This window comes from Comamonas avium (assembly GCF_014836675.1).
GTDB classification, from domain to species: Bacteria; Pseudomonadota; Gammaproteobacteria; order Burkholderiales; family Burkholderiaceae_C; genus Comamonas; species Comamonas avium.
This window is the reverse complement of sequence record NZ_JACSQK010000003.1, coordinates 355,776-467,840: the sequence shown is the minus strand read 5'-3', so window position 1 is coordinate 467,840 and position 112,065 is coordinate 355,776. Positions and strand designations below refer to the sequence as shown.

116 protein-coding genes (2 of these 116 running past the window's edge) are annotated in these 112,065 nt (G+C 59.4%); 49 read left to right on the top strand and 67 right to left on the bottom strand.

Features of this window, described 5'->3' with window-relative positions; all coding sequences use genetic code 11:
• On the bottom strand, positions 1-456 hold the 5' portion of the coding sequence (locus H9646_RS07395) for a type III pantothenate kinase (protein ID WP_191722701.1). The gene continues 318 nt to the left of window position 1, outside the view; only the first 456 of its 774 coding nucleotides appear in the window; it begins with the start codon at positions 454-456; its stop codon lies off the left edge, out of view.
• 179 nt (positions 457-635) lie between these two features.
• On the opposite strand from H9646_RS07395, the gene lysM reads away from it, so the two are divergent.
• Both lysM and galE read left to right on the top strand, forming a co-directional pair.
• A complete protein-coding gene (gene lysM / locus H9646_RS07390) occupies positions 636-1,106 on the top strand; it encodes a peptidoglycan-binding protein LysM (RefSeq protein ID WP_191722700.1) in 471 nt (156 codons plus the stop codon).
• Between the two features lie 92 nt (positions 1,107-1,198).
• Entirely contained in the window at positions 1,199-2,218 is a 1,020-nt protein-coding gene (gene galE / locus H9646_RS07385) for a UDP-glucose 4-epimerase GalE (protein ID WP_191722699.1), read from the top strand.
• A 57-nt stretch (positions 2,219-2,275) separates the two neighbouring features.
• Here the strand turns inward: galE and H9646_RS07380 are convergent, their stop codons facing one another.
• The 10 genes from H9646_RS07380 to H9646_RS07335 all read right to left on the bottom strand — a co-directional run bounded on the left by H9646_RS07380 (position 2,276) and on the right by H9646_RS07335 (position 11,111).
• Positions 2,276-2,695, bottom strand: coding sequence for a rhodanese-like domain-containing protein (locus H9646_RS07380; protein ID WP_191722698.1), 420 nt, complete (start codon positions 2,693-2,695; stop codon positions 2,276-2,278).
• A 168-nt stretch (positions 2,696-2,863) separates the two neighbouring features.
• On the bottom strand, positions 2,864-3,622 hold the full coding sequence (locus H9646_RS07375) for a M48 family metallopeptidase (RefSeq protein ID WP_191722697.1): 759 nt from the start codon (positions 3,620-3,622) through the stop codon (positions 2,864-2,866).
• Positions 3,619-4,392, bottom strand: a complete 774-nt coding sequence (locus H9646_RS07370) for a lysophospholipid acyltransferase family protein (protein WP_191722696.1) — start codon at positions 4,390-4,392, stop codon at positions 3,619-3,621. Before H9646_RS07370 ends, H9646_RS07375 begins: the two co-directional genes overlap by 4 nt.
• A 55-nt stretch (positions 4,393-4,447) precedes the next feature.
• A complete protein-coding gene (locus H9646_RS07365) occupies positions 4,448-5,023 on the bottom strand; it encodes a D-glycero-alpha-D-manno-heptose-1,7-bisphosphate 7-phosphatase (protein ID WP_191722695.1) in 576 nt (191 codons plus the stop codon).
• A 103-nt stretch (positions 5,024-5,126) separates the two neighbouring features.
• Positions 5,127-6,347 (bottom strand): beta-ketoacyl-ACP synthase I, encoded by a 1,221-nt coding sequence (gene fabB, locus H9646_RS07360; protein WP_191722694.1) that lies wholly within the window; start codon positions 6,345-6,347, stop codon positions 5,127-5,129.
• On the bottom strand, positions 6,344-6,868 hold the full coding sequence (fabA, locus tag H9646_RS07355; RefSeq protein ID WP_191722693.1) for a bifunctional 3-hydroxydecanoyl-ACP dehydratase/trans-2-decenoyl-ACP isomerase: 525 nt from the start codon (positions 6,866-6,868) through the stop codon (positions 6,344-6,346). Before fabA ends, fabB begins: the two co-directional genes overlap by 4 nt.
• A 171-nt stretch (positions 6,869-7,039) precedes the next feature.
• Positions 7,040-8,605, bottom strand: coding sequence for an apolipoprotein N-acyltransferase (lnt, locus tag H9646_RS07350; RefSeq protein ID WP_191722692.1), 1,566 nt, complete (start codon positions 8,603-8,605; stop codon positions 7,040-7,042).
• Positions 8,602-9,486: an HlyC/CorC family transporter gene (locus H9646_RS07345; RefSeq protein WP_191722691.1), complete on the bottom strand. Its 885-nt coding sequence runs from the start codon at positions 9,484-9,486 to the stop codon at positions 8,602-8,604. The genes lnt and H9646_RS07345 overlap by 4 nt, the downstream gene beginning before the upstream one ends.
• A gap of 103 nt (positions 9,487-9,589) precedes the next feature.
• Positions 9,590-10,300, bottom strand: coding sequence for a GNAT family N-acetyltransferase (locus H9646_RS07340; protein WP_191722690.1), 711 nt, complete (start codon positions 10,298-10,300; stop codon positions 9,590-9,592).
• Between the two features lie 328 nt (positions 10,301-10,628).
• The gene (locus H9646_RS07335) at positions 10,629-11,111 is read right to left on the bottom strand and encodes an Lrp/AsnC family transcriptional regulator (RefSeq protein WP_191722689.1); all 483 of its coding nucleotides are present in this window, start codon (positions 11,109-11,111) and stop codon (positions 10,629-10,631) included.
• A 228-nt stretch (positions 11,112-11,339) separates the two neighbouring features.
• Between H9646_RS07335 and H9646_RS07330 the strand changes: the two genes are divergently transcribed.
• Positions 11,340-13,049 (top strand): AMP-binding protein, encoded by a 1,710-nt coding sequence (locus tag H9646_RS07330; protein ID WP_191722791.1) that lies wholly within the window; start codon positions 11,340-11,342, stop codon positions 13,047-13,049.
• Positions 13,050-13,051: 2 nt separating this feature from the next.
• On the top strand, positions 13,052-13,996 hold the full coding sequence (locus H9646_RS07325) for an MBL fold metallo-hydrolase (RefSeq protein ID WP_191722688.1): 945 nt from the start codon (positions 13,052-13,054) through the stop codon (positions 13,994-13,996).
• A 206-nt stretch (positions 13,997-14,202) separates the two neighbouring features.
• Here H9646_RS07325 and H9646_RS07320 read toward each other — a convergent pair whose 3' ends face one another.
• The gene (locus H9646_RS07320) at positions 14,203-16,185 is read right to left on the bottom strand and encodes a lytic transglycosylase domain-containing protein (RefSeq protein WP_191722687.1); all 1,983 of its coding nucleotides are present in this window, start codon (positions 16,183-16,185) and stop codon (positions 14,203-14,205) included.
• A 14-nt stretch (positions 16,186-16,199) separates the two neighbouring features.
• On the opposite strand from H9646_RS07320, the gene H9646_RS07315 reads away from it, so the two are divergent.
• The 3 genes from H9646_RS07315 (at position 16,200) to H9646_RS07305 (ending at position 17,843) form a co-directional block, all read left to right on the top strand.
• Positions 16,200-16,772 (top strand): 5-formyltetrahydrofolate cyclo-ligase, encoded by a 573-nt coding sequence (locus H9646_RS07315; RefSeq protein ID WP_191722686.1) that lies wholly within the window; start codon positions 16,200-16,202, stop codon positions 16,770-16,772.
• Positions 16,773-16,790: 18 nt separating this feature from the next.
• Positions 16,791-17,066 (top strand): hypothetical protein, encoded by a 276-nt coding sequence (locus H9646_RS07310; RefSeq protein ID WP_191722685.1) that lies wholly within the window; start codon positions 16,791-16,793, stop codon positions 17,064-17,066.
• A gap of 93 nt (positions 17,067-17,159) precedes the next feature.
• Positions 17,160-17,843, top strand: a complete 684-nt coding sequence (locus H9646_RS07305; protein ID WP_191722684.1) for a glutathione S-transferase family protein — start codon at positions 17,160-17,162, stop codon at positions 17,841-17,843.
• A 91-nt stretch (positions 17,844-17,934) separates the two neighbouring features.
• On the opposite strand, the gene H9646_RS07300 is transcribed toward H9646_RS07305, so the two are convergent.
• Positions 17,935-18,396, bottom strand: a complete 462-nt coding sequence (locus H9646_RS07300) for a hypothetical protein (protein ID WP_191722683.1) — start codon at positions 18,394-18,396, stop codon at positions 17,935-17,937.
• A gap of 67 nt (positions 18,397-18,463) precedes the next feature.
• Positions 18,464-19,168, bottom strand: coding sequence for a 7-cyano-7-deazaguanine synthase QueC (queC, locus tag H9646_RS07295; protein ID WP_191722682.1), 705 nt, complete (start codon positions 19,166-19,168; stop codon positions 18,464-18,466).
• A 55-nt stretch (positions 19,169-19,223) separates the two neighbouring features.
• On the opposite strand from queC, the gene H9646_RS07290 reads away from it, so the two are divergent.
• From H9646_RS07290 to H9646_RS07275, 4 genes are all read left to right on the top strand, one after another.
• The gene (locus H9646_RS07290) at positions 19,224-20,462 is read left to right on the top strand and encodes a multifunctional CCA addition/repair protein (protein WP_191722681.1); all 1,239 of its coding nucleotides are present in this window, start codon (positions 19,224-19,226) and stop codon (positions 20,460-20,462) included.
• Between the two features lie 136 nt (positions 20,463-20,598).
• The gene (gene exaC, locus H9646_RS07285; protein WP_191722680.1) at positions 20,599-22,119 is read left to right on the top strand and encodes an acetaldehyde dehydrogenase ExaC; all 1,521 of its coding nucleotides are present in this window, start codon (positions 20,599-20,601) and stop codon (positions 22,117-22,119) included.
• A 195-nt stretch (positions 22,120-22,314) separates the two neighbouring features.
• Entirely contained in the window at positions 22,315-22,719 is a 405-nt protein-coding gene (locus tag H9646_RS07280) for a DUF779 domain-containing protein (protein ID WP_191722679.1), read from the top strand.
• Between the two features lie 35 nt (positions 22,720-22,754).
• Positions 22,755-23,912 carry an aminotransferase class V-fold PLP-dependent enzyme gene (locus H9646_RS07275; RefSeq protein ID WP_191722678.1) on the top strand — a complete coding sequence of 386 codons (1,158 nt, stop codon included), beginning with the start codon at positions 22,755-22,757 and terminating at the stop codon, positions 23,910-23,912.
• Positions 23,913-24,239: 327 nt separating this feature from the next.
• Here the strand turns inward: H9646_RS07275 and aldA are convergent, their stop codons facing one another.
• From aldA to H9646_RS07255, 4 genes are read right to left on the bottom strand one after another with little or no spacing between them, the layout of a single operon-like run.
• A complete protein-coding gene (gene aldA, locus H9646_RS07270; protein WP_191722677.1) occupies positions 24,240-25,673 on the bottom strand; it encodes an aldehyde dehydrogenase in 1,434 nt (477 codons plus the stop codon).
• Between the two features lie 10 nt (positions 25,674-25,683).
• A complete protein-coding gene (locus H9646_RS07265) occupies positions 25,684-26,484 on the bottom strand; it encodes an aldolase/citrate lyase family protein (RefSeq protein WP_191722676.1) in 801 nt (266 codons plus the stop codon).
• Positions 26,485-26,507: 23 nt separating this feature from the next.
• Positions 26,508-27,695 (bottom strand): L-rhamnonate dehydratase, encoded by a 1,188-nt coding sequence (rhmD, locus tag H9646_RS07260; protein ID WP_191722675.1) that lies wholly within the window; start codon positions 27,693-27,695, stop codon positions 26,508-26,510.
• 24 nt (positions 27,696-27,719) lie between these two features.
• Positions 27,720-28,997 (bottom strand): MFS transporter, encoded by a 1,278-nt coding sequence (locus tag H9646_RS07255; protein ID WP_191722674.1) that lies wholly within the window; start codon positions 28,995-28,997, stop codon positions 27,720-27,722.
• A 275-nt stretch (positions 28,998-29,272) separates the two neighbouring features.
• Here H9646_RS07255 and H9646_RS07250 point away from each other — a divergent pair, with 275 nt between their 5' ends.
• Entirely contained in the window at positions 29,273-30,241 is a 969-nt protein-coding gene (locus H9646_RS07250; protein ID WP_225214034.1) for a LysR family transcriptional regulator, read from the top strand.
• Between the two features lie 288 nt (positions 30,242-30,529).
• Here H9646_RS07250 and trxC read toward each other — a convergent pair whose 3' ends face one another.
• From trxC to H9646_RS07235, 3 genes are all read right to left on the bottom strand, one after another.
• Positions 30,530-30,973: a thioredoxin TrxC gene (gene trxC / locus H9646_RS07245; protein ID WP_191722672.1), complete on the bottom strand. Its 444-nt coding sequence runs from the start codon at positions 30,971-30,973 to the stop codon at positions 30,530-30,532.
• A 167-nt stretch (positions 30,974-31,140) separates the two neighbouring features.
• Complete coding sequence (locus H9646_RS07240; RefSeq protein WP_191722671.1) at positions 31,141-31,347, bottom strand: DUF2905 family protein; 207 nt, start codon at positions 31,345-31,347, stop codon at positions 31,141-31,143.
• A 21-nt stretch (positions 31,348-31,368) separates the two neighbouring features.
• Positions 31,369-32,472 carry a class I SAM-dependent methyltransferase gene (locus tag H9646_RS07235; RefSeq protein WP_225214033.1) on the bottom strand — a complete coding sequence of 368 codons (1,104 nt, stop codon included), beginning with the start codon at positions 32,470-32,472 and terminating at the stop codon, positions 31,369-31,371.
• Between the two features lie 152 nt (positions 32,473-32,624).
• Here H9646_RS07235 and H9646_RS07230 point away from each other — a divergent pair, with 152 nt between their 5' ends.
• From H9646_RS07230 to H9646_RS07220, 3 genes are all read left to right on the top strand, one after another.
• Positions 32,625-32,999 carry a dihydroneopterin aldolase gene (locus H9646_RS07230; protein WP_191722670.1) on the top strand — a complete coding sequence of 125 codons (375 nt, stop codon included), beginning with the start codon at positions 32,625-32,627 and terminating at the stop codon, positions 32,997-32,999.
• Between the two features lie 5 nt (positions 33,000-33,004).
• Positions 33,005-33,976, top strand: coding sequence for a tRNA 2-thiocytidine(32) synthetase TtcA (gene ttcA, locus H9646_RS07225; protein ID WP_404813087.1), 972 nt, complete (start codon positions 33,005-33,007; stop codon positions 33,974-33,976).
• A 206-nt stretch (positions 33,977-34,182) separates the two neighbouring features.
• On the top strand, positions 34,183-34,869 hold the full coding sequence (locus H9646_RS07220) for a DUF4136 domain-containing protein (RefSeq protein WP_191722668.1): 687 nt from the start codon (positions 34,183-34,185) through the stop codon (positions 34,867-34,869).
• A 67-nt stretch (positions 34,870-34,936) separates the two neighbouring features.
• Here H9646_RS07220 and H9646_RS07215 read toward each other — a convergent pair whose 3' ends face one another.
• From H9646_RS07215 to H9646_RS07205, 3 genes are read right to left on the bottom strand one after another with little or no spacing between them, the layout of a single operon-like run.
• Positions 34,937-35,671: a phosphoribosyltransferase gene (locus H9646_RS07215; RefSeq protein ID WP_191722667.1), complete on the bottom strand. Its 735-nt coding sequence runs from the start codon at positions 35,669-35,671 to the stop codon at positions 34,937-34,939.
• 9 nt (positions 35,672-35,680) lie between these two features.
• Positions 35,681-36,898, bottom strand: a complete 1,218-nt coding sequence (locus tag H9646_RS07210) for a M20 aminoacylase family protein (RefSeq protein WP_191722666.1) — start codon at positions 36,896-36,898, stop codon at positions 35,681-35,683.
• A 3-nt stretch (positions 36,899-36,901) separates the two neighbouring features.
• Positions 36,902-37,888, bottom strand: a complete 987-nt coding sequence (locus H9646_RS07205) for a Bug family tripartite tricarboxylate transporter substrate binding protein (RefSeq protein ID WP_191722665.1) — start codon at positions 37,886-37,888, stop codon at positions 36,902-36,904.
• Positions 37,889-38,185: 297 nt separating this feature from the next.
• Here H9646_RS07205 and H9646_RS07200 point away from each other — a divergent pair, with 297 nt between their 5' ends.
• Entirely contained in the window at positions 38,186-38,689 is a 504-nt protein-coding gene (locus H9646_RS07200; RefSeq protein WP_191722664.1) for a DUF2501 domain-containing protein, read from the top strand.
• A gap of 319 nt (positions 38,690-39,008) precedes the next feature.
• Complete coding sequence (locus tag H9646_RS07195) at positions 39,009-39,572, top strand: fasciclin domain-containing protein (protein WP_191722663.1); 564 nt, start codon at positions 39,009-39,011, stop codon at positions 39,570-39,572.
• 374 nt (positions 39,573-39,946) lie between these two features.
• Here the strand turns inward: H9646_RS07195 and H9646_RS07190 are convergent, their stop codons facing one another.
• Positions 39,947-40,624, bottom strand: a complete 678-nt coding sequence (locus tag H9646_RS07190) for an ankyrin repeat domain-containing protein (RefSeq protein ID WP_191722662.1) — start codon at positions 40,622-40,624, stop codon at positions 39,947-39,949.
• Between the two features lie 506 nt (positions 40,625-41,130).
• Here H9646_RS07190 and H9646_RS07185 point away from each other — a divergent pair.
• Together H9646_RS07185 and H9646_RS07180 are read left to right on the top strand one after the other, a co-directional pair.
• Positions 41,131-41,718: a hypothetical protein gene (locus tag H9646_RS07185; protein WP_191722661.1), complete on the top strand. Its 588-nt coding sequence runs from the start codon at positions 41,131-41,133 to the stop codon at positions 41,716-41,718.
• 926 nt (positions 41,719-42,644) lie between these two features.
• On the top strand, positions 42,645-43,853 hold the full coding sequence (locus H9646_RS07180; RefSeq protein WP_191722660.1) for a serine hydrolase domain-containing protein: 1,209 nt from the start codon (positions 42,645-42,647) through the stop codon (positions 43,851-43,853).
• Between the two features lie 117 nt (positions 43,854-43,970).
• On the opposite strand, the gene H9646_RS07175 is transcribed toward H9646_RS07180, so the two are convergent.
• Both H9646_RS07175 and H9646_RS07170 read right to left on the bottom strand, forming a co-directional pair.
• Positions 43,971-44,315 (bottom strand): hypothetical protein, encoded by a 345-nt coding sequence (locus tag H9646_RS07175; protein ID WP_191722659.1) that lies wholly within the window; start codon positions 44,313-44,315, stop codon positions 43,971-43,973.
• 347 nt (positions 44,316-44,662) lie between these two features.
• The gene (locus H9646_RS07170) at positions 44,663-45,415 is read right to left on the bottom strand and encodes a sulfite exporter TauE/SafE family protein (RefSeq protein WP_191722658.1); all 753 of its coding nucleotides are present in this window, start codon (positions 45,413-45,415) and stop codon (positions 44,663-44,665) included.
• 91 nt (positions 45,416-45,506) lie between these two features.
• Between H9646_RS07170 and H9646_RS07165 the strand changes: the two genes are divergently transcribed.
• From H9646_RS07165 to H9646_RS07150, 4 genes are all read left to right on the top strand, one after another.
• A complete protein-coding gene (locus tag H9646_RS07165; protein WP_191722657.1) occupies positions 45,507-46,457 on the top strand; it encodes a LysR substrate-binding domain-containing protein in 951 nt (316 codons plus the stop codon).
• Positions 46,458-46,586: 129 nt separating this feature from the next.
• Positions 46,587-46,883, top strand: coding sequence for a hypothetical protein (locus H9646_RS07160; RefSeq protein ID WP_191722656.1), 297 nt, complete (start codon positions 46,587-46,589; stop codon positions 46,881-46,883).
• Between the two features lie 352 nt (positions 46,884-47,235).
• Positions 47,236-47,676, top strand: a complete 441-nt coding sequence (locus tag H9646_RS07155; RefSeq protein ID WP_191722655.1) for a hypothetical protein — start codon at positions 47,236-47,238, stop codon at positions 47,674-47,676.
• 169 nt (positions 47,677-47,845) lie between these two features.
• Positions 47,846-48,067 (top strand): hypothetical protein, encoded by a 222-nt coding sequence (locus tag H9646_RS07150; protein WP_191722654.1) that lies wholly within the window; start codon positions 47,846-47,848, stop codon positions 48,065-48,067.
• A gap of 148 nt (positions 48,068-48,215) precedes the next feature.
• Here H9646_RS07150 and H9646_RS07145 read toward each other — a convergent pair whose 3' ends face one another.
• From H9646_RS07145 to H9646_RS07130, 4 genes are read right to left on the bottom strand one after another with little or no spacing between them, the layout of a single operon-like run.
• Positions 48,216-49,952, bottom strand: coding sequence for an ABC transporter ATP-binding protein (locus H9646_RS07145; protein WP_191722653.1), 1,737 nt, complete (start codon positions 49,950-49,952; stop codon positions 48,216-48,218).
• A gap of 2 nt (positions 49,953-49,954) precedes the next feature.
• Positions 49,955-50,896 carry an ABC transporter permease gene (locus H9646_RS07140; RefSeq protein ID WP_191722652.1) on the bottom strand — a complete coding sequence of 314 codons (942 nt, stop codon included), beginning with the start codon at positions 50,894-50,896 and terminating at the stop codon, positions 49,955-49,957.
• A gap of 10 nt (positions 50,897-50,906) precedes the next feature.
• Complete coding sequence (locus tag H9646_RS07135; RefSeq protein WP_191722651.1) at positions 50,907-51,872, bottom strand: ABC transporter permease; 966 nt, start codon at positions 51,870-51,872, stop codon at positions 50,907-50,909.
• A gap of 4 nt (positions 51,873-51,876) precedes the next feature.
• Positions 51,877-53,478 carry an ABC transporter substrate-binding protein gene (locus tag H9646_RS07130; RefSeq protein WP_191722650.1) on the bottom strand — a complete coding sequence of 534 codons (1,602 nt, stop codon included), beginning with the start codon at positions 53,476-53,478 and terminating at the stop codon, positions 51,877-51,879.
• A 311-nt stretch (positions 53,479-53,789) separates the two neighbouring features.
• Here H9646_RS07130 and H9646_RS07125 point away from each other — a divergent pair, with 311 nt between their 5' ends.
• Positions 53,790-54,431 carry a histidine phosphatase family protein gene (locus H9646_RS07125; protein ID WP_191722649.1) on the top strand — a complete coding sequence of 214 codons (642 nt, stop codon included), beginning with the start codon at positions 53,790-53,792 and terminating at the stop codon, positions 54,429-54,431.
• A 246-nt stretch (positions 54,432-54,677) separates the two neighbouring features.
• On the opposite strand, the gene H9646_RS07120 is transcribed toward H9646_RS07125, so the two are convergent.
• From H9646_RS07120 to H9646_RS07105, 4 genes are all read right to left on the bottom strand, one after another.
• A complete protein-coding gene (locus H9646_RS07120) occupies positions 54,678-55,631 on the bottom strand; it encodes an N-carbamoyl-D-amino-acid hydrolase (protein WP_191722648.1) in 954 nt (317 codons plus the stop codon).
• A gap of 75 nt (positions 55,632-55,706) precedes the next feature.
• Positions 55,707-56,954 carry a Zn-dependent hydrolase gene (locus H9646_RS07115; RefSeq protein WP_191722647.1) on the bottom strand — a complete coding sequence of 416 codons (1,248 nt, stop codon included), beginning with the start codon at positions 56,952-56,954 and terminating at the stop codon, positions 55,707-55,709.
• Positions 56,951-58,126, bottom strand: a complete 1,176-nt coding sequence (locus H9646_RS07110) for a diaminopropionate ammonia-lyase (protein WP_404813089.1) — start codon at positions 58,124-58,126, stop codon at positions 56,951-56,953. Before H9646_RS07110 ends, H9646_RS07115 begins: the two co-directional genes overlap by 4 nt.
• A 114-nt stretch (positions 58,127-58,240) precedes the next feature.
• Entirely contained in the window at positions 58,241-59,086 is an 846-nt protein-coding gene (locus tag H9646_RS07105) for a MurR/RpiR family transcriptional regulator (RefSeq protein WP_225214032.1), read from the bottom strand.
• A gap of 366 nt (positions 59,087-59,452) precedes the next feature.
• Between H9646_RS07105 and H9646_RS07100 the strand changes: the two genes are divergently transcribed.
• The 4 genes from H9646_RS07100 (at position 59,453) to H9646_RS07085 (ending at position 62,510) form a co-directional block, all read left to right on the top strand.
• Entirely contained in the window at positions 59,453-60,253 is an 801-nt protein-coding gene (locus H9646_RS07100; protein WP_191722644.1) for a transporter substrate-binding domain-containing protein, read from the top strand.
• Between the two features lie 133 nt (positions 60,254-60,386).
• Positions 60,387-61,049: an amino acid ABC transporter permease gene (locus tag H9646_RS07095; RefSeq protein WP_191722643.1), complete on the top strand. Its 663-nt coding sequence runs from the start codon at positions 60,387-60,389 to the stop codon at positions 61,047-61,049.
• An 18-nt stretch (positions 61,050-61,067) separates the two neighbouring features.
• A complete protein-coding gene (locus H9646_RS07090; RefSeq protein ID WP_191722642.1) occupies positions 61,068-61,718 on the top strand; it encodes an amino acid ABC transporter permease in 651 nt (216 codons plus the stop codon).
• Between the two features lie 3 nt (positions 61,719-61,721).
• Positions 61,722-62,510: an amino acid ABC transporter ATP-binding protein gene (locus tag H9646_RS07085; protein ID WP_404813086.1), complete on the top strand. Its 789-nt coding sequence runs from the start codon at positions 61,722-61,724 to the stop codon at positions 62,508-62,510.
• A gap of 273 nt (positions 62,511-62,783) precedes the next feature.
• On the opposite strand, the gene H9646_RS07080 is transcribed toward H9646_RS07085, so the two are convergent.
• Positions 62,784-63,287 carry a YbhB/YbcL family Raf kinase inhibitor-like protein gene (locus H9646_RS07080; protein ID WP_191722641.1) on the bottom strand — a complete coding sequence of 168 codons (504 nt, stop codon included), beginning with the start codon at positions 63,285-63,287 and terminating at the stop codon, positions 62,784-62,786.
• 139 nt (positions 63,288-63,426) lie between these two features.
• Between H9646_RS07080 and H9646_RS07075 the strand changes: the two genes are divergently transcribed.
• A complete protein-coding gene (locus tag H9646_RS07075) occupies positions 63,427-64,494 on the top strand; it encodes an alpha/beta hydrolase (RefSeq protein ID WP_191722640.1) in 1,068 nt (355 codons plus the stop codon).
• Positions 64,495-64,805: 311 nt separating this feature from the next.
• Complete coding sequence (locus H9646_RS07070) at positions 64,806-65,981, top strand: DSD1 family PLP-dependent enzyme (RefSeq protein ID WP_191722639.1); 1,176 nt, start codon at positions 64,806-64,808, stop codon at positions 65,979-65,981.
• A 324-nt stretch (positions 65,982-66,305) separates the two neighbouring features.
• Here the strand turns inward: H9646_RS07070 and ccsB are convergent, their stop codons facing one another.
• The 3 genes from ccsB to H9646_RS07055 all read right to left on the bottom strand — a co-directional run bounded on the left by ccsB (position 66,306) and on the right by H9646_RS07055 (position 70,551).
• Positions 66,306-67,643, bottom strand: a complete 1,338-nt coding sequence (gene ccsB, locus H9646_RS07065) for a c-type cytochrome biogenesis protein CcsB (RefSeq protein WP_191722638.1) — start codon at positions 67,641-67,643, stop codon at positions 66,306-66,308.
• A complete protein-coding gene (locus tag H9646_RS07060; RefSeq protein WP_191722637.1) occupies positions 67,640-69,808 on the bottom strand; it encodes a cytochrome c biogenesis protein ResB in 2,169 nt (722 codons plus the stop codon). The genes ccsB and H9646_RS07060 overlap by 4 nt, the downstream gene beginning before the upstream one ends.
• Before the next feature lie 119 nt (positions 69,809-69,927).
• A complete protein-coding gene (locus H9646_RS07055; protein WP_191722636.1) occupies positions 69,928-70,551 on the bottom strand; it encodes a c-type cytochrome in 624 nt (207 codons plus the stop codon).
• A 70-nt stretch (positions 70,552-70,621) separates the two neighbouring features.
• On the opposite strand from H9646_RS07055, the gene yihA reads away from it, so the two are divergent.
• Both yihA and H9646_RS07045 read left to right on the top strand, forming a co-directional pair.
• The gene (gene yihA, locus H9646_RS07050; protein ID WP_191722635.1) at positions 70,622-71,368 is read left to right on the top strand and encodes a ribosome biogenesis GTP-binding protein YihA/YsxC; all 747 of its coding nucleotides are present in this window, start codon (positions 70,622-70,624) and stop codon (positions 71,366-71,368) included.
• 42 nt (positions 71,369-71,410) lie between these two features.
• Positions 71,411-72,316, top strand: a complete 906-nt coding sequence (locus tag H9646_RS07045) for an alpha/beta fold hydrolase (RefSeq protein ID WP_191722634.1) — start codon at positions 71,411-71,413, stop codon at positions 72,314-72,316.
• A 61-nt stretch (positions 72,317-72,377) separates the two neighbouring features.
• Here H9646_RS07045 and H9646_RS07040 read toward each other — a convergent pair whose 3' ends face one another.
• Both H9646_RS07040 and H9646_RS07035 read right to left on the bottom strand, forming a co-directional pair.
• Positions 72,378-73,259: a lysophospholipid acyltransferase family protein gene (locus tag H9646_RS07040; protein WP_191722633.1), complete on the bottom strand. Its 882-nt coding sequence runs from the start codon at positions 73,257-73,259 to the stop codon at positions 72,378-72,380.
• On the bottom strand, positions 73,256-74,116 hold the full coding sequence (locus tag H9646_RS07035; RefSeq protein WP_191722632.1) for a lysophospholipid acyltransferase family protein: 861 nt from the start codon (positions 74,114-74,116) through the stop codon (positions 73,256-73,258). Before H9646_RS07035 ends, H9646_RS07040 begins: the two co-directional genes overlap by 4 nt.
• A 126-nt stretch (positions 74,117-74,242) precedes the next feature.
• Between H9646_RS07035 and metK the strand changes: the two genes are divergently transcribed.
• The 6 genes from metK (at position 74,243) to H9646_RS07005 (ending at position 79,647) form a co-directional block, all read left to right on the top strand.
• Positions 74,243-75,427, top strand: coding sequence for a methionine adenosyltransferase (gene metK / locus H9646_RS07030; RefSeq protein ID WP_191722631.1), 1,185 nt, complete (start codon positions 74,243-74,245; stop codon positions 75,425-75,427).
• 188 nt (positions 75,428-75,615) lie between these two features.
• Positions 75,616-75,801, top strand: coding sequence for a DUF1328 domain-containing protein (locus tag H9646_RS07025; RefSeq protein ID WP_191722630.1), 186 nt, complete (start codon positions 75,616-75,618; stop codon positions 75,799-75,801).
• Positions 75,802-75,907: 106 nt separating this feature from the next.
• Positions 75,908-76,735, top strand: a complete 828-nt coding sequence (locus tag H9646_RS07020) for a cysteine hydrolase family protein (RefSeq protein ID WP_191722629.1) — start codon at positions 75,908-75,910, stop codon at positions 76,733-76,735.
• Between the two features lie 25 nt (positions 76,736-76,760).
• Positions 76,761-77,957, top strand: a complete 1,197-nt coding sequence (gene pncB / locus H9646_RS07015; protein ID WP_191722628.1) for a nicotinate phosphoribosyltransferase — start codon at positions 76,761-76,763, stop codon at positions 77,955-77,957.
• A 101-nt stretch (positions 77,958-78,058) separates the two neighbouring features.
• Positions 78,059-79,132 (top strand): bifunctional nicotinamide-nucleotide adenylyltransferase/Nudix hydroxylase, encoded by a 1,074-nt coding sequence (locus H9646_RS07010; RefSeq protein WP_191722627.1) that lies wholly within the window; start codon positions 78,059-78,061, stop codon positions 79,130-79,132.
• A 17-nt stretch (positions 79,133-79,149) separates the two neighbouring features.
• Positions 79,150-79,647, top strand: a complete 498-nt coding sequence (locus tag H9646_RS07005) for a GNAT family N-acetyltransferase (RefSeq protein ID WP_191722626.1) — start codon at positions 79,150-79,152, stop codon at positions 79,645-79,647.
• A 120-nt stretch (positions 79,648-79,767) separates the two neighbouring features.
• Here H9646_RS07005 and H9646_RS07000 read toward each other — a convergent pair whose 3' ends face one another.
• Positions 79,768-80,073 carry a formate dehydrogenase accessory protein FdhE domain-containing protein gene (locus H9646_RS07000; RefSeq protein ID WP_191722625.1) on the bottom strand — a complete coding sequence of 102 codons (306 nt, stop codon included), beginning with the start codon at positions 80,071-80,073 and terminating at the stop codon, positions 79,768-79,770.
• 169 nt (positions 80,074-80,242) lie between these two features.
• A complete protein-coding gene (locus tag H9646_RS06995; protein ID WP_191722624.1) occupies positions 80,243-80,635 on the bottom strand; it encodes a VOC family protein in 393 nt (130 codons plus the stop codon).
• Positions 80,636-80,774: 139 nt separating this feature from the next.
• Here H9646_RS06995 and hdhA point away from each other — a divergent pair, with 139 nt between their 5' ends.
• The gene (gene hdhA / locus H9646_RS06990) at positions 80,775-81,542 is read left to right on the top strand and encodes a 7-alpha-hydroxysteroid dehydrogenase (RefSeq protein WP_191722623.1); all 768 of its coding nucleotides are present in this window, start codon (positions 80,775-80,777) and stop codon (positions 81,540-81,542) included.
• Positions 81,543-81,744: 202 nt separating this feature from the next.
• Here the strand turns inward: hdhA and H9646_RS06985 are convergent, their stop codons facing one another.
• The 5 genes from H9646_RS06985 to H9646_RS06965 form a co-directional block, all read right to left on the bottom strand.
• A complete protein-coding gene (locus H9646_RS06985; RefSeq protein ID WP_191722622.1) occupies positions 81,745-82,674 on the bottom strand; it encodes an NAD(P)-dependent oxidoreductase in 930 nt (309 codons plus the stop codon).
• The gene (locus H9646_RS06980; RefSeq protein ID WP_191722621.1) at positions 82,671-83,357 is read right to left on the bottom strand and encodes an RraA family protein; all 687 of its coding nucleotides are present in this window, start codon (positions 83,355-83,357) and stop codon (positions 82,671-82,673) included. The genes H9646_RS06985 and H9646_RS06980 overlap by 4 nt, the downstream gene beginning before the upstream one ends.
• Before the next feature lie 440 nt (positions 83,358-83,797).
• Positions 83,798-84,802 carry a Bug family tripartite tricarboxylate transporter substrate binding protein gene (locus tag H9646_RS06975; protein WP_191722620.1) on the bottom strand — a complete coding sequence of 335 codons (1,005 nt, stop codon included), beginning with the start codon at positions 84,800-84,802 and terminating at the stop codon, positions 83,798-83,800.
• Between the two features lie 132 nt (positions 84,803-84,934).
• Positions 84,935-85,228 carry a hypothetical protein gene (locus H9646_RS06970; protein WP_191722619.1) on the bottom strand — a complete coding sequence of 98 codons (294 nt, stop codon included), beginning with the start codon at positions 85,226-85,228 and terminating at the stop codon, positions 84,935-84,937.
• Between the two features lie 81 nt (positions 85,229-85,309).
• The gene (locus H9646_RS06965; protein ID WP_191722618.1) at positions 85,310-86,239 is read right to left on the bottom strand and encodes a LysR family transcriptional regulator; all 930 of its coding nucleotides are present in this window, start codon (positions 86,237-86,239) and stop codon (positions 85,310-85,312) included.
• 84 nt (positions 86,240-86,323) lie between these two features.
• Here H9646_RS06965 and H9646_RS18405 point away from each other — a divergent pair, with 84 nt between their 5' ends.
• The gene (locus H9646_RS18405; RefSeq protein ID WP_225214030.1) at positions 86,324-86,485 is read left to right on the top strand and encodes a hypothetical protein; all 162 of its coding nucleotides are present in this window, start codon (positions 86,324-86,326) and stop codon (positions 86,483-86,485) included.
• A 110-nt stretch (positions 86,486-86,595) separates the two neighbouring features.
• On the opposite strand, the gene H9646_RS06960 is transcribed toward H9646_RS18405, so the two are convergent.
• A complete protein-coding gene (locus H9646_RS06960; protein WP_191722617.1) occupies positions 86,596-87,555 on the bottom strand; it encodes a LysR family transcriptional regulator in 960 nt (319 codons plus the stop codon).
• Positions 87,556-87,620: 65 nt separating this feature from the next.
• Here H9646_RS06960 and H9646_RS06955 point away from each other — a divergent pair, with 65 nt between their 5' ends.
• Complete coding sequence (locus tag H9646_RS06955) at positions 87,621-88,235, top strand: LysE family translocator (protein WP_191722616.1); 615 nt, start codon at positions 87,621-87,623, stop codon at positions 88,233-88,235.
• A gap of 128 nt (positions 88,236-88,363) precedes the next feature.
• On the opposite strand, the gene H9646_RS06950 is transcribed toward H9646_RS06955, so the two are convergent.
• The 5 genes from H9646_RS06950 to H9646_RS06930 all read right to left on the bottom strand — a co-directional run bounded on the left by H9646_RS06950 (position 88,364) and on the right by H9646_RS06930 (position 91,572).
• Positions 88,364-88,753 (bottom strand): MAPEG family protein, encoded by a 390-nt coding sequence (locus H9646_RS06950; protein ID WP_191722615.1) that lies wholly within the window; start codon positions 88,751-88,753, stop codon positions 88,364-88,366.
• Positions 88,754-88,941: 188 nt separating this feature from the next.
• Positions 88,942-89,154, bottom strand: coding sequence for a TOBE domain-containing protein (locus H9646_RS06945; RefSeq protein ID WP_191722614.1), 213 nt, complete (start codon positions 89,152-89,154; stop codon positions 88,942-88,944).
• Positions 89,155-89,190: 36 nt separating this feature from the next.
• Entirely contained in the window at positions 89,191-89,358 is a 168-nt protein-coding gene (locus H9646_RS06940) for a hypothetical protein (RefSeq protein WP_191722613.1), read from the bottom strand.
• A 727-nt stretch (positions 89,359-90,085) separates the two neighbouring features.
• Positions 90,086-90,331 carry a hypothetical protein gene (locus H9646_RS06935; protein WP_191722612.1) on the bottom strand — a complete coding sequence of 82 codons (246 nt, stop codon included), beginning with the start codon at positions 90,329-90,331 and terminating at the stop codon, positions 90,086-90,088.
• Positions 90,332-90,348: 17 nt separating this feature from the next.
• Complete coding sequence (locus tag H9646_RS06930) at positions 90,349-91,572, bottom strand: MFS transporter (RefSeq protein WP_191722611.1); 1,224 nt, start codon at positions 91,570-91,572, stop codon at positions 90,349-90,351.
• A gap of 204 nt (positions 91,573-91,776) precedes the next feature.
• Here H9646_RS06930 and H9646_RS06925 point away from each other — a divergent pair, with 204 nt between their 5' ends.
• A complete protein-coding gene (locus tag H9646_RS06925; RefSeq protein ID WP_191722610.1) occupies positions 91,777-92,259 on the top strand; it encodes a CreA family protein in 483 nt (160 codons plus the stop codon).
• Positions 92,260-92,371: 112 nt separating this feature from the next.
• Here H9646_RS06925 and H9646_RS06920 read toward each other — a convergent pair whose 3' ends face one another.
• Entirely contained in the window at positions 92,372-93,277 is a 906-nt protein-coding gene (locus H9646_RS06920; RefSeq protein WP_191722788.1) for a LysR family transcriptional regulator, read from the bottom strand.
• A gap of 125 nt (positions 93,278-93,402) precedes the next feature.
• Between H9646_RS06920 and H9646_RS06915 the strand changes: the two genes are divergently transcribed.
• Positions 93,403-94,473: a YeiH family protein gene (locus tag H9646_RS06915; RefSeq protein ID WP_191722609.1), complete on the top strand. Its 1,071-nt coding sequence runs from the start codon at positions 93,403-93,405 to the stop codon at positions 94,471-94,473.
• Between the two features lie 84 nt (positions 94,474-94,557).
• On the opposite strand, the gene H9646_RS06910 is transcribed toward H9646_RS06915, so the two are convergent.
• The gene (locus H9646_RS06910; protein ID WP_191722608.1) at positions 94,558-94,824 is read right to left on the bottom strand and encodes a DUF2789 domain-containing protein; all 267 of its coding nucleotides are present in this window, start codon (positions 94,822-94,824) and stop codon (positions 94,558-94,560) included.
• Between the two features lie 235 nt (positions 94,825-95,059).
• On the opposite strand from H9646_RS06910, the gene H9646_RS06905 reads away from it, so the two are divergent.
• Positions 95,060-95,308 (top strand): hypothetical protein, encoded by a 249-nt coding sequence (locus H9646_RS06905; RefSeq protein ID WP_191722607.1) that lies wholly within the window; start codon positions 95,060-95,062, stop codon positions 95,306-95,308.
• A gap of 74 nt (positions 95,309-95,382) precedes the next feature.
• On the opposite strand, the gene H9646_RS06900 is transcribed toward H9646_RS06905, so the two are convergent.
• From H9646_RS06900 to H9646_RS06865, 8 genes are all read right to left on the bottom strand, one after another.
• The gene (locus H9646_RS06900) at positions 95,383-96,825 is read right to left on the bottom strand and encodes an NAD-dependent succinate-semialdehyde dehydrogenase (protein WP_191722606.1); all 1,443 of its coding nucleotides are present in this window, start codon (positions 96,823-96,825) and stop codon (positions 95,383-95,385) included.
• A gap of 219 nt (positions 96,826-97,044) precedes the next feature.
• Positions 97,045-97,863: an aldolase/citrate lyase family protein gene (locus H9646_RS06895; protein ID WP_191722605.1), complete on the bottom strand. Its 819-nt coding sequence runs from the start codon at positions 97,861-97,863 to the stop codon at positions 97,045-97,047.
• 140 nt (positions 97,864-98,003) lie between these two features.
• Positions 98,004-98,969: a Bug family tripartite tricarboxylate transporter substrate binding protein gene (locus H9646_RS06890; RefSeq protein ID WP_191722787.1), complete on the bottom strand. Its 966-nt coding sequence runs from the start codon at positions 98,967-98,969 to the stop codon at positions 98,004-98,006.
• 2 nt (positions 98,970-98,971) lie between these two features.
• Complete coding sequence (locus H9646_RS06885; protein ID WP_191722604.1) at positions 98,972-99,349, bottom strand: PH domain-containing protein; 378 nt, start codon at positions 99,347-99,349, stop codon at positions 98,972-98,974.
• Between the two features lie 82 nt (positions 99,350-99,431).
• Positions 99,432-99,878, bottom strand: coding sequence for a ribosomal maturation YjgA family protein (locus H9646_RS06880; RefSeq protein WP_191722603.1), 447 nt, complete (start codon positions 99,876-99,878; stop codon positions 99,432-99,434).
• A gap of 112 nt (positions 99,879-99,990) precedes the next feature.
• A complete protein-coding gene (locus tag H9646_RS06875; protein ID WP_191722602.1) occupies positions 99,991-100,506 on the bottom strand; it encodes a hypothetical protein in 516 nt (171 codons plus the stop codon).
• Positions 100,507-100,581: 75 nt separating this feature from the next.
• Positions 100,582-103,515 (bottom strand): Hsp70 family protein, encoded by a 2,934-nt coding sequence (locus H9646_RS06870; protein WP_191722601.1) that lies wholly within the window; start codon positions 103,513-103,515, stop codon positions 100,582-100,584.
• A 173-nt stretch (positions 103,516-103,688) separates the two neighbouring features.
• Positions 103,689-103,961 carry a DUF2798 domain-containing protein gene (locus H9646_RS06865; RefSeq protein ID WP_191722600.1) on the bottom strand — a complete coding sequence of 91 codons (273 nt, stop codon included), beginning with the start codon at positions 103,959-103,961 and terminating at the stop codon, positions 103,689-103,691.
• Positions 103,962-104,125: 164 nt separating this feature from the next.
• On the opposite strand from H9646_RS06865, the gene H9646_RS06860 reads away from it, so the two are divergent.
• Complete coding sequence (locus tag H9646_RS06860) at positions 104,126-104,512, top strand: MarR family winged helix-turn-helix transcriptional regulator (RefSeq protein ID WP_225214029.1); 387 nt, start codon at positions 104,126-104,128, stop codon at positions 104,510-104,512.
• Positions 104,513-105,031: 519 nt separating this feature from the next.
• Here H9646_RS06860 and H9646_RS06855 read toward each other — a convergent pair.
• Positions 105,032-107,017 (bottom strand): Hsp70 family protein, encoded by a 1,986-nt coding sequence (locus H9646_RS06855; protein WP_191722598.1) that lies wholly within the window; start codon positions 107,015-107,017, stop codon positions 105,032-105,034.
• 3 nt (positions 107,018-107,020) lie between these two features.
• On the bottom strand, positions 107,021-107,686 hold the full coding sequence (locus H9646_RS06850) for a DUF2760 domain-containing protein (protein ID WP_191722786.1): 666 nt from the start codon (positions 107,684-107,686) through the stop codon (positions 107,021-107,023).
• 227 nt (positions 107,687-107,913) lie between these two features.
• Here H9646_RS06850 and H9646_RS06845 point away from each other — a divergent pair, with 227 nt between their 5' ends.
• The 4 genes from H9646_RS06845 to H9646_RS06830 all read left to right on the top strand — a co-directional run bounded on the left by H9646_RS06845 (position 107,914) and on the right by H9646_RS06830 (position 111,603).
• Positions 107,914-108,093 (top strand): hypothetical protein, encoded by a 180-nt coding sequence (locus H9646_RS06845; RefSeq protein WP_191722597.1) that lies wholly within the window; start codon positions 107,914-107,916, stop codon positions 108,091-108,093.
• 149 nt (positions 108,094-108,242) lie between these two features.
• On the top strand, positions 108,243-109,121 hold the full coding sequence (locus tag H9646_RS06840) for a hypothetical protein (RefSeq protein WP_191722596.1): 879 nt from the start codon (positions 108,243-108,245) through the stop codon (positions 109,119-109,121).
• A gap of 442 nt (positions 109,122-109,563) precedes the next feature.
• Positions 109,564-110,460 (top strand): transporter substrate-binding domain-containing protein, encoded by an 897-nt coding sequence (locus H9646_RS06835; RefSeq protein WP_191722595.1) that lies wholly within the window; start codon positions 109,564-109,566, stop codon positions 110,458-110,460.
• A gap of 174 nt (positions 110,461-110,634) precedes the next feature.
• A complete protein-coding gene (locus H9646_RS06830; protein ID WP_191722594.1) occupies positions 110,635-111,603 on the top strand; it encodes a Bug family tripartite tricarboxylate transporter substrate binding protein in 969 nt (322 codons plus the stop codon).
• Between the two features lie 294 nt (positions 111,604-111,897).
• Here the strand turns inward: H9646_RS06830 and H9646_RS06825 are convergent, their stop codons facing one another.
• Positions 111,898-112,065, bottom strand: partial view of an efflux transporter outer membrane subunit gene (locus tag H9646_RS06825; protein ID WP_404813088.1) — the end only. Its footprint extends 1,287 nt past the window's final position; 168 of the gene's 1,455 nt are visible here — the last part of the coding sequence; its start codon lies beyond the right edge, outside the window; the stop codon is at positions 111,898-111,900.

Below are 112,065 nucleotides of genomic sequence, written 5' to 3'. Positions count from 1 at the left end.
GCCACCCAGAAAGTTGCCTCGTGCGTCCAGCGCATCGACAGTCACTGCTGTGCCCACCATCACCACAATCAATGGGCGTTCAATACCACGCTCAAGGATATGGTTGCGCGCACCAATCATGGCAACCCAGCGGTCAGCGCCCAGACGCAGCGGGTGCTCATAACCATTCGTCACCCCCGCTTCCTGCACCGATGGCACCACCCATTTGGGCTCCAGCTCCCAGCCCAGCATCAACTCCATCTGATCGTGCACGCGCCGCCGTGCTGTTTCACCTGCCACAACGCAGCCCAGCATGTGCGTAGGCGCGGGCAACTTGCTCCAGGGGCCTTCCGCTAAACGCTCAATGTGCTCCAGGAACTCAGCGCCATGGGCCAGCAAAGCTGCTCCAGGACGTGGTGCGTCATACATCGCCCACTTCAGGCGCGTGTTGCCGATATCGATGGCCAGAAAAGTCATGGGCGGCATTATCAAGAATTTTCAGACGGCGCTCGTGTGCTTTGTGAAACGATTCACTGACGAATGCAGCATTTCAGCGCAAATTGTCAAGAATTCAGACGTAGGATGTGTCTGTCCTTGTGTAAACGGGTTTGCCGTTACATTGTTTGCTGCCTTTCAACTTTTTCAGGAGTGAACGTATGGGCCTGTTTAGTTTTATCAAAGAAGCTGGCGAAAAACTGTTTGGCGGCAAGGACGCGCAAGCGGCCACCGCTCCAGAGGACCTCAACAGCAAAGCTGCTGCTGCCATTGAGACTTATATCAATGTGCAAAAGCTGGGAGTGAGCAATCTGAAGGTCAGCTACGACGGCAATCAGGGCAAGGTCACGGTCGCGGGCGAGGCCCCCACACAAGCGGTCAAAGAAAAAATTACGCTGTGCTGCGGGAATGTGGCCAATGTCACGTCAGTGGACAACCAAATGACCGTCACCAACCCTGAGCCAGAGGCGCAGTACCACGACGTCGTACGCGGCGACACGCTGTCGGCGATCGCCAAGAAATACTATGGCGATGCCAACAAGTACCCAACGATCTTTGAGGCCAACAAGCCCATGCTGAGCCATCCTGACAAAATTTACCCTGGCCAGAAACTGCGTATTCCGGCACTGTAAGTTAAATGCTCCATCGTCAAAGCGCTCCTTGAGGGCGCTTTTTCTTTAGGCATTCATTAAAATTCACGCCATTTCCTCGCAAGCACACACTCATGAAAACTCTGCTCACTGGCGGCGCTGGCTACATTGGTACACACACAGCCGTAGAACTTCTTCAAAATGGTCATGAAGTAGTGATTTACGACAATTTCAGCAACAGCCACCCCGAAGCAGTCCGGCGCGTCGAGAAAATCACAGGTCAAAAAATCAAAACTGTCCAAGGTGATGTTCGAGAGCAGAGCACTTTGGAAGCCGCTATCAGAGAGCACAGTATCGACAGTGTTGTGCATCTCGCAGGGAAAAAAGCGGTGGGCGAGTCTGTTGCCCACCCCGTGGACTACTTCGACAACAACGTCAACGGCACGCTGGTACTGCTGCGTGCCATGCAGGCCACCGGTCTGCGCAAACTGGTTTTCAGTTCATCAGCTACCGTTTACGGTGTTCCTCAGTATTTACCGTATGACGAGGCGCACCCCACTTCGGCCATGAACCCTTATGGACGCAGCAAGCTGATGGTGGAAGAAATTCTGTCTGACCTCTACCATTCAGATCCAAGCTGGAGTCTGGCTGTCTTGCGTTATTTCAACCCTATCGGTGCCCATAGCAGCGGATGGATTGGTGAAGATCCAGCAGGTATTCCGAACAATCTACTGCCCTACATTGCCCAGGTGGCAGTAGGCCGCCGCGATGCGGTACAGGTCTTTGGCAGCGATTACCCAACGCCTGATGGCACGGGTGTGCGCGACTACATTCACGTCATGGACTTGGCACGCGGCCATGTAAAAGCGTTAGAGAAGCTGCAGTCCCAGCAAAGTCCGGAGTTACTGACCCTGAATCTGGGAACCGGCCAGGGCCACAGCGTGCTGGATGTCATTCATGCGTTTGAAGCTGCGTGCAAAAAAACCATCCCTTACGTTCTGGCAGACCGACGCCCTGGCGATCTTGCCAGTTACTATGCCGCGCCCCATGCGGCGCAGCAAACACTGGGCTGGCAAGCCCAATACGATCTGACCACCATGTGCGCAGATGCTTGGCGCTGGCAGAGTCAAAACCCCAATGGCTACCTGAGCTAAAAAAAGCGCCTTGGTGTATGAACACCAAGGCGCTTTTTCATAGCTCCAAGCCAGCCCCTAGCGCCAAGGCAGCCCCTGTCTGCGCCACCCGCCGATATTTCCTCGGTGGCCATTGGCGTCGACATCGCCTTCAAAGCCTTCAAGGATGTTGTATGCCTCAATACCCAACTGCGCAGCGCGTGTAGCCGCGGCCACCGATCGCACGCCGCTGCGACAAAGCAGCACCACTTTGCCACCCTCAGGCACAGCCGCTTGAAGTTGCTCGTCAAAGTCTGGGTTGCTGGCCATTCCTGGCCATTGTTTCCACTCGATGGGAACAGCACCAGGTACCTGACCGACCCAGGCACGCTCTGCATTGGTGCGCACGTCAACCAGTACGGCCAGGCCGCTTTGCACCCACTGCCAAGCCAGCGGAGCGGGAATGTCACCGGCATACGCTGTGGCAGGCGTCACTTGTAGAGTTGGCTGTGTTGTCATGGCACGCGCTTCCTTGCATTCAAAAAACTGGCAGAAAGTTTCTCACAGACCTTAGGCAATATCCAATGCCGTTATTAAAAATATAGCTATTAGCGCTTTAAAAGCAAGCATTTCAGATACTTTAAGCATTGAAAACCTTGTGTAATAAGCGAAGGAAGCTCTTATTTTTTACAGAACCCAATCTGGCGCTGGATGCTGGCGCAACTCGGCACGCAAGCGCGCATAGTCAGGGCACGTGGCACCCACTACCGTCCAAAACCGGGGGCTGTGGTCCATTACACGCAAATGCGCCAGCTCATGAACCACCACGTAATCCAGCACAGGCATGCGAAAGTGCAACAGCCGCCAGTTCAGCATAATGCTGCCATCTTCCTTGGCACTGCCCCAGCGCGTACGGGCATTGGACAGCCGCAGGCTTTGCCACTGCACACCCACTGCGGGTGCAAAGCGCTGCAATCGCTCAGTAAACAGCGTACGGGCATGGCGCAGCCACCATGCATTGACCAAAGCGCGAATGCTGGCAGCAGGTGCATCCACAGGCAGCGCCAAATGCAGCACCCAGCGGTACTCCCCCACGGCCAGCAACTCGCCGCCGCGCGGTGCGGCAGGATGCAGGCTCAACTGCAAAGTGCCGCCAAGGTACGGCAGCAATGCCCCATGCTGCCACTCAATGCGCGGTGTTAGCTGGGTTCTGGTATGCCGCTCGTCCAGCTTGCTGAGCACCCACTGCGCCTTGCCTTGTAGCACCGATTCAATATTGGCCATGCTGACGCGCAAGGGCGCACGCACCGTCAGCCCACTGTCACCGACTTCCAGGCCAATACTGCGGCGGCTGCTGCGTACCAACAAATAAGCCACGCTGGCATGGCCCAAAGGGGCGGTGTGCGTGGCCTGGGGATGGGCATAAGCCAGGACAGGAGCGTTCAAGCTTGTGTGCTGCCAGTACTGATAGCAGGCACAGCGGGGTATGCCTCAGGATCCAGACGGCGCATTTCAGCCTCAATCCAGTCCTGCACTTCTTGCATGAGCTCATCGTGCTTGCGTCCCGCACTTTGAATCATCGGGCCTACAGAGACATCGACCACACCGGGCTTTTTGATGAACGATTTGCGTGGCCAGCATTTGGCAGACGTCACCGCAATCGGCACCACCGGTGCACCCGTCATGATGGCCAGACGGGTGGCGCCCGTTTTGTATTCGCCCACTTGCCCCCGCTCTACGCGGGTTCCTTCGGGAAACATGATGACCCAGATGCCTTGGGCCAGCAAACGCTTGCCCTGCTCGACCATCTTGTGAAAGGCACGCGAGCCTTGCTTGCGGTCGATGTGAATCATGTCCAGACTGCCGATCGACCAGCCGAAGAAGGGAATGTTGAGCAGCTCTTTCTTGAACACATAGGCCAGAGAGCGGGGCATGATGGCAGGCATCAAAAATGTCTCATACGTGGACTGGTGCTTGCACAGCAGCACCACCCCCTGCTCAGCGCCAGTTGGCAAATTTTCCATGCCTTGCACGCGGTACTTGATACCGCAGAACCAGCCAGCACTGTCCACACTCAGCGTGAGCCAAGCGCGCGCAATGGCCCAGCGCAGTGCGGGTGAACCACCGCACACACGGACCAATAAAATCAGCAAGGTGTACGGGATAACAGTAATGCCCATCCACAGCATGTGGATCACAGAGCGAAGAAGCGACATGAAGGCAATCCTAAAAATGGAACGGTGTCCACACAATGAAAGCCGCCTTGGGCAATCAGTTGCCGGTCAAGGGTGAAGGTGGTGAAGAAAGTACCGTAGTTTGCACATCTGGGGCCAGGGCATCGGCCAGCAGCTTCCAGCTGGCAAACTGGGGCACGTCCTGCTTGAGCGGCGTGGCAGGTGCCTGCGCACCCAATTGCAGCCATACCAAGTTGGCCCCCATTGCCTCGCCGGCTTGCAGGTGCTTGCTTTCTTGCCCGATCACCCACACCTCATGCGGCTCTGCGCCATAGCGGGTGGCAATCTGCTGCAGCAACCCTGGGGCTGGCTTGCGGCACGCACAATGTTCGTCAGGCGTATGCGGGCAGAAAAAAACCGCCTCAATCCGGGCACCAACGGCCGCTAGCTCACGCAGCATGCGCTGGTGCAGCACATTCAGTTCGGTCACATCAAAGCTGCCACGCCCCAGACCCGGCTGGTTGGTGGCCAGCGTGACATACCAGCCACCGCGATTGAGCTGTGCAACCGCCTCAAGCGCCCCCTCTTGAGGCCGCCAGTCTTTGAACGCCACGATGGAGTCTTCTCCCTCCACGTTGAGGGTTCCGATGCAGTCCAAAATGGCAAGTTTCATAAACGTCAGGCAGTCAGCGTAAGCAAAGTGCAAATGATAAGAGCGGCGTCACCAGGGTATTTGAAGCCCAAGTAACGACCGCTCTTGCAGTTTCGCAGCGCTCTTAAGCGCCGGTCCAGCGGCGCAGTGCCAAGCTGGCGTTGGTGCCACCAAAGCCAAAACTGTTGCTCAAGACCGTGTTCAGCTGTGCGTCACGGGTCTGGGTCACCAGTGGCATATCGCCCAAGGCTTCGTCAGGTGTTTCAACATTTACCGAACCGGCAATAAAGCCCTTGTTCAGCATGATCAGGCAGTAAATGGCTTCCTGCACACCCGTAGCACCCAGCGAGTGGCCGGTCAGTGACTTGGTGGACGAGAAAGGCGGCACTTGCTCGCCAAACAGCGCCTTCATGGCACGCACTTCCTGCATGTCACCAACAGGGGTCGATGTGCCATGCGTGTTGATGTAGTCAATCGGACCATCAACAGTTTCCATGGCCTGCTTCATGCAGGCAATAGCACCATCACCCGAAGGTGCCACCATGTCTTCGCCGTCGCTGGTGGCACCAAAGCCCACCACCTCAGCCAAAATATTGGCACCACGCGCCAAGGCATGCTCCAGGCTTTCCAGCACCACAGCACCGCCGCCGCCAGCGATCACAAAACCATCACGATTGGCATCGTAAGCACGCGCAGCTTTTTCAGGCGTTGCGTTGTACTTGCTGGACATGGCACCCATGCCGTCAAACAGCAAAGACATGCCCCATGACAGCTCTTCACCACCACCAGCAAACATCACATCCTGCATACCCCAGGCAATTTGCTGGGCTGCAGCACCAATGCAATGCGCCGACGTGGAGCACGCCGATGTAATGGAGTAATTAATGCCTTTGACCTTGAAGTTGGTGGCCAGACATGCTGACACCGTCGAGCTCATGCAGCGCGTAACCTGGTAAGGCCCAACGCGGCGAATACCTTTTTCGCGCAGCGTATCTGCCGCTTCAATCTGGTTGGCAGGAGAGCCACCGCCAGAGCCCATGATCAGGCCGGTGCGCGCGTGGCTCACCATTTCCGCTGGCAGCGCAGCCTGCGCAATCGCATCTTCCAGAGCGATTTGCGCATAAGCGGCTGCATCGCCCATGAACCGCAACTGCTTGCGATCAATCCGCGCCTCAACGTCGATCTCGGGAATGCCAGCCACTTGACTGCGCATACCCAGTTCTGTGAACTGAGGCATGGCTTTGATGCCCGAGCGGCCTTCCCTCAAAGAAGTCTCTACGGTTGCCAAGTCGTTACCAATGCACGAGACAATGCCCGCGCCCGTGATCACTACGCGTTTTTTCATGCCGCAGTCCCTTGACCGTCGCCTTCACGCAGGAACAAGCCCACGCGCAAGTCGTTAGCTACGTAAATTTCTTTACCGTCAGCCAGCAAACGAGCGTCGCCAATCGCCATATTCAGCTTGCGCTTGATTACGCGCTTGATGTCGATTTCGTAAGTCACCAGCTTCACATCAGGGCCGACTTCGCCCGTGAACTTGACTTCTCCCGCGCCCAGAGCACGGCCACGACCGGGCAACTGCAGCCAGGTCAGGTAAAAACCAATGAGCTGCCACATGGCATCCAAACCCAAGCAACCGGGCATGACAGGGTCACCCTGGAAGTGGCATTTGAAAAACCACAGATCTGGGTTCACGTCCAGCTCAGCGACGATCTTGCCAAAACCATGCGTACCGCCTTCATCACTGATGTGCGTAATGCGATCAAACATCAGCATGGGAGGCAAAGGCAGACGTCCGCTATCGGGCTTAAACAACTTGCCTTCACCGGAAGCGATCAGCTGTTCGTAGGAAAAAGATTCAACCATTTTCTAACTTGCTCCGCAGCGGCTTGAGCCGCTACTTGGTTTTCGTGTATGTGTAATTGCGACAGTTTATCCATGTGCTGCGCACAGCCGCACATTATGAAAGTTCACAGGCAGCTTGTCGGAGAAAGCCCTTGTAATATCCTCATAACGCATCAATCACACCCTGTTTTGTCAACTTTTCTTGCGTTGTTTAGCACTCCACGCTATGAGCGCAATGCAAAACAGCCACAGCGGCCATAGCCCCCATTGCGATACCCATCGTGCAAATGGTGTCAGACCATCACGTCCCTGGACATCTGCCAGCAGCACCGCTTGCGTCATAGAAGGCAAGGACGCCGTCACAGCGCCTCGGTGGTCAATCACCGCTGTTGCCCCCGTATTGGTGGCCCGGATCATGGGGCGTTCAAACTCCAGAGCGCGCATGCGGCTGATCTGCAAATGCTGATCGATGGCAATACTGTCACCAAACCACGCAATGTTGCTGACATTGACAAACACTGTGGGCGCTTGAGAGGCATCGCCAAAGCGAACCCCCAGCTCCTCACCAAATAAGTCTTCATAACAAATATTGGGTGCCCAGCGCTCTCCGTGCCACACCATGGGGGCTTGGCCCACGCTTGCTCGGGCGAAGTCCCCCAGCGGGATGTCCATCATGCGAACAAACCACTGAAACAAGGGTGGAACAAATTCCCCAAAAGGTACCAAGTGGTGCTTGTCGTACCGATATTCTGGCACTTCCCCGGGAATCCAGCCGACCACTGCGTTGCTATAGCCCTGCACTTCGTTGCCCAAAGGCATGCCCACCAAAGCTGCCGATGCACTGCCCGGCTGGCGATAAGGAGCAGTCACCGTTTCTAAATAACCATTGGGAAGCTGCTGGGGTAACAATGGCAGCGCAGTCTCGGGGGCGACCACCAAGGCGGCAGGCGCCTCCAGCAAACGCTCTCCATACCATTGCAATGCCTGGGCCATGCCGCCGCCGGGCACGAATTTTTCATCCTGCGCAATATTGCCCTGCAGCAATGCCACCTTGACAGGGTCTCGCCCTGCTAGTGCCTGCGCTTGCTGCTGAGACCAGGCAGCTCCCAGCCAGAGCAGCGCTCCTGCAGCCAGCAGGCTCACCGAGAGTTTTTTACGCTGAGCCAAAACCGTGACTTGCACCAATGCCATGGCTATGGCGGCCGCAATCGCCCCTGTGCCATACACCCCCAGCCACCTTGGCCACACTGACAAGGGCCCATCCACATGGGCATAGCCGATAGCGCCCCACGGGAAGCCTGTCCACAGCGTGCCACGGGCCAGCTCTGCCAGTGTCCAGCACGCGGCAAACAGCCAGACCGCCTGCCAGCCTGACACCGACCAGCGCCGCCACACCCAGAGCATCAAGGCGTAATAGCTGCCTAAAAAAGCAGCCAGCGCCAGCACAGCAATGACCGCCAGAGGTGCTGGCAACCCGCCATAAGTGTGCATGGATATAAACAGCCACCAGAAAGTAGCAGCCAGCCACGTCGTGGCAAACACCCCGCCCAGCCACGCTGCGTGCTTGGCACTTTGCGCCTGCTGGGCGGCGGTGCACAACACGCTCAGTGACAATATTTGCAGCCACCACACAGGCTGGCCGCCCTGGGGCCAGGCCAATGAAGCCGCTTGCAAACAGCCAGCCACCATCAAGGGCAGCAGCCATACCCACCACGGCCAGCTGCGCTGACGCGCTGATGTGACTGCAGCAGCGTTCATTTGCCCGTGCTTTCCTGCATGTCGCTGGCAACACGCGTAACCTGGAACCACCGCACGGCTCCGCCCTTAGCATGCAGCACCACAAAGTGAAGGCCTGCGCCCTCCCAGGACTCGCCACGCTTGGGCAAGCGCCCCATCACGTGGCTGATCCAGCCACCAATCGTGTCAAATTCGTCAGCGCCGTCTTCTTGAGAAAAACTCACGCCAAATGCTTCTTGCACGCGCTCCAACGGTGTGTGGCCCGCCACACGGTAGGTGTTGTCCGCCAGCGCAAAAATATCGCCGTCTTCCTCGGGGATATCGAACTCATCTTCGATCTCACCGACGATTTGTTCCAGTACGTCTTCCATGGTCACCAGGCCAGCCACATTGCCGAACTCGTCAATCAGAATGCTCATGTGGTTGCGATTGGCACGAAATTCGCGCAGCAAGTCGTGCAGCCCCTTGGTCTCGGGCACAAAAGCCACGGGTCGCAGCAAGGCGCGCACATTCAAAGACGGTGAACGCTGCAATTTGAGCAGGTCTTTGGCCATCAAGATGCCGATGATGTTGCCCCGCTCGCCCTCATAGACGGGAAAGCGCGAATGCGCGGTGCGTATGACTTGCCCCAGCAATTGGTCATAGGGCGCCTCGATGTCCAGCACATCCATACGCGTTGCAGCCACCATGATGTCTGCGGCTGTACGGTCTGCCATGCGGATGACGCCTTCCAGCATGACACGTGCTTCAGTGCCGATAACCTCGTTGACTTCGGCCTGGGCCAGGGTTTCGATAAGTTCATCCTTGGAGTCGAGTCCGGGATGAATAAATTCGACAATTTTTTGCAGAAAAGTGCGCTTGTCTTCGCGCTCAGCATGGCGCGCAGGATGCGGGTCGGACACAGTCTTACAGTGCAGGACGTGCAGTAGTGGATAGGGGGCTAAGGATAGCGGATTCCGCCATTCAGACAATAAATAGCTTGCCGAACCCGCGCCGCCTGCGCACTTATGGAGACGATTTGTGCCGCCCTTCGCGCACATCCTGACGGATAGCCTGCACGTCGGCCAGGATGGACCAGAACTGCTTGGCCTGCTTCTTGAACTGGTAGTCCACTTCAGCGACCTGGTTGTCCCACAGCTCAGAGACCTGGGTGTCCAGACCTGCTGCGGGCAATTTCAGATAAGCCTCTGACTCGGTGCCATCACGCTGCACACGGGCACCGGCATTGCGTGCAATTTTGAGCATGGGGGTGTTCTCGCTGAGCGCGTGGATGAACATCATCTCTACCCCCTTGTTGCGCGAGTGCAGCACGGCACGCGCAAACAAACGTGTGCCCAGGCCCAGACCGCGTGCGGACTTCAGCACGGACACCCCGAATTCTGCACAGTTGCTGTGGTGCGCCAGATCGGTATAGGCCAGGTGCGCCATGGCGATCAACTCGAGTCGGCGGTTGAAGATGCCAAAAATATCGTCACGCTCAAAATTCAGATTGTCTGCATAGCGCACCACCTGTTCGTCATTGGCTGCGTAGCCAAAGCGCAGGTAACGGTCACCCTCGTCCAGCTTGAGCAAGTGGGTACGGATGCGTCCGCGGTGGCGTTCTGACAGCTCCCGGATGGGCACCATGGTGGGCACGCTGCGTTTGGCCGAGGCTTTACGCAGCCATTGCTTGCTGGCTTTCCAGGGTGAAGAGATCCAACGGAGTGGCTCGGTCATGGGTCAAAGTCCTGTGCAGAAGGCTTGGCACATTGTTTCAGGCATCGCACGCCGCAGCGACAGCATTGTTTTAAGACGGTGCAAAACCTAGGGTTTACGTTAATTTGCTGCATTGCAACATAAATCAAGTGTGCTGGGTATTGGGGTGGCCTCTGTTTGCTGTCTTCTTGGCAGCACAGCGGTGCTTTTGCACCACAAAAAAACAGCACCTACAGGTGCTGTTTTTGAAGCGATGATTAAAAAAGTAGCTACTAGCGCTTATCTAGCAATGACTTCAGATACAAAACTACCTGAAATATTTGTTAATAAAGCGTTGTTAGCTATATTTTTAAACAGGCACCGACGTGGTCGCTTTGACGCGGTCCAGCACAAAGCTGGTTTTGCAGTCCGACACGCTGGGGTGCTTGAGCAGGGTTTCCATGATGAAGCGGCTGTAGTGCTGCATATCGGCCACCACCACGCGCAGCAGATAGTCCATCTCGCCGGTCAGCGATGCGCACTCCACCACTTCGGGCCAGTTTTGCACGCTCTGACGGAATGCGTCCATGGGATTGCGCTTGTGCGTTTCGGTGCTTTTTTCCAGACGCACATTCAGGTAGGCGGTCAAACCCAGGCCCACTTTTTCGGGTGGCACCAGCGCCACATAGCGCTCGATCACACCGGCCTCTTCCAGACGCTTGACACGGCGTAGCACCGCGCTGGGGGACAGGCCAACCTGCTCGCCAATCACGTCATAGGTTTCACGCCCGTTTTCCTGCAAGCGGCGCAGGATGGAACGGTCCAGCTTATCGAGGGTGTGTTCTGCAGTCATGTGAGCGGATTCTATGCAGGCAATCAGTGATTGACCAAATTAACGCCATGAATTTTGCAAGCAAGCTTGGCTCAACGCAATTTTTTTGACTTCAGTGCCCCCGATCAAACCCTTGGTTTGCTCTTTCCCTAGGAAAAGCCCCCTCCCCAATTCATGGGTCCCCTTCAAGAATGCTGGCAGGGCCTAGCGTTGTTGCTGCAGGCCGCACCAATGAAGAAAGGCGCTGACATGGATCGTCTGTGGCTCAACCACTACCCTGCAGGGGTACCCCACGAAGTCAAACCAGAGATCTACGCCTCCGTGGTCGACATGCTGGAAGATTCGCTGAGCAAGTACGCCGATCAGCCCTTCACGGTGTGCATGGACGTGTGGATGAAGTACCGGGATCTGGACAAACTGTCTCTGCAACTGGCGGCCTGGCTGCAAAGCCTGAACCTTGCGCCCGATGCCCGCGTGGCCATCATGCTGCCCAATATTCCGCAGTTTGCCGTCAGCATGGCGGCGGTGCTGCGCGCTGGCTACACCTGTGTCAACGTCAACCCGCTGTACACCGCGCGCGAGCTGGAGCACCAGCTCAAGGACTCCGGGGCGACGGCCATCATTATTTTGGAGAACTTCGCGCACACGCTGTCGGACGTCATCACGCACACACCCATCAAGCATGTGTGCATGGCCTCCATGGGCGACTTGCTGGGTTTTGCGTATGGCCGCTGGATCACCTTTGCCGTGCGCCATCTGGCCAAGATGGTGCCCGCCTACGAGCTGCCGCTGGATGGCCGCACCGTCACAACTTTTAATAAAGCACTGTCGACAGGCGCTGGCAAAACGCTGCGCAAGCCCCAGGTCAACCACGACAGCATTGCCTTCTTGCAATACACGGGCGGCACCACGGGCCTGTCCAAAGGCGCGGTGCTCACCCACCGCAACATCATTGCCGCCACCTTGCAGGCCGAGGCGTGGTTTGCCCCCGCTTACGCTGGCACGACCGACCTGCGCAAACTGCACAGCATTGCTGCACTGCCGCTCTATCACATCTTTGCGCTGACGCTGCTGCTGCTGTCGCTGCGCCAAGGCTCCAGCATGAGCCTGATCCCCAATCCGCGCGATATCCCCAAGTTTGTGGAAGTGCTGCGCAAGCGCCCCTTTCACACGCTGCCAGCTGTGAACACCTTGTTCAACGCCTTGCTGCAAAACGAAAAATTCCGGACCATTGATTTTTCAGAGCTGGCGGTATCGCAGGCCGGGGGCATGGCGGCCTCCGAAGGCACAGCGCGCCAGTGGCAGAAAGTGACCGGCAAGGTCATGATTGAAGGCTGGGGCATGAGCGAGACCTGCGCCATTGGCACCAACAACCCCGTGAATGCCACCAGTTTTAGCGGCAACATTGGCCTGCCCTTGCCCGGCATTGACATTGCGATCAAGGACGATGAAGGAAACACCGTGCCTCAGGGAGAAAACGGTGAAATCTGCATCAAGGGCCCCAACGTGATGCGTGGCTACTACAACCAGCCCGAAGAAACCGCCCAGGCCTTTACGGCCGACGGATTCATGCGCACCGGCGATATAGGCCTGATGGACGAGCGCGGCTTCATCAAGATCATTGACCGCAAGAAAGACATGATCTTGGTCAGCGGCTTTAACGTCTTTCCCAATGAGCTGGAGAACGTCATCTCGCTGTGCCCCGGCGTGGTGGAATGTGCTGCCATCGGTGTACCCGATGAACATGCTGGCGAAGCCATCAAGGTGTTTGTGGTCAAGAACGATCCCACACTTACCGAAGAACGCCTGCTGCGCTACTGCCACGACAACCTCACCGGCTACAAGCGCCCCAAGTACATTGAGTTTCGCGAAGAGCTGCCCAAAACCAACGTGGGCAAAATTTTGCGCCGCGAATTGCGCAGCCCCAGCGCTTCAGACAAGGCGCCCGCAGCACATTGACCATGGATCACGCCCTTTCCTCACCGGGCCTTGGGCCCGGTATGTTTTTTCTGGAACGTGGCTGGCTGTCAGCCAATAACGTCATTTTTGTGGACGACGACAGCGCGGCCATCGTGGATACCGGCTACTGCGTCCACGCTGAGCAAACCGTGACGCTGGTTGAAAACAGCATTGGCACGCGCCCGCTCACACGCATTCTCAACACCCATCTACACAGTGACCACTGCGGCGGCAACGCTGCCTTGCAAGCCCGCTGGCCCCATCTGCAGACGTGGATAGCCCCCGGGCAGCTTCAACATGTACGCGCCTGGGACCCTGCCGCCCTGAGCTACACGCCCACGGGGCAAGAATGCCCGCGCTTTCATGCCGAACACGTGCTGGAGCCAGGCACCGAAATCAATCTCGGTCAGCAGCGCTGGCAGGTGCATGCAGCGCCGGGCCATGACCCGCACTCCATCATCCTGTTTGAGCCGCAGCAGCGCACCCTCATTTCAGCCGACGCTCTTTGGGAGAACGGCTTTGGGGTGGTTTTCCCGGAAATTGAGGGAGAGCAGGCGTTTGCCGAAGTGGCCGCCACACTGGATGTGATTGAAGCGCTGCAGCCATCGCTGGTGCTGCCAGGCCACGGCCCCAGGTTCAGCGATGTGACCCAGGCGTTGGCCATTGCACGCAAGCGCTTGCACGGTTTCATGGAAAGTCCGCTGCGCCACGCCCGTTACGCCGCCAAGGTGCTGCTCAAATACAAACTGCTGGAGTGGCAGCAACTGCCCCTGCAGCAGGTGCAGGGCTGGTGCGTCAACACCCCGTACGTGGGCATGCTGCACGAGAGGTACTTTGCAGCACAGAGCCTGGAAAACTGGCTGGGCACGCTGATTGAAGAGCTGGTCAGCAGCAAGGCCGCCGCTGTGGAGCAGCAAGACGGCGTGCTGGTACTTTGCAACCGCTGACGGCTGACAGGTTGGCTTGAGCCTCTGCTGACTCTGCTGACTCTGCTGCCTTTGACCCCGCTTACACCTTTCACGCAGCAAGCGCCACTCACACACCAGCCAGTCACAGGTTGCCGCTGGCCTTACGACCGGCTGCAAAGCCTTGGCAGACCCCCAAGGTATTGCCAAGGCTTTGTAATGAAATGCCAGAGTGGTGTCGGCGGGCCTTAAGGCAAATCAGGCGTCGCTTCCGTCAACGTCAGCTTCGGGCCAATCGTGCCTAAGCGTGCCTTCAGCGACTGGGGCTGGCCCGTAATCATGGCTGCGTAATTGGTGGCGTTGGAGAGCACCTTCTTGACGTAGTCGCGGGTTTCTGCAAACGGCACATTTTCAGCCCAGATGGCACCGTCCAAAACGGGGCCGTTGCGCCAGTTGCGCGGGCGACCGGGCCCGGCGTTGTAGCCCGCAGCGGCCAAGGCCATGGAGCCATCAAAATCATCCAGCGCCAGCTTCAGGTAGGACGTGCCAATCGTGATGTTCACATCGCGGTCGTTGATCATGTGGGGCTGAAAGTCGGTCATGCCGATCTTCTTGGCCGTCCATCTGGCAGTGGCAGGCATCACCTGCATCAAGCCCGATGCCCCGACATGCGAGCGCGCATCCATGATGAACCGGCTTTCCTGTCGAATCAGCCCATACACATACGCCGGGTCCAGCCCAATGCTCTTGGAGCGTGCAATCACCGCGTCATGGAAAGGCATGGGAAAGCGCTGGTTCCAGTCAATCACATCGCGCGTGCGTTCGCTGGTGTTGATGCAGCGGTCCCATATCTGCGCCTTGCAGGCCAGATCGGCAGCGGCCAGCAGTTCGCGGTCGTTCATGCCACCGGGCACGTGCAGGCCCACGCTGTAATTCCATTCGCGCACTCCTTCGCTGCGCAGACCGATGCGGATGGCATACAGGGCACGCTGCAGACCGGGGTTGCTTGCAACGGCTGCCTGCTCTTGCGCAGTCGGTGGCGGTGGTGCGGGGGGCATGGTGACAGCCTGGCCCAGCTCTTCCAGCGCCAGTTTTTCGTAAAAGCCTTTCACGCTGGCAATGCTTTGCAGCAGGCGTCTGGCTTCGGCCTGCTCGGCCTCGCTCACGCGGCGGTCGTTGAGCAAGGCACGCGCCTTCCAGTACACCCATGTGCTGTCGGCCTGCATGGCAGGCGGCATGTCATCAATGGTTTTGCGTACCGTATGCCACTGACCGGCACGCAAGTTGGCGCGCACCATCCACTCCTGCGCCTCTTCGGACATGCGCTCTGGCTTGCCCACTTTGGCAAAGTAGCCCACGGCATCGCTGGACAGGCGGCGTGCGCTCACCTTGCCAATCACACCCCAGACCCAGTCACGCTCTTCTGCGCGCAACTGGTTGCCCCAGCGGGTTTCCATCAGGCTGGCGGCTTGCTCCGGGTCGTTGCTGGCCACGCGGATCAGCGCCAGTGCAGCCAGTTCACGGCGGGTATTGCCACGCACCTTGCTGGTGCCTGCCAGGTATTTGATCGGTGAGGCGAACACTTCAGCCACATGCTGCAGCGCCTCTGGCGCCACGATATCGACTGCGCGACGAGCGGCGGTCTGGCGATTGAGCTCTGCCGAAAGGCGGGCCCGCTTCCACACTTCACCCTCATCGAGCTTCTTGATCGCATACAGCTCGCTGGCCGCCTGGGTGCAGCCGTCGTCGCCGTCGCGCTGTGCGTGCCACAGGCGAGCCACTTCTTGCGGGGCATGCTCGGGCTGGCGGCGCTCAATGGTCTGCACCGCCAGCTCGTAGCAGCGCACCTCGCGGTCGTCCTGCATGCGGAACTCGGGCAACAGGCGCTCAAAGTCTGCCCACTGACGGCGCTGGCCCAGCAGCAGCAACCAGTCATTGCGCATGCGGTCTTCCTGGTAGGTGCCGCGCCAGCGTTGCAAAAATGCCTCAACTTCAGAAGGCGCTGCCGTATTGAGGCGGCTCTTGAGCTCCCAATATGCGGCCCACGGCTCCAGGGGGTGCCCTGCCGTCTGTGGCAGGAGCGTGGCCAGTCTGGCCTTATCGCCCTTGCGGGCCGCTTCCTGCATTTGCAGCAAAACATTGTCCCCTGCCGTTTGGGCAGTTGCCCACGAAACAGGAGCGCTTAAAAGTACGGCCGCGCAAAGCGGTGTCAGAATCTTGTGCCATTGCATGGGGGAATTATGTGATGGACAAAGTGGCCCTTCGGCGCACCTTGGTGCAGCAACGCCTGAATATGGCCGACCGCCTACAGCGCGCAGACGATTTACAACGCGTGATGCGCATTTGGCTGGTGGACCGACCCGATCTCGTGATAGGCGCCTACTGGCCCATCAAGGGCGAGTTTGACCCCCTGCCCGTGCTGCATCGCTGGAAAGAAGACGGTGAACTGCTGGACAAGCCCCAGCGCCGCCGCATTGCCCTGCCCGTGATCGACAAGGTCACCAAAACCATGCGTTTTCATGCCTGGCACCCCGGCTGCCCCATGGAAGAAGACGCCTACGGCATTCCCAAGCCCAAAGACACCGAGGTGCTGACCCCCACTTTGCTGTTTGTGCCCTGCGTAGGCTACGGCCCGGGCGGCTACCGGCTGGGTTACGGCGGCGGTTTTTACGACCGCACGCTGGCTAAGCTCACCCCAGCACCCCATACCGTCGGCCTTGGATTCACCCAGGGTTTCATTGAGGATTTCGTGCCGCAATCGCACGACTTGCCTTTAGATGCCATCCTGAACGACAACGGCGTCATTTGGCCGGTTTGATGGATTGTTTGCTCCCGTATGCCCATTCGTAAAAAGAAATCTGTTCCCCAGCGTCTGATTCAGCAGCGCCCTCCGCTCACGCCCATGGCCTCGCCCCTGACGCGTCAAGAGGTACAGCGCCTGCAAACCCACATGCGCAAGCACGGCCCACACAGCCTGACCCCACGCCAGCACGATGCCATCTGGGACTTTTTGTTCAACCTGCCAGAAAGCCACGCGTGGCTGTCTGACATGGTGCACCAGACCCATGCAGCTCAGGCTGGGCTGCGCCCGCGCACAAAAATAGAAGCTTAAAGCGCTTACGCCTCCTTGTTTTCAGATAGAAAAGATGCTTAAAACCAATAGGACAAAGCGTTAACAGCTACTTTTTTTAATAAGGAGTGACCCATGCTGCAGTTGTACATCGGTAACAAAAACTACTCGTCATGGTCAATGCGTCCCTGGGTGGCCATGCGCCAGCTGGGCATTCCGTTTACAGAAGTCATGGTGCGCTTTGACAGCTTTGCGCCCGGCTCACAGTTCAAGCAAACCATGCGCGCCCTGACCCCCACGCACAATGTGCCGCTGCTGGTGCATGACGGACTGGCGGTGTGGGACACCCTTGCCATTGCGGAATACCTGGCCGAAGAATTTTCCCACGCAGGCATCTGGCCCAAAGCCTTTGCCGACCGCGCACGGGCACGCAGCATCTGCGCAGAAATGCACAGCGGCTTTGGCGCCCTGCGCAGCCACTGCCCGATGAACATCGAGGCCGCTTTGCCCGAAGTGGGCGCCAGGATCTGGGCCGAGCAAGACGCCGTGCGCGCCAATGTGTCACGCCTGATCGAGATGTGGGGCACGCTGCTGCAAAGCCACGGTGGCCCCATGCTGTTTGGCAGTTTCAGCATGGCTGACGCTTTTTTTGCCCCTGTGTGCATGCGCCTGCACACCTACGCGCTGCCCCTGCCGCCAGCCATCGCGGGCTATGTTGAGCGGGTGCGGGCACTGCCAGCCGTGCAGGCCTGGATCACCGATGCGCTGGCCGAGCAGGATTTTCGCGATTTTGAAGAGCCCTACCGCACGCAGCGTTGAAGCCGCACAGCTAGGCTGCGTCTTGCCCAAGGCAGGTTAAAAGCCGGCGCAAGTGGCCTGCAGCCGGTTCAGGTGTCGATGTCGATAACGCTCAGCCTTGCCTGAACTGGTTGCGTAAAAACAGCTTGTGCCGCGCAATGTGCGCCATTTGCGCCGGGGCAATAGAGCCGCTGAGGTCCACGTCCTCTCCATTGAGCACCTCATTGCCATAGGCCATGGCCCGTGCCACCACATCTGCTTCGCTCACGCCCTGCTGCTCGGCCAGGTCCAGTGCCACACGGCGCATGGCCCGCTGCGACAGCATCCACATCGCGCCAAAGGCATCCCACGCGGCGGCGGCTTTCTTGAAGCGCTCGTGGTCGGCCAAAATCTCAGACAGCGGTTTGGACAGCACCTCCTGCAAGTCCGCCATCTGTGTCTGCAAGGCCTCCAGCTGCGCCTCTCGCTCCAAGGCAGCCGCTGCCGCATTGGCCTGTGCGTCAGGTGCTTCGGGCACTGGCACGCTGCCGTCGGGGTTCATCTGGGCAATGGTGAGAGCGTCGGCAATAGACATGGGCAGGCAAGCCAATCAGGAAAAAGATGAACAATAAAAGCCAGCAAAACACTGGCTGCACAATGGCTCAGGCGGACTGCGTGCGCTTCCAGCGCTGCCAGCCACTGGCGCGCAGCTCGCACGCGGGGCAGCTGCCACAGCCGTAGCCCCAGTCGTGCAGCACATCGCGCGTGCCCTGATAGCAGGTGTGGGTGTCGTTCACCACCAGCTCTACCAGCGCATCACCGCCCAAATCCTTGGCCATCTGCCAGGTGGCGGCTTTGTCGATCCACATCAATGGAGTTTCAATGCGCAGGCGGCGCTCCAGCCCCAGATTCAGCGCCAGCTGCATGGCCTTCATGGTGTCATCGCGGCAATCGGGGTAGCCTGAAAAATCCGTTTCACACACGCCCGTCACAATCACCTGTACACCCCGGCGGTAGGCCAGTGCCCCGGCCACAGTCAGAAACAGCAGATTGCGCCCCGGCACAAAGGTATTGGGCAACCCATCGGCCTGCATGGCAAAAGCCACCTCATCGGTCAGCGAAGAGCCGCCAATTTGCTGCAGCACATCCAGCGACAGCACGTGGTCTTGCCCCAGCTTGTGCGCCCATTGCGCAAATTGCGCACGCAACTTCTCCAGCACCTGCAGGCGCACCTGCATCTCAATGCTGTGGCGCTGGCCATAGTTGAAGCCCAAGGTCTCCACACGGTCGTATTTCGACAGCGCATGGGCCAAGCATGTGGTGGAGTCTTGTCCACCCGAAAACATTACAAGCGCTGAGGTATGCATAGGGAGAAATTACAGCACGTCCCGGCCATGCCTTGCCGCGCCTACACTTAGTGCCATGAAGATTTACAAGGTTGGCGGCGCAGTGCGCGACCGCTTGTTGCAACGTCCTTTTCACGATACCGACTGGGTCGTGGTGGGAGCCACACCGCAAGAAATGACCGCGCTCGGCTTCACCCCCGTGGGGCGCGACTTTCCCGTGTTTTTGCACCCCAGAACCCACGAGGAATACGCACTGGCGCGCACCGAGCGCAAAAGCGGCATGGGCTATCGGGGCTTTGTGGTGCATACCTCGCCCGATGTCACGCTGCAAGAAGACCTGGCCCGGCGCGACTTGACCGTCAATGCCATGGCTGCTCCGGCAGACTGGACAGGCGTTGAAGCCGTATTTGACCCCTATAACGGCCAGGCCGATCTGCAGGCCAAAGTGCTGCGCCACGTCACCGACGCCTTCCGCGAAGACCCGGTGCGCATTCTGCGCGTAGCGCGCTTTGCAGCGCGGTTTCATGACTTCACCGTAGCGCCAGAAACCTTGCAGCTGATGCGCGAGATGGTGCAGGCCGGCGAGGCCGACCACCTGGTGCCCGAGCGCGTCTGGCAAGAAATCAGCCGCGGGCTGATGGCCGCCCAGCCCTCACGCATGTTTGAAGTGCTGCGCGCCTGCGGGGCCTTGAAGGTGTTGCTGCCAGAGCTGGATCGCCTGTGGGGTGTGCCCCAGCGCGCCGAATACCACCCAGAGGTAGACAGCGGCGTGCACGCCATGATGGTGCTGGACATGGCCGCCCAGCTGGACGCCCCGCTCACGGTGCGTTTTGCCTGCCTGTGCCACGACTTTGGCAAAGGCACCACGCCCGCCGACATGCTGCCGCGCCACATTGGCCATGAGCAGCGCAGTGCACAGCTGCTCAAAGGCGTGTGCGACCGCTGGCGCGTACCCAATGACTGCAAAGAGCTGGCCGATCTGGTGGCCCGCGAGCACGGCAACATCCACCGCAGCCAGGATTTGAATGCCGCTGCTTTAGTGCGCCTGTACGAGCGCTGCGATGCCATCCGCAAGCCCGAACGCTTTGCGCAAGCCCTGTGGGCCTGTGAGTGCGATGCACGCGGGCGGCTGGGCTTTGAAGAGCGCCCCTACCCGCAGCGCCAACGTCTGTGGCAGGGCCTACAGGCTGCGCTGACGGTAGACACCGCCACAGCAGCCCAAACGGCGGCACAACGGGGACTCAAAGGCAAGGCAATTGGTGAGGCCGTAGCGTCTGTCAGAGTGCAGGCCGTGGCGGCGTGGCTGGACAGTTGAAACCACCCAGCCGCTGTTACACAAAGCAGCGCTAAAGCCAGACAAGGCGAGGGAATTCCATCAGGCACAAGGCCAGCCAGAAGAGCGAACATGTACAGGCTTTTGTCTGCAACCCTTCACGTTCAGGAATGCTGCCATGTCTTATGTTCTTCCCGGCCAGTCCGGTGCGCTGCACCAATACCAAGCCCAGTACGACAACTACATTGGCGGGCAGTGGGTACCCCCCGCCACTGGCACTTATTTTGATGTCGTGACGCCCATCAACGGCAGCGTCTACACCAAGGCTGCACGTGGCACGGCAGCCGACATTGAAAAAGCACTGGATGCAGCCCATGCCGCCGCCGATGCATGGGGAAAAAAATCGGTCACGGAACGCAGCAACATTTTGCTGCAGATTGCCGACCGCATTGACGCCAACCGCGAGCTGCTGGCCTATGTGGAAACCATTGACAACGGCAAAGCCATCCGCGAGACGCTCAATGCCGACATTCCACTGACCGCTGACCACTTTCGCTACTTTGCAGGGGCCATCCGCACCCAGGAAGGCGGCATCAGCGAGGTGGACACCGACACCGTGGCCTACCACTACCACGAGCCACTGGGCGTGGTCGGACAGATCATTCCGTGGAACTTCCCCATCCTGATGGCCGCCTGGAAGCTGGCCCCCGCACTGGCCGCAGGCAACTGCGTGGTGCTCAAACCAGCTGAACAAACCCCCATCAGCATTCTTGTGCTTGCGGGCTTGATTGGCGATTTTCTGCCGCCGGGCGTGCTCAACATCGTCAACGGTTTTGGCCGCGAGGCTGGCATGCCGCTGGCGCAGAGCAAGCGCATTGCCAAGATTGCCTTTACCGGTTCTACCAGCACCGGCCGCGTGATTGCACAGGCCGCCGCCAACAGCCTGATTCCCGCCACGCTGGAGCTGGGGGGCAAGTCGCCCAACATCTTCTTTGCCGATGTGATGGACAAGGACGACGCCTTCCTCGACAAGGCCATTGAAGGGCTGGTGCTGTTTGCCTTCAACCAGGGCGAAGTCTGCACCTGCCCCAGCCGCGCACTGATTCACGAGTCCATCTACGACAAGTTCATGGAGCGGGTGCTCCAGCGCGTGGCGGCCATCAAGCACGGCAACCCACTGGACCCCAACTCCATGATGGGCGCACAGGCTAGCAAAGAGCAGCTGACCAAAATCTTGTCGTACCTGGACCTGGGCAAGCAAGAAGGTGCCCAGGTACTGATTGGTGGCGCACAGGCCCAGCTGGGCCAGGGGCTGGAAGGCGGCTACTACGTGCAGCCCACCATCTTCAAGGGCCACAACAAGATGCGCATTTTTCAGGAAGAAATCTTTGGCCCCGTGCTGGCGGTCACCACCTTCAAAACCGAAGCCGAAGCACTGGAGCTGGCCAACGACACGCTGTATGGACTGGGTGCCGGTGTGTGGAGCCGCGACGGCAACGTGGCCTACCGCATGGGCCGCGCCATCAAGGCTGGCCGTGTATGGACCAACTGCTACCACCACTACCCGGCGCACGCGGCTTTTGGTGGTTACAAGGAATCGGGCATCGGGCGCGAGAACCACAAGATGATGCTCAACCACTACCAGCAGACCAAGAATTTGCTGGTGAGTTATTCCGAATCCAAACTTGGCTTCTTCTGATCGGCCGTCGTAGCACCCCGGATGCTTCGTTGCACCATCTCGTCGTAGCGCTGCTACTGCCTTTGATGGTGCGCCTCGCCTGCGGAGTGCTGCGGCAACCTTGAAGCCCTGCTTGAATTCAGAATCAACTGACCGTTAGCGCTTACCTTGCCTAGCAAAAGTTAGGCTTTCAAACACCACATCAAGGAGCACACCATGGTCGAACGCGTGATCGCAACGCCTGACACGCTGGCGTTGATTGATGTGCTGCGCGCCAAGCACGGGCCGCGCCTGTTCTTTCACCAATCAGGCGGCTGCTGCGATAACAGTGCGGCCAATTGCTATATCGAGGGCGAGCTGACCATCGGCCCCGGCGACCAGTACATGGGCGATATTGGAGGGCTGCCGTTTTACATGAGCACCTCGCAATTTGAGTACTGGAAACACACCCAGCTCATCATCGACGTGATCGACGGCCACGGCGGTGGCACCTTGTCACTCGAAGGACCAGAGGGCAAAGCCTTCCTCACACGCTCTCGGCTGTTTGACGATGCCGAACTGGCCATGCTGGTTCAAGAAGATGCCCATCGACGCAGCGCACAAGAGCGGGCCAAGCACTAGGATGGAGTGATTGTTACCCAGGCTTTTGCACACCCATGATCTATTTCAATCAGGCCGCAGGCGGCCTTGCGCCCGAATCATCCATCGACGCCATCACCGCCCACTTGCGCCAGGAAATGAAGCAAGGCGCCTACTACGCAGCGCAGGCAGCACAGCCCGAGGCCCAAAAGCTCTACACCTTGCTAGCGAGCCTGCTGCACTGCCAGCCCTCTGAAATTGCCCTGACTACCGGCAACAGCCACGGCTGGAACGCGATGATCACCGCCATGCCCTGGCAAGCTGGAGACAAAATACTCATTACCCGCGGGGAATGGGGCGGCAACGTAGCCATGCTGCACCAGCTGCAGCAACGCGCCGGGGTAGTGCTGGAAGAGATTCCTTGCGATGTACATGGCACGCTGGATCTGGAAGGCCTGCAGCGCAAACTGGCCGCAGACCCTCGCATCAAACTGGTGGCGCTGACCTGGGTGCCCGCCAACGGTGCCACCATTTACCCCGCCGCCGCTTTGGGAGCAATCTGCGCACAATTTGGTGTGACCTACATGATTGATGCAGCCCAGGCGCTGGGCCACATTCCTGTAGATGTACAAGCGCTGCAATGCGATGCGCTGACTGCACCGGGCCGCAAATGGCTGTGCGGGCCACGCGGAACTGGCGTGCTGTATATCCGCAGCAGCTTTCTGCCCCAGCTGCGCCCCATGGTGGTGGACCACCGCTCCTGCCCCATCACCGCCCAGGGCCCCCAATTGCGTGCCGACACCTTGGTGCTGGAGCAGTCAGAGCATGCGCTGGCGCTGCGTCTGGGCCTGAAAGTGGCGCTGGAACATGCACAGCACACAGGCTGGGCCACCCGCCACGCAGCCATTGCGCACAACGGCCAATCCTTGCGCAGCGCTTTGCAAGCGTTGCCCCATGTGCAGCTGCACGATGCCGATGCGCATGCTGCGCACAGCGGCATCGCCAGCTTTACGGTACATGGCTGCACAGCCATTGAAGTGCAAAACCACCTGGCACAGCAGCAAATCAGTGTGGCCGTGCATACACTGGGCTTTACGCCGCTGGATACGCAAGCCCGCAGCCTTGGCAGCGTGGTGCGCGCCAGCGTGAGCTGGCAAACCACGCCAGCCGAAATCAAGGCATTGCAGGCGGCCTTGTCGGCATTGGGCCAGTCCGAGGCGGCTGCGCAGTACTAGCGCAGGGGCTCAAGCCCACAGGAGTTTTTGGCCTACATGCGCAGCGAGAAAAGAAGTCGGCCGAGATCGTGAAACGCACAGGCGCGCAGGCCAATTGAGCGCCTTTCCTCCTATCAGCCAACCGCGGGCAGCGCTGCCGACTTGCAGCCAGGTACTGGCCGATGGGGCGCTGCAACAGGTTCGCACGATGGTGGAAGGCCTGAGCGCCACATCCCCACCATCGGCATAACTAGCCACATGCAAAAGGCCGCCAATCTAGGTTGGCAGCCTTTTTTTGCCCGTGGTGCTGAATGGCCTGAAGACCTTCAGCAGATCCGTACCAGCCTCTCAGGACTGCAGATACACCACATGGGTATGCATGTACTCGTAGAGCCCGTGCTTGCCATCGGCACCGCCCACGCCGGATTTGCGCACGCCGGCATGGAAGCCCTGCATGGCTTCGAAGTTCTCGCGGTTGATGTAGGTTTCGCCAAAATCGATTTCGCGCATGGCCTGCATGGCCTTGGTCAGGTCGCGCGTGTAGAGCGATGAGGTTAGCCCGTATTCACAATCGTTGGCCAGCGCAATCGCCTCATCCAAGTCCTCGACCACCTGGATCGGCAGTACCGGGCCAAAGATTTCCTTGCGCATGATCTCCATGTCCGCGCGGCAGCCAGCCAACACCGTCGGTTGGTAGTGAAAGCCGGCACCCAAATCCGCCACCTGGCCGCCGGTCACCAGTTGTGCACCATCGGCCAGCGCCCGGCGCACCTTGGCATCCACACTGTCCAGACCCTTTTGGTTGATCAGCGGGCCCATCTCCACATCGGCCTGCGCCAGCGGGTTGCCATACCGGGTGGCGGCCATGGCCTGGGCAATGCGGGCGGTGAACTCGTCGGCCACCTGGCGCTGCACATAAACCCGCTCGGCACAGTTGCAGACCTGGCCGGTGTTGATGATGCGCGAATCACGGATGGCCTTGACGGCCAGATCCAGGTCGGCATCAGCAAGAACGATGGCGGGTGCCTTGCCGCCCAGCTCTAGGTTGAGCTTGGTGATATGGGGCGCAGCCGCTGCAGCAATGCGCTCGCCGGTGCCCACGCTGCCGGTAAAGCTGATCATGTCCACCCCGCCATGGGCCGACAGCGCGCCGCCGGTGCTACCCTGGCCGTAGACCACATTGAACACACCGGCAGGCAGCTCACACTGGGCCAGCAGTTCGGTAAAGGCATGGCAGTTAATGGGGGTCTCTTCGCTGGGCTTGATGACGATGGTGTTGCCCGTCAGCAGCGCTGGCGCCATCTTGCGCGCGATCAGGAAGAACGGAAAGTTCCAGGGCAGGATGCCGGCCACCACGCCCAGGGGTTTGCGCAACAAAAAGATCTGCTCGTGGGCCCTGTCGCTGCTGATGATCTCGCCCTCAATGCGGCGGGCCCATTCGGCCATGTAGTCCAGGTAGTCGGCGGTGAAGTTCACCTCCACCTCGGCCAGGCCCAGCACCTTGCCCTGCTCTTCGGTGATGGTGCGGGCGATGCGCACCACGTTCTCGCGCAGACGGGCGGCAATGCGGCGCAGGTACTGCGCACGCTCAATTGCGGGCCGGCGGCCCCAGGCCTTCTGGGCGCTGCGGGCAGCTGCAATGGCACGGTCCACATCGGCTTGGGCTGACAAGGGCGACTGCGCCAGCAGCGCGCCCGTTGCGGGGTTACGCACTTCGTGCAGCTCGGCGCTATCGCTGAAGGCACCGGCAATGTAATTGCGCAAAACGGGGATAGATGGCATGGGGTCGTCCTCAGTAGGTGGTAGAGACAATGGCCGGTTGTGTAGGCGCACGGTAGCGCGCCAGATTGGCCAGGGCGGCCTGACGCATCAGGCTGATATCGATGGCCACAGCCACAAAGCGGCAGCCCCAGTCGGTATAGCGGCGGGCATCTTCTTCGCGTGGTGCCAAAATGCCGCAGGCCTTGCCATGGGCCAATGTGGTCTCGATGGTGCGGCGTATGCAGTCCTGCACCTCGGTCTGGCTGGCATCGCCCGCGTGACCCATGCCGGTCGACAGATCCGCCGGGCCGATAAAGACGGCATCCACTCCGTCGACTGCGGCGATTTCTGCCGCGTTCTCTACGCCCAGGCGCGACTCGATCTGCACGATGAGGCACAGCTGCTCATGTGCAGTGCGGATGTAGTCCGGCACGGCATCCCAGCGCGTGGCGCGGGTCAGGCCGCCGCCCACACCTCGTATGCCATGCGGCGGGTAGCGCATGGCCTGCACCAGCGCACGGGCCTGCTCGGCCGTCTCGACCATGGGCACCATCAGGGTCTGCACCCCGACGTCCAGCAACTGTTTGATCAGCACCGCATCGCCCTGCACGGCGCGCACCACCGGGTGGGTGGCATAGGGCGCCACCGCCTGGAGCTGGCCCAGCAAGGTGGGTACGGTATTGGGCGCATGTTCACCGTCCACCAGCATCCAGTCGTAGCCGGTGGTGGCGATGATCTCGGCCGCATAGGGCGTGGCAAAGCCGGCCCAGATACCGTAGAGCGGCTCGCTGCGACGCAGTGCGTCCTTGAAGGGATTCAATGGCAAATCCATGGAGGTCTCTCCTGTGCGGGCAATCAGTGGGTGTAGGGGCGCTGCAGTTCGCAGGCCGGGTTCAGTTCCACACCAAAACCGGGCTTGTCCAGCGCAGACAGGCGCATGCGGCCCTGTACCGGCACGGGCTCGCCCAGCAGTTGGGGGTGGAACATTGGCACGACTTCATCAGCCTTGGGTGCCATCATCAAAAACTCGGCAAAGGGGCTGTTGTGGCGCGTGGCCACAAAGTGGTAGCTGTAGACACTGGATCCATGCGGAATCACCAGAGCCTGGTGGGCATCGGCCAGTGCCGATATCTTCAGGAGTTCGGTAATGCCACCGCACCAGCCCACATCGGGCTGGATGATGTCGCAGCAGCCCATCTCCAGCAACTGGCGAAAGCCCCAGCGCGTGGCTTCATGCTCGCCGGTGGTCACCAGCATGCCGGTGGGCACGTTCTTCTTCAGGGCGGCATAGCCCCAGTAGTCATCGGGCGGCAGTGCCTCTTCGATCCACTTGAGGCCATGCGCCTGGGCGCCCTGGGCCAGACGCGTGGCGTAGTTCAGGTCCAGGCTCATCCAGCAGTCGAGCATCAGCCAGAAATCCGGGCCCACGCGCTCACGCATCGTGGCCAGCTCCTCCAGGTTGCGGCGCAGGCCTTCTTCGCCTTCGGCCGGGCCATGGTGCAGGGGCATCTTGCCGCCGATAAAGCCCATATTCTGGGCCAGGTCCGGGCGTGCGCCGGTAGCGTAGAACTGCAGCTCATCGCGCACCGCGCCGCCAAGTAGCTGATGCACCGGCTCGCCGCGCACCTTGCCCAGCAAATCCCACATCGCCAGATCGACACCAGAGATGGTGTTGATCACGATGCCCTTGCGGCCGTAGTACAGAGTGGACAGGTACATCTGATCCCAGATGCGTTCGATGTCGGTCACCTTGGCGCCTTCGAGAAAGCGCGCCAGGTGTTTCTCGACAATATAGGCCGCAGGCTCGCCCCCGGTGGTGACCGCAAAGCCGACGTTACCTGCACTGTCTTCGATCTCCACCACCAAGGTGCCCAGCACGTTGATGCCAAAGCTGCGGCGACTCTGGCGGAACTCGGGGTACTTGGACATCGGCGTGGCGATGTGGTCATCGATCCAGTGACCATCTGCCTGGTCGTGGTAATCGGCGCCTCCCCCTTTAAGGGTATAGGCGCGAACCTGTTTGATAGTGGGAATCTGGCTCATGGTTGTGTTTGCTCCTTATGCAATTTAGGCGGCGGGCGCAGTGCGGGCCCGGATGCCCAGCACCAGCAGCGCCGCCAGCACCGTGGTGCCTGCCAGCAGGTACAGGCCTGAGGCGGGTGAGTGGAAATGGCCCTCTGCCCAGTTCTTGACGATGGGTGCGACAAAACCGCCGACCGCGCCCAGCGAGTTGATCAGCGCAATGCCTCCAGCCGCAGCAGCACCAGCCAGGGTGTTGACCGGAAAGGTCCAGAACACCGGCTGCACCGCGATAAAGCCAGCAGCTGCAAAGCACAGTGCCGCCACACCCAGCAGCGGGCTGGAAAAACTCACCGAGGCGGCCATCCCGATCGCGGCCACCAGCAAGGTCACGCTGGCCACCGTGCGTGGTTTTTGGCTGCGCTGGGCAAAGCCGGGTACCCACCAGGCCGCCAGCAGGGCGCACAGCCAGGGGATGGCCGAGACCAAGCCGACCTGCAGGCCCACCTTGGTGCCCAAGAGGCCCGCAACCTGGCTGGGCAGATAAAACACCACGCCGTAGACACTGGCCTGGATCAGCAGATAGATCAGGGCCAAATACAGCACGCGCGGCTGGCACAAGGCGGCCAACAGGCTGTGCGGGTTACCGCCCTTGGCACGCTCTTCGCTGGCGATGATTTCCTGCACCTGGCGGCGCTCATCGTCTGTCAGCCAGGTAGCGTCGGCGGGGCGGTTGGTCAGGTAAAAATAGGCCCAGATACCGACGGCCACCGCCATCAGCCCCTCGACCGCAAACAGCCACTGCCAGCCGTGCCAACCACCCATGCCATCGAGCTCCAGCAGCAGGCCCGACAGGGGGCTGCCAAAGATAAAGGCCAGCGGCGCGCCGAAGTAGAAAAAGCCCATGGCTTGCGCACGGTGTGCCGCCGGGAACCAGTAGGTGAGGTACAGAATGACGCCGGGGAAAAAACCAGCCTCGGCCACGCCTAGTAGGAAGCGCAGCACATAGAAGGTGATCTCGTTGTGGGCAAACATCATCGCGGCCGACACCAGGCCCCAGGTGACCATGATGCGGCACATCCAGATGCGCGCGCCGATGCGGTGCATGATCAGATTGCTAGGTACTTCCAGCAGCGCATAACCGACAAAGAACACACCAGCGCCAAACGCAAAGGCGGCATCGCTGATGCCGGTATCAGCCTGGAAAGCCACTTTGGCAAAGCCCACATTGGCCCGGTCCAAAAAGGCCATGATGTACATCAGCAGCAAGAAGGGCAGCAGGCGCCAGGAGATCTTGGCGAGCAAAGGAGCGGGGAGTTTATTCACGACAAATCCTTAAAGACAATGCGCGGCCTGCACGCCGGCCAAACGGCGGGCGCTGCGGGAGCGTGAAAGGAGAAGGCGGCGCAGGTATCCCTCTGCACCGATTGGGCGTGGCTTGCGCTAGCGCAGTCGTGAAGCGGGTGGTCTGAAAAAGAGGTGTGCGAAGGTGGTCATGCTTGTCTCCTAAAAAGGTCATTCGTTCTTGTATTGGGCTGAATGTACGCACATGATTGATGCTTAACAAATCAGATTCCAGCCACATCCGATACCTTTTATTTATGTCTAAAAAACCCCTTTTATCGACTGCACCGCAGTTGCACCGCAGCCTGCTCAACCGCCTGCGCTACAGACACCTGCACATGCTGGTGGCACTGGGATCGAGCCTGAACTTGCACCGGGCATCCATCAGCCTGTCGATGTCGCAGCCCGCTGCCACGCGCATGCTGCGCGAGATTGAAGACATGTTTGACTGCCAGCTGTTTGAGCGCCTGCCGCGCGGCATGCGCCCTACCGCGTTGGGTCTGCAACTGGTGCGCTTTGCCGAGGCCTCACTCAACAGCCTGGACCGCTGCGCCGAGGATCTGGCAGTGCGCCGCCAAGGCGGCTATGGCTACCTGGCGATCGGCACCATCATGGGCGCGGCGCCCGACCTAGTGATGACCGCTGTGGCTCACATGAAAGCTCAGAGCCCGCAGCTGCGCCTGCGCATCATGGGCGATACCAGCGACCAGTTGCTGCGCCTGCTGGACCAGCGCCGCATTGACCTAGCCATTGCCCGACGCCGCATTGCCGGCGACAGCGAGGCCTATGACTTTGAAGCGCTGGGCAATGAGCGCTTGCTGGTGGTGGTGCGCAGCGGCCATGTGCTGGCCCGGCGCCGCAAGCTGAACTGGGAAGAATTGGTGCGCGACTGGCCCTGGATCTTGCAGCCAGCCAGCACGCCGGCCCGCATTGCCCTGGACCAACTGCTGCAAAGCCTGGAACTGCCAGTGCCCGCCGATATCACCGAGTGCAGCTCCGTCTACTCGATGCAGCAACTGGTGCAACTGACCGACGCAGTGATGCTTTTGTCCGACTCGGCCTTGAAGGACTATTTGCGCATGGGGCTGGTCAAGACCTTGCCAGTGCAGATCGATGTGCCGATGGCCCCGTTTGGCATGCTTACGCGCAAGGACCAGGAGGTCTCGCGGGAGCAGCAGAACTTTATGGACCTGCTGCGGGCGCAGGCCAAGCGCATCTCCAACTGAGCGATGTCGCCTTCCAGGTGATGCCCGGCTAAGCCCGGCGGTAGGTGGTTACTGTGTTCAGGCCATGTCCAGCGTCTACAAGTCGCTTGACAAGCCAGCCAAGGATTACGCCAGTACGCAACCACCCGCATGCTGGCCGCTACGATCTTTTTAAGCTTTCCGTGCCTTGCTGCGCCTATCGAGCACCGTCAAGCAAATGCTTGCCCAGTGCACGGCACATTGCAAAGACCTATGCACCAAGCGATGGCGGCGAGAACTTGCACTGAGCTCAGTGCAGGCTATGGCGCTTTAAGCGACCACCGAATTCACCCAGCGCACAATTTCGCCGGCAGGCAGCGCACCTGAGATACGGGCGATTTCGTTGCCGCCCTGAAAAATAATCATGGTAGGAATGCTGCGGATGCCATAAGGCGCTGCCACATGCGGGTAGGCCTCAGTGTCCAGTTTGGTCAAACGCACCTGAGGCTCCAGTTGCTGCGCAGCCTGCGCAAAAGCGGGGGCCATCATGCGGCAGGGCCCGCACCACGGAGCCCAGAAATCCACCACCACAGGCAGATGGCTACGGCCAATGTGCGCGGCAAAGCTTTCTGCATCCAGCTGCAAGGGCTCGCCCGTAAACAGGGGCTGGTGGCAACTGCCGCAAGCAGGTTGTGAAAACAAATGCGCCTGTGCCACGCGGTTGGTTTTGTGGCAATGGGGGCAGACGACGTGCAAGAGATCTTGGGTGGTCATAAACGCAGCTTAAATAGGTGACCTTGGCGCAGATGGTGCCAGCGTTCGGGTTTGCAAGTCAGACAAACTGCATTTCAAAAACAGAAGCAGTCATCGCTTGTACACCAATGATTTCAAATACAAAAGCATCTAAAACCTAGTGTTTTAGAGCCTTGGTAGCTCACTTATTAAAACAACCAGGCCATCAGCTTGATGATGCTGAACAACAGCACCGTAACCAGCACTGCGCTGGCAAAGGGAATAAAAACCTCACGCCCCAGCAAACGGAATGAAAAATCCCCCGGCAGTCGCCCCAGACCCACCCTGCGCAAGATGTCCGTGGTGCTGTTGATCAGCACCAGCACAATAAAAACCAGCAACATCCAGCGAATCATGGGTTCAGCGCTTTCGGAGGTTTACAGCCTGTGCGAGCGGTCACCATGCACAAAGCCCAGCGTGTCCCAGGCATCTACGCCCTTGGACAGGCCAATCACCTTGAACAGCTCGCCCATTTCGTGCTCCATCATCAGCTTGACGGCCATCACGCGTCCAGCGGTGTCCAGCGCATCCAGCTTGGCCTGCAGCCCGCAGTTGATGAGAAAGTGCGCCTGCGTGGTGTAGCCCAGCACATCAAAGCCTGCGTCTTGGGCGGCCACGGCGGTGCCAGTGAAGTTGACGTGAGCGGTGATGTCTTTCAGACCCAGCTCCACCAGCGGGTTGTCGTCCATCTGGTGCAGGCGGTGGCAGACCATGGTGCCCATGTGACGCTGCGGGTGGTAGTACTCCGACTCACCAAAGCCATAGTCAATCAAAAACACAGCGCCCTGCACCAAGTGTGCGCCCAGCGTGCGGATAAAGGCCTCGCCCTGCTGGTGAATCTCGGTCACGTAGTCATGCTCGCCTTGCACATCCATCGGCGGGCGCAGTTGCGTGGGCTGGTCGGCCCATACCAGCTCGCCGCCTTGCAGCGCTACCCCGCGCTCGTGCCATACGCCGCCCTTGCGTGCAAGCAGTTGCACGGGCATGGCATCCAGCACTTCGTTGCCAATCACCACGCCGCGCATCTGAGCGGGCAGCTCGCTGGCCCAGACCACCTTGGTGCCGTGCCCAGCCAGCGTGGTTTGCTGGCGTGCGCGCAACGTGCCAGACAGGTCCACGATGGTGTAGCGCTCAAGCTGCACGCCCAGACGCTGCAGCTCATCGAGCACTTGCAGCGCCAGCGCGCCCGTGCCTGCGCCAAACTCCCAGACTTCGCGGGTGCCGGTCCTGGACAAGGCCTCAGCGATTTGTACGGCCAGCAATTGCCCAAACACGGGCGAAATCTCTGGCGCAGTGACAAAATCGCTGCCCGAAGTGGGCAAAACGCCAAATTTGGCCGTGTCATTGGCGTAGTAACCAAGGCCCGGCGTATAGAGGGCCATGGCCATAAATTGGTCAAAACCAATCCATCCACCCGCTTGGGCAATGGCCTTTTCTATGTGCGAACGCAATGCGCTCGTTAAACTTGAGGGTTCTGTCATCACCCCTGCATTGTCGCCTTTGCAAAGCCCCGGCTTCGTAAAACCTGCGAAAGCACCGTGCAAAAGGGATAGTTTGACAGTCCCCGCCCACAAAAATTTACACGCAAATTGCCAAAGGATGCCGGCCTGACGCCTGTGTCTTTGCACCCACCATGTCGTCTGTCGCCACAGGTCAACGCACCATCTCGCTCACAGGGCTGCGCCTGAACGCGCGTCTGGGCATCCTCGACTTTGAGCTCGAGGCGGCCCAGCCCATCTGCGTTGATGCACAGCTGAACATGGGTGTGCAGCCCTTGCTGCCCGCCAGTGACGACATCAGCGAAGTGCTGGACTACCGACTGGCCCGCAACACCATCATCAGCACGTGCACCGCCGGTCACACCGACCTGCTGGAGCGCCTGACGGGTACGCTGGCACAGCAATTGATGGCATTGCCCGGTGTACAGGGTGTGCGCGTAAAAATTACCAAACTTGAGATTTTTGACGACTGCGAAGTTGCCATTCGCGTCGAAACCGGACAATGGTGAACCCCATGAACGCTGTGACTGAAAACCCCTGGATTGCCGAAGAAGCGGAGCAAGCAGCTCCCCAAGGCGACACTGACGCCCAAGCCAAGCCCGGCAAGATCAAGATTGAGCGCGAGCAGATCAAGCTTGAAAAACGCCTGTGCCGCGAGGTAGGCCGCGCCGTGATGGACTTCAACATGATTGAAGACGGCGACAAGATCATGGTCTGCATGTCGGGTGGCAAAGACAGCTACACGCTGCTGGACATTCTGCGCAAGCTGCAAAAGCGCGCGCCCGTGAAGTTCGAGATCGTGGCCGTCAATCTGGACCAGAAGCAGCCCGGTTTCCCCGATCACATCCTGCCCGAGTACTTCCAGTCCATCGGCGTGGACTACCACATCGAAACGCAGGACACCTACTCGGTCGTCAAGCGCGTGATTCCAGAAGGCAAGACCACCTGTGGCCTGTGCTCGCGTCTGCGCCGTGCCATTTTGTACTCGGTGGCAGACCGCCTGGGCTGCACCAAAGTGGCACTGGGCCACCACCGCGACGATATCGTGCAGACACTGATGCTGAACATGTTCTACGGCGGCCGCATGAAGGGCATGCCCCCTAAGCTGGTGTCTGATGACGGCAAGCACGTGGTGATTCGCCCCCTGTGCTATGTGCCCGAGAAGGACACCACCCGCTGGGCGCAGTACAACAACTTCCCCATCATTCCTTGCAACCTGTGCGGCAGCCAGGACGGCCTGCAGCGCGTGGCTGTGGGCAACATGCTGCGCGAGTGGGACAAGAAGTTCCCCGGCCGCATCGAGAGCATGTTCCGCGCCATGGGCAACGTAGTGACCACCCACATGATGGACCCCGAGCTGCACAACTTCAAGGACGCCAAGGCCACTGGCATTGCCGATCCCAACGGTGACATGGCTTTCGACCATGAAGAGCTGCCCACCACACCCGCACTGCCCGGCGGCGTGCAGGTGGTACAAATTAGCTAAGCCTGCGCGCCCCCATCCAAGCCCCGCTCTGCGGGGCTTTTTACTTTGAGCGACAACGTACTGCGCTGCCTTCCTGCATGGCGGGGAACTTGGCCGCGTTATTGTCCCTCCTACCAACGTTTGGCAAGCTCCCCCGCTTGCACCCACTTGTCAGCAAAACGGTACTGTTGTGCGTTGTATGCACAGGATTCAGAGGAGTAACTCTCATGACATATACCTCACACACCCGTCGATGGGCCATGACTGCGTTATTAGCCAGTGCTGCCGTACTGGCAGGCTGCGCCAGCGGCCCACGCGAGATTACGTCCAACGTGCAAAGCTACTCCAGCATGGCGGACGTGCAGCTGCCTGCGACCTACCGCATGGAACTGCTGCCCTCACAAACCCAGCAGCAAAGCTTTGCCAAGGTTGAGGCAGCAGCAGAAAACGCCCTCAAACGCGTGGGGCTGACGCGTGATCCCCGCCCTGAACTGGCCCGACTGGTCGTGCAAGTGGGTGCCACCGCCACCCAGGGGCGTGCCTACCACCCAGCCTATGACGACTGGTTCTATGGCCCCCGCTTTGGCTGGGGCATGGGCTGGGGCGGCCCTCGCATGGGAATGGGCATGGGCTGGATGGACACTCCCCCCATGGTCTATTACCGTGGCGTCAAACTGGTGCTGCGTGACCAGAAAACCCAGAAAATCGTCTATGAGACATCAGCGGCTTACGACGAGGTGTGGATGGACGACAACGTCATCTGGAACGTCTTGTTTGATGCTGCGTTGACCGACTTCCCCAACCCAAGCCAAGGCACACGCACAGTCCGCACCTTACTGCAGCCTGTGCCGGCAGCAGCCAAGGCAGCGCCCGCACCAGCACCTGCCGCAGCCACCAGCTCTAGCGGTCGCTGATTGACTGGCGCGTGCTGATGTACCTAAAAAAAACAGGCCTGCGGGCCTGTTTTTTATGCTTCGTTGATCAAGCAGTGTGCTCAGGCCACCAGCCATCGGCGCGCCGCTCCATGCGCGGACAGTCATAGGCCCCCAGCACGGCAATGGCACTGCCATCGGCGCGACGCAGTTGCGACTGCCACTGTGTGCCCTGGCGCATGGCCACAGCAATTGCTGCAATGTCAGCACCACAGCGCTCCAGCAGTTTCAAGCCTGAAACCATGGTGGTTCCAGAGCTGACCGCATCGTCCACAACCAGCACACGCTTACCCGCAATCAATGGCAGCTGGTTGGGGTCTACATACAGCAGTTTGCCCTTGCCCGGCGTTGTAATGGAGCTGACCGGCTCGGACAGCGCCTCGCTGTACCAGTACTTGCGCGAATAACCTAGTGGTACATAGCGGCTGTGACCCAGGTGCCGGGCCACCAGTGGCGCAAAAGCCAGCCCCAGCGTAGGCAGGCCCACCACCACATCAAACGCATGCTCCCTGGCTGCATGGGCCATGTGCACAGCCAGTTGCTCCACCACGTCGATAGAAGCCTGATTGGCAATCAGCGAGGCCACACAGCGCTCAGGCTGGCTGGGCATGCCGCGCAGTGGCAGCACCAGATAGCGCCCATCAGGCAAACGGGCCGGGTAGCTGCTGGCATAGGGTGGCAGTGGAGACTGGGTCAGCTCACTGGCGCTGACAGTGCGCTGCCAATAGTCGGTGGTGGCATCAAAACCCGGCAGGTTCTGGCTGGAAAGATCGGTGACGTTCATACAAAAAACTCAATCACGGCGCAGATACGCCTGTGCCAATTGCACCCAGTAGCTGGCAGTCACTGGCAGCAGGTTGTCGTTGAAGTCATAGCCTGCGTTGTGCACCATGCAGCCGCCCTCACCCACACCATTGCCCACAATAAAGTAGTTGCCCGGCACCGCGTTGAGCATGATGGCGAAGTCATCGCTGGCCTGCAGCGGCTGCAGATTGGGAATCAGCCACTGCTCGCCCAGAAAATCACGGGCGACGTTCACCGCAAAATCCGTGGCAGCCACATCGTTGATGACGGGCGGATAGCGCCATTTGTAGTCCACTTGTGCCGTCGCACGGTGCACCGCAGCCTGCGCATGGGCCATGGCCGTGATGCGCTCACGCAGTTGCTGGCGCACCTGCGGGCAGCGAGCGCGGATGGTTACGCGCAGCTCACAGGTCTCGGGAATCACATTGGGTGCATCCCCCGCATGGATGGCACCGACCGTGACCACCGCCATGTCGTTGGGATCTATCTCGCGCGAACGGATGGTTTGCAGCGCCAGCACCAGGTGCGAAGCAACCACAATCGGGTCTACCGCCACATGCGGCATCGCACCATGACCACCTTTGCCGTGGACGGTGATGATGGCCGTGTCCGAGCTGGAATACATCACCCCCGAGCGAAAACCGAACTGGCCGGCCGGATAGCCGGGTTCGTTGTGAAAAGCGTAAAGCGCATCGCAGGGAAACAGCTCAAACAGCCCCTGGTCCACCATCTTCTGCGCGCCACCATGGCCTTCTTCGGCGGGCTGAAAAATCAGGTGCAGCGTGCCGTTGAACTGTTCTTTGCGCTCAGCCATCACCTTGGCCGCTGCAAGCAGCGTTGCGGTGTGGCCGTCATGGCCGCAGGCGTGCATTTTCCCGTCATGCCTGCTCGCGTAAGGCAGGCCTGTGGTCTCTCGGATCGGCAACGCATCCATGTCTGCACGCAGCCCCAGACGCTTGCCGTTGAGGTGATCGCCACAGCGCAGCGTGCCCACCACGCCGGTGTCACCCAGGCCCCGGTGCACCTCATAACCCCACTCAGTCAGCCTGGCGGCCACGATGTCGCCAGTGCGGTGCTCCTGATAGGCCAGTTCGGGGTGTGCGTGCAAGTCGTGCCGCAGGGCCAGCATGTCTGCAGCAATCGCTGCAATCTCTGGCATCACGGGTGGATGGATCTCAGCGTGGACCGGATTGATGGGCGCAGCCATGGCTTACTCCTGCTCAATCTTGGCCGAAGTCACGATGGCCGCATAGGCCGCTTTTTCCTTCTTCAGGAAAGCCGCAAACTGCGCTGGCGTACCGCTGCCGGGTGTTGCACCACCATCCTTCAAACGCTGCTGCACATCCGGGGCCTTCAGCACAGCATCCAGCTCAGAGGCCAGGCGGGTGATCACGGCAGTTGGCGTGCCCTTGGGGGCAAACAGGCCAGTCCAGGTGTTAATTTCCATGCCTTTGAGCACAGGTGTCTCGGCGAATGCCGGTACGCTGGGAATAGAGTCAATCCGCTGGGCCGAAGTCACGCCCAGTGCATGCAGTTTGCCCTGCTGCACCAGCGGCGTTGCACTGGTGGTGACCAGATAACCCGTGTCCACCTGCCCACCCATCACGTCGTTGATGATCTGCGCGCCACCACGGTAAGGCACATGCACCATCTGCACCTTGGCGCGTTCCTGCACCATTTCCATGGCCAGGTGCAGCACCGTTCCCACGCCCGAAGTGCCATAGGTAATCTTGCCCGGCTGGGCCTTGGCCAGCGCAATCAACTCTTGCATGTTCTGGGCCGGGAAACCTGGGCGTGCCATCAGCACTACGGGAGCCACACTGACTTGCCCGATGGGCAGCAAATCGCGCTCCGCGTCGTATTTCACCGCCTTGTTCACCAGCTGGGCTACGCTGACCGGGCCGTCAAAACCCATGACGATGGTGTAACCGTCAGGCTTGGCGTTGATCGCCTTGCTCACCCCCAAGACCCCTCCGGCACCGGGCACGTTGTCTACCACCACAGACTGCCCCAGACGCTCGCTCAGTTTCTGGCCAATCAGGCGGGCCTGAAAATCCACATTGCCACCGGCACTAAAAGGCACGATCAACGTAATGGGCTTGAGCTTTGGCCACGCATTGTCTGCAAGGGCCGCATGGGGCAAGGCAACAGAAACAGCCGCAAGCGTGGCGGCAGAAAAAAAGATGCGTCGGAACATGGAAACTGCGGGGGTAATGCGCAGGCAGCCAGGGCAGCGCCTGCTGGGTGAAAGTGCGCCGATTTTGACACAGGCGCAGCATAGATGCTTGACAGTCAGACACTATGCAATCCGAAATTACCCTTGTGCATTTTTTTGCAAATATTGCGCGTTGATAGTCACCTCACCGCCTGTGTTCTTCCGGGTACAGCAACTCCATCTACAACGTGTTTTTTTGCAAATGAGCACATTGCCGCACACAGCGACACCAGGCGCACGTGGTAACTTGGAGGCATTGCAGCACGCTAGGAGTTCACGATGAAACACTGGATCAGCACCGCCCTGATGGCGAGCACTTTGTGCGGAGTTTCCTGGTCGGTACACGCCGCAAACTGGGGCGACACCCTGCGCCAGCAAGCCTCGCAACTGGGCGGCAGCAGCACCAGCGCCAGCGGTGACAGCGGCACAACCTCAGCCCTGGGCGGCTTGCTGGGCGGCAGCGGTGCCGCTGGCGGGCTGCTTTCTTCATTGGGTGTTCCGGCATCTGGCACCGCCAGCAATGCAGCAGGCGTTATTACCTACTGCATGAAGAACAACTACCTGAACGCCAACAAAGCCCAGCAGGTCAAAGACCAGTTGCTGGGCAAGCTGGGCTTGGGCACGCAAAAGCAAGAAGCGCCCAAAGACCAAGGCTACCTGAACGGGCTGGGCGGCATGATCACCGGCAGCAACGGGCAAAGCTTCAGCATGGACAAGCTCAAAGGTGACCTGAAAGAAAAAGCCTGTGATTTTGTGCTGGACAACGCCAAGTCACTGCTTTGATCCATAAAACGTAACTGCCATCAATTGCCCAGTAAGGGCAACAAGACGCAATGGCCTGCAATCGAGATTGCAGGCCTTTTCTAATGGTGGGCTTTGCTTCAACGCTCGAGCGCCACACACCCAAGACCGGCCCGCTCACGCAGCGCCCACATCCTGTGTCGTGCCAGCTACTGCATCCAGTTGATGCAATACACCGGATGCACCTTGTGATGCACTGCAGCAACTCAGAAATAGAAAAAATCTTTGCATCCAGCCATGGATTTGCTGCGTATTCCTATCAGCCGGCATTTTTCGGCTTGCAACCATCAAGGAGCACTCCATGGTCTCGATTCAAACTACCCGTAAATTGGCTTCGTTCAGCCTGGCCATTGCAATGTCAGCCACATCCGTTGCGGCTATGGCTGATGTGATGGTGGGAGGCGCAGCGATGCTGCCATCCAGAGACATCATCGACAACGCTGTCAACTCCAAAGACCACACCACGCTGGTCGCTGCCGTCAAAGCTGCCGATCTGGTTGACACCCTCAAAGGCCCGGGCCCATTCACCGTTTTTGCTCCAACCAACGCCGCCTTTGACGCACTGCCCGCAGGCACGGTTGACACTTTGCTCAAACCCGAAAACAAAGGCATGCTGACCACCATCCTCACTTACCACGTGGTACCGGGCAAGTGGGATGCCGCAGCCCTGAGCAAAATGATCAAGGACGGCAAAGGCAAGGCCATGGTGAAAACCGTCAGCGGCGGCACCCTGACGGCCAAATCAAACGGCAAAAAAATCATGCTGACCGATGAAAAAGGCGGCACGGCCACCGTGACCATTGCTGATGTGTACCAGTCCAATGGCGTGATTCACGTCATCGACAAGGTATTGCTGCCCAAGTGATAGCGCGGCCAGTGCTGCACAGGCTTTGCATGGGCTTTTGCAGCGGCCCTGCTATGTGCGCACCCTTGGGGCACCAGAGCCACAGGCACGCACTTTAAAAATCAAGCGGCTCACGCTGGCCACATCAACGCCAGTCGCTCAAAAGGCTTGAAACTTCACACGATTTCAAGCCTTTTTATTGATGCCCTCTGAGCGACTGCTGACCATTGGCAGGGGCAGCAGCACCCCATGAAACGCCGTATGCCCTGGCTGCGCACAGCTGGAGGCAGCATTGCGTTGCAAAGTCACGCAGCAGGCCTGTGGGCGTGCAAGGGCAAACACTTCACATGCTCTAGCGCCTAGGACCGGCTGCATGCGCTGATGCCCGCGCTCATTCAGCGTTGAGCGCCTGCACGCAGCAAAATCTCTTCGATCTGCTGATACCCACGCTGGCGTGCGTGTTGCAGCGGCGTAACGCCTTGGGCATCTGCCAAGTGCACATCGGCTTTGGCATCTACCAGCTGGCGCACGATGTCCACATGCTGCGGGCCACCGTTGCTCAGCACAATGGCCTCCATCAACGCCGTCCAGTGCAGGTTGTTGACGTGGTTCACATCCACGCCTGCAGCAATCAAGATCCGCACGGTTTCCACGTGCCCACGCTCTGCCGCCGGAATCAGTGCCGTGCCACCATAGCGATTGGTACTTTTCAAATCGGCACCATGTGCCAGTGTCAGCTTCAAAATCTCGTTGTGCCCACGTGCCCCTGCGTAGAGATAAGGGCTGTCCTGCATGCTGTCTTTGGCATTCACATTTGCACCGGCTTCTATCAGCACCCTGGCCACTGCCACATGGTTGTTGTGCGTGGCAATCAGCAACGCCGTGGCACCGCTGTCATCGCGCACCTCTTTGCTGGCCCCTTGCGCCAGCAATTCATGCACCACTGCCGCATCGCCTTGCAAGGCCGCTGCAAGCAATTGGCCATCCAGCGCCTCCCCGGCATCCGCATGAGCAGAAGATATTCCCACCATGACCATGACTCCCCCAAAAAATTGACGACGGTTTACGCGCATGGCTCTACCTCCTTGCAGGCGATTGTGCATAACTGTGCGGGTATCGGGATGGGATGGACTCACGCAGGGCCAGTAAGAATGCAATTATTTATCTGTGAGAGCAGCCAACGCTAGCTAGCGAAGCTTGGCGGTTCAGGTAAAGCGCAGCAGCGACGCCTCTAGCGATGCGTGAATGGTTGGCAAGCAATAACTATCCGCGCTTTCGGAATCTGGAATAGATACCTAAAAATGTTGAACTTATTTTTTGTTTTTTAGTGCTGCTATGAGTTGACTGAAATAGGTTCATCGCTCCGGTCATAAAGATAGCTGAAAACTTGATATTTTTTTGAAACACGCATGGCTTGTGCACGTGCTCAGTGACACAGCATTTTTTGTAATAAATTAACCATGTCTAATTATTACCACAGAAACTTGCTTCTTAATATTTATATTTTTATAGTCTTATCCGAAGTGAAAATGTCTCTTTTATTTTTCTCAACCCAATTATGACTTTTAGGGAGATAGCTTTGAAGTACCTTACCTTGCTAACTTTTCCACTGTTATTGACCTGTGCAGCCGCTCATGCTGATACCGGAGGTAATAAAAAAATGGTGACGGTTGGAATTTCAGACGAAACGGGCTCCTTATTTGGACTGAGCTTCGAACCACCAGACGAAGAGGGTTGGACTGTCAAAAAATCCGGTTTGTCTGTCAGACTAGAAAAAAATGCAGATTCTGCTGAAGACAGCAGAGAAATCGAAGCATATCCAATACGACTTGATGTCCCCATCTCACCAATGTCAGCTTATATAGATAATATCAAACGCAATCTTGTGAACAATTACAAAAACAATAAAGAATTTAAGATGAGTGCTTTTGATGTAATCCAAGACCCAAAGAACAGTAGATGCGCCAGATTACATATTTTATTGGAATCAAAATTACCAGACCAAGCAACTTCAGAAAAAAAATGGAGTGAACAATACTTACTCTCCTGTGGATTTCCCAAGTACAAGGGGATGGGTTTCGAAATACGGTATTACCATAGATATATTGACTCAAAAAAGATGATCAACTTATCGAAGATGCTCGAAAAGTGCTGGACAGTGTTGTGATTGACAACAACTCATAATAAATTTAATTTATTCAGCGGGTTGATTCCAAAACCCGCTGAAGTTTAAATTCAATTAAAAAATAAAATTACAAATCATTATTTATTAATCATTCGATTTAAATATCAAAAGACTTTTTATAGCTAAGGAAATTTATAAAAATTCACCTTGAATTCAAAATTACGCTGAGTATCTGATTTGCGCAGGCACTCTGGCGAATGCGTCGATAAAAGATCTTGTCGCCAAAAATGGGCCACCCATCGTATAGAAACATCTCCATACGGCGCCACAAAGACACCCACCCACCGATCTCCAGGCTATGGCGCAACGTTCTCGCAAAACAGCAGCCACCCAGCCTTCGAGAGGCACTCAACGTTGTGGCAAGAAATGCCCAACCGATGATCAGGCTGATGACTCCACGTCGCAGGTGCCATCGCAGCTTGCGCTGGGACTAGGTTGACCGCTGGGCGGGCTCAATGAGTATTGGCAGCACTGACTCACTTGGTTCGCTTGATCTAAGTGCAGAAGCAGCGCCAGTGGATCCATCGATTGACGCCGCAAAAGTCGCTCAGATCTCTAGCTCATGCACTGAAGTCATTCCGTCTCCACGGCATGCCTGAAACCCCATAGCAAGGCGCACCTGCAGATGCCCGCTTCTGGACACAAGCATTCTCAGCAACACGGGCTTGCGAGCTATGACAACCAGCAGGTCCACCCAAAAGCATGAGCGCCTGTCGCTTGTGGTAAGTCAACATCACCAAAGCATCCAGGGATTGGCTGCATGTAGAGGCAGAACTGTCTTGAACGTTACCCTCTTACGGCCTGCATCCATTGCTTAAATCCGCCCAGACGCTACTGTATGAAATCGCTATACAGCGCGCTGCCCACGCTATGGGTAGCTGATTGACACCAACAACAAGGAGACGGACATGGCTTTGAAAAAAGTGGTGCTGGGCATCTTGGCAATTTCAGGGGCTGCCGCCGTGGGCGGCTGGTTCAGTCTGGACAAAGAGACACGGGGGCTGCTGGCCACAGTGCCCACTAATCGCGATGTACTGTTCTGGACCGAACCGCAACGCGACGCCGCCTTTCGCGCGCTGGACCGCATTCCCTTCCTGGCCAAGGTGAATGTAGTGCCAGTCAGTGGCACCCCCTCCCCCTTGCCGCAAGGCGATCCTCTCAAGCTCAAAAGCGATATAGACGCCTACATGGCAGGCCAGCGCAGTGCCGCACTGCTGGTGCTACATGACGGCAAGCTGCGCCTGGAACGCTATGGCCTGGACTTTGATGGCTCGGGCCGCTGGACCAGTTTTTCCGTTGCCAAATCGTTCACCTCTACGCTGGTGGGCGCAGCGCTGAAGGACGGATTCATTAAAAGCCTGGACGACCATGTCAGCATCTACATTCCCGATCTCAAGGGCTCTGCCTACGACGACGTCACCGTACGCCAGCTGCTGACCATGACCTCGGGCGTAAAGTGGAATGAAGACTATGCCGACCCCAACTCGGACGTAGCCAAGTTCAACAGCCACCAGCCAGAGCAAGGCATGGAAGCACTGGTGAGCTACATGCGCCAGCTTCCGCGCGAGGCACCACCCGGCACCCGCTGGCTGTACAGCACGGGCGAGACCAATCTGGTGGGCACGCTGGTACAGCAGGCTACCCAAAAGCCTTTGGCCACTTATCTGGCAGAGAAAGTGTGGGGCCCTGCAGGCATGGAGCAGCAGGCCACCTGGCTTCTGAGCAAAACCGGCAAGGAGATTGGCGGCTGCTGCGTGCAAGCCTCGCCACGCGACTACGCCCGCCTGGGCCAGTTCATACTCAATGGTTCGCAGATCAACGGCCAGAGCATCGTGCCAGACGACTGGTGGAGTGAAGCGACCACCAAGCACGCCGATATTGGCCTTGCAGGGCGCGGCTACGGCTACCAGTGGTGGACCTATGACGACGGCAGCTACACAGCACGCGGCATTTTTGGTCAGGGCATCTTCATCGATCCCCAGCGCAAACTGGTAATCGTGTCCAACGCCAACTGGGCAGGCGGTGCGCGAGACCCCGTGGCCAGCGAAGCACGCGAGAACTTCTACCGCGAGGTAAAAAACGCCATCGACCAAGAGGCCGCGCTACCGGCCAAATAATGGCCGGGTCAGTGGTCACTGCAGCCCTGGGCTTGAATGACTTTTCGCAGTCTCAAGCGCAAGCATGCTTTGCAGTGACCGCTGCTGGCAACTATTGACAGTTACTGGAAGCAGCGGTCACCTTGCCCTTAAAAGAAATCGGTTCAACTCTGGCTCCAGCGCACCGAGCGGCACTTCACAGCCCTCCTCCACGCGTGCAACTTCGCGTTCACAGTCAATGAAAGTGACCAAAGTTGGCCGGGTCTGCCCCCCGGGATACTTGCTCAGCACGACGCGCAATTGCGCACCCGCCCAAGCCGCGCCATCTACCGACCATGTTCTCTCAGGCTGAAACAAGACCTTCGCGTTGCTTGCATTGCACAGCTGTGGAGACGCTACCCAGTGGGTGTTTCTGGCTTCCCATACTTCGAGCAGCAATGCAAAGCGTCCATCGGCGGAGCCAGAGCTGTGTTCATAAGCCACGGTGTGCACTCCTTGTTGAATCGACCAGAGTTTGCCTAGATAGGCTTGGGCAATCCACGTTGTTTGGTGACTTTTTTGGTGCTTTTTTGGATTTTCTGCTGGATGCTTTTGACAGAGGCCGGTTTGTCGCACCGGCGGGCGAGTAACTTTCTTGTCCGCGACAAGAAAGGCACCCAGCAAGCGCGTCTGCCGACGGCTTCCGGCAAAACTCGCTGCGCGCTTGCAGCGCTCCGCTCAAACAGCCGCCGGAGATTTGGTTTTTATGTTGACCTCACGCGACGCTTACGCACTCGTAGGCAGAGATTCACGCCTTGTGGTTTATGGCAGTGACAGGCCAACAGCCGTCTTTAAAACTGGCCCTGCAACTGTGGCAGTGCTGATGCTAGCAATGCGATGCCCGATACCGTCAGGAGCCCCAGCACAACCTGCCGGAATCGGACTTCACTGATGCCGATATACAGGCGAGCGCCGAGCAGCGTGGGCACCAGCATTGCCGGTGCCACCACTGCAAATAACGGGAGCATGTCCTTGGTCACCAATCCTGTGGCGCCATAGCAGCCCATCGTCACCAGTAGCATCGACAGGTTGAAGTTTTGGATCACCGCACGCTGCTCATCCTTGTCGAAGCCACGCAGCGTGCACCAAAGGGTGGGCAGCGTACCCGTGAAGCCGCCAATGCCCCCCATCACGCCACCTGCCAGACCCACAGCGCCATCGGCTAGCCGGCCCCCAGATTTGATGTGAGGCAAATTCTTCGCCATCAACATTGCCGGGCACCACACAACGAGCAGCATGCCCAATATCGCCTTGAACCAGTTCACGTCAAGGTGAGGAAGTAGCAGAACACCTAAGGGTACGCCTGCCAGACCACCCAGCACGAACGGCAGTAAACGCTGAATCTCGAAGCCTCGCCGCACTGTGACGGCCGCAATAATCTGCCCTGTCAATGCACCGAAAACCGCGAGTACAGCGGCCAAGCGCGGCTCAAGCGTCCAAGCCCAAAATGACATAGCGACCAAACCAAAAGCAAAGCCAGACAGCCCTTGGACGAACCCCGCGACCACAGCGCCTAGTGCTACTACAAAATAGATTGAATGCATGCTTTTCCACTCCGTCTATTAATTATGGAGAGGCTAAATAACAAAATCATTTGGTTTTAGTATTGCTCCATAACTATTTGCTAATGAGACTATGACTGCTTCCAATGAACTGCTTGCGCGTTTATCTTCACGGCTCAAGATGCGTCACCTGACACTGCTGCAACTGATCGCGCAACATGGCTCGCTGACTCGCGTGGCAGAGTACATGGCGACCAGTCAACCTGCAGTAACACACGCACTGGCCGAACTGGAAGCAATGTTCGGTGCCCCTCTTTTTTTACGCTCTGCGCGCGGCATGACACCCACGGCACTTGGGGAGGTGGCACTCACTCGCTCGCGGTCCATGCTCAAGGACCTTGGGCACTGGGTGTGCGACATGGAGTCTGCTGGCGTCGGTCGCGCGGCCCACTTGCATGTGGGCGTGATTCCGTTCATCCCCGGACGGCTACTGGCTGCAGCCATTGCCCGCACGCGACCACAGGACCGCAGCATTACGGTGACGATCCATGAAGGCACAAGTGACCATCTGCTCGAACTATTACGTGGACATGAGCTGGACTGCGTGATTGGCCGTACATCGGCCATCCTATCGATGGATGGTTTAGTGCATGAAGTGCTATACCAACAAGAGCCACGTCTGGTGGCACATCGGCGCTTGGCAACTCGATTGGGCCGAAGCCCACTATCTTGGCCGCAGCTGGCACAACTGGACTGGGTGCTAGGGCAGCGCGATACCCCAATGCGCGAGCAGATCACCGACTTTTTTCTACGCTCGGGTGTAACCCCACCGGCTCCCATCGTGGAGAGTCTTTCCGCGAAAGTTATTGGCGAGTTGATTGCGGCCAATGAGCGGGCTGTTTCCATCGTGCCTGCAGACGTCGCTGAAGAATTGGCCCGCTTGGTAGGTGTGGGCGTAACAGCACACCGTTTTGGCTGGACGCTGCCGCCTGTCACGTTGTTTCGCAGGGCCGAGGAGTCCCTGCGTGAGGCTGATGCAGTTTTCGCTCAGGCACTTCGCGAAGTGTGCAAACCTGCTACGTGACAGATGAGGCACGGTCTTCACCAGAGTGAACTTTGAGCGACAACTTTTGAGAATGCCTGATGGCCGCTTAGCGGCGGCCAGAGCTGAACGCCGCCAGTGGTCAAGTGACCATTTCGATGGGTCACAGCCTTGTTTCAGCCAAAGCAGCGCTCCTATGCTCTTGAGATGTTTGGCTCAGATCAGTCGTACATCCTGCAAGCAAGGAGCCCCATCAATCGTGTAGAGCCTGTCACCAAGAATGGGGGAGAAGCATTGTTGGTTGCTGTATTGAACCCTTCAAATGCTGCGTCTTCATTCATCTCGTTACCCAAAGAGGGCGAGAACAAGAATGCAGAGCATCTTCAGCAAGAAATCGCCTTTCGGATTGGAGTTGCTGGCAGAGGGTTTCTCGGAAACACAATGTTTGCTGCACAACTAAAAGACTGACGCTAGCTCGGTTGCTACAGGATGAGCGCCAATGGCTGGGTGGATTTGCGACTGTCGCAGTCCGGCCAGAAGCTGTCGTTCGGGAGTTAACCGCGAACAGCAGATCTAGGCTAGCGCTGACGTAGGGGCTTCAACTCCGAATCTTGGCGGCCATCAACAGCTGAACTTGATGGACTCTGGCTGCAATCTCCAAGAATTGGCATTCAAGGTTTTCCGCTGCCCTTGTCGGAGGCGACCCCGACCCACCGCCTTGACGACGATTCACCGTGCCTTCAGGCAAAATCCAAATGATTGGACCAAGCCTGGCGTCAGGTCTGCCGGGAAGCCCACCTTGAAGAATGGAAAAGCATCAATGTCACTGACGAAGAAGGGCGAGTTCTGGTACGGGACGACGTCCGGCGACACGCAAGCCGAACTGCGCAACTACAGCGTTGCGAATCGCCATGAGGCCGTCCGGTTTGCCTCGTCCAAATGCGATTGCGGGTGCCGGACTTTTGCGCTGCAGACCGATGAAGAAGCCGGCGTGGCAATCCGCACCTGCTCCGACTGCGGGCAGGAACACCTGATGGGCGACAGCGCGGACTACGTTGAAGAGGCCACCCCCGAGGCGCACCAGTGCGTGTGCGAGAACGAGGTATTCGAGCTGATGTCCGGCGTCTCCGTGTACAAGGGCACACATGACGTGCGCTGGTACTACATCGCTTGCCACTGCGTGGAATGCAATCTGGTTGGGGTCTTCGCAGACTGGAAGTGTGAAGCTGGTGATGCGGCGGCCTTCCTCGCCAAGGTATAAGCGCGCCCCCTTGATCCTGCTCGCAGGATCAAGGGGGCGAGGAGTGTCATGAGGTGGTTGGTGGACTTGCCTGTATCAATGACGGCAATCGATGCGTAGCAGACATTTGCCGCCGAGGCACGAACGACTGCAATCGGTCGTAAGCAGTCTCTAGAACATCTCCGTTTCAATGACCAAAGCGCATGCGTCGCACGTCGGCTTTGAAGAAGTCCTTCATATTTGCGGCGGTTGTTTGAGCAGAGTGACGAAGGAACGCCGCGAGTTCCGCCGGACAAGCCCGCTGCAAACGTCGTCTTTTCTTTCCCCGTTTTCTTTTGACGAAGCAAAAGAAATCGGGTCACCGCTGGTCGACTACCGGCACTCGGACAAGAGCGCAACAACAAACAATTAAAAAGAAGCACAAGCCATAACTACTAACGCATGCCATACAAGCGCTAGAGCCCAAAAGCAATCATCCATAAAAAAGGCCCACAACCTAAGCTGTGGGCCTTCGAGCCAAACCTGAAAGATTTAAAGCCAGCTTTCCAAAAGCAGCGCGCTCAATGCACGTGCGCAATATCCGGAATTGCCGCCATCAAATCCTTGGTATAGGCGTGTTGCGGGTCATCCAGCACCACCTGTGCATCACCTACTTCCACCAGCTTGCCCCGCTGCATGACGCCAATGTCATCACACATGTGGCGAATCACTGCGAGGTTGTGGCTGATGAGCAGATAGGTCAGGCCAAACTCGTCCTGCAGATCACGCATCAGGTTCAGCACCTGTGCCTGCACCGATACGTCCAGCGCTGAGGTGGGTTCATCACAGATGATGAACTCGGGCTGGCTGGCCAAAGCACGTGCCACAGCAATGCGCTGGCGTTGGCCGCCAGAGAACTGGTGCGGGTACTTGGTGACATCGTCGGGCTTCATGCGCACACGGCGCAGGGCTTCCTGGACGCGGGCGGCGGTTTCTTCCCTGGTCTGCGTGATGCCCAGCACCACCAGCGGTTCGGCAATCAGCTTCTCCACTGTCCAGCGCGGATTCAAGCTGGCATAGGGATCTTGAAAGATCATCTGAAACCGGCGGCGCATGGCCACGGTTTGCGCAGCAGGGCTCCACTTGTCCACGCCATCAAACAAAATGGTGCCGCTGGTCGGCGGTGTCAGGCCAGCCACCATGCGTGCCACAGTGGATTTACCCGAGCCAGACTCGCCCACCAGCCCAAAGGTGGTGCCTTTGCGGATATTGAAGCTGACGTGGTCAGCGGCCTTGAGGATTTTCTTTTCCTCGCGCGCCAGCAGGCGGGCCAGCCAGCCAGAGGACAGGTCATAGTCCTTGCACAGGTCTTTGACCTCTACAAGTGGCCGGACGCTTGCGTCGCTAGCACCAGCCGCAGCTTCTTTCGGTGTCCACGGCACCGCTTTAGCCACTGGCCCACCGCCAACTTCGGGCACCGGCAGGCGCTCTACCCGCTGATGCACGCTGGGAATGGCGGCCATCAGCACCTGCGTGTAGGGGTCACGCGGGGCATCCAGCACCTGGCGCACCGCACCGGTTTCCAGCACACGACCGTGGTACATGACCATGACGCGATCGGCCGTTTCGGCAATCACACCCATGTCGTGCGTGATGAGCATGGCAGCAGCGCCGCGCTCTTTGCAGACCTTGCGCAGCAGCGCAATGATTTGTGCCTGCACCGAGACGTCAAGCGCCGTGGTGGGCTCATCTGCAATGATGAGTTCTGGCTCGGCACACAGGGCCAGTGCAATGGCTACGCGCTGGCGCATGCCGCCAGAGAACTGGTGCGGGTACTGGGCCATGCGCTCTTTGGCGTGCGGAATTTCCACCTCTTGCAGCAGCGCCAGGGCGCGGGCTTGGGCTTCTTTTTCTGACACGGGCAAGTGCGTGCGAATGGTTTCTACCAGATGGTCGCCCACGGTGTAGACCGGGTTCAGGCTGGTCAGCGGATCTTGAAAGATGGTGCCAATGCGCTTGCCACGAATGCGGCGCAGCTCTTCCCCCTGCAAGTTGTCGATACGCAGGCCGCGCAGCTCTACCGTGCCGCTGGAGATGCGACCGGGCGCTTCAATCAAGCCGGTGACGGCAGAACCCGTCATGGACTTGCCTGCGCCCGACTCACCCACCACGCCCAGAATTTCTCCGGGCCAGATGTCAAAGGAGACATCGTGCAGCACATGCACGGGGCCTTTGTAGGTATCAAACGTGACGCTGAGATTGCGCACCCGCAGCACGGCAACTGCATCAGGCACGGGGTTGTGTGTGTCTGTTGTCATGTTCATTGCAGCTTGGGGTTCAAAGCGTCGCGCAGCCAGTCGCCGACGAGGTTTACGGACAGGGCCAGTGCCAGCAGCACCAGCGAGGGGAACAGCAAAATCCACCATTCACCCGAGAACAGGAAGCTCTGGCCAATGCGGATCAGTGTGCCCAGCGAAGGCGCAGTGGGCGGCAGGCCCACGCCCAGGTACGACAGCGTGGATTCGGCCACGATGGCGTGCGCAAAGCTGATGGTGGCAATCACCAGGATGGGGGCCAGCATATTGGGCAGGATGTGCTTGGTGAGGATGGCGGTTTGCGAGCGGCCAATGAGCTGGGCGGCCAGCACATAGTCTTTCTGCTTTTCCACCATGACCGCACCCCGCACCGTGCGCGCGTACTGCACCCAGTCAGACAGGCCAATGGCGACGATGATGACAAACACGGCCATGTCATCGCGGTAGCCCTCGGGCAGCAAGCCACGGGCAATGCCAAAGATCAGCAGCGCCACCAAAATGACCGGGAAAGTCAGCTGCACATCGGCAATGCGCATCAGCAGCGTGTCAAACCAGCCACCGGCATAACCGGCGATCAGGCCCAGAGGCACGCCAATGATGAGCGACAGCGCCACGGCAGCCACACCCACAAACACCGACATGCGCAGGCCATACAGGATGGCCGAGTACACGTCGCGGCCCTGATCGTCAGCGCCCAGCGGGTAGAACATCTCGCCCATGCCCTGGCTCCAGGGCGGGGTGAAGGCATCCATCAAATCCAGGCTGCCCGGATCAAACGGGTTGTGCAGCGCCAGCAGCGGCGCGCAGATGGTGGCCAGCACCAGCAGTGCCAGCACAGCGGCAGCCACTTGCACCAGGCGCGACTTGGCAAAGGCGCGCTTGACTGGCGAGTCGCTAGCTTTCCAGCCCGTGGGCAGCGCCACGTCTTGTTTCACAGATTCAGTCATTGCTGCCCCCTTATTTCTTTCGCAGGCGGGGGTCCACCAGCACATACAAAAAGTCCACGAACAGATTGATCACCACGTACAGCAGCGCAATGAACATCAGATAGGCCGCAATCAAGGGCACATCGACACCCTGCACCGAGGAGATGAACAGCAAGCCAACGCCGGGCCACTGGAACACGGTTTCCGTCACGATGGCAAAGGCAATCAGCGAGCCAATTTGCAGGCCCGCAATGGTGATGACGGGAATGAGCGTGTTGCGCAGCGCGTGGCCAAAGTACAGGCTCTTTTCATGCAGACCGCGCGCGCGGCCAAAGCGGATGTAGTCCGAGCGCAGCACCTCCAGCATCTCGGCACGCACCAGGCGCATGATCAGCGTCATGTTGTAAAAGCCCAGCGTGATGGCCGGCATGATGAGTGCGGCCCAGCCCGAAGCAGTGAGAAAGCCTGTTTGCCAGCCCCCGATGTCGACCGTCTCGCCCCGGCCAAAGGAAGGCAGCCAGCGCAGCTCGACAGCAAACACGTAAATCAGGCCGATACCAATCAAAAACGTGGGCAGTGAGACCCCGACCAGCGAGACCGTCATGATGGAGCGACTGAGCCAGCCATCTTTCTTGATGGCGGTATAGACCCCCAGAACCACGCCAATGAGCAGTGCAAAAAAGGCCGCAGTCATTGCCAGCTCCAGAGTGGCTGGCAGGCGCTCGGCAATCACCTCGGCCACGGGGCGCTTGAGGCGGTAGGAGATACCCAGATCCCCCTGCACGACCTTGCCCACATAGGCCAGGTATTGCATGGGGACGGATTTGTTAAAGCCCAGGTCTTCAACCAGGGCGGTGCGTTCTTCCAGCGTGGCGTCTTCGCCTAACAAGCTGATGGTGGGGTCACCAATATGGCGAAACACCATGAAGGAAATAAGCGAGACGGCCAGCAGTACCAAAACTGACTGGCCCAGTCTGCGCAGCAGATGGACCAGCATGTTGTTACTTCGCGTTCTTGTTGAGCTTCATGTCCTTGAAGTGCACCACGTTGTCCGGGTGCACGGGAACGTTGATGGCTTTGATGGACGCGAAATGGATGACCTGGTCATGCAGCGGGATGTAGAAACGATCTTTCTGCACCACATCCCAGATTTGCTTGATGGTGGCGTTGCGCTTGCCCACATCGCTTTCTGAAGACAGCGAGATGATCTTGTTGTCCAGATCGGCATTGCTGTAGTGGGTGGCGTTTTGTGCGCCACGGCCTTCCTTGCCACGGGTGGCCACCAGGAAGTCAAAGATGTATGCCGAGTCGTACGTTGGCACGCCCCAGCCGTACAGGTAAAAGTCGCTGTCGGCATTCACGATGGACACGCTGTGCTGCGCAATGGGGCGCGATGCCACTTCGGTCTTGATGCCTACGCGGCCCAGGAAGCCGGCAATGGCGGTGCTGATGGCCTCGTCATTCACATAACGATCGTTGGGGGTGTGCAAGGTGATGGTGAAGCCGTTGGGGTAACCCGCTTCTGCCAGCAGTGCCTTGGCTTTGGCAACGTCAGCCTTGGGGTAGGCGGCCATGGACTTGTCGTAGCCATTGACAAAGGATGGGGCCATTACGCCCGAGGGGTTGGACAGGCCACGCATGACCGAGCGCTTGATGGCGTCGCGGTCAATTGCCAGCTCCATGGCATGGCGCACCTTGGGGTCGGCCAGCGGGTTCTTGCCCTTGACGTTGCTGGACTTGAGCTCTGGCGATCCCACATTCAGCCCCAGAAAGATGGAGCGGTTTTCCGGGCCTTCGTTGATGCGCAGCTTGCTGTCTTGCTTGAGGCGCGCCACGTCTTGCGCGGGAATGTCCTGTGCAAAGTCCACTTCACCCGACAGCAGTGCGGCCACGCGGGTGGCTGGCGACTTGATGGGCAGATACACCAGCTCTGTCACTTGCAGCGCGTCTTTGCCCTTGCCCCAGTAGTTGGGGTTTTGCTTCATGACGGTCTTGCTGTCCACCTCGCGGCTGGCCAGTGTGAAAGCGCCAGTGCCGTTGACGGCACGGGTGGCACCATTTTCAGTCTTGCTGGTGGCGTCTTGGGTGTCTACAGCGCCATTGGCCTTGGCCCACTCTTCATTCATGATGAAGATGTTGGTCAGGTTGTTCGGGAAAATGGGGTTGGGGCCTTTGGTCTTGACCTGCACGGTCAGATCATTCACGGCTGTGATGGTGTCCACCGATGCCAGCAGCGACTTGACCTGCGCATTGGGGCCTTTGGCGCGGTTGAGCGAGAAGACCACATCCTTGGCAGTCAGCGGCTTGCCGTCATGGAACTTCACATTCGGGCGGATTTTGAATTCCCAGACCGTGGGGTCGCTGGGCAGCATCTTCCACTCGGTGGCCAGCAGCGGCAGCAACTTGCCGTCGTTGGAGCGGTTCAGCAGCGTCTCATACATCTGGTGCATCAGCACAAAGTTGGTACCTGTATTGAACACATGCGGGTCGAGCGTGGTCACATCGGCCGATCGCGTCCATCGAACGGTTTCAGCTTGCGCCAGCGTGGCCGTGGAAAGCAGGCCTGCGGCCAGCAGGGCGGTGCCCAGGGTCTTCAAAATCATGTTTGTCTCCATCTTCATAACGAGGTGAAAGGTTGCCTGTATGCCACGGACTGCGCGAATGCCGCCCTAGGGTTTGCCTTGGCAAGCAAAAATCAGACCGCTTATCGGCGCTACTGTTTTGTGTACATGTTTATAGCGCGGCCCTTCAAGCTTCACGCAATAAGCTCATGCATTTATCTGTCTTCACGCAAAAAACCTTGTTTTCCTGAAACAGACAAGCTATGCAAAGAATGCCGGACAATGCTGGCTTTCACTGCCTGTCGGCAGATGCTTTGTTTGTTGAATTCAGGCGCCATTGGCGCCCCTGCCGCATGCACGCTACCCGCATCATCGCCATCCGCCATGGCGAAACTTCCTGGAATGTTGACGCTCGCATTCAAGGTCATCTGGACATTCCTCTCAACGACATCGGCCTGTGGCAAGCGCAGCGCACGGGCGCGGCGCTGGCCCATGAGCACCTGGATGCCATCTTCAGCAGCGACTTGCAGCGCGCCCTGAGCACCGCTCAGGCAGTCAGCCAGACCACGGGCTGTGCGGTGCAGCCCGACACGGGCCTGCGCGAGCGCTGCTTTGGCAGTTTTGAGGGCCGCAGCTTCAAGGACATTGAGGCCGAGCATCCCGAACAAGCGCTGCGCTGGCGCAAGCGTGACCCCGACTTTGTGCCCGACGGTGGGGGTGAGTCGCTGCACATGCTGCGGGGCCGGATCCAGCACACCGTTGACCGGCTGGCGGCGCAGCACACTGGCGGCCAGATTGCGCTGGTCGCCCACGGCGGGGTGATGGACATTCTCTACCGCCTGGCGACACGCCAGGATTTGCAGGCACCACGCTCCTGGGAGCTGGGCAACGCAGCCATCAACCGCTTGCTGTGGACACCGCAAGGCCTGACGCTGGTGGGCTGGGGCGATGTCTCCCACCTTGCCAATGCGTCACGTGACGAATTTGTCAGTTAAACAAAAAAAGAGCTGCCAGCGCTTATGAGCGCTTGTTTTTAGATAGTTTTCTATCTGAAACGTAGAGCTGCAAAGCGTTAGGCGCTCTTTTTTATGCAGGTCGATGTACTGTCCTGCCACTGAACAGCCACTGCGCAGTGGCACGCGTTTGATGCTGCCTGGTGGCATGGTGCTGTGATGTGATGGAAAGCACCGCATCTTCAACATCCATATCCACACCCATATCAGCCACAGCAGGCGTGTGCGTTACGACGTCCAAGGCTGCCCATCGGCTGCCAGCAGCTCGCCCTTTTTCTGCACAATCAGGCCATAGCACTCCGGGTGGCGGTGCAGATCAAAGTTGAACGTGGTGCGCTTGTACACGGCGCAAAAATCAAGGTCTGCACGCCCCAGCACCACCTCATCGTCTTTGGTGGTGCAGCGCGCCACCACCTCGCCAGACGGTGCTACCAGCAAGCTGCCCGCAATACTGTCCACCCCCTCTTCCAGCCCGCCCTTGGCAACACTGGCCACCCAGCAGCCATTTTGGTAAGCCCCGGCCTGCACAGACAGCTGATTGTGAAACAGTGACAGGTCATCGTGCTGCGGTGCAGGAGCGTTGTGCACCGGCGTGTTGTAGCCAATGAAGATCATCTCTGCGCCTTGCAGCGCCATCACGCGGTAACTCTCGGCCCAGCGGCGGTCGTTGCACAGTGCCATGCCCATGGTGCCGCCAAAGCCCTGGTACACGCCAAAGGACTGGCCCGGCGTGAAATAGCGTTTTTCCAGGTGCTGAAATTTGCGCCACGGCTCATGCTCGAAGTGGCCGGGCACATGAATCTTGCGGTACTTGCCGATGATGGTGGCGCTCTTGTCCACCAAAATTGCGGTGTTGTACTGCATCAGCTGCTCGCCCTCTTGGGCCAGCTCGGCGTAGCCCAGATAAAACCCGATACCCAGCTCGCGTGCCAGATCGAACAGCGGCTGCGTTTCGCGGCTGGGCATGGCGCGCTCGTAGTAGCTGTGCAGCTCGGTCAGGTCCTGGATGTACCAGCGCGGAAAGAACGTGGTCAGCGCCAGCTCGGGGTAGACGATCACATCTGCGCCCAGACTTTTTGCCTCGCGCATCATCTGGCACAAACGCTGCACCACGCTGGCGCGGGAATCAATTTTTTGCACCGGGCCAAGCTGACCCAGGGCGACATTCACAATACGGCTCATCACGCTCTCACATCTCTAGAAGGGGAGCTGCCAGCGCTTGACAGACCAGTGCCGGCAGCCCGTTGCACGGAAAACTTAACGGTTGGCCTGATGCAGCAACACCTGCAGCAGCACATTGGCACCGTGCACCAGCTGGTCTGGGTCGGTGTGCTCGTGCACGTTGTGGCTCAGCCCTTGCCGGCTGGGCACAAACACCATGGCGGAGGGGCAAACGCGCGCCAGCATCTGCGCGTCGTGGCCTGCGCCGCTGGGCATGCGCAAGGTGCTCAAGCCCAGCGCATGCGCGTGCTGCTCCACACAGTCCACCAGGTCTGCATCAAAGTCCACCGGCTCAAAATCTGCCAGCTGGCGGTGCTCGCACTGCACCCCGTTTTCACTGGCAATGCGGTTGGCAAAGGCCAGCACTTCGGCCTGCGCCTGGCGCAGAGGTGCCGCCTGTGTGTTGCGCAGGTCCACCGTCATCACGGCCTCCTGTGCGATCACGTTGATCAAATTGGGTTTGAGCTGCAGCCCCCCCACCGTACCCAGCTGGCTGCCACCGTAGCGCACCACCAGGTTGTGAATAAAGGCCGCGCAGCGCATGGCACACATGCCTGCGTCATGGCGCAAGGCCATGGGGGTGGTGCCTGCATGGTTGCTGGTGCCGGTAAAGCGCAGCTGCATCCAGCAAATGCCCTGCACCCCCTGCACCACGCCAATGAGCCGGTCTTGCTGCTCCAGCACAGGGCCCTGCTCGATGTGCAGCTCCACAAAGCTGTCGACCACCGGCGCCCCCACAGGGGCACTGCCTGCGTAGCCGATGCGGGCCAGCTCATCGCCCACGGTGGCTGCGTTGTCGACCGCCTGCGTTGCCAGCGCAGCTTGCAGCGGCATGCCACCCACCATGACCAGGCTGCCCATCATGTCGGGCTGAAAACGCGCGCCTTCTTCATTGGTAAAAAACGCCACCTGAATGGGGCGGCGCGTGCGCACACCTGCAGCGCGCAGCGTGGCCACCACCTCCAGCCCGGCCATGACGCCGTAGTTGCCGTCGTAAAGGCCGCCCGTGCGCACGGTGTCAATGTGGCTGCCCGTCATCACCGGGGGCAAGTCTTGCATGCCGGCACAGGTACCCACCACGTTGCCAATCGCATCCACCTGCACGGCCATACCCAGATCGCGCATTTGCTGCACCGTCCAGTCGCGGCCAGCCTTGTCGGCATCACTCAAGGCCAGACGGTTGGTGCCGCCGCCTTCCAGCGCGCCAAACTGTCCCAGGTCTTGCAGGCGCTGCAGCAGTCGCACACCATCTACGCGCAGTGCGCTCCATGGGGCCGTAGTCATGCGTGCTCCTTGGCGCGTGCGGCCACGGCTTGGGCGCTTTCGCCCACCAGTTGTGCGTACAGCGCAGGGTCTGTAGCCGCCTCGGAACCAAAAAACAGAATGCGGCTGCCGCTGTTGAGCCCCAGCACCTGACGGGCCTGCACGCTCTGGCTGGATGCGATGGCCGCAGCCACACCCGCCACCGCGGATTCACCGGCAACGATGACCGGATCACCACCCAGAGGCTGGGCCAGCAGACGCATGGCCGCCACGGCGGCTGCATCGCTGATGACGCAATACGCATCCGTGCCTTTTTCCAAAATTTCCCATGCCAGGTGCGAGACCTCGCCGCAGGCCAGTCCCGCCATCAGGGTGTCAATATCGCCGGTCACCGCCTTGAGCTGGCCAGCTTTGGCGCTTTGCGCCAGGCAGTCGGCCTTGTCAGGCTCAACCACCACAAAGGTTGGGCGGTCACCGCCATCACGCTCCCAGAAGTAGCCACACACCGCCGCCGCCAGACCGCCCACACCGGCTTGCACAAAGATGTGCGTGGGCCGCTGGGACAGTTGCTCTGCCGCCTCTTGCACCATCAGCTGGTAGCCCTGCATCACATCGCGCGGCACATCCATGTAGCCGGGGTAGGAGGTGTCTGAAATCACAAAACGGCCCTGTGCCTGCGCATCAGCATCGGCCTGGCGCACGGCATCGTCATAGTTGCCCGAGGTACGCACCACCTGAGCGCCGTAATGGGCAATGGCGTCCTTGCGGCCTTCACTGACGGTGGCGTGGATATAGATCACACAGCCGCAGCCAAAACGCTGTGCGCCCCAGGCCACCGAACGGCCATGGTTGCCATCGGTGGCGCAAGTGACCGTGATACCGGCGCACAGAGCGCGGACCTCGGGGGTCAGCAGGTCCTGCGTGCTCAGGCTGCGGCCCAGGCGCTCGCCGAGCTGGCGGCACAGCAGCCGTGCCACCGCATACGCACCACCGAGCGCCTTGAAGCTGCCCAGACCAAAACGCCCCCCTTCGTCTTTGTATTGGACGCTGGCCACGCCCAGGGCCTGCGCCAAGGCGGGCAGGCTGTGCAGTGGTGTGGGCGCATAGCCTTGCCATTGCGAGAGTTCACGCTGTGCCAGAGCCAGCGCGTCGGCACTGAGGATTTCACTGCGCCGTGCGCCATACGGTGTCATGCGGTTGGCAGCACGATTGGCAAAACATTCCACGGCAAGAGGGGCAAGCACGGCGGTATTCATAAGCACTTTCACAGGTTCAAACAAGGCAAATCTCACACAGCGGACACGGGGTTACAGCTGGTGCTCCAGATCTTTGAGCGCCACGTGCAGGCGCTCGATACGCTCCAGCCGGCTGTGCGCCCCGGCACGCAGTTGCTGCGCCAGCGTGGCCGCCAGAAAATTCACGACACTCATGGCGCAAACGTAAGAATCAAACAGCCCCTGCGGGCTGCAAGCGCCGCAGCGCAGCACCAGCTGGGCCTGCATGGCCAGCGCCGAGGCTGGGGCATCGGTCAGCACCAGCACCTTGGCACCGGCACTGCGCGCAGCAGCCAGCACTTGCGGCAAATGGGCGCTGCGGCGGCGAAAGTCCACCGCCAGCACCACGTCCTTGGGGCTGGCGCAGGCCAGCACATCGGCCTCGCGCCCGGCGGCATCATTGAGCATGCAGACATCGCTGCGCACCTGTGCCAGCAGCGACTGCGCGTAAAACGCCGTGACATAACTGTGCCGGTAGCCCACCACCCACAGCCTGCGGGCTTTGCGCAGCAGGGCCAAAGCGGCCTCCAGTTGCGCCTCGGGCACCGCCTGACCCCATTCCTGCAGCCGCTGCGCATCGAGCTTCAAATGGCCGTGAAACTGCTGGGCCACGCTGTCTTTGCGGCGCACACCGGCCATGCGCCCCAGAGGTGACTGCTGCAGTTGCGCCTGACGCAGCGCCTGACGAAATTCGTCGTACCCGGCATAACCCAGACTGCGAAAAAACCGCGCCGCGCTGGACTTGGAGGTACCCGCCAGCGAGGCCAGCTCCGTGGCCGAATAGCCCAGCACCTCGCGCTGGCGCGACAGCACCACATCGGCCAGCTTGCGTTCTGCCTGCGACAGGCTGGCATAGCTTTGGCGTATGCGTGATTCCATCGTGGATGTGTGGGGGTTTTCTGTCATTGCCAGCCTTTGCCTCCATTTGGGTAAATGCCGCACCAGCTTGGGGAGTCGATGCACCAATCTTTGAAATAGCAGTGCCAAATATTTGAAATTCAGGCACTGGCGTTTCACATTCATCACCCTGCTTGCAAAAGCAGTGCCTGTTTGCAAGGCCTGCGCGCTACAGGAGCACACAAAGAACATATGCGCTTGCAAGCAGCGCCATTACCACCACCCGCGCACGCGATTGCATACCACCACTGAAATACAGAGCGATGCAGCAGAAACAGATGTTTCACATATTGGCACGGTATGTGCTGAAAAGGAGCACCCGCAACTTTTTCTCCTCAGGAGTGTTCTATGTCCCTGTCTCGCCGCCTCTTTGCTGCCAGCGCTGTTGCCACGGTGGCCCTGTCTCTGTCCTCCGGTGTCTGGGCACAAGAGGACAAGTCGCTGCAGAACATTCTGGGCAAGAAATCCATTGCACTGGGCATTCCCACCGACTACCCACCGTACGGCTACATGGGCCCCGACTTCAAGCCCACCGGCGTGGATGTGGCCGTAGCACAGCTGATTGCCGACAAGCTGGGCGTGAAAGCGGAGTTTGTGCCGCTCAGCACCCCCAATCGCATTCCTTACCTGCAATCGAGAAAGATTGACCTGATCGTCTCGGCGCTGGGCAAGAACGAAGAGCGCGCCAAGGTGATCGATTTCACCGTCTCCTACGCCCCGTTCTTTCAGGCGGTGTTTGGCCCCAAAGACATCACCATCAAGAGCTTTGACGATCTGGGAGGCAAGACGCTGGCAGTGACACGCGGCACCATTCAGGACGATGCCCTGCAGGCTCTGGCGCCCAAGACGCTGAAGATTCAGCGCTTTGAAGATGACAACGCCACCATGGCCGCCTTCATGACGCAGCAAACCCAGTTTGTGGCCGTGGGTGCCGCCGTGGCAGCGGCTGCGCTGCAAAAGAACCCCAAAGTGCAGGCCGAGTACAAGCTGCTGATCAAAGACTCGCCCAACTACATCGGCGTGCGCAAGGGTGAGACCACGCTGCTCAGCAAGGTCAACGAAATTTTGCGCACCGCCAAGCAAGACGGAACCATCGAGGGCTACTCCCAAAAATGGCTGGGCCGCAGCATGGGCAATCTGCCAGATTGATCTGGCCCACCCTGCGCCGCTGCACGTCGTTTCCTCAGCGGCAACGACGGCCTTGGCTGCGGGCGGTGGCACACCCCAGCGCTCGCTGATGCGCCACCGCTTTTTTGTTTTGCCTTGAATTTGGACTGTCCCCATGGAAATGGATTTCGCCCCCGTGCTGGCCCAGTGGCCCATGCTGCTTCAAGGGCTGATGCTCACTTTCGTGCTGACCGGCATTGCCATACCGCTGGGTGTGCTGCTGGGTATTGCCTGCGCATGGCTGCGCCTGAATGCCGGTGCCGGTGTACGCGCCGTGGTGGCCACCTACGTAGAGATTTTTCGCAACACGCCGTTCATCATCCAGCTGTTCTTTCTGTTTTTTGGACTGCCCTCTCTGGGCGTTCGCATGTCGCCAGAAAGCGCCAGCATCTTGGCGATGACGCTCAATTTAGGGGCCTATGCCTGTGAGCAGATTCGCGCAGGCATTGAAGCCACGCCACGCGGCCAGCTGGAGGCCGCGCAGTGCCTGGCACTGAACCGCTGGCAGACCTTTACCCGCGTGGTGCTACCGCCCTCGCTGGGCCGTGTGTGGCCTGCGCTGACGGGGCAAATCATCATCGTGATGCTGGGCTCTGCCGTGTGCAGCCAGATATCTACCGAAGAAATCTCCTACGCCGCCAATCTGATTTCCAGCCGCACCTTCCGCAGCTTTGAGTCGTACATCGTGGTCACCCTGTGCTACCTGGGTCTGGCCATCCTGCTGCGCCAGCTGCTGGTTTGGGCAGGACCACGCTTCATCTTTGGCCGCCACCGTTAATTGCCCGGAGAGACACCCATGGTTGAATTTACTTTCTGGGACATTGCCTACCAGTTGCTGCTGGCGCTGCGCTGGACCGTCATCCTGTCCATCATTGCCTTTGTCTGCGGCGGCCTGCTGGCTCTGGCTTTGCTGGTGCTGCGCCTGTCCAAACTGCCGGGCGCGGTGCGAGCCGTCTCTGTGTATGTGCAGGTGTTTCAGGGCACCCCGCTGCTGATGCAGATTTTCCTGACCTACTTTGGTCTGGCCTTGATGGGCTTTGACACCTCGCCCATGGTGGCCGCCTGCGTGTGCCTGACGCTGTACTCCGCTGCCTACCTGTGCGATATCTGGCGTGGCTGTGTGGAGTCAGTCCCCAAAGGGCAGTGGGAAGCGTCCTCCAGTCTGGCCATGAGCTTTGCCGAGCAGCTGCGCCACGTCATCTTGCCGCAAGCCATGCGTCTGGGCATTGCGCCCACGGCAGGCTTCATGGTGCAAATCATCAAGGGCACGGCACTGACCAGCGTGATTGGTTTTATTGAAATCACCAAAGCCGGGCAACTGATTGCCAACGCCACCTTCGAGCCTTTCATGGTCTATGGCTGCGTAGCAGCCCTGTACTTTGCGCTGTGCTTTCCGCTGTCGCTATGGAGCCAGCGGCTGGAGCGCCGCATGCGCCCCCAACGCTAACCGATGAACGCTGTTTTGGAATCTGCCATGTCTTCTACTGTTTCTTCTTCCTCTACGCTGCCTTTGGTAGACATTGCCGGCCTGCGCAAAAGCTTTGGCAACAACGAAGTGCTCAAGGGCGTGGACCTGCAGGTCAACCGCGGCGAGGTGGTGGCCATCATTGGCAAAAGCGGCTCTGGCAAGAGCACACTGCTGCGCTGCATCAACGGTCTGGAAAGCTTTCAGGAAGGCCAGCTGACCGTGCACGGTCAGGCCTTGCAAGCCAGTGACCCGCAAGCCATGCGCGAGCTGCGCAAAAACGTGGGCATGATTTTTCAGAACTTCAACCTGTTTCCGCACCTGAGCGTGGGCCGCAACGTGATGCTGGCCCCCTCGCTGGTCATGAACCAGCCCAAAGCCGTCGCCCGCGCCAACGCCGAGCGCCTGCTGCAGCGCGTAGGTTTGGCTGAAAAGTTTGACGCCATGCCCGATCAGCTGTCTGGCGGCCAGCAGCAGCGCGTAGCGATTGCACGTGCGCTGGCCATGGACCCCGAAATTTTGCTCTGCGACGAGGTCACCTCTGCGCTGGACCCCGAGCTGGTGGGCGAAGTGCTGAGCGTGGTCGAGGGCCTGGCCGAGCAAGGCATGACGCTGATGATGGTCACGCACGAGATGAGTTTTGCACGCAAGGTGAGCGACAAGGTCGTCTTCATGCACCAGGGCAAGGTGCACGAAGTGGGTGCACCCGAGCAGCTGTTTGGCCACCCACAAACGCCTGAGCTGCGGCAGTTTCTGGGCCTGTCAACCCATTAACAGTCAGCAATAGCCTTTAAGCACCCTCAAGACCCACCAAGAGCCGCCGCCCCCACCCTGCGCATCTTGGGTTTGCGTGGGACATGATGCGCAAAGCCACAGGCCAAGAAAGTCCGTGCAGGCGTACGACAAGGCAAAGCGACGACCTTTCCGGGCTGGCGTGAGCGGCTCTAAAAAAGAAGCAGTCATCGCTTGTATGGCTTAGCTTTCAGATAGTTTTCTATCTAAAAATCAATGCCACCAAGCGTTGACCGCTATTTTTTTAATTTCTCTTTACGCTGCGCGGGCGTAAGTGGACGTGAACGTCGCTTTCGCAATCGTGTGGGCGTTAATCATGTAGCCACAGATGGCTGCCGTCGCATCGTCCGGAATGTCCAGCTTGTCCACCGACAGCGCATGCACGGTAAAGATGTAGCGGTGCGGCTTGTCACCCGGAGGTGGGCACATGCCACCCCAGGCAAAAATACCGTAGTCGTTGCGCATCTGGCGCGCACCTGCGGGCAGGCTGGTGCTGCCTTTGGTGCCCGCATTGGCGTTCAGCTCGGTCGTGCTGGCGGGCAGGTCCACCACAATCCAGTGCCACCAGCCGCAGCCCGTGGGCGCATCCGGGTCAAACACGGTCAGTGCCAGGCTTTTGGTGCCTTGCGGTGCACCGCTCCAGCGCAGCACAGGCGATTCGTTGCGCCCACCGCAGCCAAACATGTCCGATTCAAATTCCGGCGCAATCGTGCCACCAGCTGGAATGTCAGGGCTGTGGAGGGTGAAAGTCGTAGTCATTGCGTACATCTCCTTGATCACAAGCTGACCAGTATGCACGCTGGCGCAATAAGTTCAGGTGATGCGACTTCAGCCAGCGAGATATGTTTGAGAATGAATCTCATCTACACTACATGACTTCTTAGTTTTTTGCACTGCCATGTCCGCCAGCCCCGCCACTCCAAGCCCCGACACCTCTCGCCGCCACTGGCTGGCCAGCGCACTGGCAGTCCCCAGTCTGAGCATGCTGGGTTGCGCTGCAGTCGACTCCACAGTGGCCGCCAGCCCTGCAGCTGCCACCCCAGCACTGGTCCAGCCCTGGCCCATGCCAGGCGTGCGCTACATGGACCTGCCCGCACCCACGCTGCCGGGCACAAGCAAAGCACGCCAGCACCGCGTCATGGTCTACGTACCACAGGGCAGCGCCCCAGCCGGTGGCTGGCCGGTGATTTATGTGCTGGATGGCAATCTGATGTTCCCCATCGTGGCCCAGCTGGTGCACAACCGGGGGGGGCGCGGCGCAGACATGCGCGGCCACAGCGCCGTGGTGGTGGGTCTGGGTCATGCGCTGCCGCCGGACAGCGATGAAGTACATGACCGTGCGGCCCGCACCTACGACTACACCCTGCCTTACGCGGGGGTAGGCCCCGACAGTCAGGGCCGCGCACAAGGCGGTGCCGATGTGTTTCTGGACTGGATCGCCCAGCAGCTGCAACCCCTGCTGCAATCGCAGCTGCCGCTCAGTGCCCAGCAACAGACGCTGGTGGGCCACTCCTACGGTGGCCTGCTGACCTTGCACACCTTGTTCACGCGCACAGCCATGTTCCAGCGCTATGTGACGGCCAGCCCTTCGCTGTGGTGGGGCGGCGGCATTGTGCTGGAGGAAGCCGTGCAGTTCATGCGCCGCTATGCCTCAGGTCAGAGTGCACTGCCATCGGCCTTGAATGTCTATGTCAGCCAGGGCAGCGAAGAAATGTCGGCCCGGCGCGACCCCGCTCGCACACCCAACCCCGAGCGTGAAGCCGCAGCCAGACAGGCCCAGGCACGCGCACAGAGCCACGGGCTGACCAACGCAGCCAGTCTGTCTGCCGCCTTGAATCAGGTGCAAGGCCTGCAGTGCCAGCACAACATCTGGCCGGGCGCAAGCCACGGCGGCACCCAGCTGTATGCCTGCATGCAAGCGGCACAGGTGGGCGTCTGGGCAGCACCCTCACAAGCACCCGGCTAAGCCGCCGTCTGCACCAACCGCAGCGGCTTTGCATGCCGCCTTTGCGCTGCTGACTGGGCGGACTGCGGCTTCATTGCTCCTCGTCTTCAGCGCATAGCTGCCCTGTGCGGGGCTGCATGCACCACCATGCAGCACGCCGCCGCACTCCCTCCTCCATCTCAAGCAGTGCCTGCGCTGCAGGGCATGCAGCCTTACCGCCAGCAGCGGCTGCACTCCTCGTTCACAGGCCCAACGCACTTGGCCCACACTTGGCCCAGACACAGCCCTGTGCTTTGGTACGCTGTGGGTTTTGTTCGCACCACCACCGCCCTATGTCTTGCACCCTCACCGCCCTTGTGGGCCAAAGCGCTGCGCTGATTGATACACCCACTCTGGTCATTGATCTGGATGCCATGGAGCGCAACATGGCGCGCATGGCGGGCTTTGCGCAGCAGCACCAGCTGCTGTGGCGCCCGCATGCCAAGCTGCACAAAAGCGTGCAGATTGCGCACTGGCTAGAGCAGGCCGGTGCCCACGGGCACTGCGTGCAAAAGACCAGTGAAGCCCAGGCGCTGGCGGCAGGCGGCATCCGCAACATCTACATCAGCAACGAAGTCATTGCCCCTGCCAAACTGGCGCGCGTGGCCCAGCTCAGCCAGCAGCTGCATGCGCAGGGGGGCCGTCTGGCACTGGCGGTAGACAGCCTTGAAGGCATTGCGCGTCTGGCCCACGCCATGCAGGCCGCCGGGGCAGCCCCTGCCAGCATCGATGTGATGGTGGAAATTAACGTCGGGCAAAACCGCTGCGGTGCAGAGCCCGGCCCGGCTGCCGTACGCCTGGCACAGGCGGTGCATGCCCAGCCCACGCTGCTGTTTGCGGGTTTGCAGGCCTACCACGGCGCAGCCCAGCACATGCGCACAGCGGCTGCACGTCAGGCGGCCATCGCTCAGGCCTTGCAGCACATTGCCACCACGCGCCGTGCATTCGATGCAGCAGGCCTGCACATCCCCCTGGTCACCGGTGCTGGTACAGGCACCTTCATCCACGAAGCGGCCAGCGGCGTGTATGGCGAGTTGCAGACTGGCTCGTTTCTGTTCATGGATGCCGATTACGCAGCCAACGAGCGCGACCCCGCACAGCCCGTGTTTGAGCATGCGCTGTTCGTCAAAACGCAGGTGATGTCGGTCAGCGCCACGCACGCAGTGTGCGATGCCGGGCACAAGTCACACGCCATTGATTCTGGCCTGCCCACTGTGCACGGTCTGCCTGCCGAGCATGCGCTGCGCTTTGCCAATGGTGGCGACGAACACGGCGTACTGCACCCTGATGCATCCGCCGGCAATGCCAGCGGCTGGCTGCCTGCGCTGGGCGAGGCACTGTGGCTGATTCCCGGCCACTGCGACCCTACGGTCAACCTGCACAGCCTCATGGTGGGCGTGCGCGGCGGTCTGAACGGCGGGGTGGTGGAATGCGTGCTCACCGTAGATGGGCGTGGCGCACTGACCTGAGCGGCGCAGGATGGCTGCAAGCAGCACCCACCAAGCAAAGCCATCCGCTGCAACAACGCACCAAGGCTGGGATGAATGGCCCCTGGCTTCAGACCCGCTGGAATACGTCGTTTCTTTGCCCTGCCGCAAGGGGCTGCACTGTCTGTGGCTTTGCGCCTCGTCTCCAACGCGAATAAAGGATGGGCTGTGCGGCGTTTGCGCTTGCCAGCACCAGGCAGCTACCAAAAGAAAAGCTGCCAGCGCTGGCAGAGTAAGCATTTCAGTATGTATTGATACTGAAATGCAATACCCGCGAGCGCTGGCAGCTCTTTTATTTGCTGCTTCTTACAGTTCGCCGTAGCTGTGCAGACCTGACAGGAACATGTTCACGCCCAGGAAGGCAAACGTGGTAATGGCCAGCCCCACCAGCGCCCACCAGGCAGAGACCGTGCCGCGCAGGCCCTTCATCAGCCGCATGTGCAGCCAGGCGGCGTAGTTCAGCCACACAATCAGTGCCCAGGTCTCCTTGGGGTCCCAGCTCCAGTAACCGCCCCAGGCTTCGGCGGCCCACAAGGCACCCAGCACGGTGGCAATGGTAAAGAAGGCAAAGCCCACGGCGATGGATTTGTACATCACATCGTCCAGAACTTCAAAGGCAGGCAGGCGTGCTGCAATGGTTTTACGTGCAGCCAAAATCGCACCCACGATCAGCGCCGAAATACCAAAGTACACCAGCCAGTAGCTGCTGCCCGTTTCTTGACTTTGACGGAATGCCAGCGGCTCAAAGCACAGCGCCACGCCCAGCAGCCAAAGGGGTGCCAGCTTGTACCACTTGGTCTCCTGGGCTTGCTGCTTGATCAGGTAGGCAAAGGCCACCATGGCTGCCAGCGCAAACGTGCCGTAGCCAACAAAATTGGCGGGCACGTGCACCTTCATCCACCAGCTTTGCAGCGCAGGCACCAGAGGTTGAATTTCATGCGCTTCACGAATCACGGTGTACCAGAGCAAAAAGCCCACAGCGGCACTGACCACCAGCATGACAAAACCGCCCAGCGAACGGGTCTTGTACTGCTCTTCGTAGTACAGATAAAACAGCGACGTCATCCAGATGAACATGACGAACACTTCGTACAGGTTGCTCACCGGAATGTGACCAATGTCCGGGCCCAGCAAATAGCTTTCAAACCAGCGCGTCATGGTGCCCACCAGCGCCAGCGTGATTGCCACCCAGGTGATGCGCGAGCCAATGGTGCCAAAGGCATCGCGTTCGCCCTTGGCGAACAGGCTGATCCAGTAAAAGATGGTGGCCATGAAGCACAGCACACTCATCCACAAGATGGCGGACTGGCTGGACAGCAGGTATTTAAGACCAAACACCGTGTCTGAGCGGTCAATGTGCGCCACCCCATCTGGCCCCTGGTACAGCCATATCGCCAGCAAAGACAAGGCCGCAACCGCCAGCATCAGCTTGGCCAGCGGCCGCCAGAACCAGCCCAGCCAGATCATGGTGGGGATGGTCCCAATCAGGATGCCTTTTTCATAGACATCCATGGCCCCGTAATACCGCTGCAGTGCAAACACACCGCCCATGACCACCAGTGCTGCAAACAACCAGTCAAACCAGTTGCGGCGCACAAAGTAGCCTTCATTCAATGTCATGGTGGAAGTAGTTGCACTACTCATACAGAACGCTCCGTGGGGGATGGCTGTGCCGCAGGTGCGGCCAGCAATTTCTCAGTCAAATTCTCAAACTCGCGGTCAGTGTCCATGATCTTGCGATTGGATGACAGCGCCATGGTTGCTCGGGCCGCTGCATCACCTTGCGCAGTCAGCCACACCCACAGGCGGCGGTCGCGCACATACAGCATGGCAAATACGCCAATGATCAGGAACAGACAGCCCAGATACACAATCTTTTTACCCGGTGCACGCGCCACCTGGAAGACGCTGGCTTGCACCTGCGTGAAGTCTTCCATCATGAACGTCATGGGGGCCGGATAGAACTGTGCATCGCTGAGCGAGAACACCGATTGCGTCATGAAGGCCAGTGTCTGCTCGCCGGGTTCCAGTGGTTTGAGTCCCGCTTTTTCACGGCTCAGCTGTGCCAGATCGAACAACACGCCATTCAAAATACGAATCAGCACCTCACTGGCGCGCTCACGCTCAGCCTCTGGCACATTGGTTTCCATGAATTGGCTAATGGCCTGCAAGCCACCGTCGGGCTTACCTTCTGAGTTACCTGAGCCTGCAAACAAACCTACAGCGCGCAATGCCGACTGGCCCAGCGCTTCGCGCAGATCTGCGCGGTCTGCAGCCACCGCTTGCAGGGCATAGCGGCGCACCGCCTCTTGACGCATCGCTGGGTTGTTCAAGGCTGCGCGCAGGCGCAAAAACCCTTGAATACTGCCCTGGTCATCCGCAGGCACACGCAGGTAGCGGAAGGCCTCAGCCGGTGTATCACGCACGCCCAGCAGGAACATGGGCACACCATCGCCAAAGTCCACGGGGCTCATGTAGTTCTGGAACTCGCGGGCCTGACCCGATGCATCCCGCAACTTGTAGCCAATGCTGGGGCCAATGTTGCGCAGTTTTTTATCGGTGACGGTCTTGTGCCCACCACCCAGACGGGACTCCACCGAGCTGCGCAAGTCCACCTTGCGCACATCCACCTCAGCGCCGGGCGACTTGGCCGCGCCAAAGTTTTCGACATTGATGGTGCGCAGTTCTGTGAACTCCAGCGTCAGCACATCTTCTGGCTTGCTGGAGCCTCCACGCAGCAGCTGCGTTGTGCCACCAATCTGGCCCGTGACCTCAAAGGTCTCGCCATTTTCAACAAACGGCACTGCGCGCAGTTTGACCGTAGAGCCGCCGTCATCGAAGCTGGACTGGTAAATCTCAATGCCTTTGTAATTGGCCGGGTGGTTGACCTTGATCCGCTGCTCAATCTGCTCGCCCGTTTCCTTGTCGTGAATGATCACGTCACTGGCAAACAGCTTGGGCATGCCCGTGTCGTAGTACTCCACGATGAACTTTTTCAACTCTACGGAAAACGGCAGCTCCTGCAGCAGCACGCCATCTGACTGGTTCAAGATGGCTGTGCCCGCTTGCGTGCCTTCTGCCACCATCAAATTGCCACGGAAGGTAGGGTTGCGCAGCGAAAGACGGTGCTCCTGGGGCACATCCGAAATACGGCCACCCCCTGTGTAAGGCGTCTTGCCGCCCAGCCACATCTGGGCACGCACCACCAGATCACCATCGAGCAAGCCCCCAATACAGATCAGCACAATGGCCGCGTGGGCTGCCATGTAGCCAATCTTGTGGGCAGCGCCCGCCTTGGCCGCCAGCATGTACCCCTTGCCATTCGCCGTCTCACGCTCTTGCAGCTTCACTTTCCAGCCACTGCGCGTCAAGATGCCGCCAATGCGCTGCGCCGCTGCCTGCGGTGTTTCTGCCAGCTGTGCCTGAGCCTTGTGGTGGAAAGCCTGCAAGCTTTGCTCGCGGATGTTTTCTTTGTAGTTACGCAGATCAGCCAAATACTTGGGTGTATGGCGAATCAGGCACAAACTGGTGCTGATCACCAGAAACGCCAAAATCAGCAAAAACCACCAGGCGCTGTAGACCGCACTGAGCTTGAGTGCCGCAAACAGCTCTGCCCAGAATGGACCAAACTGGTTGACATAGTTCACCGAAGGTTCGTGCTGCTTTAAGACCGTACCAATGACCGAAGCAATGCAAATGACGGTCAGCAGCGAAATCGCAAAACGCATGGAAGCCAGCAACTCGAGCACCGACCGCATCAGTTGCGGGCGCTCGACTTCATGGGGCTTGCCAGAAGAGGTATCAGACATGGAAAAAAGACTCAGGGCCCGAAATAAAAAAAAGGCGGGCCATCACAACTTGATGGACCCGCCTTTTTTAGGGTTTGTTATGGGCGGCAAGTTCCGCGTTTAAGCGCGGAAAACTTGATTTAACGCAAGCCAGCAATGTAGTCTGCAACGGCCTTGACTTCACGATCGTTCAGCTTGGCTGCTACATCGCGCATTTGGATGTTGTTGCCACGCGTTCCATCACGGAAAGCATTCAGCTGCTTGGCGGTGTAGTCGGCATGCTGCCCAGACAGGCGGGGGTACTGCGCCGGAATGCCTGCGCCGTTCGGGCTGTGGCAACTGACACAGGCTGCAATTTTACGATCAGGGATGCCACCACGGTAGATGCGCTCTCCCAATACCACCAATTGCTTGTCGGTTGCAAAGCCGTTTTTAGCGGGCTGTTTGGCCAGCCAAGCGGTAATGTTGGTCATTTCCTCTTCGGACAACATCATCGCGGGGCCCTTCATGACGGGGTCGACACGCTTGTCGTCCTTGAAATCATGGAGTTGCTTGAGCAAATACTCTGGATGTTGTTGTGCCAATTTAGGATTGACGACAATAGTCGAATTGCCATCCGCACCGTGACAAGCTGCGCAAACAGCTTCAAAACTGGCCTGACCCTTAACAAGATCAGGCTTGGCTGGTGTTTCGCCCGCCGCGAAGGCCGGGAGAGCGGGTGCTGCCAGTGCGGCAGCCGTCAGCAAAGAGGCGAGCAACTTCATATTGTGGGTCTGGTTATGTGCGCAAAACTGCCAGATTCTACAATGACGCCCTAACGCTTAATACCCCCCCATGACGACCAACTCTCCCGCATTTGCTTCGGGTCAAACTTCTGACCTTATTGATCCCAAGCTCGCCATGGGCTGGATGCACACGGCGCGCTTCCTGACTACGGCAGCACAACTGCACCATTTACCTGTGGTGGATGTGCCTGAGATTGCCTTCGTAGGCCGCTCCAACGCTGGTAAATCCACCTCCATCAACACACTGACTCAGCAAAAGCAACTGGCTTTTGCATCCAAGAAACCAGGCCGCACACAGCACATCAATTTGTTCTCTTTGGGCAAGCAAGGTGTCACAGATGCCGTGCTGGCCGACCTGCCAGGCTACGGCTATGCCGCAGTATCGCGCTCGGACAAAGAGCGCTGGCAGCGTGTGATGCTGAACTACCTCATGCAGCGCGAAAGCCTGACTGCGGTCGTTTTGCTGTGTGACCCCCGCCTGGGCCTGACGGAGCTGGATGAAGCTTTGCTCAATGCCATCCGTCCGCGCGTGGAAAACGGCTTGAAGTTCCTGATCTTGCTGACCAAGGCAGACAAGCTGACACGAGCCGAGCAAGCCAAGATTTTGTCCATCACCAAGCTCAACGCCGGTGGTGGCGAGGTGCGCATGTTCTCGGCCCTGAAAAAACAGGGCGTGGACGATGTGGCGCAGCTGCTATGGCACTGGAGCCACCCAGAAGGTGTCAACACAGGGAAAACAGAGCCTGCAGCCGTCGCCCCTGAGACGCCAGCACCCACAAAACCTGCTGAAGATTGAGCGCAACAGCACCACACAGGTGCTGCTTTGCGGGAGATCTTGATGGTTCGCACAGGCACACTCACTTTGCCGCATGGCATTACCTTGCGCTGCCGCAGCAGCGGCCACCCAGACCAGCCATTGCTGGTCTTTTTACATGGTTTCCCGGAGGGTGCATTCATCTGGGATGGCCTGCTGGAGCCACTGGGCACAGACTACTATTGCGTAGCACCCGATCTGCGTGGCTATGGCCACTCCAGCCAGCCGACTGCGGTAGACGACTATCGCCCCAGGGCTTTGGTGCAAGATCTGGTGGCCCTGATTGAGCAGCTCACACCGGGTCGCCCAGCAGCCTGTGTGATTGCCCATGACTGGGGCGGCGCACTGGCATGGAATTTGGCCAACCAGCATGCACGCCTGATGCAGCGCCTGCTCATCATCAACGCTCCGCACCCCGGCAGCTTTGTGCGTGAGCTGCAACGCAACCCCGCACAGCAGGCTGCCAGCCAGTACATGCACTATCTGCGCAGGCCCGATGCAGCCGAGCTGCTGCTGGCCAACCAGGGGGCAAAGTTGTTTGATTTTTTCCGCGATGCTCAGGGCCAATGGCCCGCCTGGCTGACCCCGGCGTTGCGCACGCAATACTTAGCGCACTGGCAACTGGGCCTGCACGGGCCATGTGCGTATTACGCCGCCAGTCCGCTGGTGCCTCCCCGAGGAGATGACGCCGGCGCTCACCAGCTGGCGTTACCCGAAAGCATGCTGCGCATTGAAGTACCCACCCACATCCTCTGGGGAGAGAAAGATGTGGCTTTGCGCCCCGAACTCCTGCACGGGCTGGATGACTGGATTGCTCACTTGCACATCCAGCGCATCTCACACGGCAGTCATTGGCTGGTGCATGAGATGCCACAGCTGGTGATAGATACCGTGCGCCAGATCACCCGCAGCGATATGGATATGCCATAAAAAAAATAGCTGCCAATGCTGGCAGCTATTTGATAGCTATTTGATTTGAAGACACTTTTTCTTATTTTTGCCCGTAGAGCGAAGCTTGGCCTTCTGGCCGCGTTTTGAAACGCTTGTGCACCCAGTAGTACTGCGCTGGCATGGTGCGAATGGCGGCCTCCAGTTCACGGTTCATGCGCGCCGTGTCGGCAACGTGGTCATCCGTCGGAAAGTTTTCCCATGCTGGGGTCATCTGCGCCACATAACCGTCTGGTGTCATGCGGTTGTACAGGCCCACCACTTTGGCCTTGCCCAGCCGCGCAAAGCGCGACAGCGAAGGAATGGTGGCGGTCTGCTCCACATGAAAGAAAGGCACGAACACGGAATCGTTCTTGCCATAGTCCATATCCGGCAGCAAATACAGCAGCCCGCCTTTACGCAGCACTGAGATGATGGGTTTGACACCATCGGCGCGGTTGAGCATGCGTACATTGCCAAAGCGCTGACGCCCCTGCATGAACCATTCATCAAGCACGGGGTCAGGGTTGGTGGCAAAAATGGAGGTGAACTCGCGCTCGGTATTGAGCGGCAGAGCCAGACCGCCAGCATCCATGCTGTAAAAGTGCGGTGCAAAAACGATGGTGGGCGTATCGCCCTGCAGCTCGTGAACGGCCCCGGTCAATTTCACGCGGCTGCGCACCAGCGCTTCAGAGCCAAACCACAGCCAGCTGCGGTCCAAAAAGGTCTGGCAGAACACCACGAACGTTTCTCTGGCCAGCGCCTGACGTTCTGCCCGGGTCTTCTCCGGAAAACACAGCTCCAGATTACGCAGTGCAATCTTGCGCCGAGGCGCAGCCAACACAAACAGCACACGCCCCACCACGCGGCCCAAGCCGCGCAACACCGGCAGTGGCAACTTGGCCAGCCCGTGCATACACGCAATACCCAATTTGCTCCAGCTCATGCGGCACCACTGTCTGCCGATGTGGGCTGCGCTTCGTGTCGAGGCTGTTTATACCGCCCGTAGCCCCAAAGATACTGGGTCGGGCACTGGCGAATCGTGTGTTCCATGGCTTGATTAATTTGCACAACGGCCTCATCGAGCTGAGTCGCCAAGGGCGTTGGCAATCCTTCAAAAAATAGTTCGTAACCCCGCCCTGCAGGCAAACGCTCGCAACGCACCAAAATCACCGTAGCTCCAGTTTGCAGGGCCAGGCGCGCAGCCAGCGTCATCGTGTATGCATCTTTACCAAAAAACGGGGCCCATTGGCCTTGTCCATGGGGTGGAACCTGGTCGGGCAGCAGGCCCACAGCCTCGCCCTTGCGCAAGGCCTTGATCATTTGCCGCACACCAGCCAGCGTAGTGGGTACGGCCTGAATACCGCCCCGATTGCGTGCAGTCAGCATCATCTCGGCCAGCCAGGCTTGCTTGGCAGGCCTGTACAAGATCGTGATAGGGCCATGCTGCGCAGACCACCGATGGGCTGCGCCTTGCACCGACAGCTCAAAGCACCCCAAATGCGGTGTCAAAAACAAAATGCCCTTGCCTTTGGCCCACGCCTGTTCAACCACCTCGGTGCCATGCATCGCGTTGACTGGCGTTTCTTTCAGCCACAGCCGTGGCAACTCCGTCACCATGCGGCCCGCGTGTCCAATCGCCGCTCGCACTTCAGAAAAACGATAGCCTGCTTGCGCACTGTTAATGCCAAACCGCCGCCGATACGTGGGCGAACACAACCACGCCAGCCAGCCCATGGCTGCACCACACAGATGCGCCAGCCACAAAGGCACTACAGAAAGAATACGGAATAAAGTTAGCATTACAATTCAAGTTGTCGCCGAGTTAACAGAGCAACTTGCAGGGCGACATAAAACAAAACTGCTAAAGCGTTCGCCCGACTCCAGTTGGCCGCGGCAACGCAATGAACCAATCTCGGAGTTTATTCAATGGCGAACGACTTTCTTTTTACCTCGGAATCGGTCTCAGAAGGCCACCCCGACAAGGTAGCGGATCAGATTTCCGACGCAATTCTGGACGCTATTTTCACCCAAGACCCCCACAGCCGTGTGGCAGCCGAAACGCTGACCAACACCGGTCTGGTGGTATTGGCGGGTGAAATCACTACCGGCGCCAACGTGGACTACATCCAGGTAGCCCGCGACACCATCAAGCGCATTGGCTACGACAACACTGACTACGGCATTGACTACAAGGGCTGCGCCGTCTTGGTGGCTTACGACAAGCAAAGCCAGGACATCGCCCAAGGCGTGGACAAAGCCAGCGACGACGAGTTGAACATTGGCGCGGGCGACCAGGGCCTGATGTTTGGCTATGCGTGCGACGAGACCCCGGAGCTGATGCCCGCTCCCATCTACTACGCCCACCGCCTGATGGAGCGTCAGGCCCAGCTGCGCAAGGATGGCCGTCTGCCTTTCCTGCGCCCTGACGCCAAGAGCCAGGTGACCATGCGCTATGTGGATGGCAAGCCCCACAGCATTGACACCGTGGTGCTGTCGACCCAGCACAGCCCTGACCAGTCCGAGTCGGCCACCAAAATGAAGGCATCGTTCACCGAAGCCATCATTGAAGAAATCATCAAGCCTGTGCTGCCCAAAGAGTGGCTGCAAGACACCAAGTACCTGATCAACCCCACTGGCCGTTTCGTGGTCGGTGGCCCGCAAGGTGACTGCGGCTTGACAGGTCGCAAGATCATTGTCGACACCTACGGCGGCGCTTGCCCCCACGGTGGTGGCGCCTTCTCCGGCAAGGACCCCAGCAAGGTAGACCGCTCGGCCGCCTACGCGGCACGCTATGTTGCCAAGAACGTGGTGGCTGCCGGTCTGGCGCGCCAGTGCCAGGTGCAGGTGGCCTACGCGATTGGCGTGGCCCGCCCCATGAACATCACGGTGTACACCGAAGGCACCGGCGTTATCCCTGATGCAGAGATCGCCAAGCTGGTGGCTGCGCACTTTGACCTGCGCCCCAAGGGCATCATCGAAATGCTGGACTTGCTGCGCCCCATCTACAGCAAGACGGCGGCATACGGCCACTTTGGCCGTGAAGAGCCCGAGTTCACCTGGGAGCGCACCGACAAGTCCGCCGTGCTGCGTGCGGCTGCCGGCCTGAAGTAATTCAGCGCGCCCGCGCATTCCTGCCCACAAAGCCCGCCTTGTGCGGGCTTTTTCATGTCTGGCAGACATGCACTGCACGCAACAGGCCTACACAGTGAAACATGGCTTGCCGACGCACAGAACGGCCTTGTCAGCCTACGGTGACACCAAGCACCAACACAGGTGCTCAACACATAGAGGAAACGGACATGCTGAAGTACGCCATCATCTTTGCCATCATCTCCCTGATTGCAGGCCTGTTTGGATTCACGGGCATCGCAGCAGGCGCAGCAGGTATTGCCAAAATTTTATTCATCCTGTTCCTGATCCTGGCCGTGGTCTTTGTCGTTTTGGCCGCGCTGGGAGTGGGCGCAGCACGCAAAATCATGAAATAAACAGGCAATCGCTGTTTGCCGTAAAGGCTGCGCAAGCAGCCTTTTTCATGGGCTGTTGCAGTGCAAGCTTCTACACTCGAGGCCATCTCATCCTTGTGCCATTGCCATGACGCTTGCCACCCAGCTGCTACTGATTGATCCACAAAATGATTTTTGTGATCTGCCTGCTGCCTATTGCTGCGGGGATTTACGCCCTTCACTGCCCGTACCCGGTGCCCATGCAGACATGCAGCGTCTTGCTCACTGGCTGCTTCAGTTCAGCACTCGCATCGATCACATCAGCATCACACTGGATTCGCACCAGGCATTTGACGTTGCCCACCCCACGTTCTGGCAGCAAGCAGATGGCAGCGCCGTGGCACCGTTTACCGCTCTGACTGCTGCCCAGGTGCGCCAGGGGGTGTTCCTGCCACGCGAGCCTGTGCACCTTGCACGCGCGCTGGCCTATATGGATGCACTGGAGGCCAGAGGCCGATACACACTCATGGTGTGGCCCGTGCACTGCGAAATTGGCAGTTGGGGCCATGGCGTACATGCCGATGTACTGAAGGCCTGCCAGCAATGGCAGCACCAGAGACAGCGCGCGGTGCTCAACGTCTTCAAAGGCACGAATCCATGGACCGAGCACTACAGCGCTCTAGAAGCCGAAGTGCCCGATCCGCTCGCGCCAGAAACCTGTCTTAACCGCCCTCTTCTTTCCAGCCTGCTGCAAGCGCAGCGCCTGGTGGTAGCGGGAGAGGCCAGCAGCCACTGCGTGCGCGCCACGATGGAGCATTTGCTAGAACACGCACCCGATGATTTTGCCCAGCGCATCGTGCTGCTGACCGATGCCATGAGCCCTGTTCACGGCTTTGATGACCAGCACCATGCTTTCTTGCAACGCATGCACAGTGCGGGTGTGCAGCTTTGCAGCACCGCCGCACTGGCGTTGTAAACAGATTTCTACGGAGCCCCCCCGCATGCCCATCATTGTCAGCCTGCTCGACACTGACCTCTACAAGTTCACCATGTGGCAGGCCATGCTGCACCGCCACCCGCAAACGCAGGCCGAATACCGTTTTGCCTGCCGCAATGCCACGGCCTACCCGCTGGCGTTGCTGGAGGATGAAGTCAACGCAGAGCTGGACCACCTGTGCAGCCTGCGCTTTACCAAGGATGAGCTGGAGTATCTGGCCAGCCTGCGTTACATCAAGAGCGACTTTGTCGATTTTCTGCGCCTGTTCCAGTTTCAGCGCAACTTTGTGCAGGTCAGGACCACCCCGCAAGGCGGCCTGTCGATTGAAGCCCATGGCCCCCAAGTGCATGTGATGGGCTTTGAGATCCATGTGCTGGCCATCATCAATGAGCTGTACTTTCGCCGTCTGCAAACCCCTGACACGCTGGACGAAGGCCGCCATCGCCTGCAGGCCAAAATTGAGCAGTTGCACGCCCTCAAATACGAACCCATCTTGGCCCACCCATTTGAGCTGTCCGACTTCGGCATGCGCCGCCGCTTCTCGGAGCCCTGGCACCGTGAAGTGGTCACCACACTCACCGACAAGGTGCCGCAGTGGTTCAAAGGCACCTCCAGCGTGCTGCTGGCCAAAGAGCTGGGCATCGTGCCCATTGGCACCATGGCGCATGAGTACCTGCAAAGCTTTCAGTCTCTGGGCGTGCGGCTGCGCGACTTTCAAAAAGCTGCACTGGAAGACTGGGTGCAGGAGTACCGGGGCGACCTGGGTATTGCGTTGACCGACACCGTGGGCATGCACGCCTTTTTGCAGGACTTTGACCTGTACTTTGCCAAGTTGTTTGACGGCCTGCGCCACGACTCCGGAGACCCGTTTGACTGGGGAGAACAGGCTTTGGCGCACTACCGCAAGCTGCGCATCAACCCGCACACCAAGCGCCTGGTGTTTTCGGATGGATTGAATCTGGAAAAAGCCCTGGAGCTGTGGCGCTACTTTGCACCGCACATTCAGTTGGGTTTTGGCATTGGCACCAACCTGACCAATGACGTGGGCCTGACGCCCTTGAACATTGTCATGAAGCTGGTGCGCGCCAACGGCCAGCCCGTGGCCAAAATTTCTGACTCACCCGGCAAAACCATGTGCGACGATGAAACCTACCTGGCCTACCTGCGCCAGGTGTTTGACATTGCAGATCCCATCATTTGATTTTTTAAAAATATAGCTGCCAGCGCCTGCCCATCAACAATCTTCAATACAAAACACTATGAAAGTGTTAAAACAACAGCGCCAAGCGCTCACTTTTCGTTATGCCTCTGTCTGACAATGCCCCGCACACCGCCGTTTTGATTGGCCGCTTTCAGCCCTTTCACAACGGTCACCTGGCCTTGCTGCGCCAAGCCCTGCAGACCGCACAGCAAGTGGTGGTGGTACTGGGCAGCGCCTGGCAAGCGCGCAGCCCCAAAAACCCATTTACCTGGCAAGAGCGTGCGCAGCTGGTGCATGCCAGCCTCAGCGCTGAAGAAACCGCGCGCGTGCGCTGCGTGCCGGTGCGTGACTATTACGACGAACCCCGCTGGGTTCAGGCCGTCATTGCCGCCGTGCAAAGCCAGGCACCTGCTGGTGCACGCATTGCCTTGGTGGGCCACTTCAAAGATCTCAGCAGCAACTATCTGGCGCGCTTTCCCAACTGGGCGCTGCTGAGCCTGCCGCGCCAGGGCGCCTTTGACGGAACGCCCACACGTGACATTTACTGGAATCTGGCCGAGCACACCCAAGCCCAGATGTGGACGCAGCTTGACGCCCTGGTACCTGCTGCCGTGGCTACGTGGCTGCGCACGTGGCAAACCATGGCCCATTACACCGCCATGCGTGAAGAATGGCGCATGGTCAGTGGCTACAAGGCGGCATGGTCTGCCGCGCCCTATCCGCCGGTGTTCGTCACAGTCGATGGTTTGCTGGTTTGCAAAGAGCATGTACTGCTCATTCAGCGAGGCCGCGCACCCGGGCAGGGCCTGTGGGCGCTGCCCGGAGGCTTTGTCGAGCCGCACGACACCCTGTGGCAGTCGTGCCTGCGCGAGCTGGATGAAGAAACCGGCCTGCCGCTGACCGCCGCCGACATGCACGCCGCATTGCTGGGCACCGAGGTGTTTGACCACCCCGAGCGCAGCCTGCGCGGGCGCACCATCACCCATGTATTCATGCTTCACCTGCCGCTTGCCGCACTGCCTGCCGTGCAGGCGGGTGACGACGCTGCCGCCGCGCGCTGGGTGCCTGTGGATGACATCGCCGCCTTGGAAAGCCAGATGTTTGAAGACCACTTCCACGTGCTGCGCCGCTGCTTTGAACGCTGGGGCCATGGCCCCATCCCCGCTTTACCTTGATTTTTCCCCAATACCTGATGACTGCCCTGACCATCCGCCCCGCTACCGCCGAAGACACCGATCTGATCTTGTACTTTGTGCGTGAACTGGCCATTTACGAAAAAGCCGAACACGAAGTACTGGCCACCCCTGAGCATGTAAAGCGCACGCTGTTTTGCCAGAACCCCAAGGTCTTTGGACTGATTTGCCTGGATGGTGACATTCCGGTCGGTTTTGCCGTGTACTTTTTCAACTACTCCACCTGGCAAGGCCAGCATGGGCTGTATCTGGAAGACCTGTACATCTCCCCCGAGCAACGCGGCAAAGGCGCGGGCAAGGCCCTGCTGCAACACTTGGCGCGCATTGCTGTGGAGAAAGACTGCGGCCGCTTTGAATGGAGCGTGCTGGACTGGAACACGCCGTCGATCGAGTTCTACGACAGTCTGGACGCCAAGCCACAGTCAGAGTGGATTCGCTACCGCTTGACAGGCGCTCCCCTGCAGGCTTTGGCGGGCGCCGTCCCCACCAGCAAGTAAGCCGCCCAACGCCTGCACGCGGGGCCTTGGGCCTAGGCATGCCATCCCGCGGTGCGTCAAACGCAAAACCGCTGGACGGCGATAGCAGCTACCTCTATAGCTGCTATCGCCGCTACCAGCTCAAGGCAACATCAGCGGATTAAAGCCACTGCGCGCTACGTCCTGGGCTTCCATCTCCGCGTCCAGCGCCAGGCTGGCCAAGTCATCGGCCACCAGTTCGAGCTGGTGATCCGCCTGCAGATAAAAAGCCTTGAGATAGCTGTGGCAGCCGCCACAGCTTTCTGCCTTGATGGGCGCTGCTTCACTCGCCAGACACCAGCACACAGACAACGCAATCCACAAAGTCTGTGCTGCCCCCGCCTTGGGCACGGCGCTGTCTAGCGGCACTTCATCGCCACGCAGCAAAGCCAGCAAACGTCTGCCCACTGGTCACATTAGCGCTGGCTGGCATGGTGCAAAACCACTATCGCTTGCTGCAACAGCGCACTGTGCAAGCTGGGGTGCAGATTCTGTTGCTGTAGCAACTGCGCCAGCACTGCTGGTGTCGGCAGTATCAAGCAGCCGTTGACTGCAAGCGCCTCTTCAGAGTCATGATTTACGCACCGATGGGCGTACAAAGCTCAACCAAGGTGCCATCCGGGCATCGAACATAAGAGACAACCTGCCCCCAGGGTTTTTTGGTCGGCTCTGCAAGCTCCAATGCCCCAGCTTTTATCGCTCGGGCATGTGCCGCTTCAACATCTTCAGTGACCAGCCCAAGCTCCATACCCAGTGGTTTGTCTGACTCTGATGCAGCAACGTAGCCCCCCTGAAAATTGCTGCGACCCAGCTCATGCACGGCAAATGCCAGCGTCGTCTCGCCAGTGGCCAGCTCACCGTATGTTTCCGACTCATGCAGAAATTTCACTGGAAAACCAAAAACGTCAGAGAAAAACTGCAGGGACGCTTTTACGTCAGGAACGTAGGCGATGGTGTAACCAAGCTTCATGGTGCTTCCAAAGTTTGAGTAAATGGTGCATCACCGGTGAAAAATGATGCTCGCAGTTCTTTTGCCTTTTCTGCATACTGCCACAGGTACCCCAGCGGTTCACGCAACCGTCTTAGCCAGTCTTCCCAGGAGTCCCGCCATGTATGAACCAGCTCACTTCAGACTCGACAACCAGATTGCCGTTGTCACAGGTGCGGGGGCCGGCATAGGTCGCGCCATTGCAGAAACCTTTGCAGCAGCGGGGGCCGCAGTAGTGGTCAGTGATCTACATCTGCAAACAGCCACGACGGTGGCCCAAGGCATTCAAGAGCGGGGTGGCCAAGCAATGGCTGTCGCCTGCGATGTCACACGCGAAGAAGATCTGGACAACCTGATCGATCAAACGATCCAGCGCTTTGGTCGATTGACCGCCCTGGTCAGCAACGCTGGCGGCGGTGGTCCCAAACCTTTCAACATGCCCATGCAAGATTTCAGACGAGCCTTCGATCTGAACGTATTTTCTCTTTTCCGGCTCGCTCAGCTTGCGGCCCCGGAGATGGAGAAAACGGGCGGCGGCTCCATGCTGGCCATTACCTCCATGGCCGGTGAAAACAAGAATCGCCGCATGGCCGCCTATGGCGCATCGAAGGCCGCCACCAACCACTTGATTCGAAATATTGCATTTGATGTCGGGCCGATGGGCATCCGGGTCAACGGTATTGCTCCTGGCGCGACCCGCACCGATGCGCTTGAATCCGTTCTCAACGATGACATCCTGAAAACGATGCTCAAGCACACCCCTATTGGTCGCATCGGCGAGCCACAAGACATAGCCAACGCAGCGCTCTTTTTATGCTCGCCTGCTGCCAGCTGGATCAGCGGCCAGATCCTCACCGTCTCTGGCGGCGGGGTTCAGGAACTGGATTAATGGCAGCACCGCCTGCCACCGGCAGTGCGTCATGCATCAACGCATCGCAGGCAGCACATCCATTGCATTGGCAAGCCCTGCGGTGACAAAGCCTGCAACCTACTCTTCACTTAATCAGGCAAGAACCCACCTCATCAAAAGCAACCGACCTTCCTCAGGCAGGTAAGGCTGGCAGCCTTGATGAGTATTTTTCAGCGGTCAATCACACAGCCGCCGTACAACGCAACAGCACCTGTAGCAAGTTCTTCGCGGCGCCAACGCCCATGTTCACGTAGGCATCGTGCGTCACACCACCGATGTGCGGAGACAGGACGAAGCTCTTCTCACCCTGAAATGGGTGGCCTGCTGCCATAGGCTCTACCGCAAAACTGTCTAACCCGGCAGACATCACCTGACCCGAGCGAGCGGCCTCCAGCAGCGCTGCTTCGTCGATCAGGCCACCGCGTGCGGTGTTGACAACGATCACCCCACGCTTGCACTGTGCCAGCGTGGCTGCGTTCAGCATGCCGCGGTTTTCATCGGTCAGGGGACAGTGCAGCGAGATGGCATCGGCATCGCGCCAGATTGTCTCCAGGCTAACGCTGTGCACATAGTCCGGCAAATTTTTGGCAAACGGATCAAAGCCGATCACGCGCATACCCAGCGCATCTGCCATCCTGGCAAAGCGCAGGCCGATGGCGCCCAGGCCCACAAGCCCTATGGTGCGGCCACCCAGCTCCATGCTCTTGTGCGCAGCTTTGTCCCAGTGGCCTGCATGCATGCGCGAATCCAGCGTGACAACAGACTTGGCACACGCCAGCAGCAGCGCCAGAGCCTGCTCGGCCACGGCGGCCGCGTTTGCGCCTACGGCGGCCACCACCTCGATGCCGCGCTCTTTGGCTGCCACTTTATCGATGGTGTCCGTGCCACTGCCGTGCTTGGAGATGACCTTGAGCGAAGGTGCCGCATCCATCATGGGCGCGCTCACTTTGCCGTATCGCACGATGATGGCAACGGGGTCGTACTGCTTGCACAAGGCCACCATATCCTCTTCGGTGGGAGCCTTGCCGGCGTAGATGATCTCGTAGCCAGCAAGCAAGTCCAGCGCCTGCTGCGCCAGATCAGCGCCTGTAACGATGATGGTGTTGCTCACAGTGACTCCCCCTCTTTGAGCACACCAGCGGCACGCAGTGCAGCGGGCAGCCACTTCGATGCGGTGTCGCCGCGGGCGATAGCTTCGATGCGTGCGGCTTCGTCAACCACCTTCTTGTCTGCCAGGGTCATCATGGCCGAGGCCTTTTCGCGCTCGATGACAACCACACCATCGGCATCGCCCACGACCAGATCACCCGGGCTCACGGTGACGCCCCCGGCGGAGATTGGATGGTTGATGCGGCCGGGTACGTACTTGGTGGGGCCAGCCGGATTGAAGCCGGCACTGAACACAGGAAAGCCCAGATCCAGAATTTCCAGCTTGTCACGAATGGCACCGTCCACGATGACGCCAGCCAGGCCAACTTTCTTGCACGCACTGAGCATCAGCGTGCCCATCAGCGCCGCTGTCTGATCGCCTTTGCCATCGATCACCAGCACGTCGCCCGGCTTGGCCAGTGCGATGGCTGCGTGGATCATCAAGTTGTCGCCGGGACGCACTTCTACGGTGAAGGCGGCGCCGGCCACTTTCATGTCCTGGTGCACAGGCGCCACACGGCTGTGCATCGTACCGCGACGACCGGCCACATCGGCCAGTATGGCAGCCTGAAAGGTGCCGGCCTTGGCGACAACGTCGGCGCTAACGCGCTCGATATCGCGAATAACTTCGGGAAGTTGGTTCATGGTGTGACTACAAAAGGGTGAGAGAAACAGAAAGAAGTTCGTGAACTACGGCAACAGCGAAAACAGCCAGCTCACCGGGCCTGAATGCGTCTGTGCTTTTGGCACAGGACCCATTGACCAGATTGATCAGATTGACCTTCTGCAGATCGCCGATATTTTTTGGAGTGGGACGTGGGACCACCACCTACCTGTGCCAGGTTCAGACACTCGGCCAGCGCGCTAAGGGGCTGAGCTTTCAGCACCTGATGGATGCCCTGGCTCAGCCACTGCACAACAAATTCATGCACCCTGCGCCAGGCGCTACCTGGTCTTGCTGCACACCACGGTTGTTAATGCAGCAGCCGGCCAGACACACCTGACCGACACCGTGGCATTGCCCACTGGTAAAGCTAAGCGGTCTTCGTGCATGACGCGGGTGATCCAAGGTATGTAAAGCGCCCTCAGTTCAAGCTGGCACCCGAGTCCTTGACGATCTTGGCCCAGCGAGGCACTTCTGCTTGCATGAGCTTGCCGAAAGCTTCTGCACTGCCTCCCAGAACATCACCGCCTTCCGAACGCAACCTCTCCGCCACATCAGGCTCGGACAGGGCTGAATTAATGGCGCTGTTGAGCTTTTGCACAATGGCCTCTGGTGTCCCTGCGGGAGCCAAAATTCCGAACCAAGTAATGGCTTCAAAGTCTTTGCTGCCTGACTCTGCCATGGTTGGCGTAGCCGGTAATTGGCCTGCGCGCAGTTTGGAAGTGACCATCAATGGATGGAGTTTTTCATTGCGCACTTGGCCAATTAATGAAGGGATTGATCCGACAAAAAGATCAATCTGTCCACCCGACAAATCAGTGATTGCCTGTGCAATACCTTTATATGGAATGTGACGCAGCTTCACGCCTGTTGCTTGCTCTACCTGGGTCACCGCCAAGTGAGCAACCGTGCCGTTTCCTGCATAGCCAACCGTGACGACGTCAGGCTTGGCTCTCGCAACTTTGAAAACTTCAGCAATGGAATTGAATGGTGTGCCAGTACCACTGACCATCAACACCGGCGAGGAAGACACCAACGCGACGGGGGTGAGATCCTTCAGCGGGTCATAGGGAAGTTTCTTGTACAAGGCCGGGTTGATTGCCAAGTTGCTTGTCTGCCCCATCACCAGGGTGTATCCGTCTGGAGCAGCCTTGGCTGCAGCGTCAACCCCCAGGTTTCCACCTGCACCTGGACGGTTGTCCACCACAATGTTCCAGCTGGTCTTTTCTGTGATTTTTTGCGCCACAGAACGCGCAATCATGTCAGTGCCTCCACCTGGAGGAAATGGGACAAGCAGACGAATCGGCTTGACAGGATAGCTGGTCTGCCCATGCGCACTGGCCATTGCGACTGCGAATACGGCCGTGCCCAGCACCAAACTACAAAGGCGCGCCGACATGAAAGATGCTCGTGTCGTGATAGTCATACGTTGTCTCCATATCGTTTATTGATTTCCATCCTGGTCTTACGCCAAGTGGTGCACGACTTTAGAAAAAAGTTTCAAGGGATACAATGATGTTTCGTAGAGCGAAACCAATTGCACCACGAGCAACCCTTCTCATGGCAACTGCTCAGAGCGATGTGAGAGGCGTTGTTGCAGGATTCGCTGCTGGGTGTCGGCGCGGTCTCCCAGTCGCCAGGGGCTACTGACCAAGAGCTGCCACGCCAGTTGAAGACCGTGTGCCAGGTAGTCCTTGTGGCGGTTGCGGTAAAAATGCTCTGCATGCGGTGCCGCATTAGGGCTGCGCTGGGTATCCACCCAGTGGTCACCCAGACACAGCACGCAGGAGGCATTGCCATAGTCGCTAATGGAGGGCTGCTGCCTTGGTCCAGACGCCGGTAGAACTGCCATCACTTACCGGACGCAATTGCAGGTTGTGACTACCACCCATGCAGGGCAGTTCACGGTCATTTCTTGGCTGGTGCATCCAGCTCATTTTTTTGTTAGATGCTTCTGCATTTCCTCGCCCCGGTGTTCATTCCCAAATAAAGAAAGCACCTCCAGCACGCTGGACACAGCGGGGTTCAGATCGGGTTGCACGCGGTGGGCCACAGCCATTGGGCGCATGAGCGTAGGACTGAGGTGGCGTATCTGCACATCAGGGGAGTGCAGCTGGTCTTCCACCTCCTCCAGCGGCAGCAGTGCTGCGCTCTGGCTGGCAGCAGCCAAACTTTTCAGCGCGCCTGGATAAGTCAGCGCCAGAAAAGGGCGCGGCGTATAGCCTGCCTGCGCGAACCATGTGGCGATCAGTCCATGCATTTGCGTGGGCGCTGAAAAAGAGGCCCAGCGCCGCTGCGAAAGCCATTCAGGCGTGACTTTTTCAGGCACCTCCCAGCTCGCGGGCAGCAAGGCGATCAAAGGATCGTTGCGCCAAGGCGTAAGCGCAATCACGGCACTGGACGGCTGAGGGCTGGCCACTATGGCCACATCCAGAGTGCCTGCCGCCAAGCGCTTCATGGACTCTGCAGAGCCTACGGCCTCCAATCGAATTTCAACGCCAGGGCTGCGCTGGCTCAATGCCTCCAGCATGAGTGGCAGCAACCGGGTGCTCACACCTGCAGAGACGCCAACCCGCACAGTGCCTGCGCGGCCTGCGGCATGGCGCTGCACATGCTCCATCAGATCGTCGCAGGCCAAAAGCAGCTTGCGGCCTTCTCGCACCAGCAACTGCCCGGCAGAAGTCAGCTCCGCCTGCCGTCTGCCACGCACCAGCAAGGTGGCATCCATGCGCTGCTCCAGCTCTTTGATATGCAGGCTGACGGTGGGCGCAGCCAGATGCAGCGCTTGTGCTGCCGCTGCAAAAGTGCCGAGATCGGCAATCGCCACCAATGTCTGCAGCTGGTCAAGATTGAGATTGCGCATAAGTCTTACCATCAGATTATCTGAATTGACTATTCATTTAATTCAACTTTACAGATGTTAGCCAGCTCCCGAGCATTGGCAAACATGAAAAGTGATCAAAAAAACACCCCTGGTCAGCCACGCGAAGCCGTAAAGAGCACATGGAAAAACCGTCTGACGCATTGGCTCGAAATAGCCCGCAATGCTCTGGTGCGCGCAGAGAAAAAAATCATCGATAACTTCAGAGTTCCTCCTGGGGGAGGCTAAAACTGTCCGTGGTTGAAGAACCACCTTCGCCTGCCCGTTTCACAATGGCTTGACGGCAGCCTTTGGGTGAGGAACCAGGCCACTGCCCATAACAGCCGGTCGCGGCACCACTACGCTGTCTTGCTTGGTGTGCCCATTGCGTCTTGCGATGCTTTGTCTCTCAGCCACTCCAGCAATATGGCTGCAGGCCCAGCCTGGTGCAGCGGTTGCGAGGAAAATATGCAGTACTGCGACCCATCTTCTACAAAGCCCAAAGGGGCGGTCAGCAAGCCACTTTCAAGGTCATCACGCACCAACAGCCATGGGCCCATCGCGATGCCCAAACCGGCAACGCTTGCTTGCAGGCTGAAGTAAAAGTGTTCAAAGAAAAGACTGTTTTTTTCTGGCAATTCTTGCCCTGCGGCCATCGCCCAGTCTGACCATGCGCTGCGACGCGTATGGGTATGCAGCAAAGGTGCATCAGAGCGCAGCTGTGCGCCCTTGGCATGCACATTCAACCAATCGCCGACTTTGTCTGGACGGCAGACTGGGCCAATTTTTTCAGTAAACAGTGGCTCCACTTCATAGTGGTCAGGCCACTGGAAATCGTTACGGCGTATGGCAAGGTCAATGCCGCTGGCGAAAGAAAACTCCCCGCCGCCTGCCACCAGATGGATATTGACTTGCGGATGCCGCGCCTGAAAGTCTGGCCACCGAGGTATCAGCCAGCGCATAAGCAATGTGGGCTCGCAGGACAGTACCCACCGTTTTTCTTGCCGGGCATTGGCACGCAATTCGTTGACGGCATTGCGGATGAGGCCGAAACCTCCAGCCACGGCTTTCGAAAGCTGACGGCCTGCATCAGTGAGGTATACGCGCCTGCTGCGCCTGTCAAACAGCGCAACCCCGAGGTCATCCTCCAGCAGACGCACAGCACGGCTGACAGCGCCGTGCGTTAAGTGCAGCTCATCCGCAGCACGGCTGAAATTCTCCAGGCGTGCCGCTGCTTCAAAGCAGCGTAGTGCCAGCAGTGAAGGCAGGCGTGCACCCATATTCTGTGAGCTGTGCTCACCATTCATGTCAGAAATCATCGTTATGCACCAGAGCTACAGCCTCATAGCATTGGCTGAATCACCAATACCTCTAATGTATTCCCATGACCGAATGGATAGCTGTTATCACCATCACTTTGCTGACTGTCATCAGCCCTGGCCCCGACTTTGCCATGGTCAGCCGCAACAGTTTGCTGCTGTCAAGGCGCTCAGGTGTACTCACCGCCTTGGGAATTGGACTGGGTGTTCTGGTGCATGTCAGCTATACCCTGCTTGGGGTCGGCCTGCTTATCCAGCAGTCAGCATGGCTGTTCACCACAATCAAACTGCTGGGTGCGCTGTACTTGATTTATCTTGGCCTCAAGATGCTCCGCACGCAAAAGCCCGGAGACTTCGCACACTCAGCATTGGTGCCGGTGTCGGACCTGGAGGCCTTGCGCACAGGGTTTCTGACGAATGCATTGAATCCAAAAACCACCGTGTTCATCGTCAGCCTCTTCATACAGGTGGTGCGGCCAGACACATCGCTAGGCATGCAGGTGAGCTATGGCCTTTTTATTGCAGTGGCACACATTGCATGGTTTGCCATCGTGGCCATGTGTTTTTCGGTGGGCGCCGTACGCGAGCGCCTGCTGGCAGTGCGGCATTGGATTGACCGGGCGTTCGGCGGCCTTCTGGTCTTTTTTGGGGTTCTGCTCGGCATTGCCAGCAGCACTTAGTGTGTGAAGCACGGGAATTTTTAAGCACCCATGGGTGGCCGCCAAACCATTGCAGCGGCTTGGCTGAAAATCTTGCAGCCAGCCCAGAGCAGCCGCCCACAGGCGGCTGTGCACACAGACAACGGCTGTTACACGAAGAACTGCGCAATACAGCAAGCCAGACCGAGCGCCCACAGGGCTGACCGCAGGTTGGCGCGGTCAGCAAGGTACGCCCAGATAAAGCCGATACGCAGGACGATGAAGGCTACCGCGAGCGCATCGACGGTGTGCTGGGCGGCCTGGTGGTTCTGGGCCACCAGAACGCCAGCGATGAACAGCGGCAGGACCTCAAAGCTATTGAGCTGGGCCGCGTGGGCACGCGCCTGCCAGCCCTGAAGGTCAGCCAGCCAGCTTCGTGGATTGTGGTTGTCAAAGCCGCCTTCGCGGCGCGGTTTGCCAAAGCCCTTGGACTTGGCAATACCAGCGCAGACGATGGGAAGCAGGCAGGCAATCAGGATGCAAATTTCTGCGAGAGTCATAAGCGGTGAGGACAGGTTGTGAGTGTGACAAAGGAGTCTGAAAGCGCCGAGCTGACATGGGCTCTGACTGGCTACTGAGAAGCCGAAGCAGGCCCAATACGGGGCGACTGGCGGTCAATTTCAGACATGGATTCAACGGGCGAAGCACCAACGCCTGCCAAGGCATTTTTCATTGCCCGCGCAGGGTTTTAGTCGTCCACCGCCACCATCACGGAAGAGGCCTTGATGACGGCATACGCCTGATCACCTTCTTTGAGCCCGAGAGATGTGGCCGATGTCGATGTGATGGAAGACGTGACCTGAACACCCGGCGCAATCTCTAGCGTCAATTCGGTACTCACGGGGCCTTTCACCATCGATACAACCTTGCCTGGCAGAACATTGCGCGCACTGATTTTCATGGCTACTCCCAGCTGGATAACAAAGGGAGGTTCAGCTTAATGGAATGTCTGGCGCACAGCTACAGGATTAGCCAGCATGGCAATGCGGCATGCAGCCTGCGCCACCTCCATGGTCAGTCCCAGCCTGGTCTGCTGCTCTTTGTGCAAATCCTCCAGCCATCCCTCGGTAAAACCCAACCTGGGTCCCGACAATGGTGAGTGCACCAGCCTGCATGGCAGAAATTTCAGCAGGCGCAGTAAGGCCGCTAACAGCAGCTCCCGTCACTGTACTGCCGGCAAGTCCTGTCAGGCTTTCTTCTCCTGAACCTATCGCCGCCGACCCGATATATGTTGCTGCGCCGCGGGCCGCACCAATTGCCGCACCAATTGCAGCGCCAACAGGGCCAGAGGACCCAGCCACCAGCTCCATATCTCGCGTGGAGAGTCCACGCGCTTTACCTCTGCTTTTTTCTTATCGCGATTTTTTATTACAACAGCTGTGACTTTGCTATGCCGCCAACAACCAATGCAAGCGGGAGCAAAATCAGAATAGGTATTACGCTCTTTCTGTCATAACTGCGCCCTTTCGCATGCAATAGCGCCACATAAACGCCAAACAAGATTGCATAGGCCAGCAAGTCAAGAACCATAGTTAGCCAGAAGTCTGAAAATCCCCCCAACATAAACCTTTCCCCCAAGAATTTAATAGACCACTCTGAGCCGTCTTCTACTTTTAACCTCAAAAACAATCATATACAGACACGCAACTGTCAATAGAAATCACCGTTTTATTCTCTACTCGAGCCATTTCCCCGAAACGGAATAAATAGGCTCCAGCGCCCACTCATAAAGTCGGCGCCTGTTCTGGATGATGCCGGCTTCCAACAGCATGCCTACCTGCAGGCGTTGCGGCGCCCATAGACCGTCAGGCTCTGGGACTCAGGCCCTAGTGTCACGCGCTAGAACAGCTTGCCCCGCACCCGTGAAATCCTGAAGAACGCCGGCGACTTTCGGATACCAGTTCCTGCTGGCGCACCAGATGTGTCTGAGCCAGTGCGGCGCGACGTCCCTGCAACTGAATTTCTTCATTCAGACGAGCCAGCTCTTCATCGATAGCACGCAGCCGATGGTTGAGCATGCGGCGTTGCGCAATGGCTCGGCTGCCGGCCAGCACACGATTGCTCTCCAGCAAGCGCAAGCGCTGCTCCAGCGCGCTTAAGCCGTCTGCATGTTGTTGAGGCGTTGCTGGCGCTTTGCCCAGCGCACGCCTCGCCACACGCTCACCGCAGCCAGTGCCGCCAAGCCAGCACCCACGCTGCACGCGCCTTGCCAGCCTGCCAGGTTCCATGCCCACACACCCAGGGCAGAACCGGCAGATGCACCTGCAAAGTAGCCCGTCATGTAGACCGCATTCATGCGGCTGCGTGCTTCGGGCAGCAGGCTGGCAATGCTCGACTGGTTGGTCACGTTGATGGCTTGCAGGCCCAGATCCATCACCAGCACGCCCACTACAAACCACGCCACACTGGTCTGTCCCCACCACAGCGGCAGCCATGACAGCAGCAGCGCCACAGCCCCGGCTCGCAGCAAGGTGCGGTCTTTGCCTTGATCGGCCCAACTGCCTGCCACATTGGCAATCAGGGCACCTGTGACACCGGCCAGAGCCACCAGGCCAATCTGCATGTCGCTCAGCTGCAAGGGTGCGCTGGACAGCACCAGCGCCATGGTGGCAAACATCACGCTGACCGAGGCAAAGGCCAGTGCGCTGGCCGTGGTGCGCAAGCGCAGCGCAGGCTGGGTGCGCAGCAATGCGCCCATGGAGCGCAGCACCTGCACATACGGCATAGGTTGAGCATGGCGCGAGGTGGGCAGCAAATGGCTTATGGACACCGCCATCAGCACCATGGTGATGGCGGTCACCTGGTACACCAGGTTCCAGCCGCCCAGCGTTGACAGCCCACCTGCCACGCTGCGCGAGAGCAAGATGCCCACCAGCAAGCCGCTCAGTACCAGCCCCACATTGCGCCCCGCATGGCCGGGCGCAGCCAGCGCAGCGGCCATGGGCACCAGCACCTGCGAGGCCACAGAGAACAAGCCTGCAATCAGGGTGCCAGCCATGAACATGGCAAAGCTGCTGGACCAGCCCACCATGGCATGCCCTGCGCCCGCCAGCAGCATCAGCACAACGGCCATGCGACGGCGCTCGAACTTGTCACCCAGCGGCGTGATGAACAGCAGGCCCACGGCATAGGCCACCTGCGCCAGGGTGACCGAAAGGCCCGCAGCGGCATCATCCACCCCGAAATGCAGGGCAATGGAATGCAGCAGCGCCTGGTTGAAGTAATTGCCCCCGGCACACAGCCCGCAGGCGACAGCCATCAAAAGCAAAGCGGGCGCAGCCAATACAGAGGGCTGCGCCAAAGAAGAATCACGGGACATGGCAACACAGTCGAAAAATTGGCCTGCGTGCAGCAGGCCATGGGCGCAGTGGCATGGGCTACTAGCCATGCCTGCGCATCTCCAAAAGAGCGGCGATTGTGCGGTGGTGCAGCCATGGCTGCACGGCACTGCGGGCAAACCTGCAACTGCAGTGGTGCATCTTGCACCAGCACAACACGCAGGCTGGCCGTATGCTTGCGGTCTATGAAAGCACACAGACTCTGGCTTGCCAGCGCAGCCCTGCTGCTCGGTTGCGGTTACGCCGCAGCCAACTCCGAGACGATTGGCTCGGTCGATACGGTGTTCAAGTTCATCGGGCCTGATCACAAGATTGTGGTGGATGCTTATGACGACCCCAAGGTCTCTGGCGTGACCTGCTACGTCTCACGCGCCAAGACTGGCGGCATCAAAGGCGGTCTGGGTCTGGCGGAAGACCGCTCAGAGGCGTCCATCAGCTGTCAGGCCACTGGCCCCATTGGTTTTGCCGCCCCCATCAAGCAGCAGGAAGAAGTGTTTACCGAGCGCACATCCCTGCTGTTCAAGCGCCTGCGCGTGGTGCGCATGGTGGACACCACGCGCAACACGCTGGTGTACATGACGTATTCCGACCGCGTGATTGAAGGCTCGCCCCAAAACAGCGTGGCCGCTGTGCCTGTGCCGCGCAGCACACCCATTCCAGTCAAGTAAAAAAGAGAGCTATTAGCGCTTATCAGCACTTGTTTTCAGATATATAACTATCTGAAAACCTTATAAACAAAGCGCTAGCAGCTCTTTTTTAAGAATCATTCTGAACTTGCAACTACACCTGTGCATGCGCCATACAGGCATCAAGAAATGCCTGCAACGCAGGCGATGCATGTTTGCCCGTGCGCTGCACGATGGAAAAGTACCGCTCCATCTTGGGCAGCGATGTGGGCAACACTACCAAGCTGCCGTCATCCAGCATGGACTGCACCAGCACCCGTGGCAGGCAGCTGATGCCCAGCGCCTGCACCACACAGCGTGCAATGGCTTCAGAGCTGCCCAGCGTGGCCGTGGCCTGCAGCTGCTGCAAGCGTGGCAGCAAGGCATGCTCCACCATCTCCCGCGTGCCTGAGCCCTCTTCGCGCAGCAACCAGCGCGCCTGGCGCAGCACTCCCACCCCCACAGGCTTGCTCTGCGCCGCATGCACCAGCGCATCACTGGGGGCAGCCACAATCACCAGCTCATCCTTGATCCAGGGTTGCACCTGCAGCCCACTCCAGTGGCTGCTGCCTTCAATCAGGCCAATGTCTGCCTCCAGCAACTCCACGGCCTGTGCCACCTTGCGTGTGTTGCTGATGCGCACGTCCACGCTGATGTGCGGGTGGCTGCGGGCCAGCGCCGCCAGCACAGGGGGCAATACATAGCTGCCCACCGTGGTACTGGCTGCCACACGCAGGCGCACTGGCAAGCCAGCGCCGCCATTGCCCAGTGCCTGCTCCAGGCTGCGGGCCTGCTCCAGCAAAGACAGCGCCTGTGGCAGCAAGGCACGCCCTGCATCGTTGAGCACCAGATTGCGGCCCACGCGCTCAAACAGCAAGATATTTAAAGCGCCTTCGAGCTGCTGCAAAGCCGCACTGGTGGCCGATTGCGACAGGCCCACCGCATCAGCAGCCGCCACGGTGGAGCCACTTTGCGCAACAGCGCAGAAGATTTCAAGTTGTCGCAGCGTCAGGTGCAGCATGGCAATCCCGTGATTCATCTACCCATAAAGCAGGTAGTTTTTACTCAAACTATTCGTTATACAAATATAACCAGCTTATCTAAAGTGCATGCATCCGGACAAGGCATTACCGCTTCGGATGGCATATGAACACTTTCACTTTTTCTGATTTTCTCTTTCATCCCGCCGAATGGCTGCGCCGCATAGGGCCCGGTCTGGGGCTCAGCGCAGCCGTTGCCGTTGTGGCTGTGGCCCTGTCCGAGCACCCCTGGTTTGCCGCACATGGTCTGGGTGCACTCACACTGGCCATCGTGCTGGGCTTGCTGATTGGCAACACCATTTACCCGCGCATGGCCAGCGTTGCCACGCCTGGTGTGGCGCTGGGCAAGCAGCAACTGCTGCGCGCAGGCATCGTGCTTTACGGTTTGCGCCTAACTTTTCAGGACATTGCCTCGGTTGGCTGGAGTGGCGTGGTGATGGATGCGCTGGTGCTGTGCAGCACCTTTGGCCTGGCCTGCCTTGTGGGCCAGCGCGTACTGGGAATGGACAGGCGCACCACGCTGCTGGTGGGTGCAGGCAGCTCGATTTGCGGCGCTGCCGCCGTGCTGGCCACCGCCCCCGTTGCCAAAGCCCGCGCACAGGATGTGTCAGTGGCAATTGCCACCGTCGTGGTGTTTGGCACAGTGGCCACCTTCTTGTACCCCGCCTTGTTCCAGTGGAACGCCAGCCATGGCTGGCTGCAGGCCGATGCACAAAACTACGGGCTGTACGTTGGGGCCACCGTGCATGAAGTGGCACAGGTGGTGGCGGCAGGGGCCGCTGTCAGCCCGCAAGCGGCAGACACCGCTGTGATTGCCAAGATGGTGCGCGTGATGATGCTCGCCCCCTTCTTGCTGCTGCTGTCGTGGTGGCTGGCCCGCGATGAAGCCGCCCAGGGCGGCAGCACCAGCAGCGCGGGCAAGGTCACGATTCCGTGGTTTGCGCTGGGCTTTGTGGTGATGGCCGGGATTCACTCGCTGGGCATCCTGCCTGCCAGTCTGGTCAAGCTGGGTGTGCAGCTGGACAACCTGCTGCTGGCCATTGCGATGGCCGCTCTGGGCCTGACCACCCATGTGCACGCAGTGCGTGCTGCAGGCGTCAAACCTTTGCTGCTGGCAGCCCTCTTGTTTGCATGGCTGCTGGGTGCAGGCCTGCTCCTGGCGCACTGGCTGGGCTAGTGGGTGATTGGGTGAAGCGCTTCTAACCCAATAAAAAGGCAACCCTGAGGTTGCCTTTTTATTGGGACGCTGCGCGCCCGGTGTTCAGATTTTTTCCAGTCTGGGTTTGCCACGCAATGCGGCATTGAGCTGGTCCACGACAATGGCCCAGTCGTCATCCAGCCGGATCTCTTCCTTGAGCATCTGCGCCTGCTGTGGCGACCAAAATGGTGCTTCGTGCAGCAGTACGTCATCGGCCAAAGGCGCGTGCTGGCGGATGAACTGCGCAATGCTGGCTTCATCATTGGGCAGCCCCAGTTGGGCAAACAGTTCGGTAAAGCCGGGTTGGGTTTCGCCGGGGATTAAAGTCATTCGTGTCCTCCATGTTGTGATTGAAAAAGGCTTTGCGCATGTGCGCAGTGCAAGCACACGGTTGATGCCTTGATAGTGCCGCAAGCTGCGGCCATGCGCTGTAGGACTTGCCAGTCAGCGCACTTGCGTGCAACAGCTTGAAAAGAACTTTTCATTTGCCAGCCCCCATGCCAGCCACTGGACTACAGCGCCCCACGCCCGATGCAGTCACACTGCAGCCTGAAAGGAGGCCGCCATGCCCCAGCATAAGCCCAGCGCCACACAGGCAGAACCCCACATTGATACGACCCGCAAGCAGCGCCCCACTGACGCAGGCGCACAAGGCAAGCTGCCCCACGAGCGAGATCAGTCCGTGAACATGACGGACCAGCAGCCGGCCCCTGAGATGCAGCAAGCCCACCGTGATGTGAAGAAAGGCCTGGTCAACACCGATGAGCGCGCCAGCGATGGCAGGCCGCTGGGTGACGATGTACCAGCCCCCTGACCCTGATCCGAATGCTTTAACCCAATTAAAAAGGCCGCAGCTGCGGCCTTTTTTCTGTCAGCGTACTGGGTGTCTTAGACCATCGCAATCGAGACAGCCTTGGGGATCAGGTAGGCCTCCAGTGCCTCCATGCCGCCTTCCGAGCCATAGCCCGAATCCTTGACACCGCCAAAAGGCATTTCGGCAGAGGCCACGGCAGGCTGGTTGATCCACAGCATGCCGGTCTCCACCTGCTGGGTCAGCAGGTGCGCGTTCTTGAGCGATGCGGTGAACGCATAGGCGGCCAGGCCATACGGCAGGCGGTTGGCTTCGGCAATGGCTTCGTCCAGCTTGTCAAAGCTGCGCATGGCAATCATGGGGCCGAAGGGCTCGTTGTTGAACACATCGGCATCCAGCGGCACATCGGCCAAGATAGTGGGCGCGTAAAAGTTGCCTGCATCGCCCAGCGTCTGGCCGCCCATCAACAGCTTGGCACCCTTGGCCTGCGCGTTGGCAACCAGCGACTGCATGGCGGTGACGCGGCGAGGATTGGCCAGCGGGCCCATCTTGGTATCGGCATCCAGCCCATTGCCGACTTTGATGGATGCAAAGTAAGCCACCACCTGCTCGGCAAACTGCTTTTCCAGGCTCTTGTGCACCAGAAAGCGGGTGGGCGAAATGCACACCTGGCCTGCATTGCGCAGCTTGGCGGCACCAGCGGCTTTCACGGCCAGTTCCACATCGGCGTCTTCGGCAATGATCACCGGCGCGTGGCCACCCAGCTCCATGGTGCTGCGCTTCATGTGCGCGCCCGCCATGGCCGCCAGTTGCTTGCCAACAGGCGTAGAGCCGGTGAAGGTGATCTTGCGGATCACGGGATGGGGGATCAGGTAGCTGGAGATTTCGTGCGGGTCGCCATAGACCAGACCAATCACGCCAGCGGGCACGCCCGCATCGACAAAGCACTGAAACAGCGCAGCGGGTGAAGCCGGGGTTTCTTCTGGCGCTTTGCACAGGAAAGAGCAGCCCGTGGCCAGCGCAGCGCTGATCTTGCGCACGATCTGGTTGACGGGAAAGTTCCACGGCGTAAAGGCCGCCACGGGGCCCACGGGCTCCTTGATCACCAGTTGCTGCACATCGCCGCGGCGTGCAGGCACGATGCGGCCATACAGGCGCAGGGCCTCGTCGGCAAACCATTCAATGATGCCCACGCCCGCCAGCACTTCGCCCTTGGCCTCGGCCAGTGGCTTGCCCTGCTCTTGTGTCAGCAGCGCGGCAATATCGTCGGCACGTTCTTTGAGCAGCGCTGCTGCCTTGCGCATGGTGGCCTGGCGCTCATGGGCGCTGGTGTTCTTCCAGATGGCAAAGCCCTTTTCAGCAGCGGCCAGCGCGCGGTCCAGGTCTTCGATGCCTGCATGCGCCAGTTGCCCAATCACTGCGCCCGTGGCCGGGTTGTGCACGGCAATGGTCTTGCCGCTGGCCGCTGGCTGCCATTGACCGTTGATGAGCAATTGGGTGTCAGGATAAGAATGGGACATGGAATGTTCTCAGCTGAAAAATGAAGAAGGCCGTCCAGAGACAACGCGGTGCAAAGAAGGTTTTAATAGCTGCTATCGCTTACCAGTTAATGTTTTCAGATACAAAAGTATTTGAAAACGTTTACAGGCAAGCGTTGAGCGCTTCTTTTTTAAAGAGGCCCTGAGCGCTAGCGCCCGAGCCGCCGCAGTTCAAGCATTGTAGAAAGCCGGATGAACGGCTCAATACATAGAAGCACTAGCGCCAGCGTTGATTTGCGATGGCTTGAAACGCGCAGCCAGCGCATCGGCCCCTGCGCGCAGCAGCAGCATGTCCATGCCCACAGCCACAAACAGCGCGCCCTGGTGCAAGCAGCTTTGCACGCGCTCGGGGCTGGTCACCAAAATACCCGGCGCTTTGCCGCAGCTGCGCACGCGGTGCAAGGCGTCGTCGATGATGGCCGTCATGTCCGGGTGCGTGGAATGCCCTGCGTAGCCCAGGCTGGCCGACAGATCTGCCGGGCCAATGAATACGCCATCGACCCCCTCCACGCTGGCAATTTCTTCCAGATTCACCAGCGCATCGCGCGTTTCCACCTGCACCAGCAGACAAATTTCATGGGCCGCCTTGGCCACATACTCGCTGTCACGTCCAAAGTTAGAGGCGCGCATGCTGCCCCCCATGCCGCGTACCCCTTGCGGTGCGTAGCGCACAGCGTCGACCGCAGCCCGGGCTTCATCGGCGTTTTGCACAAAAGGCAGCAGCAGCGTTTGCGCCCCAATGTCCAGATAGCGCTTGATCAGCACTTTGTCATTCCACGCTGGCCGCACCACCGCCTGTGTAGGTGCGCATCCTGCGCGCACCTGCGCCGCCGCCACGCCCTGCAGTTGCTGCACCATCTGCGGAACATCAGTGGGCGTGTGCTCGGTGTCCAGCAGCAGCCAGTCAAAGCCACTGCCTGCAACCAGCTCACTCACATAAGGCGAAGGCAGTGTGGACCACAGACCAATTTGTGGCTGGCCTGCTTTAAGGGCACGTTTGAAAAGATTGGGCGTTGGCATGGAGGCACTCCAGAGAAAAAACGACTGCGCTGGAACATAACAAATGCGCAGCGCAGCCGAAACCATTCACAGTCGCCCACGCAGCATATGGCATGCCCAAGCGGCCACGGCAGGCCCTGGGCACCGCCGTCAGTTACGCATCAGTCAATGTGAGCACCCGAGGCATCCACCACCTTTTTCCAGTGCGCCAGCTCAGCGGGCAAGCTGGCGGCAAAACTGGCGGGGCTCGATTGCACAGGCTCAGCGCCCAGTGTTTTGAGGCGCTCTTGCATCGCCGGGGTGGCCAGCACCTGAGTGATGGCCTTGTACACCTTGTCCACCACCGGCTGGGGTGTGCCAGCCGGGGCCAGCAAGCCGTACCACGATGTGACCGCCAGCTCCTTGAGCACTGCAACCTCAGGGGCCAGCGGCGTGGGCTTGTCAGAGGCCACGCCCAGCACGCGCAGCTTGCCGCTGGTCACAAAGGGCATTACACCGGGAAAGCTGCCAAACGTTACGGGCAACTGGCCCGCCACCACATCGGTGGCCGCAGCGGCTGCGCCCTTGTAAGGCACATGCAGCAAGTCCACACCGCGCTGCTTTTTCAGCATCTCTCCCAGCAAGTGGTTGAGCGTGCCATTGCCTGCCGATGCATATTCAACCTTGCCGGGGTGGGCTTTGGCATAGGCCACCAGCTCGTCCAACGTCTTGGCCGGAAAGTTCGGGTTCACCACCAGCAGGTAAGGCGCTACAGCCAGCTGCATCACCGGCGTGAAGTCCTTGATCGGGTCAAACGGCACCCTGGAATACAGCGCCGGGTTGATGGTGTATGCGCTTTGTGCCGTCACCAAAAACGTATAGCCATCGGCAGCACTGCGGGCCACCTGGCTGGTGCCCACATTGCCGTTGGCACCGGGGCGGTTTTCCACAATCACGGGCTGCCCCAGCGAGGTGCCCAGACTTTGCGCCACCGCGCGCGCAATCACATCGTTGGCACCGCCGGGGTTTTGCGGCACGACAAAGGTGATGGGCTTGGTGGGCCAGGTGGCCGGTTGTGCCCACGCCAATGGGGCAAGTCCACCCAGAGCCAAAAGGGCGAAAACAGATCTGCGCAGTAAGGGTTTCATAGTCATTTGAGTACGTAGCTGGCCAGCACCGACTGCACTTCGTAGATGCTCAGTTTTTTGTTGAATTGCTTTTGCACGGGTGCCGCCGTGCCGGAAATCCAGATCTTCAACTCCGCATCCAGATCGAAGGTGCCGCCCGTCTCCACACTGAAGTGGGTAATGCTTTTGTACGGCAGCGAGTGATATTCCACCTTGCTGCCGGTGATGCCCTGCTTGTCCACCAGCACCAGCCGCTTGTCTGTAAAGACGAAGTAGTCACGAATCAGCTGGTAGACGTGCTCTACCTTCTCGCCCGGAGCCAGAATTTGCGTAAATTCCGTTTCAAACTTGGCCGCATCCACCTTGGATGCGTTGCCCAGCATGCCATCTAGCAATCCCATTGCAATCCCCTCGCTGCGTGTTGTGACGCGCCAATTTTAGGCAGTGCGAGCAAGAGCGTTGTCACAAAGCGGCCAGCGCAGATCAGGGCTGCATCGATTGCCCTGCAGCCGTACGCGGCACCGCCCAGGGCCAGCATGCATCGACCCATGCGCCCAGACCTATGCCCGCCACGTAGGCCAGCAGATCCAGAGGATCAAACCCATTGCCCAGCACCAGATAACCCGGTGTGGTGGCGCGCACGGCCTGAATCCACGGTGCCTGGTACAGCTGCAGCAACTCCACTGCAAACGCAATCAGCAAAGCAGCAGCAGCCAGCCGCCCGCGCGCCATGGCGGGCCGCAGCCAGGCCACGCACAAGAACACCAGCCATGCCCAGAGCATGTCGCCCGGGTAATTGCCCAGCACCGCAGGAAACGGCGACCAGCCACGGCGCGAAGCCAGTCCCACAGCGATGACCAGCACCGCCAGCAGCGCCAGCCACAAGCGGGAACGAAACACGGAAACGGGCACGGAGTTAGAAGCAGACATCACAGCAAGATTTCAAAGCAGATCAACGGGGCGAGCCATGCCCCACAGCACGAGTGCGCCTAGGCATAGCTGCCAGTACGTGGGCCAATGGCTGGTTGCAGGCAAGGCGGTGTCAGAGCATATGCGCGCTGCGGGGCCCGTGCGCCAGCTGGCTGCACTTGAGCGTGACCCACACAAAGCCCAGCAGGCACAGCAAGCTGTAGGGCTGCGACATGGCCAGCACCTGCCAGCCCAGATAAAAGCCCATTTCAGCGCCCCACAGCAAGTCTTGCCACAGCCTTGGCCCAGAAGGAAAGTAGCCCGCCAGCATGTCATGGATTTTCCAGAGCACACCGCCCAGGACAGAAGCCACAGCGATGGTCACCAGCAAAGTGCCTGCTGCCAGCAGCCAGCGGTGACTGCGCAGGCTTTGCGGCAGGCCATAGATGGCCGCCATAGCGACCGAGGCATGCACTGCACAAAACAACGCAATGTATTGAAAGGCATAGGCCTCGTGGTACATGAACATGCGATACAAGGCACCAAACACCAGCGTCTGTCCCAGCACTCCATGCAGCAGCCCGTAGACCGCACTGCTGTACAGAAACAGGCTAAAAAAACAGCCCAGCCACCCGAAAAACCATCGCATACCCAGCCAACCTTGGTGCATAAAAGAGGGCTGATTTCCTCAGCCCATGTTCAAAAAAATACTGAATACCAGCGCTTACGCTGGCGCACGGCTGCCCGGTGGCAGCAACACCAGCCCTGGTGGCACGCTATCTCCCAGGCTGCGTTTTTGGTCTTCTGCCTGCATCTGCACCACCTGCTCGAGCAGCGTCACCCAGCGTTCAGGTGCACCTGAAGCGCGCATTTTCTCCAGCACCTGCTGACGCACCGCATCGGGTACATCGCGTGCACGGTCGCCCGTCATGCGCGCAATCTGTACAGCCGCAAACATGGCGGTTTCGTTCTTGCGCCAGTCTTGCTGCAGCGTGGCATCCAGAAACTCTTGCGCAGCCGCTGGCGGCATGACCAGATGCGCATTGGCAGCCAGCGGCTGGCGTGCAGCCACGCGCCCAATGGCCCACCAGGTCTGCACGGATTCATCGGGGCGCTTGAGGCGCTGCAGCATCCACTGCCCCATCTCCTGGCGGTAGGACCACGGCACAGCCTCCATGGCAGCAAACAGGCGCAGCATGTCGTCATAGCTGCCCAAGCTGGCTTTACCGCCACCGCTTGCCACGCTGCGCTGGGTGGTTTGCTGCACAGTCTTTTGCATGGCACCGGCCACGGCTTCCAGCACCTGCATTTGCTGCTCTTCATTCAGACCGGCCGCCACACGGCGCCAAAAGACCCACCACTCCGTCCAGTTGGCGGCCTCTTTGGCGTGGCCCAGACCCTGCTCGTACAGTGACCACACTTGTGCAATCCGCCAGCTATCGAGCTGCGCCCCCACACCGGGGCGCAGGCACCAGCCAGCCAGATTGAACCAGACACGCTCATGGTCTGCGCTGCGGCGGCGGCGCTTGGCACGGGCCAGCAGCGCATCAAACAGGGCCCGCAGCAGGCCCACATCCCAGCCCTCGCGTCCGCCCAGCAATTTCTCCAGCGACTGGCGCAACTGACGCACTTCTTTGCTCGTGACTGCTTGCGCTTGCGTGCCAAAGATACGGTCCAGCTGCGCCACTGCTTGGGGCAATAGGGTGTCGGCTGTTTTCAGGCCTTTTGAGTGTTTTGGGTCTGCAGTGTTTTCTGCATCAGCGTCAGCCGCCGGGTTTTCTTGTGCCGTCTGCCCCACGGCACCACGCACGCTAAAAGGCAGCAACCAGGACTGCGCTGGGTCGGCCACACCGTCTTGAATGCGGGTGCAACGCACTTCCAGCGTGCCCACTTCGGTCATGCAAGCTTGCAACTGCACTTCCACCTGCGCCATGGTCTGGCCTTGCGGCGCTGGCAGCACCATGGACAGTGGTGGCAGCTCCACCCAGCCCTCGCCCTCCAGCTTGATCAACTGCCCCGGCTGCATGGTTGCACTGTGCTGGCTGTTAGCCAGCAGCACAAAGCGCACCGCCTGCCCCAGCCGCAATGCAAAACGGCGGCCCGAAAGCACCATGCGCACCCCCTCTGGCGTGCCCCTGGGCAGCAAGCAAAGAATATCCGGAGCTTGCCCGGCCTTGCCGGGCAAGAGCAGCCCATAGCTGCGGGCCGAGCCGCCCCCAATCTGCGGCAATATGGCTGTGGCCGCTGTTTGTGCTGACTGCTCGGATGCAGGCAGCCGATCGGCTGCCGTTGCGTGCTCTGCCTGCACCCGCGCCAGCCCATAGGCGGCAGCACCCCGGGCCACGGCCCAGTCCGGATGCGGGTTGTGCAGCACGCGCACGGGACTGCCGCGCCAGTCGCTGAGCTGCTGTGTCAAGCGCTCTACCAGCGCATGGGCGTGAAACACACCGCCATTGAGCAGCACGGTATCGGGCAAAGCGCCCGCTGCGTGCTGCGCCAGAAACTGCGCCAGATGGCGGCTGATGGCAGCGTCTGCCGGGTACGGCAGACCAAAGCCGCGCAACGCGCCCTGGCGTTTGGCGGGGTGATCGGTCATGGCAGCAGGCGGTAAAAAACCTTCCACCACCCATTGCTGCACCTGCGCCTGTGTGAGCGTGACGGACTGGCTCTGGGCCAGCAAACGGCTGCCGCCCCCCAGCAGCGTGACCGTGACATGCCCGGGAGCATCCTGCGCCAGCAATTGCTCTTTGGCGATCCGGCAGCGCTGCACCAGCTGCGCAAAACGCGCCGCTGGCAAGCGCTGGCCTGCCCCCGCCAGTGCGGGCTCCAGCTGGTGCGCCAGCGCCAGATCCATGTTGTCGCCGCCCAGCATCAGGTGCTCGCCTACGGCAGTGCGAGTCAGCACAGGCAGTTCGCCCTCAGAGGCTGCAGCCTCCACGCGAATCAGTGTCAAATCGGTGGTGCCGCCGCCCACATCCACCACCAGTACCAGACGGCTGTCGGCCAGTTGAGAGGCCAGTTGCTCGCCTTGCAGCAACAGCCAGTCGTGAAAGGCTGCCTTGGGTTCTTCCAGCAAATGCACCTGCTGCAGACCGGCCAGACTGGCGGCCTCCAGCGTCAGTGCGCGCGCGCCCTCATCGAATGAGGCAGGTACGGTGAGCACCACGGTTTGCTGATGCAGCGGTGCACTGGGGTGCTGCCCATCCCACGCGGCTTTGACATGGGCCAGGTACGAAGCGCTGGCTTGCAGCGGCGACACCTTGGCCACATCGTCCCCCGCCCCCCACGGCAAGATAGCGGCCGTGCGATCTACCCCCGTGTGCGAGAGCCAGCTTTTGGCACTGGCCACCAGTCGCATGGGTACAGCAGCGCCCAGATCACGCGCCCAGCGACCAATCACGGCTGGGGTGGCGGCTTCTGCCCCCTGAGGCGGCCACGGCAACTGCCACGCATCACCCAGCTCACCGGGTGCCGCCTGGTAACGCACCGAAGGCAGCAGCGGCTGCGCCAGCACTTCCCCCGCCGTGCTGCGCTGTGCGATCTGGAGCAGGGCAATGTCTTTGGCCGATCCGCCCAGCGGCACGCTGGCCACCACTGTGTGGCTGGTGCCCAGATCAATACCAACAATGAAAGCAGGAGACGGCGGGGCTACGGGCATGAAATCTCAATACAAACGGTGCGCGACAGAGGCTGGAATCGTAGCAAGCCCCCTTGCACTGCGTCACCCACGGCAAAGATCGCCCCGCAATATCCCTTTGAGACAAGCCGTCGGGCGCTGGGGGCACCGGCTACAGGCATACCGTGCAGCGTGGCCCATGCAACCACCATGCATCAGTGGCCGGGCATATCCACCGTCATGGCCACCAGCCGCATCACAACCGGGCGCACGATCAATACACAGAAAAAAGCAACCGGCATGGCCACCACATAAGCCTTGAACACCTGCGCTACGTATCCAGCGCTCAAACCATGGTTCACCGCCACAATGGTCGAGCACATCAGCAGCGCCATGATGGCTGCCATGTAGAGCGAGAAAACGATGGGCGTGTAGCGGCGGTGCAATTTTTTACGGGCAGAGACAGGTTGGGATTCAGAAGTGTTCATCGTTCAGATAACAGCGCACCCTTGGCCTCGCAAGGTAGACAGGTACGCACATGGTTGATAAAGTCAATCAATAATAATTAATTGGTTGACTTTGTCAACTTAAGTGACGTATGACCACTTCATCTTCGCTCCAGATATTTGAAAACCTGCATGAGTTGTTGCACATGTTCCGCACCCGAACGCGCAGCCATCTGGAGGCCTCCCACCCTGAGCTCACCCTGAACGAAGCGCGCGTGCTGCTGCACACCGCTCGCCACCCGGGCATCACGCAAAAAGATGTGATCGAACGCAGCCACACCGACAAGGCCCAGATGACACGCATTCTCTCCAGCCTGGAGATGCAAGGCTGGCTCACGCGCACCCCCAGCACGACAGACAAACGGGTACGCCACCTGCACCTGAGCCCCGCAGGCCAGCAACTGGTGGCACAGCTTCAAGCCGTGCAGCAGCAAGTAGCCAATGAACTGCTGGGTGATTGGCCCGAGGCCTTGCGCATGCAATTGCTGCAGACGCTGCAAAGCGCAGCGCACGGCACACCGCCCTCCAATTGAGCGGCGCGTCTTGGCTTGTGCTGGCCACTTATCGCGCGGCGAAGGCTTGCTTTTCTTAACTTGAACTTGCTGACCGGGTCGCCCCCGGCGCAGCCTTACTTTCTTGCTTGTGCAAGAAATTAAGCAAAGAAGCACACCCTGCTCCCCGTGTCCCTTCGCTGCGCTACGGGCAACCTGCGGTGCTCACTCACAGGGTGGTGCCGCAGAACACGCTGCGCGGCTTGGCCGCTTCGCTCGAACAACTGCGGCAAGCTAGATGACGATGCATGCGTGCTACTTGGCACACATGCCCACCCTGCGCTCTGTGCGCCTCGGCACGGGTACAAGGGCACGGCATGCATGCCTGCTTTATCTGCTTTGTCAGGTGTGCTCTTTTAAAGAATTTGAACCACTTTCGCTTGCTGCATAAGCGTCAGGGCCAAAAAAAACTCGTCAAACAAAAAAGCCCACTGACCATCGGCCAGCAGGCTTTGCAACCACATCAACCGTTGGATTCAACCGCTGAAGCGATGAGGAAGATCAAGCCTCGTCAGCAGTCTCCGCACGCACATCAAACTCCACCTTCCAGCGGTCTGTGCCGCCGACTGGAACCGCATTCAATTGCAGCGTCCCGATATCGGTCACCCGTGCCTTCAAAGTCACAGGCACAACCTCTCCGGCAGCACGGCCAGCAGCGGGCAGGTTCAACTCAATTTCCTGCAGTTCCACCAGTTCTTCGGGGCCCCAGAAGTCCAGCATGGTGCCGACCCCATCTGCACGGCGCACGGATGAGCCAAAGAAGCGCAAGCGCACAGGTTCGCCCACCACCAGGCCCAACTCCAAGTCGCTCAACGCAACCTCAGTGCCCTCTTCCATGCCAAACGGTGCCAGACACAGGGCAGACATGGGTGGCTCCATGCCGGGAATGGCGGGCATGTTCGATTCCACGCCCACGTAGTACGACTGCGCCGTGCCGCCACGGATGCGCACACCGCGGCCAGTGGTGCTGATGTGGCCGTAATAGGCTGCACCACGGGCCACGGCCAGGTCAAGATTGGCACCGACAAGCAAACGGGCGGGCTCGCAGGCCTCGTCGTCCAGCCAGCCATTGATGACTTCCAGAATGCGCTGCTCAATCTGCGGAGCCTTGAGCACGCCGCCGTTGAACAAAATGGCCGTCGGGTGCAGGAAGGTAGAGCCTTGCACCTGATCGACATTCAGGCCGTCAATATCCTGCAGGGCATTCACCTGGCGGCTGAGGAAGGCGGCCAGATGGCGTGTGACTGCCGCGTCTTGCGCATACGGCAGGCCCAGCTGTGTAAGCGCAGCGCGAGCACGGGTTTGGGGCTTGTCGGAGACAGCCACTTTGGGAAAGAAGCCCTCCACCAGCATGGCCAGCACTTCCTGGCGCGTGACTTCGGTACGGATGGAGCCACCGATGAGCTTGCTGCCCCGGCTAGGCACCACCACGGGCACGGATTGCAAGGTGTCGTCGGCCAGCAACTGCTCCTTGGCTGCGCGGCAGCCATGCGAGAGGGCGCGGGTTTGCCATGCGTCCAGTTGCTTGCCCTCAGCGGCCAGCTTGCGGGCCACGCCATAGGCCAGCGCCAGGTCCATGTTGTCGCCGCCCAGCAAGATGTGCTCGCCCACGGCAATGCGCTGCAGCTCCAGACTGCCATCGCGCTCCAGCACGGCGATGAGCGACAGGTCGGTGGTGCCACCACCCACGTCCACCACCAGGATCACATCACCGTGCTTGACTTGCTTGCGCCAGTCGCCGCCGCTGGCCTGAATCCAGCTGTACAGCGCGGCTTGGGGTTCTTCCAGCAGGGTCAGGTGATGAAAACCTGCTGCCTTGCAGGCCTCGGCCGTCAGCTCGCGTGCGGCAGGGTCGAACGAGGCAGGGATGGTGACGGTAATGTCTTGCTGCGCAAATGGGGCCTCGGGGTGCGCTTGCTCCCACGCCCAGCGCAGGTGCTCCAGATAGCGAATCGACGCTGTCAGCGGCGAGATACGGCTGACTTCTTCTGGCGCGTCAGGCGGCAAGATGCCAGCGCGGCGGTCCACACCGGGGTGGCACAGCCAGCTTTTAGCGCTGCTGACCAGGCGGATGGGCGTGGCCGCGCCGCGTGTGCGGGCGAATTCACCAGTGATGTAGCCGGCCGCGGGTGCGCCGGGCAGGGTGCGCTCGGCTTCGGTCAGCTCACTGTCATGCGGCAGGTACAGAAATGACGGCAACAGGGGCTTGGCCTCCACACTGGCTGGCGCAGTGAGCTGGGGCACGTTGAGCACGCCTTGCACGACTTTTTCACCATCACTGGCGGTTTTATCGACAAACGACAGCGCGCAGTGCGTGGTGCCAAGGTCAATACCAATGCTGTATTGGGCTGTGCCAGCTGGCAAGCCGTTTTGGCTGTTAGCGCTTGCTGGGTTTGCATGGGCTGCGCCGGTATGCGCATCTGCAACAGATCCAGCAGACGATGCGGCGGCGTTGCCTGAAGCGGCAATCGAGGCAAACATGTTCATGGTTTACAGCTCCACTTCGGCTTGCGCGATGACCTTGGCCGCTTGCGTGTCGGTCAGCTGGGGCAACTTCACCTCAGTGACCTGCCAGCCCCGGTGGCCCAAGGTGCCGGTAAACGGTGCCTGCCCAACCACATTGCCAGTCAGGCGCACGGCGGCGGCGTCAAAGCCGGCCTCCAGCGTCACGCGAGTGCCTTCTGCCTCCACGCGCACAGGCTGGATGGCGAAGTGCTCACGCAGCACCTTGCGGCAGCCTTCGTGCACCACGCGGGCTGCGGCACCAATTTCGGCATCGGTATAAGGGGCTACGTCTTCCTGAATGAAGTCCACAAAACGCGCTTCGCGCTGCATCAGACCCAGCAGTTGCAGCGCGGCAGTGCTGGTGGGCACTTCAATGGTTTTTTCGATCAGCTTTTCGACGGGAACCTCGACCCGTTTTTCCACGGTTTTCTCGACGATCTTTTCTACGGGTACTTCCACGCGCACTTCGACAATTTTCTCGACGGGCACTTCAACGCGGATTTCCTGAGGTGCCACATCGGCGGCCAGGGCTTCGCCATTGCGCACGCGGGCCACGTCAGCGGCCAGGCGGCCATTGCCCAAGATGGCAAAGAAACTGCCGATCGCAATAGCGATGCGACTGAGAAACGAGGAAGGGGTGTGGGATGTCATGGACATGGTTCTCGAAACACTTCGCACAAGACCACCAGCTCAAAGGCGTGGGCTTGCACGAACAAATAGGTGCCGGGCAAAGGTAGATGCGCTGACCGCGCGCGCCCGCAGGGGAGCCGATGTTACCCAAAGCTGTATGCCTTGCTGCGGGGCAAGGTATCCCCACGCAAGCGAATGTCGCACTGCAACATGCTGAAAAGCAATGCCCCCGATAATGTGTGCCCACCATGCACTCCACGCTTGCACCATCCGCCACCGCCCTGCGCCGCACTGCCTTGACCGCAGCGCCACAGTCGCGTGCCTGCGTTTTGCGCCGCCAGCATGCGCAAAGCCATGGTGTTCCAACGGCATTCATCAGTCTCAGTGGCGTTACGGCCATGCTTTCCGCCGCCGTGCGGAAGGTGTAAGACCACACACTCTCTCCTCCGCACGGCATCAACCTCTTGCAACCGCAAGGGCGCATACACACCGCTACGGCCCCAGTACGTCTGTACAGACACCGCCTAGCCACGCCATGCGCCTGTTCTCATTCACCCGGAATGGACGAGCTTGACCCATGGACATGGAACTGACCCAAACTTTTCTGCGCGGCAAAAATCCCTGCGCTGCTGGCTACCGCTGGTTTGTACGCAATGACCTCAGTGGCAAGGACTACCAAAGCGCCATGGACACCCAGGTGGCCGCCGGACGCATTGAGGACGCACGCTGGCTGCTGGAGAACTTTGGCGCTACCCACTCGGTGCTGGAGCTGGAGCATCTGGAGGCCGAGCACTTTGTCTTTGCCGGCACGCTGATCGTGCGCGGTGATGTGCGCGTGCCCGGGCAGTTGCTGGTGGGGGGCAAGCTGCAGGTGGGGGCTGGCATTCGCGCAGGCACTGTGGAAGTGGGCGGAGACATTCAAAGCGGTGGTGCCATTTTTTGCGACAGCCTGCTCAAGGCAGGCGGCACCATCAAAACGGCCTGGAGCGTGGAGGTGCAAGGCGACGTGTATGCCGAATCGCTGCGCACCGGCTGGGAGCTGCGCTGCGGGGGCAAGGTGCAGTTGCAGGGCGACGCCATCATTGGCCGCGAGGTACAGGTGCAAGGCATGCTGCAATGCACCAAAGGCCTGCGTGCAGGGGGCGATGTCTGCGTGCAAGGCTTGCTGGACGTTGGCCAGGGCATCGCCACGCAAGGCGAAGTGAACTGCGGCAACCACATTCAGGCGGGCTGGGGCATCAAGACGCTGGGCGATCTGCGCGCCGCTTGCAGCATTCGGGCTGGCGAGAGCTTGCAGGCCGATGGCGAAATCAGCGCGGGCGAAGGCTATGGCGTATTTGCAGGCATGAATGTACAGATGCAGGCATGGCCCGATTGCGCCTGGGTACGCGCCCTGCGCAAACCACAGGGGCTGGTCAGCGGCTGGTGGGAAGACGCCGCCGCCTGCCCTGCATAAGAAAACGCACACGCACCTTTCTGGTGCACAGCTTCTTTTCCAGGGTGCGTCCTTGTGGTTCGTTGTGCCTGGCTGTGCCTCCGCCAGCGCTGCTACGCACCCCCTTGATCTTCGCGTGCGCCCACAGGCGGCACCTCGGGCCACCTGCACCCGCCCACACAACGGCCCCAGCGGCCCCAACGGAAGATTGGCAGGCGTGCAGCGCTGCACGCGCTGGCAACTGCTGCCGAGCCCTGGCTGCGACGGCGCTGGGGCTAGGTGTAACACCTTAGTCATACATCCAGCGCATGACCTTCTTCCATTTCATCGTTATGCCGCAACGGGCAATTGCCAGATAGTTGACGCAAGTGCTTGACACTCCCTACAGCGCGCACCCCTTGCCTCTCAGGTTTTCACCAACCGGCACGGAGATTGCTCAGCCCCCACCATGGAGATTTTTCTTATGCGTTTCTTGTCTGCCCGTTTGACCCTGGCCTGTGCCGCCGTGCTCTCCGCTTTCAGCGTGCAGGCACAAACTGCCACCACACTGGAGAAAATTCAGCAGCAAGGCAAGGTGGTGATTGGTGTGCGAGAAAGCTCAGCGCCCATGGCCTACGCGCTGGGCTCCAACGCCCAATTTGTGGGCTATCACGTAGAGCTGTGCGAAAAGGTGCTGGGCCAGATCGTGCCCAAGGCCAAGATTGAGTACATGGCCATGACGGCACAAAACACCTTGCCTCTGGTGCAAAACGGCACCGTGGATCTGGGCTGCGGCCCCACCACCAACAATCTGAGCCGTCAAAAGCAGGTTTCTTTTGCTGTGACCACCTACGTCAGCGAAGTGCGCATGGCTGTGCGTGCTGACTCGCCTGTTACCTCGTTCAAGCAGCTCGATGGCAAGACCGTGGCCGCCTCTGCAGGCACCACCGCCGTGCAATTGCTGCGCAAATATGCCCGCGACAACAACGTGAATCTGCCCACGCAACTGGGCAAAGACCACTTTGAAAGTTTCATGATGCTGGAAGCAGGCCGCGCTGATGCTTTCGTGCTGGATGACAACCTGCTGGCTGGCGTGATTGCCAATTCCAAGGACCCAAAGGGCTACAAAATTGTGGGTGAAGTGCTGGGTGCTGAGCCCATTGCGCTGCTGTTTCGCAAAGATGACCCAGCATTCAAAAAGGCGGTGGACGATGCCCTGGTCGGCATGATGAAGTCGGGCGAAGTGGCCAAGATTTATGACAAGTGGTTTGTACAGCCCATTCCGCCCAAGAACATGTCTCTGAGCCTGCCCATGAGCGACACGCTCAAAGGACTGCTGCAAGCGCCTAACGACAAGCCGCTGGAAGCCTACGCTTCCTAAGCCCACCGCATGAACGGCCTGCCCCGGTACAACCTTGGCAGGCCGTTGTCTTTTTCAAATACCACGGCATAAAAATTGCAGCACCCCAGCCAAGCGCCAAGGCGCCGTGCAGCATGCACACCATGCGTACAGGCCCCGCGCAGCCACACTGCAAACACTGAAAGGAATTGCACCATGATGCAACGTCGCCACTTCATGCTCGGAAGCGCCGCCGCGCTGGGCTTGCCAGCCGTATGGGCACAAAGCCCCTGGCCCCAGAAACCTGTACGGGTGGTGATCCCGTATGTTGCCGGCGGGGTGACGGACAGCGTGGGCCGCAAGCTCATGGACAAGATGAGTCATGCGCTGGGGCAAAGCTTTGTCGTGGAAAACAAGGGCGGTGCTGGGGGTACGGTGGGCATGGCCGAAGTGGCCAAGGCCGCCCCTGATGGATACACGCTGGCGCTCAGCGCCATCAGCCCACTGACGCTGTCACCACACCTGATGAAGCTGTCGTACGACCCTTTCAAAGACATCATGGCGGTCGTGCCGATGATGTATTCGCCCGTCTACGTGCTGGCAACCACCGCCTTCAAGGGCAGCAGCTGGCAAGAGCTGATTGCGCAGGCCAAGGCCAGCCCGGGCAGCATCCGGATTGCCACCTCGGGCGTGGGCTCGGTGGGGCACATCATGGTCGAGCAGATTCAGGCCAAGACCGGCGCGCAGTTCATCCATGTGCCTTACAAAGGCGTAGCACAGACGGTGACCGATGCGGTGGGCGCGCATTTTGAAATCATGCTGGGCAACCCGTTCCCCACCGTTAACAGCCTGATCGAACAAGGCAAGCTGCGCGTACTGGCCACCACCGGCCCGCAGCGGGCACCCAACCAGCCCAAAGCCGCCACGCTGGCCGAGCTGGGAGTACCCGAGGCCAACCTGACCTCCATGTTCGGCTTCATGGCACCGGCAGGCACGCCAGCAGCAGTGGTGGAAAAGCTCAATGCCGTGGTGCAGCAGCAGGTGCAGACCCCGGAGATTCAGGAAATTTTGAAAGCCACAGACAACGTCGCCTTGCTGCAAGACAGTGCCGCTTTTGGCGAGTTGCTGCGCAAGGAAAGCGAAAACAACGCAGCCATCATCAAGAAAGCCGGCATCCGGCTTTGAGCGTTGTGGGCACATCGCAGGTAGTGACTGCAAGCTTGCAGGCCGGATACAGCCTTGCAGACAAGGTGATCTGTTTGTTTCACCCTGTCGTGCCCACACCCACACCTGCAATGGCCGGGGGACACAGGTGGAACGACGCTGGCCCTACTTGGTGAGCTGGCTGCAATGCACACCACCCGATGCCTCACTCGTGGCGCAGTGCACTCAAACGCTGCAGGGCTAAGGCATTGAAAATGCCTTTACTTAAAAGCCGCAAAAGCTGCAGCACCCAGCCACTGTGCTGCAGCTTTTGCGTCAGCCTGCTGCCGCTGCGCTGCTTGGCGCAGTCTCCTGCACCGGCTGCGTCCAGCCCCCACCAAGCACCGTGAACAGCGTGGCAAGGGCAATCTGCCTCTGCGTAGAGGTTTCAATGAGCGACAGGCGGTTGGAGAAATCACTGCGCTGGGCATCGAGATACCGCAG

Coding starts and splice junctions, on each gene's coding strand:
- lysM (WP_191722700.1), top strand. CDS start 636: ATGGGCCTGTTTAGTTTTATCAAAGAAGCTGGCGAAAAACTGTTTGGC.
- galE (WP_191722699.1), top strand. CDS start 1,199: ATGAAAACTCTGCTCACTGGCGGCGCTGGCTACATTGGTACACACACA.
- H9646_RS07380 (WP_191722698.1), bottom strand. CDS start 2,695: ATGACAACACAGCCAACTCTACAAGTGACGCCTGCCACAGCGTATGCC.
- H9646_RS07370 (WP_191722696.1), bottom strand. CDS start 4,392: ATGTCGCTTCTTCGCTCTGTGATCCACATGCTGTGGATGGGCATTACT.
- H9646_RS07365 (WP_191722695.1), bottom strand. CDS start 5,023: ATGAAACTTGCCATTTTGGACTGCATCGGAACCCTCAACGTGGAGGGA.
- fabB (WP_191722694.1), bottom strand. CDS start 6,347: ATGAAAAAACGCGTAGTGATCACGGGCGCGGGCATTGTCTCGTGCATT.
- fabA (WP_191722693.1), bottom strand. CDS start 6,868: ATGGTTGAATCTTTTTCCTACGAACAGCTGATCGCTTCCGGTGAAGGC.
- lnt (WP_191722692.1), bottom strand. CDS start 8,605: ATGAACGCTGCTGCAGTCACATCAGCGCGTCAGCGCAGCTGGCCGTGG.
- H9646_RS07340 (WP_191722690.1), bottom strand. CDS start 10,300: ATGACCGAGCCACTCCGTTGGATCTCTTCACCCTGGAAAGCCAGCAAG.
- H9646_RS07335 (WP_191722689.1), bottom strand. CDS start 11,111: ATGACTGCAGAACACACCCTCGATAAGCTGGACCGTTCCATCCTGCGC.
- H9646_RS07330 (WP_191722791.1), top strand. CDS start 11,340: ATGGATCGTCTGTGGCTCAACCACTACCCTGCAGGGGTACCCCACGAA.
- H9646_RS07325 (WP_191722688.1), top strand. CDS start 13,052: ATGGATCACGCCCTTTCCTCACCGGGCCTTGGGCCCGGTATGTTTTTT.
- H9646_RS07320 (WP_191722687.1), bottom strand. CDS start 16,185: ATGCAATGGCACAAGATTCTGACACCGCTTTGCGCGGCCGTACTTTTA.
- H9646_RS07315 (WP_191722686.1), top strand. CDS start 16,200: ATGGACAAAGTGGCCCTTCGGCGCACCTTGGTGCAGCAACGCCTGAAT.
- H9646_RS07310 (WP_191722685.1), top strand. CDS start 16,791: ATGCCCATTCGTAAAAAGAAATCTGTTCCCCAGCGTCTGATTCAGCAG.
- H9646_RS07305 (WP_191722684.1), top strand. CDS start 17,160: ATGCTGCAGTTGTACATCGGTAACAAAAACTACTCGTCATGGTCAATG.
- H9646_RS07300 (WP_191722683.1), bottom strand. CDS start 18,396: ATGTCTATTGCCGACGCTCTCACCATTGCCCAGATGAACCCCGACGGC.
- queC (WP_191722682.1), bottom strand. CDS start 19,168: ATGCATACCTCAGCGCTTGTAATGTTTTCGGGTGGACAAGACTCCACC.
- H9646_RS07290 (WP_191722681.1), top strand. CDS start 19,224: ATGAAGATTTACAAGGTTGGCGGCGCAGTGCGCGACCGCTTGTTGCAA.
- exaC (WP_191722680.1), top strand. CDS start 20,599: ATGTCTTATGTTCTTCCCGGCCAGTCCGGTGCGCTGCACCAATACCAA.
- H9646_RS07280 (WP_191722679.1), top strand. CDS start 22,315: ATGGTCGAACGCGTGATCGCAACGCCTGACACGCTGGCGTTGATTGAT.
- H9646_RS07275 (WP_191722678.1), top strand. CDS start 22,755: ATGATCTATTTCAATCAGGCCGCAGGCGGCCTTGCGCCCGAATCATCC.
- aldA (WP_191722677.1), bottom strand. CDS start 25,673: ATGCCATCTATCCCCGTTTTGCGCAATTACATTGCCGGTGCCTTCAGC.
- H9646_RS07265 (WP_191722676.1), bottom strand. CDS start 26,484: ATGGATTTGCCATTGAATCCCTTCAAGGACGCACTGCGTCGCAGCGAG.
- rhmD (WP_191722675.1), bottom strand. CDS start 27,695: ATGAGCCAGATTCCCACTATCAAACAGGTTCGCGCCTATACCCTTAAA.
- H9646_RS07250 (WP_225214034.1), top strand. CDS start 29,273: ATGTCTAAAAAACCCCTTTTATCGACTGCACCGCAGTTGCACCGCAGC.
- trxC (WP_191722672.1), bottom strand. CDS start 30,973: ATGACCACCCAAGATCTCTTGCACGTCGTCTGCCCCCATTGCCACAAA.
- H9646_RS07240 (WP_191722671.1), bottom strand. CDS start 31,347: ATGATTCGCTGGATGTTGCTGGTTTTTATTGTGCTGGTGCTGATCAAC.
- H9646_RS07235 (WP_225214033.1), bottom strand. CDS start 32,472: ATGACAGAACCCTCAAGTTTAACGAGCGCATTGCGTTCGCACATAGAA.
- H9646_RS07230 (WP_191722670.1), top strand. CDS start 32,625: ATGTCGTCTGTCGCCACAGGTCAACGCACCATCTCGCTCACAGGGCTG.
- ttcA (WP_404813087.1), top strand. CDS start 33,005: ATGAACGCTGTGACTGAAAACCCCTGGATTGCCGAAGAAGCGGAGCAA.
- H9646_RS07220 (WP_191722668.1), top strand. CDS start 34,183: ATGACATATACCTCACACACCCGTCGATGGGCCATGACTGCGTTATTA.
- H9646_RS07215 (WP_191722667.1), bottom strand. CDS start 35,671: ATGAACGTCACCGATCTTTCCAGCCAGAACCTGCCGGGTTTTGATGCC.
- H9646_RS07210 (WP_191722666.1), bottom strand. CDS start 36,898: ATGGCTGCGCCCATCAATCCGGTCCACGCTGAGATCCATCCACCCGTG.
- H9646_RS07205 (WP_191722665.1), bottom strand. CDS start 37,888: ATGTTCCGACGCATCTTTTTTTCTGCCGCCACGCTTGCGGCTGTTTCT.
- H9646_RS07200 (WP_191722664.1), top strand. CDS start 38,186: ATGAAACACTGGATCAGCACCGCCCTGATGGCGAGCACTTTGTGCGGA.
- H9646_RS07195 (WP_191722663.1), top strand. CDS start 39,009: ATGGTCTCGATTCAAACTACCCGTAAATTGGCTTCGTTCAGCCTGGCC.
- H9646_RS07190 (WP_191722662.1), bottom strand. CDS start 40,624: ATGCGCGTAAACCGTCGTCAATTTTTTGGGGGAGTCATGGTCATGGTG.
- H9646_RS07180 (WP_191722660.1), top strand. CDS start 42,645: ATGGCTTTGAAAAAAGTGGTGCTGGGCATCTTGGCAATTTCAGGGGCT.
- H9646_RS07170 (WP_191722658.1), bottom strand. CDS start 45,415: ATGCATTCAATCTATTTTGTAGTAGCACTAGGCGCTGTGGTCGCGGGG.
- H9646_RS07165 (WP_191722657.1), top strand. CDS start 45,507: ATGACTGCTTCCAATGAACTGCTTGCGCGTTTATCTTCACGGCTCAAG.
- H9646_RS07155 (WP_191722655.1), top strand. CDS start 47,236: ATGTCACTGACGAAGAAGGGCGAGTTCTGGTACGGGACGACGTCCGGC.
- H9646_RS07150 (WP_191722654.1), top strand. CDS start 47,846: ATGACCAAAGCGCATGCGTCGCACGTCGGCTTTGAAGAAGTCCTTCAT.
- H9646_RS07145 (WP_191722653.1), bottom strand. CDS start 49,952: ATGACAACAGACACACACAACCCCGTGCCTGATGCAGTTGCCGTGCTG.
- H9646_RS07140 (WP_191722652.1), bottom strand. CDS start 50,896: ATGACTGAATCTGTGAAACAAGACGTGGCGCTGCCCACGGGCTGGAAA.
- H9646_RS07135 (WP_191722651.1), bottom strand. CDS start 51,872: ATGCTGGTCCATCTGCTGCGCAGACTGGGCCAGTCAGTTTTGGTACTG.
- H9646_RS07130 (WP_191722650.1), bottom strand. CDS start 53,478: ATGATTTTGAAGACCCTGGGCACCGCCCTGCTGGCCGCAGGCCTGCTT.
- H9646_RS07125 (WP_191722649.1), top strand. CDS start 53,790: ATGCACGCTACCCGCATCATCGCCATCCGCCATGGCGAAACTTCCTGG.
- H9646_RS07120 (WP_191722648.1), bottom strand. CDS start 55,631: ATGAGCCGTATTGTGAATGTCGCCCTGGGTCAGCTTGGCCCGGTGCAA.
- H9646_RS07115 (WP_191722647.1), bottom strand. CDS start 56,954: ATGACTACGGCCCCATGGAGCGCACTGCGCGTAGATGGTGTGCGACTG.
- H9646_RS07110 (WP_404813089.1), bottom strand. CDS start 58,126: ATGACACCGTATGGCGCACGGCGCAGTGAAATCCTCAGTGCCGACGCG.
- H9646_RS07105 (WP_225214032.1), bottom strand. CDS start 59,086: ATGGAATCACGCATACGCCAAAGCTATGCCAGCCTGTCGCAGGCAGAA.
- H9646_RS07100 (WP_191722644.1), top strand. CDS start 59,453: ATGTCCCTGTCTCGCCGCCTCTTTGCTGCCAGCGCTGTTGCCACGGTG.
- H9646_RS07095 (WP_191722643.1), top strand. CDS start 60,387: ATGGAAATGGATTTCGCCCCCGTGCTGGCCCAGTGGCCCATGCTGCTT.
- H9646_RS07090 (WP_191722642.1), top strand. CDS start 61,068: ATGGTTGAATTTACTTTCTGGGACATTGCCTACCAGTTGCTGCTGGCG.
- H9646_RS07085 (WP_404813086.1), top strand. CDS start 61,722: ATGAACGCTGTTTTGGAATCTGCCATGTCTTCTACTGTTTCTTCTTCC.
- H9646_RS07080 (WP_191722641.1), bottom strand. CDS start 63,287: ATGACTACGACTTTCACCCTCCACAGCCCTGACATTCCAGCTGGTGGC.
- H9646_RS07075 (WP_191722640.1), top strand. CDS start 63,427: ATGTCCGCCAGCCCCGCCACTCCAAGCCCCGACACCTCTCGCCGCCAC.
- H9646_RS07070 (WP_191722639.1), top strand. CDS start 64,806: ATGTCTTGCACCCTCACCGCCCTTGTGGGCCAAAGCGCTGCGCTGATT.
- ccsB (WP_191722638.1), bottom strand. CDS start 67,643: ATGAGTAGTGCAACTACTTCCACCATGACATTGAATGAAGGCTACTTT.
- H9646_RS07060 (WP_191722637.1), bottom strand. CDS start 69,808: ATGTCTGATACCTCTTCTGGCAAGCCCCATGAAGTCGAGCGCCCGCAA.
- H9646_RS07055 (WP_191722636.1), bottom strand. CDS start 70,551: ATGAAGTTGCTCGCCTCTTTGCTGACGGCTGCCGCACTGGCAGCACCC.
- yihA (WP_191722635.1), top strand. CDS start 70,622: ATGACGACCAACTCTCCCGCATTTGCTTCGGGTCAAACTTCTGACCTT.
- H9646_RS07045 (WP_191722634.1), top strand. CDS start 71,411: ATGGTTCGCACAGGCACACTCACTTTGCCGCATGGCATTACCTTGCGC.
- H9646_RS07040 (WP_191722633.1), bottom strand. CDS start 73,259: ATGAGCTGGAGCAAATTGGGTATTGCGTGTATGCACGGGCTGGCCAAG.
- H9646_RS07035 (WP_191722632.1), bottom strand. CDS start 74,116: ATGCTAACTTTATTCCGTATTCTTTCTGTAGTGCCTTTGTGGCTGGCG.
- metK (WP_191722631.1), top strand. CDS start 74,243: ATGGCGAACGACTTTCTTTTTACCTCGGAATCGGTCTCAGAAGGCCAC.
- H9646_RS07025 (WP_191722630.1), top strand. CDS start 75,616: ATGCTGAAGTACGCCATCATCTTTGCCATCATCTCCCTGATTGCAGGC.
- H9646_RS07020 (WP_191722629.1), top strand. CDS start 75,908: ATGACGCTTGCCACCCAGCTGCTACTGATTGATCCACAAAATGATTTT.
- pncB (WP_191722628.1), top strand. CDS start 76,761: ATGCCCATCATTGTCAGCCTGCTCGACACTGACCTCTACAAGTTCACC.
- H9646_RS07010 (WP_191722627.1), top strand. CDS start 78,059: ATGCCTCTGTCTGACAATGCCCCGCACACCGCCGTTTTGATTGGCCGC.
- H9646_RS07005 (WP_191722626.1), top strand. CDS start 79,150: ATGACTGCCCTGACCATCCGCCCCGCTACCGCCGAAGACACCGATCTG.
- H9646_RS06995 (WP_191722624.1), bottom strand. CDS start 80,635: ATGAAGCTTGGTTACACCATCGCCTACGTTCCTGACGTAAAAGCGTCC.
- hdhA (WP_191722623.1), top strand. CDS start 80,775: ATGTATGAACCAGCTCACTTCAGACTCGACAACCAGATTGCCGTTGTC.
- H9646_RS06980 (WP_191722621.1), bottom strand. CDS start 83,357: ATGAACCAACTTCCCGAAGTTATTCGCGATATCGAGCGCGTTAGCGCC.
- H9646_RS06975 (WP_191722620.1), bottom strand. CDS start 84,802: ATGACTATCACGACACGAGCATCTTTCATGTCGGCGCGCCTTTGTAGT.
- H9646_RS06970 (WP_191722619.1), bottom strand. CDS start 85,228: ATGGCAGTTCTACCGGCGTCTGGACCAAGGCAGCAGCCCTCCATTAGC.
- H9646_RS06965 (WP_191722618.1), bottom strand. CDS start 86,239: ATGCGCAATCTCAATCTTGACCAGCTGCAGACATTGGTGGCGATTGCC.
- H9646_RS18405 (WP_225214030.1), top strand. CDS start 86,324: ATGAAAAGTGATCAAAAAAACACCCCTGGTCAGCCACGCGAAGCCGTA.
- H9646_RS06960 (WP_191722617.1), bottom strand. CDS start 87,555: ATGATTTCTGACATGAATGGTGAGCACAGCTCACAGAATATGGGTGCA.
- H9646_RS06955 (WP_191722616.1), top strand. CDS start 87,621: ATGACCGAATGGATAGCTGTTATCACCATCACTTTGCTGACTGTCATC.
- H9646_RS06950 (WP_191722615.1), bottom strand. CDS start 88,753: ATGACTCTCGCAGAAATTTGCATCCTGATTGCCTGCCTGCTTCCCATC.
- H9646_RS06945 (WP_191722614.1), bottom strand. CDS start 89,154: ATGAAAATCAGTGCGCGCAATGTTCTGCCAGGCAAGGTTGTATCGATG.
- H9646_RS06930 (WP_191722611.1), bottom strand. CDS start 91,572: ATGTCCCGTGATTCTTCTTTGGCGCAGCCCTCTGTATTGGCTGCGCCC.
- H9646_RS06925 (WP_191722610.1), top strand. CDS start 91,777: ATGAAAGCACACAGACTCTGGCTTGCCAGCGCAGCCCTGCTGCTCGGT.
- H9646_RS06920 (WP_191722788.1), bottom strand. CDS start 93,277: ATGCTGCACCTGACGCTGCGACAACTTGAAATCTTCTGCGCTGTTGCG.
- H9646_RS06915 (WP_191722609.1), top strand. CDS start 93,403: ATGAACACTTTCACTTTTTCTGATTTTCTCTTTCATCCCGCCGAATGG.
- H9646_RS06910 (WP_191722608.1), bottom strand. CDS start 94,824: ATGACTTTAATCCCCGGCGAAACCCAACCCGGCTTTACCGAACTGTTT.
- H9646_RS06905 (WP_191722607.1), top strand. CDS start 95,060: ATGCCCCAGCATAAGCCCAGCGCCACACAGGCAGAACCCCACATTGAT.
- H9646_RS06900 (WP_191722606.1), bottom strand. CDS start 96,825: ATGTCCCATTCTTATCCTGACACCCAATTGCTCATCAACGGTCAATGG.
- H9646_RS06895 (WP_191722605.1), bottom strand. CDS start 97,863: ATGCCAACGCCCAATCTTTTCAAACGTGCCCTTAAAGCAGGCCAGCCA.
- H9646_RS06890 (WP_191722787.1), bottom strand. CDS start 98,969: ATGAAACCCTTACTGCGCAGATCTGTTTTCGCCCTTTTGGCTCTGGGT.
- H9646_RS06885 (WP_191722604.1), bottom strand. CDS start 99,349: ATGGGATTGCTAGATGGCATGCTGGGCAACGCATCCAAGGTGGATGCG.
- H9646_RS06880 (WP_191722603.1), bottom strand. CDS start 99,878: ATGTCTGCTTCTAACTCCGTGCCCGTTTCCGTGTTTCGTTCCCGCTTG.
- H9646_RS06875 (WP_191722602.1), bottom strand. CDS start 100,506: ATGCGATGGTTTTTCGGGTGGCTGGGCTGTTTTTTTAGCCTGTTTCTG.
- H9646_RS06870 (WP_191722601.1), bottom strand. CDS start 103,515: ATGCCCGTAGCCCCGCCGTCTCCTGCTTTCATTGTTGGTATTGATCTG.
- H9646_RS06865 (WP_191722600.1), bottom strand. CDS start 103,961: ATGAACACTTCTGAATCCCAACCTGTCTCTGCCCGTAAAAAATTGCAC.
- H9646_RS06860 (WP_225214029.1), top strand. CDS start 104,126: ATGTTCCGCACCCGAACGCGCAGCCATCTGGAGGCCTCCCACCCTGAG.
- H9646_RS06855 (WP_191722598.1), bottom strand. CDS start 107,017: ATGAACATGTTTGCCTCGATTGCCGCTTCAGGCAACGCCGCCGCATCG.
- H9646_RS06850 (WP_191722786.1), bottom strand. CDS start 107,686: ATGACATCCCACACCCCTTCCTCGTTTCTCAGTCGCATCGCTATTGCG.
- H9646_RS06845 (WP_191722597.1), top strand. CDS start 107,914: ATGCACTCCACGCTTGCACCATCCGCCACCGCCCTGCGCCGCACTGCC.
- H9646_RS06840 (WP_191722596.1), top strand. CDS start 108,243: ATGGACATGGAACTGACCCAAACTTTTCTGCGCGGCAAAAATCCCTGC.
- H9646_RS06835 (WP_191722595.1), top strand. CDS start 109,564: ATGCGTTTCTTGTCTGCCCGTTTGACCCTGGCCTGTGCCGCCGTGCTC.
- H9646_RS06830 (WP_191722594.1), top strand. CDS start 110,635: ATGATGCAACGTCGCCACTTCATGCTCGGAAGCGCCGCCGCGCTGGGC.